At 54.8% G+C, this 115,343-nt stretch carries 88 protein-coding genes, 2 tRNA genes and 1 riboswitch (2 of these 91 cut by a window edge); of the genes, 40 read left to right on the top strand and 50 right to left on the bottom strand.

The annotated features are described in order from the left end of the window. Positions 1 to 359 carry the 3' portion of a type 1 glutamine amidotransferase domain-containing protein gene (locus tag LF95_RS11820; protein ID WP_073955330.1) on the top strand. 202 nt of this gene lie to the left of the window's left edge, so only the last 359 of its 561 coding nucleotides appear in the window; its start codon lies off the left edge, out of view; its stop codon occupies positions 357 to 359. Between the two features lie 153 nt (positions 360 to 512). Here LF95_RS11820 and thpR read toward each other — a convergent pair whose 3' ends face one another. From thpR to LF95_RS11790, 6 genes are all read right to left on the bottom strand, one after another. Beyond that, positions 513 to 1,148 carry an RNA 2',3'-cyclic phosphodiesterase gene (gene thpR / locus LF95_RS11815; RefSeq protein ID WP_252509746.1) on the bottom strand — a complete coding sequence of 212 codons (636 nt, stop codon included), beginning with the start codon at positions 1,146 to 1,148 and terminating at the stop codon, positions 513 to 515. Between the two features lie 80 nt (positions 1,149 to 1,228). After that, positions 1,229 to 2,116 (bottom strand): pirin family protein, encoded by an 888-nt coding sequence (locus tag LF95_RS11810; protein WP_073955328.1) that lies wholly within the window; start codon positions 2,114 to 2,116, stop codon positions 1,229 to 1,231. A gap of 84 nt (positions 2,117 to 2,200) precedes the next feature. After that, positions 2,201 to 3,241, bottom strand: coding sequence for an NADP(H)-dependent aldo-keto reductase (locus LF95_RS11805; protein WP_073955327.1), 1,041 nt, complete (start codon positions 3,239 to 3,241; stop codon positions 2,201 to 2,203). Positions 3,242 to 3,366: 125 nt separating this feature from the next. Next, positions 3,367 to 4,533, bottom strand: coding sequence for an FIST signal transduction protein (locus LF95_RS11800; protein ID WP_073956218.1), 1,167 nt, complete (start codon positions 4,531 to 4,533; stop codon positions 3,367 to 3,369). A gap of 173 nt (positions 4,534 to 4,706) precedes the next feature. Then, positions 4,707 to 5,408 carry a J domain-containing protein gene (locus LF95_RS11795; RefSeq protein WP_073955326.1) on the bottom strand — a complete coding sequence of 234 codons (702 nt, stop codon included), beginning with the start codon at positions 5,406 to 5,408 and terminating at the stop codon, positions 4,707 to 4,709. 1,224 nt (positions 5,409 to 6,632) lie between these two features. Further along, entirely contained in the window at positions 6,633 to 7,391 is a 759-nt protein-coding gene (locus LF95_RS11790) for an arylesterase (RefSeq protein WP_252509745.1), read from the bottom strand. Between the two features lie 143 nt (positions 7,392 to 7,534). Between LF95_RS11790 and LF95_RS11785 the strand changes: the two genes are divergently transcribed. Together LF95_RS11785 and LF95_RS11780 are read left to right on the top strand one after the other, a co-directional pair. Beyond that, the gene (locus tag LF95_RS11785) at positions 7,535 to 8,296 is read left to right on the top strand and encodes an ABC transporter ATP-binding protein (RefSeq protein WP_083607655.1); all 762 of its coding nucleotides are present in this window, start codon (positions 7,535 to 7,537) and stop codon (positions 8,294 to 8,296) included. Continuing rightward, positions 8,293 to 10,836 carry an ABC transporter permease gene (locus LF95_RS11780; protein ID WP_073955325.1) on the top strand — a complete coding sequence of 848 codons (2,544 nt, stop codon included), beginning with the start codon at positions 8,293 to 8,295 and terminating at the stop codon, positions 10,834 to 10,836. The genes LF95_RS11785 and LF95_RS11780 overlap by 4 nt, the downstream gene beginning before the upstream one ends. Before the next feature lie 83 nt (positions 10,837 to 10,919). Here the strand turns inward: LF95_RS11780 and LF95_RS11775 are convergent, their stop codons facing one another. Then, complete coding sequence (locus tag LF95_RS11775) at positions 10,920 to 12,536, bottom strand: acyl-CoA synthetase (RefSeq protein ID WP_073955324.1); 1,617 nt, start codon at positions 12,534 to 12,536, stop codon at positions 10,920 to 10,922. A 132-nt stretch (positions 12,537 to 12,668) separates the two neighbouring features. Beyond that, positions 12,669 to 14,291 (bottom strand): hypothetical protein, encoded by a 1,623-nt coding sequence (locus LF95_RS11770; RefSeq protein ID WP_143182019.1) that lies wholly within the window; start codon positions 14,289 to 14,291, stop codon positions 12,669 to 12,671. Between the two features lie 312 nt (positions 14,292 to 14,603). Between LF95_RS11770 and LF95_RS11765 the strand changes: the two genes are divergently transcribed. After that, positions 14,604 to 15,326, top strand: coding sequence for a Bax inhibitor-1/YccA family protein (locus LF95_RS11765; RefSeq protein WP_073955322.1), 723 nt, complete (start codon positions 14,604 to 14,606; stop codon positions 15,324 to 15,326). Positions 15,327 to 15,490: 164 nt separating this feature from the next. Here LF95_RS11765 and LF95_RS11760 read toward each other — a convergent pair whose 3' ends face one another. From LF95_RS11760 to LF95_RS11750, 3 genes are all read right to left on the bottom strand, one after another. Then, on the bottom strand, positions 15,491 to 16,990 hold the full coding sequence (locus LF95_RS11760; RefSeq protein ID WP_073955321.1) for a hypothetical protein: 1,500 nt from the start codon (positions 16,988 to 16,990) through the stop codon (positions 15,491 to 15,493). A gap of 153 nt (positions 16,991 to 17,143) precedes the next feature. After that, the gene (gene htpX, locus LF95_RS11755) at positions 17,144 to 18,037 is read right to left on the bottom strand and encodes a zinc metalloprotease HtpX (RefSeq protein WP_073955320.1); all 894 of its coding nucleotides are present in this window, start codon (positions 18,035 to 18,037) and stop codon (positions 17,144 to 17,146) included. Positions 18,038 to 18,234: 197 nt separating this feature from the next. Further along, positions 18,235 to 23,070, bottom strand: a complete 4,836-nt coding sequence (locus LF95_RS11750) for an NAD-glutamate dehydrogenase (protein ID WP_073955319.1) — start codon at positions 23,068 to 23,070, stop codon at positions 18,235 to 18,237. Positions 23,071 to 23,443: 373 nt separating this feature from the next. Between LF95_RS11750 and fabI the strand changes: the two genes are divergently transcribed. Continuing rightward, positions 23,444 to 24,202, top strand: coding sequence for an enoyl-ACP reductase FabI (gene fabI, locus LF95_RS11745; RefSeq protein ID WP_073955318.1), 759 nt, complete (start codon positions 23,444 to 23,446; stop codon positions 24,200 to 24,202). 126 nt (positions 24,203 to 24,328) lie between these two features. On the opposite strand, the gene LF95_RS11740 is transcribed toward fabI, so the two are convergent. The 3 genes from LF95_RS11740 to LF95_RS11730 all read right to left on the bottom strand — a co-directional run bounded on the left by LF95_RS11740 (position 24,329) and on the right by LF95_RS11730 (position 27,153). Further along, the gene (locus tag LF95_RS11740) at positions 24,329 to 26,524 is read right to left on the bottom strand and encodes a putative bifunctional diguanylate cyclase/phosphodiesterase (RefSeq protein WP_083607654.1); all 2,196 of its coding nucleotides are present in this window, start codon (positions 26,522 to 26,524) and stop codon (positions 24,329 to 24,331) included. A gap of 447 nt (positions 26,525 to 26,971) precedes the next feature. Beyond that, positions 26,972 to 27,046 (bottom strand) — tRNA-Gly (locus LF95_RS11735). 32 nt (positions 27,047 to 27,078) lie between these two features. Then, positions 27,079 to 27,153: transfer RNA gene (locus LF95_RS11730), tRNA-Gly, on the bottom strand. 219 nt (positions 27,154 to 27,372) lie between these two features. On the opposite strand from LF95_RS11730, the gene LF95_RS11725 reads away from it, so the two are divergent. The 5 genes from LF95_RS11725 (at position 27,373) to LF95_RS11705 (ending at position 30,333) form a co-directional block, all read left to right on the top strand. Then, on the top strand, positions 27,373 to 27,891 hold the full coding sequence (locus tag LF95_RS11725; RefSeq protein ID WP_073955316.1) for a prolyl-tRNA synthetase associated domain-containing protein: 519 nt from the start codon (positions 27,373 to 27,375) through the stop codon (positions 27,889 to 27,891). 152 nt (positions 27,892 to 28,043) lie between these two features. Next, complete coding sequence (gene trxA, locus LF95_RS11720; RefSeq protein ID WP_174561005.1) at positions 28,044 to 28,970, top strand: thioredoxin; 927 nt, start codon at positions 28,044 to 28,046, stop codon at positions 28,968 to 28,970. Next, positions 28,967 to 29,665, top strand: a complete 699-nt coding sequence (locus LF95_RS11715) for an LON peptidase substrate-binding domain-containing protein (RefSeq protein WP_073955315.1) — start codon at positions 28,967 to 28,969, stop codon at positions 29,663 to 29,665. Before trxA (LF95_RS11720) ends, LF95_RS11715 begins: the two co-directional genes overlap by 4 nt. A gap of 72 nt (positions 29,666 to 29,737) precedes the next feature. Continuing rightward, positions 29,738 to 29,929: a Trm112 family protein gene (locus LF95_RS11710; RefSeq protein ID WP_073955314.1), complete on the top strand. Its 192-nt coding sequence runs from the start codon at positions 29,738 to 29,740 to the stop codon at positions 29,927 to 29,929. Between the two features lie 11 nt (positions 29,930 to 29,940). Beyond that, the gene (locus tag LF95_RS11705; protein WP_073955313.1) at positions 29,941 to 30,333 is read left to right on the top strand and encodes a gamma-butyrobetaine hydroxylase family protein; all 393 of its coding nucleotides are present in this window, start codon (positions 29,941 to 29,943) and stop codon (positions 30,331 to 30,333) included. A gap of 95 nt (positions 30,334 to 30,428) precedes the next feature. On the opposite strand, the gene LF95_RS11700 is transcribed toward LF95_RS11705, so the two are convergent. Next, positions 30,429 to 31,097 (bottom strand): OmpW/AlkL family protein, encoded by a 669-nt coding sequence (locus LF95_RS11700; RefSeq protein WP_073955312.1) that lies wholly within the window; start codon positions 31,095 to 31,097, stop codon positions 30,429 to 30,431. Between the two features lie 512 nt (positions 31,098 to 31,609). Next, positions 31,610 to 32,833, bottom strand: coding sequence for a UbiH/UbiF/VisC/COQ6 family ubiquinone biosynthesis hydroxylase (locus LF95_RS11695; protein WP_073955311.1), 1,224 nt, complete (start codon positions 32,831 to 32,833; stop codon positions 31,610 to 31,612). Between the two features lie 446 nt (positions 32,834 to 33,279). Between LF95_RS11695 and LF95_RS11690 the strand changes: the two genes are divergently transcribed. The 7 genes from LF95_RS11690 to LF95_RS11650 all read left to right on the top strand — a co-directional run bounded on the left by LF95_RS11690 (position 33,280) and on the right by LF95_RS11650 (position 44,862). After that, a complete protein-coding gene (locus tag LF95_RS11690) occupies positions 33,280 to 33,618 on the top strand; it encodes a P-II family nitrogen regulator (protein WP_073955310.1) in 339 nt (112 codons plus the stop codon). 23 nt (positions 33,619 to 33,641) lie between these two features. Continuing rightward, a complete protein-coding gene (gene amt / locus LF95_RS11685; RefSeq protein WP_073955309.1) occupies positions 33,642 to 34,985 on the top strand; it encodes an ammonium transporter in 1,344 nt (447 codons plus the stop codon). 296 nt (positions 34,986 to 35,281) lie between these two features. Beyond that, positions 35,282 to 36,520 carry an ammonium transporter gene (locus LF95_RS11680; protein ID WP_073955308.1) on the top strand — a complete coding sequence of 413 codons (1,239 nt, stop codon included), beginning with the start codon at positions 35,282 to 35,284 and terminating at the stop codon, positions 36,518 to 36,520. A 249-nt stretch (positions 36,521 to 36,769) separates the two neighbouring features. After that, a complete protein-coding gene (locus LF95_RS11670; RefSeq protein ID WP_073955306.1) occupies positions 36,770 to 37,960 on the top strand; it encodes an aminotransferase class I/II-fold pyridoxal phosphate-dependent enzyme in 1,191 nt (396 codons plus the stop codon). A 45-nt stretch (positions 37,961 to 38,005) separates the two neighbouring features. Further along, positions 38,006 to 40,480: a DNA translocase FtsK gene (locus LF95_RS11665; protein ID WP_073955305.1), complete on the top strand. Its 2,475-nt coding sequence runs from the start codon at positions 38,006 to 38,008 to the stop codon at positions 40,478 to 40,480. Positions 40,481 to 40,981: 501 nt separating this feature from the next. Further along, the gene (locus LF95_RS11655) at positions 40,982 to 42,679 is read left to right on the top strand and encodes a methyl-accepting chemotaxis protein (protein WP_073956214.1); all 1,698 of its coding nucleotides are present in this window, start codon (positions 40,982 to 40,984) and stop codon (positions 42,677 to 42,679) included. Between the two features lie 497 nt (positions 42,680 to 43,176). After that, positions 43,177 to 44,862 (top strand): methyl-accepting chemotaxis protein, encoded by a 1,686-nt coding sequence (locus LF95_RS11650; protein ID WP_073955303.1) that lies wholly within the window; start codon positions 43,177 to 43,179, stop codon positions 44,860 to 44,862. Positions 44,863 to 44,958: 96 nt separating this feature from the next. Here the strand turns inward: LF95_RS11650 and LF95_RS11645 are convergent, their stop codons facing one another. From LF95_RS11645 to tsaE, 7 genes are all read right to left on the bottom strand, one after another. Next, a complete protein-coding gene (locus LF95_RS11645; protein ID WP_252509804.1) occupies positions 44,959 to 45,648 on the bottom strand; it encodes a dienelactone hydrolase family protein in 690 nt (229 codons plus the stop codon). A gap of 93 nt (positions 45,649 to 45,741) precedes the next feature. After that, positions 45,742 to 46,062: a thioredoxin TrxA gene (gene trxA, locus LF95_RS11640; protein WP_073955301.1), complete on the bottom strand. Its 321-nt coding sequence runs from the start codon at positions 46,060 to 46,062 to the stop codon at positions 45,742 to 45,744. A 93-nt stretch (positions 46,063 to 46,155) separates the two neighbouring features. Next, positions 46,156 to 49,686 carry a double-strand break repair helicase AddA gene (gene addA, locus LF95_RS11635; protein ID WP_073955300.1) on the bottom strand — a complete coding sequence of 1,177 codons (3,531 nt, stop codon included), beginning with the start codon at positions 49,684 to 49,686 and terminating at the stop codon, positions 46,156 to 46,158. Continuing rightward, the gene (addB, locus tag LF95_RS11630) at positions 49,683 to 53,012 is read right to left on the bottom strand and encodes a double-strand break repair protein AddB (protein ID WP_252509743.1); all 3,330 of its coding nucleotides are present in this window, start codon (positions 53,010 to 53,012) and stop codon (positions 49,683 to 49,685) included. The genes addA and addB overlap by 4 nt, the downstream gene beginning before the upstream one ends. A 128-nt stretch (positions 53,013 to 53,140) precedes the next feature. Beyond that, positions 53,141 to 53,872, bottom strand: a complete 732-nt coding sequence (locus tag LF95_RS11625) for a nucleotidyltransferase family protein (RefSeq protein ID WP_073955299.1) — start codon at positions 53,870 to 53,872, stop codon at positions 53,141 to 53,143. After that, positions 53,869 to 54,963 carry an aminoglycoside phosphotransferase family protein gene (locus tag LF95_RS11620; RefSeq protein WP_073955298.1) on the bottom strand — a complete coding sequence of 365 codons (1,095 nt, stop codon included), beginning with the start codon at positions 54,961 to 54,963 and terminating at the stop codon, positions 53,869 to 53,871. Before LF95_RS11620 ends, LF95_RS11625 begins: the two co-directional genes overlap by 4 nt. Continuing rightward, on the bottom strand, positions 54,960 to 55,436 hold the full coding sequence (tsaE, locus tag LF95_RS11615) for a tRNA (adenosine(37)-N6)-threonylcarbamoyltransferase complex ATPase subunit type 1 TsaE (protein ID WP_073955297.1): 477 nt from the start codon (positions 55,434 to 55,436) through the stop codon (positions 54,960 to 54,962). The genes LF95_RS11620 and tsaE overlap by 4 nt, the downstream gene beginning before the upstream one ends. Positions 55,437 to 55,692: 256 nt before the next feature. On the opposite strand from tsaE, the gene LF95_RS11610 reads away from it, so the two are divergent. Beyond that, the gene (locus LF95_RS11610) at positions 55,693 to 56,721 is read left to right on the top strand and encodes an NAD(P)/FAD-dependent oxidoreductase (protein ID WP_073955296.1); all 1,029 of its coding nucleotides are present in this window, start codon (positions 55,693 to 55,695) and stop codon (positions 56,719 to 56,721) included. Positions 56,722 to 56,889: 168 nt separating this feature from the next. Here LF95_RS11610 and LF95_RS11605 read toward each other — a convergent pair whose 3' ends face one another. Together LF95_RS11605 and lepA are read right to left on the bottom strand one after the other, a co-directional pair. Further along, on the bottom strand, positions 56,890 to 57,351 hold the full coding sequence (locus LF95_RS11605; protein WP_073955295.1) for a heme-degrading domain-containing protein: 462 nt from the start codon (positions 57,349 to 57,351) through the stop codon (positions 56,890 to 56,892). A gap of 134 nt (positions 57,352 to 57,485) precedes the next feature. Then, entirely contained in the window at positions 57,486 to 59,291 is a 1,806-nt protein-coding gene (lepA, locus tag LF95_RS11600; RefSeq protein WP_073955294.1) for a translation elongation factor 4, read from the bottom strand. A 297-nt stretch (positions 59,292 to 59,588) separates the two neighbouring features. Between lepA and LF95_RS11595 the strand changes: the two genes are divergently transcribed. After that, positions 59,589 to 61,634 (top strand): PAS domain-containing sensor histidine kinase, encoded by a 2,046-nt coding sequence (locus LF95_RS11595; protein ID WP_073955293.1) that lies wholly within the window; start codon positions 59,589 to 59,591, stop codon positions 61,632 to 61,634. A gap of 99 nt (positions 61,635 to 61,733) precedes the next feature. Then, positions 61,734 to 62,186 carry a hypothetical protein gene (locus LF95_RS11590; RefSeq protein WP_073956213.1) on the top strand — a complete coding sequence of 151 codons (453 nt, stop codon included), beginning with the start codon at positions 61,734 to 61,736 and terminating at the stop codon, positions 62,184 to 62,186. Between the two features lie 82 nt (positions 62,187 to 62,268). On the opposite strand, the gene pheT is transcribed toward LF95_RS11590, so the two are convergent. The 8 genes from pheT to LF95_RS11550 all read right to left on the bottom strand — a co-directional run bounded on the left by pheT (position 62,269) and on the right by LF95_RS11550 (position 70,196). After that, entirely contained in the window at positions 62,269 to 64,677 is a 2,409-nt protein-coding gene (gene pheT / locus LF95_RS11585; protein ID WP_073955292.1) for a phenylalanine--tRNA ligase subunit beta, read from the bottom strand. A gap of 4 nt (positions 64,678 to 64,681) precedes the next feature. Further along, positions 64,682 to 65,752, bottom strand: coding sequence for a phenylalanine--tRNA ligase subunit alpha (gene pheS / locus LF95_RS11580; RefSeq protein WP_073955291.1), 1,071 nt, complete (start codon positions 65,750 to 65,752; stop codon positions 64,682 to 64,684). Positions 65,753 to 65,880: 128 nt separating this feature from the next. Further along, a complete protein-coding gene (gene rplT / locus LF95_RS11575) occupies positions 65,881 to 66,237 on the bottom strand; it encodes a 50S ribosomal protein L20 (RefSeq protein ID WP_073955290.1) in 357 nt (118 codons plus the stop codon). 19 nt (positions 66,238 to 66,256) lie between these two features. Further along, a complete protein-coding gene (rpmI, locus tag LF95_RS11570; protein ID WP_073955289.1) occupies positions 66,257 to 66,454 on the bottom strand; it encodes a 50S ribosomal protein L35 in 198 nt (65 codons plus the stop codon). A 337-nt stretch (positions 66,455 to 66,791) separates the two neighbouring features. Further along, on the bottom strand, positions 66,792 to 67,196 hold the full coding sequence (locus LF95_RS11565; RefSeq protein WP_073955288.1) for a response regulator: 405 nt from the start codon (positions 67,194 to 67,196) through the stop codon (positions 66,792 to 66,794). 36 nt (positions 67,197 to 67,232) lie between these two features. Beyond that, positions 67,233 to 67,748 carry a translation initiation factor IF-3 gene (gene infC / locus LF95_RS11560; protein ID WP_073955287.1) on the bottom strand — a complete coding sequence of 172 codons (516 nt, stop codon included), beginning with the start codon at positions 67,746 to 67,748 and terminating at the stop codon, positions 67,233 to 67,235. A 205-nt stretch (positions 67,749 to 67,953) separates the two neighbouring features. Next, the gene (locus LF95_RS11555) at positions 67,954 to 68,964 is read right to left on the bottom strand and encodes a glycosyltransferase family 9 protein (RefSeq protein ID WP_083607653.1); all 1,011 of its coding nucleotides are present in this window, start codon (positions 68,962 to 68,964) and stop codon (positions 67,954 to 67,956) included. After that, complete coding sequence (locus LF95_RS11550) at positions 68,961 to 70,196, bottom strand: glycosyltransferase family 4 protein (RefSeq protein WP_073955286.1); 1,236 nt, start codon at positions 70,194 to 70,196, stop codon at positions 68,961 to 68,963. Before LF95_RS11550 ends, LF95_RS11555 begins: the two co-directional genes overlap by 4 nt. Positions 70,197 to 70,371: 175 nt before the next feature. Here LF95_RS11550 and LF95_RS11545 point away from each other — a divergent pair, with 175 nt between their 5' ends. Beyond that, entirely contained in the window at positions 70,372 to 71,031 is a 660-nt protein-coding gene (locus LF95_RS11545) for an alpha/beta hydrolase (protein WP_252509742.1), read from the top strand. A gap of 114 nt (positions 71,032 to 71,145) precedes the next feature. Here the strand turns inward: LF95_RS11545 and LF95_RS11540 are convergent, their stop codons facing one another. The 5 genes from LF95_RS11540 to LF95_RS11520 all read right to left on the bottom strand — a co-directional run bounded on the left by LF95_RS11540 (position 71,146) and on the right by LF95_RS11520 (position 80,169). Continuing rightward, entirely contained in the window at positions 71,146 to 74,652 is a 3,507-nt protein-coding gene (locus tag LF95_RS11540; protein ID WP_073955284.1) for an autotransporter outer membrane beta-barrel domain-containing protein, read from the bottom strand. Between the two features lie 841 nt (positions 74,653 to 75,493). After that, on the bottom strand, positions 75,494 to 78,715 hold the full coding sequence (locus tag LF95_RS11535) for an autotransporter outer membrane beta-barrel domain-containing protein (RefSeq protein WP_073955283.1): 3,222 nt from the start codon (positions 78,713 to 78,715) through the stop codon (positions 75,494 to 75,496). 414 nt (positions 78,716 to 79,129) lie between these two features. After that, positions 79,130 to 79,477: a Rieske (2Fe-2S) protein gene (locus LF95_RS11530; protein WP_073955282.1), complete on the bottom strand. Its 348-nt coding sequence runs from the start codon at positions 79,475 to 79,477 to the stop codon at positions 79,130 to 79,132. Continuing rightward, positions 79,474 to 79,887, bottom strand: a complete 414-nt coding sequence (locus LF95_RS11525) for an EVE domain-containing protein (protein ID WP_073955281.1) — start codon at positions 79,885 to 79,887, stop codon at positions 79,474 to 79,476. The genes LF95_RS11530 and LF95_RS11525 overlap by 4 nt, the downstream gene beginning before the upstream one ends. 3 nt (positions 79,888 to 79,890) lie before the next feature. Further along, positions 79,891 to 80,169 (bottom strand): YciI family protein, encoded by a 279-nt coding sequence (locus LF95_RS11520; protein ID WP_073955280.1) that lies wholly within the window; start codon positions 80,167 to 80,169, stop codon positions 79,891 to 79,893. A 172-nt stretch (positions 80,170 to 80,341) separates the two neighbouring features. On the opposite strand from LF95_RS11520, the gene LF95_RS11515 reads away from it, so the two are divergent. The 3 genes from LF95_RS11515 (at position 80,342) to LF95_RS23695 (ending at position 82,088) form a co-directional block, all read left to right on the top strand. Next, a complete protein-coding gene (locus LF95_RS11515; protein ID WP_073955279.1) occupies positions 80,342 to 80,914 on the top strand; it encodes a hypothetical protein in 573 nt (190 codons plus the stop codon). A 198-nt stretch (positions 80,915 to 81,112) separates the two neighbouring features. Then, complete coding sequence (locus tag LF95_RS11510; protein WP_073955278.1) at positions 81,113 to 81,685, top strand: hypothetical protein; 573 nt, start codon at positions 81,113 to 81,115, stop codon at positions 81,683 to 81,685. Continuing rightward, on the top strand, positions 81,648 to 82,088 hold the full coding sequence (locus LF95_RS23695; protein ID WP_083607650.1) for a GNAT family N-acetyltransferase: 441 nt from the start codon (positions 81,648 to 81,650) through the stop codon (positions 82,086 to 82,088). The genes LF95_RS11510 and LF95_RS23695 overlap by 38 nt, the downstream gene beginning before the upstream one ends. Before the next feature lie 17 nt (positions 82,089 to 82,105). Here LF95_RS23695 and LF95_RS11500 read toward each other — a convergent pair whose 3' ends face one another. Both LF95_RS11500 and tsaD read right to left on the bottom strand, forming a co-directional pair. Next, a complete protein-coding gene (locus LF95_RS11500) occupies positions 82,106 to 83,128 on the bottom strand; it encodes an NAD(P)H-dependent glycerol-3-phosphate dehydrogenase (RefSeq protein WP_252509741.1) in 1,023 nt (340 codons plus the stop codon). A 37-nt stretch (positions 83,129 to 83,165) separates the two neighbouring features. Then, the gene (gene tsaD, locus LF95_RS11495; protein ID WP_073955276.1) at positions 83,166 to 84,224 is read right to left on the bottom strand and encodes a tRNA (adenosine(37)-N6)-threonylcarbamoyltransferase complex transferase subunit TsaD; all 1,059 of its coding nucleotides are present in this window, start codon (positions 84,222 to 84,224) and stop codon (positions 83,166 to 83,168) included. Positions 84,225 to 84,507: 283 nt separating this feature from the next. Here tsaD and hemC point away from each other — a divergent pair, with 283 nt between their 5' ends. The 4 genes from hemC to LF95_RS11475 all read left to right on the top strand — a co-directional run bounded on the left by hemC (position 84,508) and on the right by LF95_RS11475 (position 89,378). Beyond that, positions 84,508 to 85,452 (top strand): hydroxymethylbilane synthase, encoded by a 945-nt coding sequence (hemC, locus tag LF95_RS11490; protein ID WP_073955275.1) that lies wholly within the window; start codon positions 84,508 to 84,510, stop codon positions 85,450 to 85,452. Positions 85,453 to 85,524: 72 nt separating this feature from the next. Further along, positions 85,525 to 86,256, top strand: a complete 732-nt coding sequence (locus tag LF95_RS11485) for a uroporphyrinogen-III synthase (protein ID WP_073956210.1) — start codon at positions 85,525 to 85,527, stop codon at positions 86,254 to 86,256. Between the two features lie 54 nt (positions 86,257 to 86,310). Further along, positions 86,311 to 87,954: a COG4223 family protein gene (locus LF95_RS11480; protein WP_143182018.1), complete on the top strand. Its 1,644-nt coding sequence runs from the start codon at positions 86,311 to 86,313 to the stop codon at positions 87,952 to 87,954. Next, positions 87,951 to 89,378 carry a heme biosynthesis protein HemY gene (locus LF95_RS11475; protein WP_073955273.1) on the top strand — a complete coding sequence of 476 codons (1,428 nt, stop codon included), beginning with the start codon at positions 87,951 to 87,953 and terminating at the stop codon, positions 89,376 to 89,378. Before LF95_RS11480 ends, LF95_RS11475 begins: the two co-directional genes overlap by 4 nt. 146 nt (positions 89,379 to 89,524) lie before the next feature. On the opposite strand, the gene LF95_RS22790 is transcribed toward LF95_RS11475, so the two are convergent. From LF95_RS22790 to LF95_RS11460, 4 genes are all read right to left on the bottom strand, one after another. Continuing rightward, a complete protein-coding gene (locus tag LF95_RS22790; protein ID WP_143182017.1) occupies positions 89,525 to 89,863 on the bottom strand; it encodes a hypothetical protein in 339 nt (112 codons plus the stop codon). 264 nt (positions 89,864 to 90,127) lie between these two features. Next, on the bottom strand, positions 90,128 to 91,744 hold the full coding sequence (gene purH, locus LF95_RS11470; protein WP_252509740.1) for a bifunctional phosphoribosylaminoimidazolecarboxamide formyltransferase/IMP cyclohydrolase: 1,617 nt from the start codon (positions 91,742 to 91,744) through the stop codon (positions 90,128 to 90,130). A gap of 192 nt (positions 91,745 to 91,936) precedes the next feature. Continuing rightward, positions 91,937 to 93,898: a nucleoside-diphosphate sugar epimerase/dehydratase gene (locus tag LF95_RS11465; RefSeq protein ID WP_073955272.1), complete on the bottom strand. Its 1,962-nt coding sequence runs from the start codon at positions 93,896 to 93,898 to the stop codon at positions 91,937 to 91,939. A gap of 119 nt (positions 93,899 to 94,017) precedes the next feature. Next, positions 94,018 to 95,136: an MraY family glycosyltransferase gene (locus tag LF95_RS11460; RefSeq protein WP_252509739.1), complete on the bottom strand. Its 1,119-nt coding sequence runs from the start codon at positions 95,134 to 95,136 to the stop codon at positions 94,018 to 94,020. Between the two features lie 109 nt (positions 95,137 to 95,245). Between LF95_RS11460 and LF95_RS11455 the strand changes: the two genes are divergently transcribed. The 4 genes from LF95_RS11455 (at position 95,246) to LF95_RS11440 (ending at position 99,179) form a co-directional block, all read left to right on the top strand. Then, positions 95,246 to 96,604, top strand: coding sequence for an RsmB/NOP family class I SAM-dependent RNA methyltransferase (locus LF95_RS11455; protein WP_073955271.1), 1,359 nt, complete (start codon positions 95,246 to 95,248; stop codon positions 96,602 to 96,604). Positions 96,605 to 96,730: 126 nt separating this feature from the next. Next, positions 96,731 to 97,396, top strand: coding sequence for a ribulose-phosphate 3-epimerase (rpe, locus tag LF95_RS11450; RefSeq protein ID WP_073955270.1), 666 nt, complete (start codon positions 96,731 to 96,733; stop codon positions 97,394 to 97,396). 143 nt (positions 97,397 to 97,539) lie between these two features. Beyond that, entirely contained in the window at positions 97,540 to 97,860 is a 321-nt protein-coding gene (locus tag LF95_RS11445; protein WP_073955269.1) for a helix-turn-helix domain-containing protein, read from the top strand. After that, a complete protein-coding gene (locus LF95_RS11440; RefSeq protein WP_083607649.1) occupies positions 97,857 to 99,179 on the top strand; it encodes a type II toxin-antitoxin system HipA family toxin in 1,323 nt (440 codons plus the stop codon). The genes LF95_RS11445 and LF95_RS11440 overlap by 4 nt, the downstream gene beginning before the upstream one ends. 21 nt (positions 99,180 to 99,200) lie before the next feature. Here LF95_RS11440 and LF95_RS23690 read toward each other — a convergent pair whose 3' ends face one another. Beyond that, complete coding sequence (locus LF95_RS23690) at positions 99,201 to 99,515, bottom strand: DUF1674 domain-containing protein (protein WP_083607648.1); 315 nt, start codon at positions 99,513 to 99,515, stop codon at positions 99,201 to 99,203. A gap of 182 nt (positions 99,516 to 99,697) precedes the next feature. Here LF95_RS23690 and LF95_RS11430 point away from each other — a divergent pair, with 182 nt between their 5' ends. The 6 genes from LF95_RS11430 (at position 99,698) to LF95_RS11405 (ending at position 106,748) form a co-directional block, all read left to right on the top strand. After that, a complete protein-coding gene (locus tag LF95_RS11430; RefSeq protein ID WP_073955268.1) occupies positions 99,698 to 102,088 on the top strand; it encodes a Tex family protein in 2,391 nt (796 codons plus the stop codon). Between the two features lie 145 nt (positions 102,089 to 102,233). Then, positions 102,234 to 102,358, top strand: a riboswitch (TPP riboswitch). 66 nt (positions 102,359 to 102,424) lie between these two features. Continuing rightward, entirely contained in the window at positions 102,425 to 103,240 is an 816-nt protein-coding gene (gene thiM, locus LF95_RS11425) for a hydroxyethylthiazole kinase (RefSeq protein WP_073956205.1), read from the top strand. After that, entirely contained in the window at positions 103,237 to 103,905 is a 669-nt protein-coding gene (gene thiE / locus LF95_RS11420) for a thiamine phosphate synthase (RefSeq protein WP_073955267.1), read from the top strand. The genes thiM and thiE overlap by 4 nt, the downstream gene beginning before the upstream one ends. Positions 103,906 to 104,387: 482 nt before the next feature. Further along, entirely contained in the window at positions 104,388 to 104,693 is a 306-nt protein-coding gene (locus LF95_RS11415) for a hypothetical protein (RefSeq protein WP_073955266.1), read from the top strand. 142 nt (positions 104,694 to 104,835) lie between these two features. Next, entirely contained in the window at positions 104,836 to 105,816 is a 981-nt protein-coding gene (locus tag LF95_RS11410) for a cyclase family protein (protein WP_252509738.1), read from the top strand. 323 nt (positions 105,817 to 106,139) lie between these two features. Further along, on the top strand, positions 106,140 to 106,748 hold the full coding sequence (locus LF95_RS11405; RefSeq protein ID WP_073955265.1) for a superoxide dismutase: 609 nt from the start codon (positions 106,140 to 106,142) through the stop codon (positions 106,746 to 106,748). Positions 106,749 to 106,818: 70 nt separating this feature from the next. Here LF95_RS11405 and LF95_RS22955 read toward each other — a convergent pair whose 3' ends face one another. The 4 genes from LF95_RS22955 to LF95_RS11390 form a co-directional block, all read right to left on the bottom strand. Continuing rightward, the gene (locus LF95_RS22955; protein ID WP_168173696.1) at positions 106,819 to 106,986 is read right to left on the bottom strand and encodes a hypothetical protein; all 168 of its coding nucleotides are present in this window, start codon (positions 106,984 to 106,986) and stop codon (positions 106,819 to 106,821) included. Between the two features lie 133 nt (positions 106,987 to 107,119). Next, positions 107,120 to 108,619 (bottom strand): L-piperidine-6-carboxylate dehydrogenase, encoded by a 1,500-nt coding sequence (locus LF95_RS11400; RefSeq protein WP_073955264.1) that lies wholly within the window; start codon positions 108,617 to 108,619, stop codon positions 107,120 to 107,122. Between the two features lie 81 nt (positions 108,620 to 108,700). After that, positions 108,701 to 110,002, bottom strand: a complete 1,302-nt coding sequence (locus LF95_RS11395) for an aspartate aminotransferase family protein (RefSeq protein WP_073955263.1) — start codon at positions 110,000 to 110,002, stop codon at positions 108,701 to 108,703. A gap of 121 nt (positions 110,003 to 110,123) precedes the next feature. Continuing rightward, the gene (locus tag LF95_RS11390) at positions 110,124 to 111,311 is read right to left on the bottom strand and encodes an NAD(P)/FAD-dependent oxidoreductase (RefSeq protein WP_073955262.1); all 1,188 of its coding nucleotides are present in this window, start codon (positions 111,309 to 111,311) and stop codon (positions 110,124 to 110,126) included. Between the two features lie 428 nt (positions 111,312 to 111,739). Between LF95_RS11390 and gcvA the strand changes: the two genes are divergently transcribed. Together gcvA and LF95_RS11380 are read left to right on the top strand one after the other, a co-directional pair. Next, the gene (gene gcvA / locus LF95_RS11385; RefSeq protein WP_073955261.1) at positions 111,740 to 112,678 is read left to right on the top strand and encodes a transcriptional regulator GcvA; all 939 of its coding nucleotides are present in this window, start codon (positions 111,740 to 111,742) and stop codon (positions 112,676 to 112,678) included. 110 nt (positions 112,679 to 112,788) lie between these two features. Next, positions 112,789 to 114,516, top strand: a complete 1,728-nt coding sequence (locus LF95_RS11380; protein WP_073955260.1) for a globin-coupled sensor protein — start codon at positions 112,789 to 112,791, stop codon at positions 114,514 to 114,516. Here the strand turns inward: LF95_RS11380 and LF95_RS11375 are convergent. Further along, a protein-coding gene (locus tag LF95_RS11375; protein WP_073955259.1) for a heme ABC transporter ATP-binding protein crosses the window boundary here: on the bottom strand, positions 114,503 to 115,343 show its 3' portion. Its footprint extends 131 nt past the window's final position; only the last 841 of its 972 coding nucleotides appear in the window; its start codon lies off the right edge, out of view — the gene reads right to left on this strand; its stop codon occupies positions 114,503 to 114,505. The genes LF95_RS11380 and LF95_RS11375 overlap by 14 nt on opposite strands.

The following is a 115,343-nucleotide window of genomic DNA, read 5'->3' as shown; positions in this document are numbered from 1 at the left end:
ACATCAAGGATTACGACGCCCTTGTGATCCCGGGCGGGCAGATCAACCCGGACCTGTTGCGCATGAATGAAGGGGCGGTTTCGCTGGTACGCGAATTTGTCGCATCGGGCAAACCTGTCGCCGCCATTTGCCACGGCCCCTGGCTTCTGGTCGAGGCTGATGCCCTGCGCGGTCGCAAGGCAACGTCCTATCCCTCTGTCAAAACCGACCTTCTGAATGCCGGTGCGGTCTGGCAGAATGAAGCTGTGGTTTGTGACCAGGGCATTATTACCTCGCGCAACCCCAATGACCTTGATGCCTTTGTCGGCAAAATTGTCAAGGAAGTAAGCGAAGGCACCCATCACCGTCGCGCGGCCTAATTAACGGGCCCATCCATACCTTATATAAGTATGGATATAACGACGCCTGATAAACCGACATTGCATTTACCCGTCCCCGACACTGTCAGGGACGGGTTTTTATGTGTGGAAAGCGATTGATTTTGGCAATCAGTAGGCAAACGCCCCGTGCCGTTAAATTTCCGGCCCTTTGCTAAAATCAATATCGGCAAAGGCGGCCTCGTGTTCCGCCTTTCTATCGCGCGCACCTGCTGGCGTTTCTGATCCCGCGCCATACTCCGCCATCACCTGATATACCGGGCCCTCATGGGTCGAGATCGACTGATACAGGCAAAAATGGTCAACATGGAACACCCGGCTGGTCACATCGGCATGGTCCACCACGGCCTGCTCTACCACGGCCCGATGTGCCGTGCGGTTGCGCCCCAGCGTGATATGCGGGGTAAATTTACGGACTTCCAGCCGACCAGACAGGTCCTCACATGCCAGCAGGGCACTTTCAACCCGCCCGGCCAATTGGCCCAAAAGCGGCTGGCTTTGCACTGCTGCCCACAAAATGCGGGCTTTTTTATCGGTGCCAAACATATCAAGCCCGGCGATTTTAAGATCAAACCCGTCAAAGGCGACAGACATCAGTGCCGCGTCAATGCTGGCGGCCAGATGACGATCCTCGACCTCGCCAATGAATTTGAGGGTCAGGTGCATGTTTTCCGGTGTTTGAGCTTCCAGCCCGCGAATGGCGCGGGCAATGGGATAGAGGTCTTCGGCAATATCAGCCGGAATGGGGATGCCGACAAAAAGGCGCATCATCACCCTCGTTTGTTCGTGAAGTGGAAAAACCGGCAGCGAGATTTTAACCCCGCCCCAATGGCAAGGCTGTTCACGCGCGGTTATGAAGCTGGCGGCGGGCTGACCTTGGCAACACCACCGGGAAGCGGGACAAAATCGTCTTCGCCGGGAACCGGGTCAAAATGCCGGTTTTGCCAGTCATCCTTCGCCTTCTGAATACGGTCCTTACGGGAGGAGACAAAATTCCACCAGATATGCCGATGCCCGAGCGGCAAGCCCCCCAGCAACATCACCCGACAGTGATTTTCAGCGACAATATCGGGAATTTCCTCTGGCGCGATATAAACGAAACTGAACGCTTCGTGATGCACGCCATCTACCCGCAAGCTGCCCTCGATAATATAAAGAGCGGCCTCCTGATTTTCGCCGGGCAATAAAAGCTGTGCCCCGCCATCCATATGCACATCGAGGTAAAACAGCTTTGATTTGACCGGCACAGGCGCTGTTTGACCAAAGGCCTCGCCAGCGATCAGGCGCATATGCAGGCCCGCTTCGTGAATCACCGGCAAGTCTTCCTTGCGGATATGGGTAAAATCGGGCGCGCAGTCTTCCTCGGCTTCGGGCAGGGCAACCCATAACTGCAACCCATGCAAATCATGGTCGGAATGGCGCAAGTCTGATGTTTCGCGTTCGGAATGGACAATACCGCGTCCCGCTGTCATCCAGTTCAAGTCACCGGGCGATATTTCCAGTTTATTGCCCAGACTGTCATGATGCAGAATTCGGCCTTCAAACAAATATGTCACCGTCGCCAGGCCAATATGCGGATGGGGCGGCACGTCAATGCCATTTCCCGCCTCGAAGCTGACGGGACCCATATGGTCAAAAAACACAAATGGCCCGACCGAGCGGCATGCGCGCTGCGGCAAAAGGCGCCGCACGGACATCCCCTCCAGGTCGGTTTCCTTCCCTGAAATGACAACGACCATACGACGCCTCCTGTTATCCGGTGTGGCCTGGCGGCCTTCATGCCGCCAGGCATATAATCCGATACTGGTCTGTTACCTGCCGACTTACGGGCAGGGATTGGGCCAGCGGGTCTGGATGTTTTCAATTTCGGCCAGCACTTCGTCGGACAGCGTGATATGGGCCGAACCGATATTGGTTTTAAGATGTTCCATCGAGGTGGCACCGATAATGTTCGCTGTCAGGAACGGGCGCGAATTGACATAGGCCAGTGCCATCTGACAGGGATCAAGCCCGTTATCCTGTGCCAGTTTGACATAGGCTTCGGTCGCCTTGACGCCATTTTCCTTAAGGTAACGGCCAAAATATTCTGGCCACAGGGTGCTGCGCGCGCCTTCCGGCCGGGCCCCGTTCAGATATTTGCCCGACAATGCCCCGCCACCCAGTGGCGAATAGGCCAGCAAACCGGCATCTTCGCGAATGGAGCATTCAGCCAGGCCAACTTCATAGCTGCGATTGATCAAGCTATAGGGGTTCTGAACCGAAACCACACGCGGCCAGCCGTTCTTTTCGGCCAGCTCCAGGAACTTCATCAAGCCCCACGGAGTTTCGTTCGACAGGCCAATATGGCGCACCTTGCCTGCCTTGACGATTTCATCAAGGGCGGAAAGGGTTTCTTCGATTGGTACGAAATCTTCGTTTTCGTCATGCTCGTAGCCCAATTTGCCAAAGAAATTGCAGTTACGATCCGGCCAATGCAGCTGATAAAGATCGAGATAATCGGTTTTCAAACGTGACAGCGAGCCATCAATCGCAGCGAAAATCTGATCGCGGGTCAGGCGTGGCCCACCCCGGACATAGGGAAAGCGATCACCGGGGCCAACAATTTTGCTGGCAATGACCAAATCATCACGCTTGCCGCGCTTTTCCAGCCAGTTACCAATGATGGTTTCGGTACGGCTGAAGGTTTCTTCCATCACCGGCACCGGATACATTTCGGCGGTATCAATAAAGTTAATCTCGTTGCCAACGGCATAATCAAGCTGCTCAAAGGCTTCGTCCTGGGTATTTTGCTGCCCCCAGGTCATGGTTCCAAGGCAGATAACGCTGACATTAATGTCAGTACGGCCCAAACGGCGGTATTCCATACTAAAAGTCCCCTGTTGGTGGCCCTGACGGTGGGCCACTTCATTTTGGAAATAGTGTGAATATATCCTGCCGCGCAAACAATGAAACCGCTTCCGCCAATTTTTCGCGATATTCCACTGTCTTGTCACATGAAAAGGGTCAAAACACCCGTATAGGCGTAAAAACGGTCATTACAAATTTCTCCATTTCCGTAAAACCCGGTTAAGGGGAGATCCCCCAGTTCTTCCTGAATGATCATCATTTCGCGGTTTTCGGTACCAAACAGATGCGGCCCACGGGCAACACAGCTGCAATAAATTGCCCCACGCGGACGGGCAGGCAGGCGGCGCTGCAAATCGGCCAGCATGCGGCGCAAATCCTGTTCGGCAGTGGTACTATCGCGGCGGACAAAGCGCACGGCATCGCCGGGGCGGGCATCGTCATTAACAGCCATCAGGTTATTTTGCGGATCAACCCCCATCACATTGCGCACGACAAAATCGCCGGTATCCGTGCCAGGTACCATAAAGGCAATATGATAGCGCCCGGTGGCAACCTGCGCACTTGCGGCATTTGCATTACTTTCTGCGCCGGGCTGGGTGGAAATGCCATTTTCGTCGCTGGCAAGTTCGTCGGAAAAAACCTGATAGGCCGGTTTGTCATCCAGCATGGCGATGATGCCTCCCCGTCCCTCGGTCACGCGGTGCACCGGGCCAATCGGCGAACACGCCTGGCTTAAACCGACCTGAACCAGTGTATCGCTGGCAAACAAAACACCCGACAGGCCGCCATGTGTAACCCGGTTGGCAATTTGCGGCCCCCCCTTGTCTCCACCGGCGCCAACACCGCCAACCAGATAGGTCGATCCGACACGGGCAAGTTCAGGTAACAGCTTCAGAGCCTCGGGCACACCGGGGTCGGCATGAACCACGCCGAACAGCGGCTCAAGACGGGCAATTGCCTCTTGCAGGGAGATATCGTCAATGTCGCCTTCACTGCGAATGGGATCAAAGATATGGAACTGGTCGGGATCCAGCGGGGCAATCATCACCGAGGCCGCCGGCACACCAAAATAGGCCCGGCCCGGCCCGCAGACCCCCACGCCAGATGTGCCAACCCAAAATTCAACACCCAGGCGAGACCGTAAAAATGTCAGCATGCTGCCCATGTCGGCGGCAAGAGGTTCGGAGACATATAAAAAGGCCAGACCATCGGGAATCTCGCCCTGACGTTCGAGCTTTTCGGCCAGCTCTGACGAAATAGCGGCCCAGTGTTCGCCACTGGCATGTGCGGCAATAAACGCGGTTGTCATGGTTCCCCCCTTTGCGCTGCCATCCATTGCATCTTCAAGGTCATCCCTTCATTGCATGACATGGCGGCATGTTTATGACATCCCAGGCTTTATCAGTGCCGGTACCGACGGCGCCCTTTAACCGTCAACGTCTCCAGAGTCCGTACCTGATTAATATGAGCAAGTATGCTGCCTTACCCGACATGACGCCGCAACAGCTCCATTGCGGCATTTAACTGCGTCATGCGCTGATGGGAGCCATAATTGCTATCGGGATGGTGAATGGCCGCCAACACCCGGTATTTACTGCGAATGGCCTTAAGGTCCGGCCGCGCACCCGGAGCGAAGCCCATAACATGCAGGGCATCGTTATAGGTACTCACCCCGCGATCCAGCGGATCAAAGGCCAGATTATGGACAATCTGGCGCAGCCTTTCGACTTCCTCGCGCGATTGAATCAATTCGGCGGGGGGCTGGGCAATGCGCTTTTTCAGATCAGCAATTTCCTGCAGGGCGCGTTTTTCCGCAGCGACAATATCGGCCCGGTCCACCCGAATGCGCACATGGCCGCCCTCAAAATCCAGCGCCATTTTCAAGGCCTTACGCACCGTTGCAATGCTATAACCCGATGGCAGCCGAAGCTGCAGCCTTGGTTTGCGTCGCCACGGCCGCCCTTCGGCCGGGCCGGATTTCAAAACAATGGTTTCCCGGTCACCCGGTGGCGGATCGCCAGGATCATCGTAAGACTCAATCACATCCTGGGGGACAATCAACATGACAGAACGCGCCAGGTCGGCAGCATTAACCTCGCGGCGGCTAGCAAGATCCAGAACCGCATCGCGAAAAACGCTGGCACAGGGAATGGTATAAGACTGTTTGACGGTTGGCGACGCCATAAGGACCCTTAATCCTGAAACCCGGAGGGATGACGGTTACGTAGCGGCAAACCTGCCCCGCCACGCCCGTTACGTGTCTGGGCGAAAGTTTAGGGGACGGTGTTTTACGGCGCAACTACAAAAGTTGATAAAATCGAATCGTTTCCGAGTCAATTTTCGGCCGTCTCTCTTTGTTTCACAGAAAAATATTGTCATACACGTCTGGCGAGATAGAGATAACACATTGAAATAAAACCATTATTTTTAAAATCACGCACCAATTAAGCGCATTCTGGAAATGCATAACAAAAAGTTAACGCCACCTGCTCAAGCCATGCAACGCTGCCAAAAACGATCCGAAACACCGCATCATACTTACTTTTTATTACATAAAATCAGTATGTTATCTGGATTTAACAAAGAGCGGATCAGCATCGAACCCAAAAGGACATCAGAACAGGAATTTGTTTCGGTTTGCGGTCAAATTTTGGAAAATTTGCAGCCAAAAGACACTGAATCCGCGTTGCTAAAACTCAAAATCTACGAATGCAGTTAACGCCCTTGGGGCTGGTATGCGGGAGAAAGTAAACAAGGTATTAACAGCCCCAATTTCAAGACTAAAATCGGAATTTTTTGCCGGTTTTTTCTAAATTTTCAACAATTCGACTCTTGATTTTTGACATTTAAGTCATTGAAATTAAAATAATAAAATGAAAACCGACACATCTCAACCTTTATATTCATAAAACAGAATATAAATATTTCGATCCCGTTACAAAAACTATCTACTTTTGCAGTTTTTTATCCAGCGCAGAACGAAAATTTTCTCTTTTCGCTCTCTTGAAATATGATTCCAGATACAATTTCGCAGATAAGCCTTTAATCAGGCATCGTTTTCCAATTATGCGCTGGCGCGAGCCATGCGTTTTTGACCTGAAAACAACGGCCCACAGGCCATTTGACCCTTCGCAAAAATGGTAAGGATGCCAACCAGCGAAGCAAAAGATAGAATTATCTTATTTAAAACAAATACTTAAATAAAATCCCGTGAAGCTGTCTGTCATTTGATAGCAAACCAAGCCTGCCGGGCCACGCGGTCATGCCGGGTCGTCACACGAAAACCGGCATTTTGCCCATAAGTACCGGAAAACGCCCAAAGCAGCCGTGCGCGGCCTGTAAATGGCAGCGTCGCCTGTTTTAAGGCGTTAAAAGCAGCGATCTAAAATACTGTTAAATCACAGCATGTTAGCGGGGAAGAGCATCCAAAATTGCCGGGGTGATTTTTTCCACAATCACATCCACCCCTTTGGCATTGGGGTGCATGCCGTCCTGCTGGTTCAGGGACGGGTTGGCCGCAACCCCGTCAAGGAAGAACGGATAAAGCGGCAGATCGTATTTTTGCGCCAGATCAGGATAAATTGCATTAAATTCCTGACCATATTCCTTGCCCATATTGGGCGGCGCCATCATGCCGACCAGCAATATGGCCGTCTTTTGCGCCTGCAATTTTTGAATGATCTGTTCCAGGTTTTTGCGGGTTTGCGCCGGTTCCACACCGCGCAGGGCATCATTTGCCCCCAGCTCCAACACAACCAGGTCCGGTTTATCCACCATTGCCCAATCCAGCCGCGCCAGCCCCGCCGCCGTGGTATCACCAGAAACACCACTATTAATCACACGGGCGCTAACCCCGGCCTTTTTAAGGGATGCCGCCAGATTTGGGGCAAATCCATCCTGTTCAGGCAGGCCATAACCGGCAATTAAACTGTCACCAAACAGGACAATCGTTGGGTCCGATGGCTGCGCATCGGATTTACCGGATGATTGCGCAAATGCCGGATGGAAAAAGATACAAACCGAAACGATTGCCAGCAGGCCAAACCCGACCCTGAATTGCCGGACAAAACTGCCGAAAAAATGATCAATCCCGCCCCAAATAGTGAAACTGTTAACACCGGGGCCTTGCCCCTCTGGCATGATTGATACATTTCTGCGGGTATTCATCGGCTTCCTCTTGTTATGCTGGCGCGATACCGGCTTGGCGAACGTTCATTCAATAGTTTGCACGGATTTCGATCGACGCAAGGGCCTTTTGCCCCTGTCACCTGCCAAACCCGCTGCTTTGGCGCAACCGGACTGGAATTTTCATGCGTGATACTGCTTCTGCCCCGTCTCTGTCTTCGACCGACCGTCAAACGCAATCGGATGCGCAATCATCGGCGGCACAGCTTCCCGTCAACGTCAAGGGGCTGAAGCTGAGTTTAAAAGGCCCGGCGGGTACGGTGGATATCCTTAAAAACATCGATCTTTCCATCCGCGCGGGCGAACGTGTCAGCCTGATCGGCCCATCAGGTTCCGGCAAAACATCGCTTTTGATGGTCATTGCCGGGCTGGAACAGGCCCAGGAGGGTACCCTTGAAATTTGCGGCCATAATTTGCGCACCCTGAGCGAAGACGGACTGGCCTTATTCCGTCGTCATCATGTCGGCATTGTTTTTCAGGATTTTCATCTGGTCCCCTCCATGAGTGCGCTTGAAAACGTTGCTCTGCCCATGGAATTTGCCGGGCGCAGCGACGCCTTTGAACGGGCCCGCGAAGAATTGACCGCTGTGGGCCTGGGCCACCGGATGGATCATTATCCCGGCCAGCTTAGTGGTGGGGAGCAACAGCGCGTTGCCCTGGCCCGTGCGCTTGCGACCGACCCGGAACTGCTTTTGGCCGACGAACCCACCGGCAACCTGGACGGGAACACAGGCGAAACGATTATCCAACTGCTGTTTGATCTGGCCGCCAAGCGCGGATCAACCCTGTTATTGATCACCCATGATGAAGGCCTGGCATCGCGCTGTGACCGTTCTGTCACCATGCGCGATGGCGAGATTGTTTCGACCGGGGAATCAGCACAATGACCCCTCAAACCTCCCAACCCAATCAATGGGCGATGGCTTGGCGCGTGGCACGGCGCGAATTACGCGGCGGTTTGCGCGGCTTCTGGATTTTTCTCGCCTGCCTGGCGCTGGGCGTTGGCACCATTGCCGCTGTCGGAAACGTTTCGCAATCGGTTTTGGGTGCGCTGGAGCGCGATGGCCGCGCCCTTTTGGGCGGGGATATTGAAATTCAGCAGGTTAATATGCCTGCCAGCCCCGAGCAGCAAAGCTGGTTTGCCGACAATGCCGATCGCGTTGGCAAAATAGCCACCCTGCGCGCCACCGCCTATGGCAATGACCAGCGCCGCCTGGTCGAACTAAAGGCGGTGGATGACCAATACCCGCTTTTTGGACAGATTCAGTTGCAAAACGATACCCCATTTGCAGGTATTCTGAACCAGAAAGACGGCATTTGGGGCGGTGTTGCCGAGGCAGGCTTGCTTGAACGCCTGAACATAAAGGTCGGCGATAAGGTCAAATTAGGCGATATTGATGTCCAAATTCGCGGCGTGATTGCCAAGGAGCCGGATAAGGCGATTGGCTTTTTGAATTTCGGGCCGCGCCTGATGGTGTCCCTGCCGGCCCTGGCCGATACCGGGCTGATCGTGCCGGGCAGTCTGGTACATTATCATTATCTGATCGATCTGAAAAATAACGACAGCATTCAAGCCTTTCGCGACCGCTTGGACAAACAGTTTGCCAATGAAGGCTGGCGCGTGCGCGACACCAACAATGCCAGCCCCGGCCTGAAACGTTTTGTTGAACGCCTCACCCTGTTTTTAACTCTGGTGGGATTATCCGCCCTGCTGGTGGGGGGTATTGGCGTTGCCAATGCCGTGCGCAGCCATGTCGAAAGCAAAACATCGGTGATTGCCACCCTAAAATCCATTGGCGCGACACACGGGCTGGTTTTGCGCATCTATTTCCTGCAAATCCTGGTTATTGCCCTTTTGGGCATTGTCATTGGCCTGATCATCGGCGCGCTGGCCCCCATGCTGGTCGCCCCCATTCTGGCCGATAAACTGCCCATCGCGGTCACGGCCGCACCGGCCCTGCCCTCGCTGATGATTGCCACGGCGTTTGGTATTCTGACCACACTGGTCTTTGCCCTGCCATCGCTGCTGCGCGCGCGCGAAATTCCCGCCGCACGGCTGTTTCGATCCGGGGCCGGGTTAAATGGCGCGGGCGTTCGGCGCAAGGATGTGCCCCTGCTGGCCATTCCGCTGGCTTTGCTACTGATCCTGACCGTGGCAAGTGCGACGGATACCGCCATTGCGCTGGGCTTTGTCGGAGCATCCATAGCCGCCATCGCCATTTTTGTGCTGGCCGGGCGGATTGTCATATCGGTTTCAAAACGGTTAACCAAAGGCCGCAATGCCTTTACCCGCCTTGCCCTGGCAAACCTGCACCGGCCGGGCACCTCGACCGTGGCGGTGACGCTATCACTGGGGCTGGGATTAACGCTTCTCGTCACAATTGCCAGCATTGAAGGCAATTTGAACCACGAGATTCAGGACCGCCTGCCGAAATCCGCCCCGGCCTTTTTCTTTCTCGATATTCGTCCCGACCAGATGGATGATTTCCGTGCCGAGCTGACAAACCAGCCCGATGTTGGCAATGTTGAACAAACCCCGATGTTGCGCGGCCGGGTTGTGGCGCTAAACGGGGTGAATGCCAACGACGTTCCGCCTGGGGATGATCGCTGGTTTTTACGCGGCGACCGGGGCCTGACCTTTGCCCAAACCCCGCCGGAAGGCACGGTAATTACGCAGGGGAAATGGTGGCCGCGTGATTATGACAATGCACAAAAGCCGCTTGTGTCCCTAACGGCCGATATTGGGGCCAGCTTTAACCTGAAACCGGGCGACACCCTGACCGTCAATGTTTTGGGCCGCGACATTACCGCTGAAATTGCCAATCTGCGCGAGGTGGACTGGCAAAGCCTGCGCATGAATTTTGCCATGGTGTTTTCCCCCGGCCTGATCGACAAGGCCCCCTACAGTCTGATTGCAACGGCCCATATGCCGCCCAAAATGGAAGAACCTGTCGACCGGCTGATTGGCAAGGACTTCCCCAATGTTTCCGCCATTCGGGTGCGCGAGGCCCTGGAAGCCGCCAACACCATTTTGGCCGGGATCGGCATCGCGCTAAGTGCCACAAGCTCGATTGCCATTATTGCCGGGGTGCTGGTGCTGGCCGGGGCGGTGGCGGCCGGACGGCGCAAACGCATTTATGATGCGGTTGTGCTTAAAACCCTGGGCGCAACACGGGCCAACATCCTGTATGCCTATGCGCTGGAATACGGCATTTTGGGCCTGTCTACCGGCATTATTGCCGCGCTGTTTGGCAGTGCGGCGGCCTGGGCGGTGTTGGTGCTGGTGATGGGGGCAAGCTGGACCCTGCTGCCGCTGACCATTCTGGGGCCCATCCTCATCGGCCTGGCTGCAACCCTGACTGCCGGGTTCATTGGCACCTGGCATGCTTTGCGCAGCCCGGCGGCACCGATTTTGCGCAATGAATAATCGATACACAAACAAAACATAAAAACATAAAGGGCAGCGATCCTTCCGGCGCTGCCCTTTATCATTATTACCAGTTCAAAAACTCAGGCCATATCGCGCAACGCCCGCCGCACGATTTTACCCGTCGCCGTCATGGGCAGAGTATCGACAAAGGCAAATTCACGCGGATATTCATGCGCGCCCAACCGGGTACGGACAAACTCCGACAGGTCCTTTGTCAGACTTTCCGGGTCTGGTACTGAATCGTCTAACACCAGAAATGCCTTGATGATCTGCCCCCGTAACGGGTCTTCCTTGCCAATCACACCGGCCATCCGGACTGCCGGATGGGCAATCAGACAATCTTCGATTTCGCCGGGGCCAATGCGATAGCCCGCCGAGCTGATGACGTCATCCTCGCGTCCGACAAAGCGAATGAAACCATCTTCGCCCCGGGTACCCAAATCGCCCGTCACCAGCCAGTCCCCGATAAACTTGGCTTTGGTTGCGGCCTCGTTGCGCCAATAATGCAAAAACATCACCGGGTCCGGGCTGCGCACCGCGATCATGCCGACACGGCCCGATGCCATTTCGGCCCCGGTTTCATCGATAATGCTAATCTCGTGGCCGGGAACGGCACACCCCATACTACCCGCCTGTGTCACATTCAGGCTGTGGGCCGAACTAACAATCATGTTGCATTCCGTCTGGCCGTAAAATTCGTTAATCGTCAAACCAAAGGTCTCGCGCCCCCATTGCAGCATCTCTGCCCCCAGGGTTTCACCACCACTGGCGATTGTGCGCAAATCGCAACGATGTGCGTCAAGCTGTTCGGCCGGGGTGGCGCGCATCATTTTAAGGGCGGTTGGCGGCAAAAAGGCATTGCGCACGCCATATTCCGCCATCAGGGCGCAGGCCTGCTCGGCGCTGAATTTTTCAAACCGGTGGGCCACCACCGCCACCCCGTGATGCCAGGCCGGTAATAACACATCCAGCAAGCCGCCAATCCAGGCCCAGTCCGCCGGTGTCCATATCAGGTCGCCGGGCTGGGGAAACAGGTCGTGCGACATTTCAACACCGGGCAAATGCCCCAACAAAACCCGGTGGGCATGCAACGCGCCCTTGGGCTGGCCCGTGGTGCCCGATGTATAAATGATCAGGGCCGGGTCATCGGCACGGGTGGCAACCGGGGTAAAGTCATCGCTGGCTTCGTAACTGAGCGCTTTAAAATCCAGGCAATCATCGGGTTTGCCATCAATGACATAAACATGCTCGAGTGCTGGCAGCAAATCGCGGATCTCGGCAATTTTGCGCGCTCCGGCCAGGTCTGTTACCAGGGCGCGGGCGGCACAGTTGCCAAGCCGGTATTCCAGCGCATCGACCCCAAACAGGGTGAAAAGCGGTACGGCAATCGCGCCGAGCTTATAGGTCGCGATATGGGAAATGGCGGTTTCGGGGCATTGCGGCAGCAATATTGCCACCCTGTCGCCCCGCGTGATGCCATGCCGGGCCAATACGTTTGCGAAACGATTGGACAAACGGCGCATCTGGGCAAAGCTGTAATCCCGTCTTGTGCCATCCGCACGACGATGGATCAGTGCCAGCCGTGCCGGGTCATCGGCCCATTTGTCGCAGGCATCAACGCCGATATTGTAAAATTCGGGAATATCCCACGAAAACCCCCGGCATAGACCGGTATAATCAATTGCTGCGGGCAGCATGTTTCCCCCTGCCTGTTCCCGCCATGCCCTTTTCGGGTCTGTCATCTGGCGGATGTTTATTATCGCCCGCATCCTAAAATGGAATACAGGCAAGTGAAATGTCTTATTTGTTTTTCTAATATAAAACTAGCGTCAATTGGTTGGTGCCAGCATAAAGGTAAAATTGGCAGGCTGCCCCGCATCGCTGCGCGCGGTGCTGTGACACCCCAGGCAACTGCCAACGGCTTTATCCTGAATAAAACTTTCCATCGTCAGATTACTTAAAAAGCGCGGAACCTCGCCAACACCAAACGGTACCCCGCCGCCATTTCCGATCCATTGGGTGCCCACCAAAAAATAGTTGGTCCAAACCGATCCCTTTAATTCCGCGTGCCATTCTTCATTGGTTTTTTCCGTGCCTTCAAACACTTTCCAGCACCGCACCAGTTGCGATCGCGGTATGGCATCGCCCCACGCATTTACCGCGTAAGGCTGTTCTGCGCCCCATAGGGCCTTGCTGCTCACACCCTGATTAACAACTGAGGTTTCCAGCGAAGCCGGTTTCGCCGTTGATGGCGGCCTGAAAAGGTTAAATTGTTCTGGTTTGGCAATATCTGTTACCGGTGCAGCTACCGGGCGTTTGAAGGCAGGCTTCCCCTTTGTCACCCCCGGCAGATAGCACCCGTCGGGAAACAGGTTTTTGGCAATGAAGCTGTTGGGGCGGCGGGCATTTCCGGCCAGCGGTGCATTGGCAACATGTTCAAAGGTTGACCATATCCAACGATCCCCATTGCCGCTCACAACCCTTTGAACCAGGTGCATACCAATCAATCCGACATCTTCTTCAAGACACAGGGGATGCCCAGACAGGCTGTTTTGCCCGGCAACGAATATCCTGGCCTTACGGGTTAAAAAGGTGCTCTCTGGACCTTTCCCCGTGGCATCTTGCCCTTTTGGCAAAATGCGCCATGCCATTTTTACCAGAGTTGCCCCAGGCCCGATTGGCTGTTTCCCATGCGCCTGCTTCACAGCCGGAATAAGTCCGGTATCGGCAATACCGGTGCGTTGCGGAAACGAAATATCTTTGCCGCCTTCGGCAAAGCGCGCCCGCCCGGCAAAGCTCTCAAGGCCGTTGGCGCGGATATAATCCGCCGCCACCCTGTTCATGCGGGTTTCATACAGAACATAATTTCCCGCCTGATCAATCAGCACGTCCCCTGTCGCCTGATGATAGCCCTCAAGAAAAAGCCGGTTCGGCGCGGCGATTGCCAGGCTTTCATCATCGGCTACTAAGGGCAGGGTCGTCTTTGCGATTTTTCCGACGGCATCCGGGGTGCCCGCCAAACGGGCAAAGGTTGCCATATCCCCCTTGGCACAGGCCAGCCGCGCCTTTTGCACCACCGGATGGGATACTTCACCATGAATAAAACTGTCCCGGGGAATCAGTCGCTGCCAGCGGGGCATCCATTCCGGTACCGGGGTGCGTGCCGCCTGATAAGACACAGCCCGCCCTGCCCCGGTTGTCGGCCATGTCATGGCAATAAAAGCCTGCCAGGAAAAGCGATCAAACGGACGTTGGGATTCGGGCCCGACAAAGCGATAAATGAAATTGGCATCAAATTGCGCAATATCGGCAGGCAAAACCGGGCAGGGATGCGCTGACAGGGCGGAATCGGCGCAAAAATCACCGGCTGGATGATCACTTTGTTTTGAAGGGGGGCTGCCTGCCTGCGGTGCAGCCGCAACCGGCAAAACCGTAAAATTGCCCCAAAGCAAAATTCCCAGCGCGAATCCAAATGGAACCCCACGCCACGACTTTGACAAAAATCCCTTTATTTTCATATATATAGCCAAATCTCCGTCCCCCGGAAATTAAAGCAATCTTTCGATTTTCCCAACTATAGCGCGAAATTTCAGATCGCATTTATTTTGTCATAATTCCAAATGTGAACAAAATCACAAGGCCTTGATCCACTCTGGCGTTCAACGGCCTGCAAACATTGCTTTTCCGTCAAATCCTGCCATATTTTGACCAGTGATGGATTGTAGGATCAATCCCGCTCAAACTGGATCATATGAGGGAATTCAATGGCTTTCGAAACGCAACGACGTGGCTATTCTGTCTCGGCTGGCCAGTCGGCGGCCGACATTGATGCCGGTCTTCGGACCTATATGCTGCGCGTCTATAACTATATGGCGTCTGCGCTGGCCCTGACGGGGATCGTCGCGCTGGCCGCTGCAAGCAGCCCGGCTTTCATGCAGGCTGTGTTCGGCTCGGGTCTTTCCTGGGTCGTCATGCTGGCACCGTTTGCGCTGGTCTTGGTTCTTAGCTTTGGCATTCACAAAATGAGCATGCCTGCCGCACAGGCCGTGTTCTGGGCCTATGCCGCCCTGATGGGACTGTCGCTGTCCTCGATCTTTCTGGTGTATACCGGTGAAAGCATCGCGCGCACCTTCTTCATCACCGCAGGTACTTTTGGTGCCATGAGCCTTTATGGCTACACCACCAAAAAGGATCTGTCGGGTTGGGGTAGCTTCCTGTTCATGGGTTTGATCGGCCTGATCATTGCCAGCGTGGTTAACATCTTCCTTGGCAGCACGATGTTGCAGTTTGTCATTTCGGCCGCCGGTGTTCTGATCTTTACCGGTCTGACCGCTTATGACACCCAGCGCATCAAGGAAAGCTACTGGGAAGGTGACGACACCACCACCGCAGGCAAAAAGGCCATCTTTGGTGCCCTGCAGCTGTATCTCGATTTCATCAACCTGTTCATCATGCTGCTGCGTTTCTTTGGTAACGCACGCAACTAACAGGCCCGGTTCGGCGCGGGGCGCATTGTTTTCCATCCAGCGTCCCAGCCAACCCCGAAACACAAACACCCCCGCAAGCCCGGCTTGTGGGGGTGTTTTGTTTGGCGTTGGGTTCAGCTTAAAGCAATTTGTCTTTAATGCCACCTGACGAAAGGCAAATCGTTTTAGCTCGCGGCCTTGGCAGAGGGGGCGTTTCCCACGTTGGCTTCCACATCTTTACCATTGGCAGCCATTTCATGAATGGCGGCTTCAACGCGCATTTGCCCGCCCACGGCCGTGCGCGCGGCAGAGCGTGCACCGGCTTCCTCCAGATTTTGCTGTGCCTGGATGAAATTCATGCGGGCGGTGCGCAAAATACCAATATTACGGTCTTCACGGCCCTGCATCGCCTGCACCGTTGCCAAGGCAAACATGGCACGCCCCCACAAATACAAATTCTCGCGCCGGCCACAGACCTTTAACGTGGCCTGAAAAAAGGGAATGATATTTGCAAACTCGACCCCGGTTTTGATCAATTTACCGTGGGCGATCAACGCATCGCCCAGATGATAGGTAATCAGGCCATATAACACCGGGTGACTATTGGCTTCACAGACGCCCAAAGCCCGCCGCAAATAATTTACCGCCTGTTCTGCCAAATCATCATTACGGGTTTCACGGGCAAGGGCACAGCAGGCCTCACCCAGGCGCAGCAGACAAATGCTTTTGGTAACTGTCGCCCCGGCGGCATATTCAAAGCGATGCAACAAAATGCGCCATATATCCACCGCCATCATGGGAACCCGGCTGGCGGAACTGCCCAATGATGCCCAATTCAGCAAATGCCCATACAGGGCCAGCACCGCGACATGTTCGGCACGCAAATTTTCAACACCCGATGCCCCGGCCCGGGAAATATGCAGGGCCAGTGCATCCCGGTCCAGGGACGCATCACCGCCCAAACAGGCGGCAATCAGCGGCTCAATTGCTTCTGCCCCAAGCTGGCACCAACTACGATCGCCATTTTCGGCCAGGGCCAGGCAGGCTGTGGCATAGGCAAGGCTGGTCCCCTCGCCACATTCCTCAACAAAGTCTTGGTTGCGGATACGGTCCTGCTGTGCCTCCAATGCCTTTGCCAGCCGGGCGGCATTTTCACCGCGCAAAGCCGCACTATCGGCCCGGCCCAGACGTTCGGAAAGCAACAACAGCTTTAAGGCCTCGGCAAAATCCTCGGCCAGGGGCAAGGTAAAATCATATTTCTGGGCTAAAAACAGTTCATGAGGGGAAAAACCGTTCTGACGGCAGGCAAACCACAGGGATAAAGATTTCTGATCATCCGAAACATGGCCCCACACCAGGGATGTGCAATTCTGGCGCAAGGCGGCATTCCACGCCAGGCTTTGGGCGTCTCTGACAGCATAGAACGGGTCAGGGGTATCGCAACTGATAGAAATGCGGTGCGATACGGCAACGACATCATAATCGGGGAAATCAGCCAGCAGGGTTTTAAGGCTTGCGCCAAGATCAAGGCCTTCAAGCCCGAAATCGGCAACACCACACACGCCCTGCCCGTTTCCGCCATTTTGGTTGCCATCGGACACAAGCGTGCTTGGTGCCGTTTGCCCCGGCACCAAACCCAACATCGCCCTGATAACCAAACCCAGTGTTGACCAGAAACCGGCCATCCACCCCATTCCTTTTGGCAAGATATTGACATGCAATAGAAATCGCATCTGTAACCAATATCATCAGATGCCAACACCCAACCGTCAATTATGAATCGCCCGGAACCACCACATACTGAAGGTTAGGAAAGGAAGCAGAACCCGCGGGTAAATTTACCCCCAGGGGCGCTGGCGCCTGCGGGGCTGGCTATGGGGCGATCCTGCCATCTCACGCAATTTGGCAATCCGGTTTTCCATTGACGGGTGGGTGGCAAACAGATTGTCCATGCCCTTGCCCGACAGGGGATTGGCAATATACATATGCGCGGTTGCCGGGTTCCGTTCGGCATCGGGGTTGGGCACACTATGCACCCCGTGATCCAGCCGTGCCAGCGCATCAGCCAGCCAAAGCGGATGCCCGCAAATTTCCGCCCCGATCCGGTCGGCTTCATATTCGCGGGTGCGCGATATTGCCATTTGTACCAAGCCAGCGGCCAGCGGGGCCAGCAAGGCCATCAAAATCATACCAAAGCCGCCCAGCGGGTTATTGTTGTTTTCGCGATGCCCCCCAAAGATACCGGCAAACATGGCAAAATTTGCCAGCGCCGAAATGGCGCCTGCCAGCGTTGCCGTAATGGTCATGGTCAGGGTATCGCGGTTTTTAACATGGGCCAACTCGTGGGCCATCACCCCGGCAATCTGATTGGCATTCAACAACTGCAACAGCCCGGTGGTGGCTGCAACCGCCGCATGTTCGGGGTTGCGCCCGGTCGCAAAGGCATTGGGCTGGGGATTGTCGATGATATAAACCTTGGGCATAGGCAGTTCCGCACGCTGTGCCAACTGGCGCACAATACCCACCAGTTCGGGGGCGGTGTTTTCATCGACCTCTTGCGCACGGCGCATGCGCAGCACCATGCTATCGGAATTCCAATAGGCAAAAATATTCATGCCACCGGCAAATAACAGCGCAATGATCATACCCTGCTGGCCGCCAATCATCATGCCGACCACGCCAAAAAGCGCGGTAATCCCCGCCAGCAGCATTCCGGTCCGCACATAATTCATTCTGGTCTTCCTCCATTCGGCTTATCGACCAGAAGATAGGTTATTTCAAAAATGGCACAAGCCATCACGGTACCGAATGTGACATAGGTCGCAAATCCCCCTCAAAGCCCGGAAACCGCCGCTTTTATGCCCAAAACAAAACGGGGGCGATCAAACCGCCCCCGCTTCGTTCATGTATAAAATGACCGATATGCCACTTACCCGCCAATCAGGCTTCTGATCTGACGGTTGGCAACCGTGATCATGGCAAGATCGATCTGGCCAACAGCACGCAGTTCATCAATCAACTCGTCACACCGCTGCGTACCGCGTTTATGATTTTCCACCCATTTTTCAACGGCATCGGCACCGATGGCACCTTCACTGTCTTCGCTCAGAACCACCCGGGTCAGTTCGCGCTGATGACCAAACAGGTCATCAATCGCGGCATTGCGGGCCAGTTTCTGCCAATGGGTTTCGGCTTCAACCGAATCGGCTGCCGTGCGCAAAAGACCCAACTGGAAGCGCGCGCCAACCGCAAAATAGGTCGCTCCCACTTCCAGAACGTCGCGTTCGGAAGCCTCGGCAATGCGAACGATATCGCAAACCGCAACCATCTGCTGCATCGCCGCCACACGTTTTGCCAAATCCAAAGGCACATTCTGCTTTTTCAGATGATCGACACGGTGCTTAAGCGTGCTGCGAATGGCCGCATCGCCCGGAATGATCTCGTCAAAAGCTTCGATCACACGGGTGACTTGCGGACGGAAACGCTCGATTTTCTCGCCCACATTCAGTTCTTCGCAATGCCGCAGGAACCACAATGTCACGTCTTCGACCATGCGGCCGACATCCTTGAACATTTCGGTCTGTACCTGGGCCGCAACGACATTATCCAGATCTTCGATCCCGGCCCAGATTTCACGCAGACCAAACACCGCCCGCGTGATCAGATAACCGCGTGATACATCCACCGCCGAAAACCCGGTGGCTTCCATCATGTCATGCACAAACGTCCCGCCAACACGGTTGACCAGGCTGTTAATACCGACAGTGGCAATGATTTCACGCCGCAAACGATGATGCGACACTGCATCGGCGTATTTTTTACGCAGCGGGGTCGGGAAATAGCGCACCAGTTCCTCGACCAGGATCGGATCATCCGGCAAGTCGGAATTCAGCACTTCGTCATACAGCCACAATTTGGCATAGGGCATCAGCACCGAAATTTCCGGTCGGGTCAAACCTTCATGGGCATTGAAACGACGGGTGATTTCCTCTTCATCGGGCAAAAATTCAATTTCCCGATTAAGACGCCCTTCCCGTTCCAGCATGCGGATCAAACGCACCTGGGCATCAAGCGCATCGCCTCCGCCGGCATAGATGTTGGAAATGGCCTGGCTTTGCACATAATTATCGCGCTGAACCAGTTCACCCACCTCTTCGGTCATGTCTTCCAGCAGCTTGTTGCGCTGCTTTTCCGTCATGTCACCATTGGCAACCACTTCGCCCAGCAGGATCTTGATATTGACCTCGTGGTCCGAACAGTTAACACCACCGGCATTGTCGATGGCATCGGTGTTCAAACGGCCGCCAGAATGGGCATATTCAATACGCCCGCGCTGGGTACAGCCAAGGTTGGCCCCTTCGCCAATAACCTGTGCCTTTACATCGGCCCCATTGATGCGAATGGCATCATTGGCGCGGTCGCCCGCATCGGCATTGGTTTCGCTCCCGGCCTTGATATAGGTACCAATACCGCCAAACCACAGCAGTTCGACCCTGGCCTTCAAAATGGCCTTCATCATGTCAGCCGGTGTGACCTTGTCACTGCCAAGACCAAGCACCTTGCGGACTTCGGGTGACGGGTCCAGGCTTTTGGCCCGGCGGTCAAAAATCGCCCCGCCCCTGGACAGCAGCTTTTCATCGTAATCGGCCCAGGTCGAACGCGGCATCTCAAACAGGCGTTTGCGTTCGGCAAAGCTGGTGGCCGGGTCCGGGTCAGGATCGACAAAAATGTGCATGTGGTTAAAGGCCGCGATCAGACGGATCTGTTCGGACAGCAACATGCCATTGCCAAAAACGTCACCCGACATATCGCCCACACCAACAACGGTGAAGGGTTCCTGCTGGATGTCCTTGCCAATTTCGCGGAAATGCCGCTTGACCGATTCCCACGCACCACGGGCCGTAATGCCCATTTTCTTGTGGTCATAGCCCTGCGATCCGCCCGACGCAAAGGCATCATCGAGCCAGAAGCCATAATCCCGCGCCACACCATTGGCGATGTCCGAGAATGTCGCGGTACCCTTATCGGCAGCAACCACCAGATAGGGATCATCCTCATCCAGGCGACGCACCCGTTCCGGGGCAACGACTTTACCGGCCACAATATTGTCGGTGATGTCCAACAGGCCGCGCATTAGGGTTTTGTAACATTCGATGCCTTCTTCCAAAAAGGCCTCGCGCGTGCCATCCACTGGAGGACGTTTGACGACAAAACCGCCCTTGGAACCCACCGGCACGATCACGGCATTCTTGACCATCTGCGCCTTGACCAGGCCGAGAATTTCGGTGCGGAAATCTTCCTGGCGGTCCGACCAGCGAATACCACCACGCGCCACCGGGCCACCGCGCAAATGCACGGCTTCAACACGCGGGGAATAAACAAACACTTCCCGCCACGGGCGTGGCAGGGGCAAATCTTCTACCTCGGCCGAATTGAACTTGATCGACAAATAAGGCTTGGGATTGCCATCTTCGCCCACCTGGAAATAGTTGGTGCGCAGGCTCGATTGCACCAGATTAAGGAAGGCCCGCAAGATACGGTCCTCATCCGGGTTCATCACATCATCAAGACGGGCGAGAATATCGCTTTCAATCGCGGCGATTTCGGCTTCCACGCCGTTGTCACGGTCCGGGTCAAAGCGGGCAATGAACAATTCGACCAGCGATGTTGCCAGTGCGGAATTATTGGCCAGCGTTTTTGCCAGATAGTCCTGCGAGAAGGCCGAACCCGTCTGGCGCATGTAACGGGCATAAGTGCGCAAGACCACGACTTCACGCCAGTCCAGCCCGCCCAGCAGCACCAAACGGTTAAAGGCATCGTTTTCAACTTCGCCATGCCACATGCGGACAAACAGTTCCTGGAACTTGTTGCGCACTTCATGCAGCACAAACTCGCCATCAACGATGACGCCAAAATCGTGAATGCGAACACCCACCGACCCGTCACGCGGTGTTACCGCAAACGGGTTTTCCGTGATCACCTTCAACCCCATATTTTCCAGCATCGGCAACACATCAGAAAGCGGCACCGGAGCAGCAGGATTATAGATTTTAAAGCGCAGTTCGTTTTCGGCCGCTTCAATCGGACGATACAGGTTGACCCGCAAATCGTTCGACTTCAGCACCTCTTCAAAACGTTCGATATCCAGAACCGCCGTATCCACCGAAAAACGGTCCTGATAATCAATGGCAAAGGACTCACCATACCGGCGATACAGGGTCAGGCCCTTTTCTTCGCCCATTTCGCGCACCAGAACCTGGCGCATGGTGTCGTTCCAGTCGCGGGCAGCTTCAACCAGACGTTTTTCAATGTCCGGAACGTCATATTCAGGCAATTCACCCGGCGTGGTTTTAACCAGCACATGCAAACGTGCCAGCGGGGAATCACCAATCTGGGTGTAATGGGCCGAAACCTTGCCGTTAAAGGCCTCTTCAACCACACGCTGGAAATTCATCCGAAGCTTGGTGGTGAAACGGTCGCGCGGGCAGAAAATCTGACAGGAAACAAACCGTTCAAACGCATCACGCCGCACAAACAGGGCAATACGCTGACGTTCCTGCAAATGCAGAATGCCCATACAAATATGATAGAGGTCATCCAGTTCAATCTGGAACAGTTCATCCCGCGGGAAGGTTTCCAAAATATTGACCAGCGCCTTGCCATCGTGGCTATTGGGCGGGAACCCGGCCCGTTTGACGGTTTCATCCAGCTTCATGCGCAAAAGCGGAATCAGCCTGGGGCTCAGGTTATAGGCAACCGAGGTAAACAGACCCACAAACAGATGCTGGCCAATTACCTTGCCGGTTTCGTCAAACTGTTTGACCACCACGGTGTCAAGATGCACCGCCCGGTGGACGGTGGATTGCTTGTTCGCCTTTGTCACCAGCAACAGGTTCGGTTTGGTGACAAAATCCTGCACCTCGGGCGAAAGTTTGCCCAACTGGCGCAGTTCATCAAAAATATGGGTGCCTTCACGACGCAAAATGCCCAACTGGCTGTCGGTATTGACATCCACTTTGGCCTTTTTGCCTTCACCGCTGAATCTATATTCGCGATACCCCAACAGGGTAAAATGGTCGTCATAGAGCCATTCCAGAAAATCGCGGGTTTCCTGCACCGCATTTTCAGAAATGCCCTCGGGCGCCTGTTCAATCTGGGAAAGGACTTCCTTTACCCGAGACATCATTGGCTGCCAGTCCTGCACCGCAAGGGCCACATCGGTCAGGACATCTTCAAGGCGATCATGGATAGCCTGAAGGGTGGTTTTGTCTGTCTGCTCGTCAATTTCAACGTGCATCACCGATTCGCGCGGCGCTTCGGACTCTTCAACACTGCTGACAGACTGCAAAGCATTATTATCGTCCCGCGCGATACGGATAATCGGATGGATCACCAAATGAACGGTGGCATCAAATTCGTTCAGCGCGGAGGTTACCGAATCCACCAGAAATGGCATGTCGGTATTAATGATCTCGATGACGGTATGATCGGATTTCCAGCCATGTTCCTCGAGATCGGGGTTGTAAACCCGGATCTTGGCAGCCTTGTCCCCCGGACGCTTCTGGGCAAATTTGAAAAGCGTCAGGGCAGCGCCATACAGCGTATCAATCGAACGACCCGCCATATCATCGGGCGGTACGTTCTTATAAAAAAGGCGAACGAACGCTTCTGCATTCTTCGCCACATCGCCTGTCAATCGCAGGTGAACTTGCTCGACAACTTTGTCAATGACTTCCCGTTTCGGGTCGTCGGTTCGGGCTTTCATGTCGTATTTCCCTTTTTGTCAGTCCTGTTTGCCAGAACTGCCTGTACCGGCCTTTGCGACCGGCACCAAACACCTCGGATTATCGCTTTTGCATTGGGACTCCGGCGGCACCAAAGTGGGAAAAAACAACACACGAAAACGCCGCCTTCATCCACCTTTACACATAGCCCATCAGGTGCCCAAAAACTACGCCCAGAGTGCAAAAAAATCGATTTTTCAAACGGTTCCGATATGTCGCAAACGCATAGGTGTGATGAAATTGTCATTTAAATTTGCCGTTTGCTGCATCGCAAACCGTTTTAAGCTCTAATATGGCACATTATTTTTAGAAAATTTCGCAACTGCAGCGCGATTTTAACAGAAAGGAATAACGATGCTGGACGGAAAAAAGGGACTGGTCATTGGGATCGCCAACGACAAATCGATCGCCTATGGCTGTGCCCGGGCCTTTCAACGCGACGGTGCCGAGCTTGCCGTCACATATCTGAACCAAAAGGCCGAAAAATATGTCCGCCCGCTGGCCGAGAATGTGGATGCCTCGATCATTGCACCGCTGGATGTGGGTGACGAGGCCCAGGTTGATGCCCTATTTGACGAAATCACCCGCTCATGGGGCAAACTGGATTTTGTCCTGCATTGCATTGCCTTTGCCCCCGCCGATGACCTGCATGGACGGGTTGTCGATTGTTCGCGCGAGGGTTTTTTAACGGCAATGGATATTTCCTGCCATTCGTTCCAGCGCATGGCAAAACGGGCCGAACCGCTTATGACCAATGGCGGCGCCCTGCTGACTGTCAGCTATATGGGGTCGGAACGGGTAATCGACAATTATGGCATTATGGGGCCGGTCAAGGCCGCCCTGGAATCGGCAACGCGCTATATGGCAGCCGAACTTGGCCCGAAAAACATTCGTGTGCATGCCATTTCGCCCGGCCCGCTGTTAACCCGTGCCGCATCGGGCATTGCGGAATTTGACAACCTGATGACCCAGGCCCGGACACGTTCCCCTGAACATCGCCTTGTCACCATCGATGAAATCGGCGATCTGGCGGCTTTTCTCGCCAGCGACCGGTCCCGTGCCATTACGGGCGACGTGATCCACATCGATGGCGGCTATCATATCATGGGGTGAAACACCCTTACGCGCGCCCTGTACCCTAAAAACGCCAGCAGACATGACCATGCTGCTGGCGTTTTTGTATCCTGCGCCTCGGCCCGGCAACACCCCGAATGTGATGTACCTGGATGCCAGCAGGCTTTAATCCGCATCACTCGCATCAGTTTCTTTTGGCACATCAGGCGCCGACACATCTGTGATGATCGGCTGATTAGCCGCATCTAACAAGGCCGGAACCTGATCGGCGGGAACAGCCGGGGAATAATAATATCCCTGAAAACTGTCACAGCCAATCGAGCGTAAAAACGCAACCTGACAGGCATTTTCAACCCCTTCAGCAATGGTCGAAAGGTTCGTTGCCCGTGCCAGTTCAACAATGGCGCGCACCATTGCCTTATCGCTGTCCGATCGGTCGAAACCACGAATAAAGGTCTTGTCAATTTTGATACGGTCGACGTCAATCTGGTTCAAACGCGCCAAAGATGAAAAGCCCGTCCCAAAATCATCCAGCGCCAGCCGGACCCCCATTTGGCGAATGGCTTTTAAATTGTTTTGGCAATTTCCATCGGTAACAACCGCCGTTTCCGTGACTTCAAGTTCCAACCGACCAGGGGGAAGCCCGGTTTTGGTCAGAATGGCCGCCAGGTTGTTCACATAATCGGCATCCTGCAATTCGATGATGGATACATTCACCGCAATTGATTGCGATGCCCATTGTGCCGCTGTCGCGCAGGCCGTTTGTAAAACAAACTGCCCCAATTCGCCAATCAGTCCGGTTTCTTCAGCGACGGGAATGAAAAATTCCGGCGAAATCCAGCCCCGGGCGGGATGCTGCCAGCGCAACAGGGCCTCAAAACCAACCAGACTGCCATCAGCTGCACGATAAACCGGCTGATAATAAACGTGAAACTGATCCTGGGAGACAAGGGCCTCGCGCAGGTCCGTCTCAACACGGCGACGGTTGCGCAACAACACATCCATTTCCACATCGAAACCGGCAAAATCATTTCGACCATTCATCTTGGCATGATAAAGCGCCACATCGGCCTTGCGCAGCAATTCGTCACGATCCCAGCCATGATCGGGCGCAAAAACATAGCCAACGCTAAGACCGATAAAAAGCTGCTGTCCTTCAATGTTATAAGGCATGCGCGCAAGTTCGATCAAACGGCGGCACACCCTTTCAACATCCTCATGGGTGCGAATCCCGGTCAACATCAGCGTAAATTCGTCGCTGCCAATGCGGGCGACGGCATCACGCGGACGCGCCAGCGATGTCAAGCGACGGCCAAATTCATATATCAGCTTGTCACCCAGCGCATGACCATAAGAATCGTTTATTTGCTTGAATCCGTTGAGATCCAGGAACAACAGGGCCAGGCGGTGCTCTCTCGTCGGGTCAAGCTGCGCAAGCTCGTTATCGACACGCTGATTAAACTGGGTACGGTTGGGAAGGCCGGTTAGCGAATCATGCAACACAATATGGCGCATTTTCGCTTCGGTCGCGTTCTGGGTACTTTCGCGACGGTTCATCAATGTCATGAAGGTGAAAACAATCGTCACCAGGCCCACACACAACACAACCAGCATGGGCGAAATATAAGCCAGAACCGTCGAACCCGGCTGATAAGGCTGCCAGATGAAATAACCGATATTCTTGCCGCTGCTGCTGATCAGCGCATAAGAACTTTCCGATCCGGTTGCGTCCTGCTGGTATGAAAACCGCAAATGATCAAACAGATATTTGCGTTCAAGACCATGCAAATACCGCCGTTCATCAAGACGCAAAACAGCGACATGAAGAAATTCGCTGCCCGCACTCTGGGAAATGCGCCCCGTATCCGACACGATGGGTTTCACACTAATGACGGAAGGATATCCATCAATCAATTCCACAGCTGTTTCGCCAAGGGTTTTGAATTCTGCATCGTCCGGCACTTCACCCGCCCGCAACCGCGTGCGCAGGCGTTCGGCCATCGGAGCCAGGGTGGCTGCAATGGCCGGATCAAGCTGGGATTCAAGGCCGGTTTTTTGCCGGTAGACCAGGACAGGCACATTGCGCGGATCAAGGATATACAGATCAGAATAACCGTAATAGTCGTGCATCCACGCACCAAGATTGTTATTCAGCCAGCCGGTATCCCACGCCTTTGCAGCCTCGACCGCATCATCCCAAACGGTGGTACTTTCCTGCTGATGGGGAACCGCGCGCAATGTCTCAGCCTGCGATTGCTCAAGCAAATAATACTGACGCGCTGCTGTTACCCGGTCAGCCTCGCTTGTCGCCCAGTAAACCAGAAAAAAGGCGGCAATTCCGATCAGCAGAACCAAAAGCACGACCGGAAGTGTCCGGGTTAACAGAAAATGTCGGCTGGAAATGACAGGATTCCTTGGTTAGCAAGACACAAACATCAATTAGTCCGATATATCAGAACGAACAGGAAAAATTACTACAGAAAACCGAAAAACTATACAATGGAATAGGCCCACAAGAAATACCAAAAGATATTTAACGTCTCGGTGCCAATATCCCAGCTCGCTGGACAAATGCAGGAAAATACCTTCCGTCACATTTGCAGTGCACACAATAATAGTTTGAAACACCGTCGCTTCTAATATGCAGCAATTCTTATATTAAAGTCTAGCAGCGGAATAAGAGAACTTATACCGCAAATTCACCCACCAGGCCACCGACGCAGCCTGAACGTGATAAATATGAATATGCCGGGGTACCAAAGCAAAAGGCCGCCCCATTAAAGGACGGCCTTTTTAGAACTTTCATTATGGAGCGGGCGATGAGATTCGAACTCACGACCCTAACCTTGGCAAGGTTATGCTCTACCCCTGAGCTACGCCCGCATCATAATGAAAGCGGTATATAAAAGAACCGATGGAGCGGGCGATGAGATTCGAACTCACGACCCTAACCTTGGCAAGGTTATGCTCTACCCCTGAGCTACGCCCGCATTCATCAGTCTTGTGTGTTCCCCTTGGGGAGCGGCGCGGATAATAGCCCAAGAACGAGTGATTGCAACACCTTTTTTGATGAAAATGTAACATCGCGAAAAATGGCGGATTTCCAGCGGTTTTTAATGGCTTTTTGCGCTGGTTCGACGCCAACATGTCATTTTTGTGCTATCGTGCCTTCCAAATTTTTTCCTTACCCCAACCCTGGCGGAAACAATATGGACGATCCATCTACCCGTTTATTCGCATATCTCGACAAATTGGGAATCGATGTCAGCACTGTCGAGCATGCACCACTTTTCACCGTGGAGGAATCGCAGGCCTTGCGCGGCGATCTTTCGGGAATGCACAGCAAAAATCTGTTCCTGAAAGACAAAAAAGGCGCATTGTGGCTGGTGGTTGCTGAAGAGGAGCGGCAGATCCGGCTTAATCATCTGCATAAAAAACTGGGTTGCAATCGGCTGTCCTTTGGCAATGCCGATCTGCTAAAACAGGTTTTGGATGTGCTGCCTGGCTCTGTCACGCCATTTGCGCTGATCAATGATCAGGAAAAGCAGGTCAATGTCGCATTTGACCGTGCATTCTTTACCAGTGAAAATACGCTGCTGAATTTCCACCCGCTACGCAATGATCGCACAACAGCAATTTCCCCGGCAGGCTTGATGAAATTTGTCACCTCGCTGGGCTATCAGCCGCAAATGCTCGATCTTGAAGAAGAATTTGCCGACAGCGATTGAAAAACAGTTGCATTCGCGCCGGTTTATCCCAGATTGCAGGGGTTGCACGCGCGCCTTCGCCATATTGCAAAAAAGTAATCTAAATCACGCCCTCTTGTTCTTCGGGACCAGAGGCATCATTTAAAATACGACTAACAGCGAGTAACCTTATCATGGCTCTTATTCTTGATCCCAACTCCTCTGCTCCGACATCACAATCCGGGGCCGATTCTGACCTGATCAAGGATTCCGGCATCGATACATTCATGCAGGATGTGATCGAACCATCAATGGAAGGCCCCGTTGTTGTTGATTTCTGGGCGCCCTGGTGTGGTCCGTGCAAAACATTGACCCCGACCATCGAAAAAATCACCCGCGAAGCAGGTGGTCGCGTCAAACTGGTTAAAATCGATATTGATAAAAACCAGGAACTGGCCATGCAGCTGCGCATCCAGTCTGTTCCGACCGTATATGCCTTCAAGGGAGGCCGCCCGGTTGATGGTTTTCAGGGTGCACAGCCCGAAAGCGAAGTCCGCGCCTTTTTTGAGCGCATCGCCGGTGGACCGATTGAAAGCCCGATCGAAATGCTGCTGGAACAGGCACATGCCGCCCTTGCAGCCGACGATGTCACAGCAGCCTATGGTCTTTATGGCAATGTGCTGGAGCGTGAACCGGAGAATGATACGGCCCTTGGCGGCGTTTTACGCTGCATGGTGGCGATGGGCGAGGTTGAACATGCCCGCGGGTTTGTCGATGACATGGATGACCGCACCCGCCTGAAAGCTCCGGTTGCCGCCGCAATCAGTGCCCTGGAACTGGCCGAAGCCAGCGCGCATAGCGACGACCTTGATGCCGCGCGCGCCAAGTTCGATGCCAACCCGGACGATCTTCAGGTGCAATTTGACCTGGGCATGGCGCTGTTTGCCGCCAATAAACGTGACGAGGCCGTGCAGGCCATGATCGCCATCATCCGCAAGGATCGTGGCTGGAATGACGATGCAGCCCGCGCGCAGCTTATCAAATTTTTCGAGGCATGGGGCCCGATGGACCCGGCCAGTGTTGCCGGTCGGCGCGCTCTTTCAACGGTATTATTTGCATGAATATTTGCGGCCCATTCGACCCTGACTTTTCCGAACTTCCGGCAACCCTGCCGGTCTTTCCGTTAAGTGGTGCCCTGTTGCTGCCGCGCGGCCATTTGCCTTTGAATATTTTCGAGCCGCGCTATCTCAACATGACCATCGATGCCCTGGGCCGCAATCGCATGATCGGAATGGTGCAACCGCGCCATTCCGACATTAGCGATACCCTTAATCTTAAAGAACACACCCCGCAGCCAGAGCTTTTCAAAACCGGCTGCGTTGGCCGCATTTCCGCCTTTAGCGAAACCGATGACGGTCGTTTTCTGATTACCCTGACCGGCGTTTGCCGCTTTGATATTTCCAGCGAATTGCCGGTCACACAAGGCGGGTACCGATCGGTTGAGTGTGACTATTCGCGTTGGCGCGGCGATCTGGACAATGCCATTTCCGCCAATGGCCCACCCTTAAACCGATCACGCCTGCAACGTGCCCTGGATGCCTATTTTGCCCATCATTCCCTGCGGTCGTGCTGGGATACCATCAGCGACACCGATGATGAAATGCTGGTAACGGCCATTGCAATGGGCTGTCAACTTGACCCGCTTGAAAAACAGGCTTTGCTGGAATGCCCAAGCCTGTATGATCGCGGTGACATGCTAACGGCATTGCTGGAAATGGCATGCCACCCCCAAACCAGCAAGGCCGCTGGCAACTAGGTTGCACAACGATTAACGACATCCGGGACAGCCACAATCCCGCCCCGGTGTCGCAAAGACAAGGCAGATACCATGACAAGCGCGAACCAAAGCCCGGTTGATCCGAAACTTCTTGAAATTCTGGTATGCCCGGTAACAAAAGATACGCTGGAATATGACCGTGAACACGGTGAACTGATCAGCCGCAAGGCTGGCCTTGCCTATCCGATTCGGGATGGTATTCCGATCATGCTGCCCGACGAAGCCCGGGCCATCGAAGACTGACAGGCTGCCCCATGTCGTCCACCAACGCTTTCACGCCCAACCATATCCCTGTCGAGATAAATTATCTTAAACAGGACAAAATTCTGGAAGTTATCTGGGATGATGGGATCAATACCCGCCTGAGCGCAGAATTATTGCGCGTTGAAAGCCCGTCCGCCGAGGTCCAGGGCCATCACCCGTCAGAAAAGAAGATTATTTCCGGCAGAAAACATGTTGGTATCATCGATATAGAGCCTGTTGGCCAATATGCGATAAAAATTACGTTTGATGACCTGCATGACAGCGGCATTTACAGCTGGCATTACCTGCGCGAATTGCACGAAAACCAGCAACAGCTCTGGCAGACCTATGAACAGGCCCTGAAAGATCGTGGCCTGTCACGCGAGCCACGTAAACCGGCCTGATAGAACCCCTGCTTCTTGCTGCAAAATCACAAATGAAAAAAGCCGCCGCAGAAACCTGCGACGGCTTTTTTGTATTCTGTATCTGATAAAACAGATCAGAAACGATAGCCAATACCAACACCGAACAGCCACGGATCAAGATCCGCATCAGCCTTGACGGTACCTGCACCGGTGTCAACCGTCACGTCGGTGTTCAGGAAAATCTTTTTGACATCAACGTTCAACGACCACGGGCCAGAGATTGCATAGTCAAAGCCTGCCTGGAAAGCATAACCAAAGCCATCATCATATTTGACGTTGCGCATCGCACCCGATTTGGAATCATAGAAGAACGTGTAGTTGATACCAGCACCAACATACGGGCTGAAACGTTCTTTGGTCAGGAAGTGATACTGAAGGGTCAGTGTCGGCGGCAGCAAACGGACACTACCGAGATCAAGCTCGGTGCCACCAGTCTTCCACTTAACGTCATGTTTGGACGTACCAGCAATCAGCTCCAGTGCGATGTTATCAGTCACAAAATAGGAAAAATCGACTTCCGGGATAACGTCGTTGTCAACTTCACCTTCACCGGCAAAACCGTTTTTGCCCTTTACGTCTTCATCAGGAACGACACTGACAACACGGCCACGGATCAGGATATCGCCTGCGGACTTGCCTTTAAAGCCCATATCGTCAGCCGAAGCCGGCGCGATTGAAGCAGCAGCAGCCGCAACCAGAATAGCAGCTGCACCTGCAGCTTTAAGAGTATTGATCAGTCGCATAATATGGACCCCCTACGTCAAAGAATTGAACGAGGCGGAGCATCGTGCAAACGGACGGCGAAAGGCTTGACCCACATCAAGAAAACCACACGAAATCATATGTCTTTTAGAATGATTTTCAACTATTGCCGTATAAATGAGGAATTCCGCCGTTTTTCATGTGTTGCAAATTTATCACAATCTTGAAAAAAAGAATAAAAACCGTGTCCCACATTACTTTTGGACGATTTGGCACGACTATTCTTCGCGAATCTTCTGACCCGTATTCATTTATGCGCTCGGAATCCACGCAACAGAATCTGGCGGAAGAGACGTCGTAAAATAAATTTGCCACAGCATCGCGGCAAAAATACACAGCAAAGAATTAAATTATTTTAATTATTTAAAACCAAAAACCAGTCAATTTGCCCGCGACACCGCCGTCAGACCAACATGAGCAACAACATTTTGGTCTGACAAACGGTCAGGCGTGCCAATTGGCACGCCTGAATGAACGGATCAACCAGCACCGCCTAAATCGGTTTTCCCTGCATCAAGAGCGGCAATGTCCCGGCATAGCCCATCGCATGTGACATAAATGTCCGCTTGAGCGCCGGAATTTTGTCAACCACGGCAAGCCCTGCATCGCGCGCCATCCGTATCGGCGCAACATCATTGGAAAACAGGCGGTTTGTCGCATCGGTCACGGCCAACATCACCGTGTTGTCAAAACGACGCCATTGTTCATAGTCGCCCAACACGTCCTGCATCCCGATATCCCGGCCAAGACGGCGCGCATTGACCAAAATTTCAGCAAGGGCCGCGACATCGCGAATGCCCATATTCAGACCCTGCCCCGCAATCGGGTGCATCCCGTGGGCCGCATCACCGATCAGGGCAATGCGTGCATCGCTATACTGATAGGCATGCTGCAAGCCCAGCGGATAACAAAAACGCGGGCCGATAACCTCCAGATCTCCCAGATAACCATCAAACCGCTGATGCAGTTCATCCAGAAACACGTCATCGCTTTGCCCGACCATATAATTGGCAAAGGCGGTTTCCTCGGTCCAAACAATCGAGGAGCGGTTGTCCGTCATCGGCAAAATGGCAAAAGGACCGGCAGGCAGGAAATGCTCTACCGCAACACCATGATGCGGACGCTCATGTTTAACCGTGCATACAATCGCACTTTGTTTATAGCTCCAGCTATAGGTCTTAATACCGGCCCATTGGCGCAACAAGGATTTGCGGCCTTCAGCCCCGATTGCCAGGGGCGCACTTATGACCCGGCCATCCTCCAGGGTCATCACCATTGCCGCACTATTGCGCGAAATACCGGCAACCGATGCCGGTGCCATTAACGTCACCAGATCACTTTCCGCCATCGCCCGATACAGCGCCTGACGGGTGACGCGGTTTTCAACAATATAACCCAGGGCCTCGCTGCCGACGTCGCGATGATCATAATGCAAATAAAGCGGGCTTTTGCCATCAGCGATCCGAATATCAATAATTGGCTCGGCCTCGTCGCGCATATATTGCCAGACACCGGTCACATCCAGTACCGCGCGGGACGCAGCGGCAATCGCACAGGTACGGCCATCATGATTGGCGGCCAACAGGGTCTTGGGGTCTTCCCGGTCGATAACAACACTGCGCAAACCGCCATGCGCCAGGGCCATTGCCATGCTTGCCCCGGCCAGACCACCGCCCAGAATAATCGCATCAAAATGAAGAATGCCGCTATCTGTCATCTGCCTTGATCCTGTTCTGCTCGTCCATAACGCACTGCCCGGTTGCCACGGGGAACCGGGACAAAGATGCACATTCCGGCACATTGGCCCGGCCATTATCGGTCGCACCATAAGGCGCGATGACCGCTTTCGCCAGTTTTATCGCCACTTGCTATATACGATGCCCGCAACGCCAAGTTCATGCGGATACTTAAAAAAAGCGGCACACCACCGCGCTTATATTTTAATCACTTTTAACCGCACCGCACAGAACGTGCACAATTTATGCACAACCCCGTATTGCATTCCAAGTCCTAATATTGCGATTTAATGGTAAAAAACACAATAAAAACAATAAAGTAAATCGCCATAATCGAATCTGGCACGATTCTTGGTTTATCTACCGTGACTGCGAAATCGTGATTACCACTCTGGTGGTCAACGGATGTGCCGGGAGGTCGCATATTATGAAATTGGTTACTGCTGTTATCAAACCGTTCAAGCTTGACGAAGTGCGTGAAGCGTTAAGTGCCCTTGGGGTTCAGGGCCTGACGGTGACTGAAGTCAAGGGTTTTGGCCGCCAGAAAGGTCAAACCGAAATTTATCGTGGCGCCGAATATATGGTCAGCTTCCTGCCGAAGGTGAAGCTGGAAGTCGCGATTACGGATAATCTGGTCGACCAGGTTGTCGAAGCCATCACCAAAACGGCTCAGACCGGAAAAATCGGGGACGGTAAGATTTTCGTTCTCGACGTAAGCCATGCGGTACGGATCCGCACCGGCGAAACCGGCGACGACGCCCTGTAAGCCCGGAGACAAGGGGAGACATTATGAAAATCTCGATGAAACATACCGGCCTTGCCGGGTTAATTGGGGCCGCCACACTGGCAATGATCGAACCGGCCTCGGCACAGGATGCCGCCGCCGCTTCCGGGGTTTCCGGTGAAACCGGCTACATTTTCAACACTTTCAGCTTCCTGATTCACGGCGCACTGGTCATGTGGATGGCAGCAGGCTTTGCCATGCTTGAAGCGGGCCTCGTTCGCTCCAAGAACGTTGCCACCATCCTGCTTAAAAACGTCGCCCTGTTTGCCGCAGCGGGCATCATGTATTACCTCGTCGGGTATAACCTGATGTATGCTGGTGTTGATGGCGGCTGGATCGGCAGCTTCGGCATCTGGAGCCCGGATGACGCAGCAGCTCTTGCTGGTGATTATTCGGCTGGTTATGCGTCTACATCCGACTGGTTCTTCCAGATGGTGTTTGTCGCAACGGCAGCATCGGTTGTCTCGGGTACTGTTGCAGAACGCATCAAACTGTGGCCGTTCATGATTTTCACCGTTGTCCTGACCTCGGTTATCTATCCGATCACCGGTTCATGGCAGTGGGGCGGCGGCTGGTTATCCGAAATGGGCTTCTATGACTTCGCCGGTTCAACCCTGGTTCACTCGGTCGGTGGCTGGGCCGCTTTGACCGGTGCCATCATCCTCGGTGCCCGTAAAGGTAAATTTGGCGCAGACGGTTCGGTTCATCCGATGCCGGGTTCCAACCTGACCCTTGCCACCATCGGCACCATGATCCTGTGGCTCGGCTGGTTCGGCTTCAATGGTGGCTCGCAGCTTGCCATGAACACCGCCAGTGACGTTATCGCCATTGCCAACATCTATGCCAACACCTCGATGGCAGCAGCTGGCGGCGTGATTGCAGCCATGATCCTGACCCAGATCCTTTACAAAAAGGTCGATCTGACAATGGCGCTTAACGGTGCCCTGGCAGGTCTGGTATCGATCACGGCGGGTCCAGATACCCCGTCGATTGGTGCAGCCATCATCATCGGTGCGATCGGTGGTATTCTGGTTGTGATCGCGGTTCCGCTGGTTGACAAATGCAAAATCGACGACGTTGTCGGTGCTGTATCCGTTCACCTTGTTTGCGGCATCTGGGGTACGCTTGCTGTTCCGATCACCAATGCCGACGTTTCCTTCGGCGTTCAGTTGACCGGCGTTGTTGCCATCGGTGCCTTCACGGTTGTTGCTTCGGCCATCGTCTGGTTGATCCTGAAATTTACCGTTGGCATCCGCCTGTCGGAAGAAGACGAAGCAATGGGGACCGATACTGCGGAACTGGGCCTCGAAGCCTATCCGGAATTCGGCAAAGGTTCGCAGCGTTTCTAAAATGCTCTGCACACAGATTTCCTGACGGATGCTTTTGCATCCTCCTGTCAGACCGACTGACCCGCCCTTGTGGCGGGTCTTTCTTTGTATGCTGCCTTTTTAGGCAGTGTTTTGGTCACTCGGCAGGCATCGTGGCTACAGACCGCAACAATGCCCAAACCTGAAACCACGATCACATATCACCACAACCATCTGTTTTTACATATTCTTTTCGCATTCCGGGCAATGTTGGCACAAATATTGATGTGCGCGGCCCACCAACAGGGAACGTCATAAACAAAAACAGAGGTCGTCTCATGGAGGCTTTTCAAACTGCCTCGGACGTATTTTTTGTGCTGATGGGGGCCATTATGGTCCTTGCCATGCACGCCGGTTTCGCCTTTCTGGAAGTCGGGACCGTTCGCAAGAAAAACCAGGTCAATGCCCTGGTCAAAATCATTGTCGATTTCGCCATATCGACAATTGCCTATTTTTTCATCGGTTATGCCGTGGCCTATGGCATCACTTTTTTCAGCAATGCCAATGTCTTGTCTGGCAGGGAACTGGTTAACGGCCAGCATGCCTTTGCCGCCAGCGGCTTTGATCTGGTCAAATTCTTTTTCCTGCTGACATTTGCCGCCGCCATCCCGGCCATCATTTCGGGCGGCATTGCCGAACGCGCCAAATTCTGGCCGCAGTTGATCGCAACAGCCATTTTGGTCGGCGTGTTTTATCCGCTATTTGAAGGCATTGTCTGGAATGGCAATTTTGGCATTCAGGATGCCCTTGCCAACCTGTTCGGCGCGCCATTCCATGATTTTGCCGGGTCAATTGTGGTGCATGCCGTGGGTGGCTGGATTGCGCTGGGGGCTGTCATTCATCTTGGCGTGCGCAAGGGACGCTACAGCAAAACCGGAAATTTGATTGGTATTCCACCATCCAACATTCCGTTCCTCGCCCTGGGGTCATGGGTTTTATGTGTCGGCTGGTTTGGCTTTAATGTCATGTCGGCGCAATCGGTTAACGGCATTACCGGCCTTGTCGCGGTTAATTCGCTTATGGCGATGGTGGGCGGCATTCTGAGTGCTCTGATCGCCGGGCGAAACGACCCCGGCTTTGTCCATAACGGCGCGCTGGCCGGGCTGGTTGCAGTTTGTGCCGGGTCCGATGTCATGCACCCGATTGGTGCGTTGATCACGGGGGGCCTTGCGGGTTTTCTGTTTGTCTGGGGGTTCGAGAAATGCCAGGCAAAATGGAAAATCGATGATGTTTTGGGGGTTTGGCCGCTGCATGGCATGTGCGGCTTAATGGGCGGCATTGCCTGTGGCATTTTTGGCCTTTCTGCCCTGGGCGGCGTTGGCGGTGTTTCCTTTGCTTCCCAGCTGGTCGGCTCGCTGGGTGGTGCGGCCTATGCCGCTGTAACCGGATTCGTCGTTTATGGCGTTTTGAAAAACACGCTGGGCATTCGCCTGGATGATGAGGCCGAATATTACGGTGCCGATCTGTCGATCCACAAAATTACCGCCTATCCCGAGGATGACGTTAAGGCCAGCTAAGGCACGGAAAATCCTTTTAAAAGCCCGGAAACCGCACGTTTCCGGGCTTTTTCCATATTTACGCACCCCATTTTAAAGCTTTCTTTGTACTTTTCGATTAGGGGTAAACTAAGTGTGCTTTCTGGGCGCATCACAGATCCATGCGCAAATTTTGCTGCGAAATTGCTCTGTTTTGCCCCGTCATGTGCGCGGTGTTCCGGCCAACCGGAATGCAAGTTGGGGTCTTTCACTTACGGAACGTCACACAACATGTTCAACGAACGTCTTGATACCTTGCCAGATTATCCGTTTCCACGGCTTGCCACCCTGCTGGATGGCATTGCACCGGGCAAGGACCCATTGGTGATGTCCATTGGCGAACCCCAGCACGAACCGCCTGCCATGATTACCGAAGCCATGATCGCCAATGCGCATCTTTGGCACAAATATCCGCCGGGACAGGGCACACCGGAACTGCGCGCCGCCATCAAAGGCTGGCTTGACCGCCGCTATGACCTGCCCGAAGACATGATCCATCGTGATCAGAACATCATTCCGGTGGCCGGAACCCGGGAGGCCCTTTATCTGATTGCCACCTGCGTCATCCCCCAGGACCAGCCCGGCCCCAAGCCCAAGGTTTTGCTGCCCAACCCGTTTTATCAGGTCTATTGCGGGGCGGCAGTTCTGAATGACGCAGAAATGGTGCCGTTGCCCGCCACGCCCGAAACCGGCTTCCTGCCCGATCTTGATCAGATCGATGACGAAACATTTGCCGCCTGCCGGTTGTTTTTCCTGTGTTCGCCTGCCAATCCGCAAGGTGCTGTTGCCTCGCGCGATTATCTGGAACGCATCATTGCCCTGGCGCGCAAACACAATTTCGTTCTGGCAATGGATGAATGTTACGCCGACATTTATGACCGCGAAGCCCCGACCGGTGCCCTTGAAATTTGCGCGGCCCAGCATGGCAACATGGATAATGTGCTGGTCTTCCACAGCCTGTCCAAACGCTCCAGCGCACCGGGCCTGCGCTCGGGCTTTGTGGCGGGTGATGCAAAAATCATCAAACATTTCAACCGCCTGCGCAGCTATTGTTCGGCCACCATTCCCATGCCGATCATGGCGGCATCAACCCTGCTTTGGAATGACGATGCCCATGCCGAGGCCAACCGCGACCTTTATCGTACTAAAATCGACATTGCCGCCGAAATTTTTGGCAATCGCTTTGGCTTCCATCGTCCGGCGGGCGGTTTTTTCCTGTGGCTTGATGTGGGCGATGACGAGGCAGCCACCAAAAAAATCTGGGCTGAAGAAGGGGTTAAGGTCATTCCGGGGCGTTATCTTGCGCTGACCGACAGCACAGGCACCAATCCGGGTGCCCGTTTCATTCGCATTGCCCTGGTGCATGATCTGGCGACCACCCGCGAGGGATTAAGCCGGATCAACGCCGCCCTGTCACGCTAACCTGGCCTCGTCTAACTTAATTAACAGGACAAAACGGATATCGGCATGAGCAGTCAGACAAACCTTCTCGAACGCGGCACCGCTTTCCTTCCCAGTTCGCTGGTCGCGTTCCTGAAACGGGGCGGCATCCAACTGTGTGGATTGGCACTGACAGGCGTCGGGATTGCCCTGTTTATCATGCTGATCGGCTTTCACCCCGGTGATCCATCGTTCAACCATGCCAGCGACAATAGCTTTATTTACAACCCGCTAGGCATTTTTGGCGCCTATGTCGCCGATATGATGTTGCGCACCCTCGGTCTTGGCGCAGCATTACTAACCGCGTTGATCGTCGGCTGGGGCCTGCGCCTGATTGCCCTGCGCCCGTTTAGCTGGATGTGGCTGCGCTTTTTGTTATTGCCGCTGGCCTTGCTGTTAATGGCAACGGCGGCATCGGCCGTACCGCGCGGCATGACCTGGCCGTTAACAGTGGGCTATGGCGGTTTTGCCGGTGATTTATTGCTCGGCAGGCTTGGCATGTTGCTTACCCTGGCGGGCATTCCTGCCGGGCCGGTCTTTATTGGCCTGTTCAGCCTGTTCCTTGGCATGATTTTGACCCTGTTTTGCATGGCCTATCAGCTTTCGGAATGGCGTGCTGTTGGCCATGTCCTGTCGCGTATCGGTGGCACGGTGATTTACGGGGTTGGCCGGGCCATTCCTGGCACCAGCGCCGATGACGCGGCCAGCATGGCTCCGGGCGAACGCAAGGGCGATAAAAACGCCCGCCCGCGCCAGGAACCATCAATGGAACGGTCGGAAAAACGTGTCGCCGCCGCCGTCGAACGCAACACGCTGTCCGCCAGTGATGACGAAGACGATTACGACGATATCGACGCCCAGCCGCCAGTTCATATTGTGGCCCCGCCGGCGGCCAAGGTCCAACCCAGCACCAAGGCATCAGCCCAGCGCCAGTCCTCCTTTGATCTGGGTGTTGGGGGGGAAGAATACAGCTTTCCGCCGCTGGGTTTGCTGCATGAACCCAGTGACGATGATTACGCCCAGATCGACCAGGAAGCCCTAGCGCAAAATGCCCGCCTGCTTGAAACCGTGCTGCAGGATTTCGGCGTAAAGGGTGAAATTGTTCAGGTTCGTCCCGGCCCGGTGGTAACACTTTATGAACTGGAACCCGCAGCAGGGGTTAAATCATCGCGCGTGATTGGCCTGGCCGACGATATTGCCCGTTCCATGAGCGCGATTGCCGCGCGCGTGGCCGTGGTGCCGGGGCGCAATGTAATTGGTATCGAACTGCCAAATGCCAAACGCGAAACCGTGCATTTGCATGAAATTCTGGCCTCGAATGATTTCGAGAAAAACAGCGGCAAACTTAATCTCAGCCTGGGCAAGGATATTGGCGGGTCCCCCGTTATTGCCGACCTGTCCAAAATGCCGCACCTGCTGATTGCAGGTACCACCGGTTCGGGTAAATCCGTCGGGGTCAACGCCATGATCCTGAGCCTGCTTTACAAACACCGGCCCGAGGAATGCCGTTTCATCATGATCGACCCGAAAATGCTGGAACTGTCGATTTATGATGGCATCCCGCATTTGTTAACCCCGGTGGTGACGGACCCGCACAAGGCCGTTGTGTCGCTGAAATGGGCGGTGCGCGAAATGGAAGACCGCTACCGCGCCATGAGCCAGGTGGGTGTGCGTAACATTGCGGGCTACAACAAACGCATCAAGGAAGCCGCCGCCAAGGGCGAAGAATTGACCCGCCGTGTTCAAACCGGCTTTGACCCGGAAACCGGCAAGCCGATTTTTGAAGACCAACAGCTTCCGATGGAGCCCCTGCCCTTCATCGTGGTTATCGTCGATGAAATGGCCGACTTGATGCTGGTGGCGGGCAAGGATGTTGAAGCCTCGATCCAGCGACTGGCACAGATGGCGCGTGCGGCAGGCATTCATTTGATCATGGCCACCCAGCGCCCGTCGGTGGACGTGATCACGGGGACGATCAAGGCCAACTTCCCGACCCGTATTTCCTATTCCGTGACCTCGAAAATCGATTCGCGCACCATTCTCGGTGAAATGGGCGCCGAACAATTGCTGGGTCAGGGGGATATGCTCTATATGGGCCAGGGTGGCCGCCTGCAGCGTGTTCACGGGCCGTTTGTGTCCGACGAGGAAGTCGAAAGCATCGTCAAACATCTGCGTGACCAGGGCGACCCGTCCTATTTGGATGAAGTTACCGAAGAACCCGAAGAGGACCCGGTTGCGGCCTATATGGCTGGTGGCGCAGGTAATGCCGGTGGCGCGGGCGGCAATGGCGATGATGACCTGTATAACCAGGCCGTCGGCATCGTTCTGCGCGAGAAAAAGGCATCGACCAGCTTTGTTCAGCGCAAATTATCGATCGGCTATAACCGGGCTGCCCGCATCATTGAACAAATGGAAGAAAACGGCGTGGTTTCTGCCGCCAACCATGTTGGCAAGCGCGAAGTGCTGATCGGCAATATGGACGGCACGCCATTTGACGATTAACCCGTTTCAAACCAAACCGTTACCGCATTGCAAAAGGGTTGCCCACCGGGCAGCCCTTTTTTCTTTGGCATAGCGCGGCATATTGCATGTGCCCCTGCACCAGATCACTGAATAATCTGACAAATTTTGCCGAGAGCACTCATCCATCCGACAAGGAAAGGGTATCCAATGCCTCGATACCTGACAGGTTACTTTCTCAAATAAAACCTGCTGCAAACCAAGGCATGCACAATAGGAAACAATCGCTGTGGACAAAAAAGCACACCCCAAAAATGAAAATCGAATTTTTCTCGGAGATTCATTCTGACCTTCCGACCAAAACAATAATTCATTCATTTGTCACGCCACCTGACAAATTCTCGGAAATAAAATGTAATATTCAAAAAATAAAAATATCCAAAATGACAAAAAAAATGCACATACTGGAAGTGAATGACCAAACCCAAACATGGAAAATTTCCTGAATTTGGCTTCACAACAACAGAAAATCTTGGGGTGGAAATGGTATACCTATCCAACTGTACAATATCTACTAAACTTCGACTTTTACTTGGTGTCGTCGCTATTGCCTTTTTGGCTGTCACAAGCTACGACCTTTTCACCTTGAAGGGAACTTTGCTTGACGGACGCAAGCAAAATGTGCGCCAAGTAATTGAAATGGCGACCACCACCGTCGAACATTATGCCAAACTGGCGCAATCCGGTGTTCTTTCCAAAGAGGAAGCACAGAAACAGGCATTAGCCACGCTGCAGGACCAGCGATTTGATGGTGACAACTATGTTTTCATTATCGATCGTTCGGCCCGTATTCTGATGCACCCGTTTGACCCGTCACTGAACGGGACGGATGGCTCCCGGATTGCTGATGAAAACGGGACCCGCATTTTTGCCGGGCTGGTCAAGGCTGCCAGCACAGGACAGGGGGGATATCTGTCCTATAACTGGCCCAAACCGGGGCAAAAAACCGCATTGGAAAAAATTTCCTATGGTGCCCCTTTCACCCCGTGGGGTTGGGTGATTGGTACAGGTGCCTATATGGAAGACCTGAACACCGCCTTCTGGAACCGTGCCGTTAGCGATATTATCGTTGCCGTCATCATTATTGCCGTCGTCGGCCTGATCGGGACAGCCATTAGCCGGTCAACCAGCGCGCCAATGCGCGATATTACCCGTGCCATCAATGGATTGGCCCAGGGCGACAATGATGTTGTTGTGGATATTCCCGATGCCGCCGAACGCCGCGATGAAATTGGCGACCTGGCCCGTGCACTGGAAGTTTTCCGATCAAACCGCAAACGTAACGAAGCGGCCCGCCTTGAGCGCGAACGCGAACAACAAATCCAGATCGAACGCGCCAAACATATTGAAAAGATGATTCATCAGTTTGAAGGCGAGATTTCGCAAAACCTGGACGGGGTTGGTCAGGCCGCACGCCTGCTGCGTAAAACAGCCGATGACATGACCCGCCAGTCATCCGACACCACAGACCAGGCCACCGCTGTTGCCGCTGCCACCGCGCAAGCGGCCCAGAATGTCGATACCGTTGCCGCCGCCGCCGAACAGCTTGCCGCCTCCATCGATGAAATCACCCATCAGGTAAATCGCAGTTCTGACATCGCCCATACCGGATCGCAGGAAGCCGATGAAGCCACCGGCATTTTTGCCGCCCTTGGCACGGCATCAGACAAAATCGGTGAAGTCGTACAGCTTATTCAGTCGATTGCCGAACAAACCAACCTTTTGGCCCTGAATGCCACCATCGAAGCCGCCCGCGCGGGCGATGCCGGCAAAGGCTTTGCCGTGGTCGCCGCCGAGGTCAAGAACCTTGCCAATCAAACCACCCGTGCAACTGGCGATATCGCCCAACAGATCAGCGATATTCAGGGCTCTACCCAAAATGCCCTCGAAGCGATCACGCATATTTCCGGCCGGATGAAAGAGCTCAACGAAGTTTCCGCCGGGATTGCCGCCGCAATTGCCCAACAGGATTCGGCAACCGGCGAAATCGCCCGCAATGTTGCCGAAGCCGCCCGGGGCACCAAGGACGTTTCAACCAATGTCGCCGGTTTGCGCCAGTCTGCCGAAAGTGAACGCTCCGCCTCAAACGAGGTATTGGAATCCGCACAGGGACTGGATGAAAAATCACGGTCGCTAATGGCACAGTTCAGAAACTTTTTGACAGCCATTCGCGAAGCCTGATTCATCATCACCACATCTCGACACTAAAAGGCAGGGTTTTGGCCCTGCCTTTTTCCACAGAGCAGCACGCATGACCGTTACATTTCAACGATACAGCGTGAACACGGTTTTCCGAAACGACTCGCCACTCCGACTACGGGCTTCGTACCCCTGTTTGGCAAAAAAATACCATCCAAGATAGATTTCAAATAAAAAATAAACACCCAAAGATGCTGCTTTGCCATTTTAGGAATGACTCTAAAACACACCCGATCTCTGTAATCCCGCTTAAACACAATATTTTTCTTATATAAAAATATGCGCCAACCCCTTTTCAAAAATCAAATAATTTTCGCACTACATGCAAAGACACGGTGTTAGATCAATTTCTAAAAGGGTAAGTGCCGCTATAATTTTGCCACTTTAGGATGAATGGCAACCCGGACATGTCGCCTTCACAATAAGTGCCGTATTTCGTTTTGTTATTGACAAACCATCTGGCTTTCAGGGTTCCGAACATGACACTTTCCAATTTTTCAATTGCTGCCAAGTTGCGGCTGCTTTTGGTACTGGTGGCCATAGCACTTTGCATTCCGACAATTTTTGATCTTTTTACATTGCGAACCGTTCTGGTTGACGACCGCAAGGAAAATATCCGTCAGATCGTTGATATGGCGGCAACCAGCATGCAACGTTTGGCAGATATGGCGAAATCCGGCGATATCAGTGAAGAAGATGCCAAGAAGCAGGCGCTCGATATCGTTTCGGGGATGCGATATGACGGGGACAATTACGTTTTTGTCATGGATGCCAAAGGCACCATCATCATGCACCCGATCACCCGGTCGCTGGTGGGCAAAGACACCAACGATATCCGTGATGTCAATGACAAGGCCTTTTTGACCAACCTTATTTCCGCTGCCAAAAAAGGCGATGGCGGCTATGTCAATTATGTCTGGGCCAAACCCGACAATAGCGGCACCGCCCCCAAACTGTCCTATGCCCGCAGCTTTAAACCCTGGGGCTGGATTTTAACAACCGGCATTTACGTTGACGATGTCGACAGCATTTTCTGGCAACGCGCCTTGGCCGATATTGCATTTGCCGTTGTGCTGCTGCTTGTTCTTAGCCTGATTGGTTTTTCTATTGGCCGCTCCATCACGCGCCCGCTCGGCGAAATTACCAATGCCTTACAGGCCCTGATTGCCGGCAAGACCGATTTGGAACTGCATTATGCCGACCGTGAAGACGAAATCGGCGAACTATCGCGTGCCTTTGTCGTATTCCGCGAAAACCGCGAGGAAACAGACCGGCTTCAGGCCGAACAGGCCCGCACCCAGCAAGAACATATTGAACGTGCCGAACGCATCGAACATCTAATTCACAGCTTTGAAGCCGAAGTTGAAGAAAACCTGACTGTGGTCAATGCCGCTGTAACGCAGTTGCGCAGCACAGCTGGCGATATGAGCAACCAGTCATCACACACGACCGAACAGGCCACCGCCGTTGCCGCAGCCACCGAACAGGCCGCCAACAATGTTGATACTGTCGCCTCGGCCGCAGAGCAGCTCGCCGCCTCGATTGATGAAATCACCCTGCAGGTTGGCCGCAGTTCCGACATTGCCCATTCCGGCTCGCAAGAAGCGGACGACGCAACCGAACTGTTTAGCGCCCTGGGTTCGGCCTCGGAAAAAATCGGCCAGGTGGTTGAACTGATCCAGTCCATTGCCGAGCAAACCAACCTTCTCGCACTCAATGCCACCATCGAAGCCGCCCGTGCAGGCGATGCCGGCAAAGGCTTTGCCGTGGTCGCCGCCGAGGTCAAGAACCTTGCCAACCAGACCACCCGTGCCACCGAGGATATTGCCGGGCAGATTGGCGATATTCAGGGATCGACACAAAATGCGCTTGGCGCGATCAAGCATCTTGCCGCCCGCATGAAGGAACTTAACGAGGTTGCATCGGGCATTGCCGCCGCTGTGCAGCAACAGGATGCCGCCACCGGCGAAATTGCTCGCAATGTTGCCGAGGCCGCCGCAGGCACCAAGGAAGTTTCAATCAATGTGGATGGCTTACGCGCCTCGGCAGAGGAAGAACGCCAGGCATCGGGCGAAGTCCTGCATGCTGCCAAGGACCTGAGCGACAAATCGCATACCCTGCTGTCACAAATTCACACCTTCCTGCGCGAAATCCGCGCGGCCTGAGTGCGAACAACATCTGAAACCGACAAAGGCAGGCTGCAACCATACAGCCTGCCTTTGTTGTAATGGTCCTGATGCAAGACAAATCGCTTTAGATATTTAAGGTCTTTTGCCCGGCATGACTGCACCACAGGCATCAAACAGGGCACTGGCCCTTGCGCGTGCAAGACGGGCATCTTCAAGGTTGGAATCCGGCCTGCCATCATTGTTAAAGCCATGCCCGGAATTTTCATAAATATGCACCGGCACCGCAGGATGCGCCGCCTTGATCGTTGCCATCACATCATCGGCAGGGATATTCGGGTCTTTGCGCCCGAAATTGAAGATCACCGGGCATTTTGGTTCCATATCGGCAATCGCGGCAACACCACCGCCATAATAGCTGACAACCGCCGATAATGCGTCTATCGCGGCTGCCGCACGCCAGCCAACGGTCCCGCCGTAACAATAGCCAATCAAAAATACCGGCCCGTCCTGCCTTAGGGCATCCACACAGGCCTGCACATCCGAAACCGGGTTTTCAGTACCATTTTCACGAGAATATTTAAGACCCGTCGCAATGCCATCCGCATCATGATCGGCCACAAAACCCCGTTCCTGGCGATCAAACATCGAAGGCACGATCACTTCATACCCCTGGGCAACCCAGCGTTTGGCATCTTCCAGGATGTAATGGTCCAGACCAAAAATCTCCTGGATCAAAACCAGCCCGCCTTTGCGCACCCCGTCGGTTTTTCCGTGCCACGCATCAAATTCAAACCCGTCAATTGCCGATTTAAGCCTGATCATTTCGGGCAATTTTGCCTCCTGGTAGGATGAAAAAAAGAAAAGGCGGGCATTTTAGCGCCCGCCTTTTTCAATATTCCGTTCGATCACACCTGATCAGATCGACTGATTGATCCAGTCAACCAGTGCGCTTTTCGGCATGGCACCAACTTTGATGGCCGAAACTTCGCCGCCCTTGAAGATCATCAGGGTCGGGATGCCGCGCACACCATATTTGGCCGGGGTATTCGGGTTTTCGTCGATATTGACTTTGGCAATGGTCAGCTTGTCGCCAAGTTCACCGGCGATTTCATCAAGATACGGGGCAATCTGCTTGCACGGACCGCACCATTCCGCCCAGAAATCGACCAGAACCGGCGCGTCTGCGCCAATAACGTCAGAGTCAAATGACGTATCGGATACTTTAATCGTTGTCATTCTGTCAGATCCTAGTTGTTACGAGGTCATGCACCCAAGCGGGTAACCTCGATCCGCTTATGGGTGCAAAGGTAGGCAGGCAGAAGCCAAAGGTCAAGCGCGTTGCATTCGCATCAGACTTTCAGGCAGTTCCACCATCCACGGGCCATTCGTCCAGAGAATATGGCAGCGAATGATTTTATCGGGATACATCTGAGTCAATGCGTCGCGATAAATCGCCATTTGCCGCCGATACGCCATCGGCGTTTGTTCCACGTCACGCGGCGGCGGGCGGTTGGTTTTATAATCCACAATCATCACCTCATCGCCCGAAATCACCAGCCGGTCAATCTGGGCGGAAACCACATCGCCACCGACAATACCAACCAAAGGCACCTCGGCCCGCGACGCGGGGCCAAAAATCGGCGCGAAATCGGGGTTGTCAAAAATCGCCAGAGTCTCGGTGGCAATTTCAAATTGCTGATCGGGGCTTAACCCATGTACCGGCTGACTTAAAAACCGTTCTGCCGCATCAAAACGCCGTTCGGGCGACAGGTCGGGCAGAAGCTCCAGCAATTTATGGATCAAAATCCCGCGTTTGAAACTTTGCCCCTGATCCCCGCCCAAAGGCGATTGCACCGATGGTTCATCTTCCAGCGGACGACTGGGGGCCAGCGGGCGGGGCGGATACACTTCTTCGGGCGCAATCGTGCGCATCAGCTTTTCAATACCCGCCATCATCTGCACCTGATCCCCCTCTGCGTCAGCCGAACTCACAGGGGCAAGCGTGTCGGTATGGCCCTTTTCCGGTTTGGGCTCGGTCATTTGTTCCGTTTCCCAAACAAAGCCTGGCCCGACCCAGCCGGATGGCGAAACACTGGCAAAATCCATTTCCGTCTCGTCGGCAAATTCGGCAAGTGCCATTTCACACAAATTATACCAGCAATGTGCAGGCGGTTTTGATTTACCCTGCCAGCCACAAATATAAAGCCGATCTTCGGCCCGGGTCAGCGCCACATACAGCAAACGGTTATATTCCTGATCGCGTTTTAGCGCGATGTCATCACGCAGCAGCTTTACCCGGTCATTTTCCAGTGCCACACGCGGCAACCAGAACATCAACTGGTCCCGGTCCTGCCAAAACAGGTTGGGCGACTGGGTGGGCACCTGCATGGTATCGGGCAAAAACACGATCGGGGCCTGCAACCCCTTGGCCCCATGCACCGTCATGATACGCACTTCATCACGCCCGCTTTGTTCAAGGTCACGCTTGATCTCGGCCTCGCCCGCCATCAGCCAGTGCAAAAAGCCCTGCAGGGTTGGGGCGTGTTCGGCCTCGTAATTCATCGCAAGGTTCAGGAATTCGTCAATCGGGTCATTGGCCTCGATCCCCAAACGCCCGACCAGCCGGGCGCGCACCCCGCGCGCATCCTCGCCGCGTCCGCCCAGCAATTCACCATACAGTTCAAACGGGCGTTCATAATCCACCCGGCCCAACCAGCGTGCCAAAAACGCATAGGCGCGGCCAAATTCCGGGCTTTCATCGGCCCGTTCGCGCAGGGCATGCCACAGGGTGCGGCGGCGGTTATAGGCAAGGTTAAACAACTGTTCCTCGTCAAAGCCAATGATCGGGCTTTTCAGCAAAGTCGCCAAATTCAAATCATCATCAGTCATCAACAGGAACCGGCCAAAGGCGATCAGGTCCATCACCGCCAACTGTTCGGTGATTTCCATCCGGTCCACCCCGGCGACAGGTACATTGCGTTCCTTAAGCGCCTTGACCACCTCGTCAACAAAGGCCGTCCGGCGGCGCACCAAAATCATGAAATCCCCGGCGCGTACCGCCCGCCCGCGCGATGGCAAAATTTCGCGCGAATCCACCGCATGGCGAATGCGCCCGGCAATCACCCGCGCCAGCCGGATTTCCGGGTCCTCCAGCCGCACAACACGGGTGGGCGGTGTCCAGGGTTCCTGGTCCTCGCGCGGTTCGGGGGCCACGGGCGGCCATAATTCAATGCGCCCGGCATGGCCCTGGCGAAAGGCCTGGTGGGCCACATTTTGCCCGTCATCGCCAACACCCTGCCTGGCAATGGGCCCGGCAAAAACCCGGTCCACCGTGCCCAGCACGGCCGAAGTTGAGCGGAAGGAAATATTCATCGGCACTTCGCGCCATTCCGCCGCGATCTCGGCGGCACGGCGGGCAAAATGGCGGCGCATTTCGGCAAATTTTTCAGGATCGGCGCGCTGAAAGCTGTAAATTGATTGTTTCGCATCCCCAACGGCAAAGATGGTGCGGGGTTTATCTTCGTGCTGGCTGGCATCGTTGAAAAACTCCTCGGCCAGAATTTGCACCACTTTCCATTGTTCGGGGTTGGTATCCTGGGCCTCGTCAATCAGGATATGATCTAGGCCTTCATCCAGTTTAAACAGCACCCAACCGGCAATACCGGCCTGCTGTTCAAGCAAACGCACACTGTTTAAAATCAGGTCGTCATAATCCAGCCAGGCATGCAGCGCCTTTTTGCGCGCATAACGCGCCAGCATCGCCTCGCCCATGCAAATCAGCGCGGATGTGGATTGCGCCAAAAGCGCCGCCTTGCGGTTTTTCTCAAGTTCAACCAGGCGGGCACATTCCTGTTCCAAGGCATCTGCGCCTGCCGGGTGGTTTTCACCCGCCTTTTTGGTAATCAGCTTGGCCCGCGGCTCGCCGGTGGATGCGGTAAAAAACACACTGCGATAATCGTTAAAAACCGCAATGCGGTCCTCTACCGTGGTTTTTTCCAAAAACTGGGCCAGGGCGGGCACACGGTCCTTATCCGTTTTGGTGCCTGCTTCAAGGGCTGCCAGCGCCATCATCAAACCCTGCCGGTCAAAGGCCCCATCGGCCAAAGCATCACGCAGCAATTTATCGGCCGTTTGCCCCGGGGCAACACCGAGCGATTTATAAACCGCGTCGCACATGCGGTCCCGGCCATGATGGGCATCCAGCATCCGTTTAAGGCGGCCCCGCTCACGGGCAAGGTCACGCATCACCTCGCCAAAGGCCCCTTCCCGTACCTGCCCGGTCACAACGGCCAGGGCATCGGTCAAAATCGGGTCATGGCCGCTTCGCGCATAAGCTAGCACTTCTTCCTGGGTATCAGCCATTGTTTCGGCTGCGGTACGGTCGTCCATCACCTCGAAATGCGGGGCAAGTCCGGCCTCCAGCGGGAAGCGCCGCAACAGGGACTGGCAAAAGGCATGAATGGTCTGGATTTTCATGCCACCCGGCGCATCGAGCACACTGGCAAACAAACGCCGTGCCCGCCTGGTTTCATCCGCAGCCGGTGCCGCGCCAGACAAATCCGCCAAATCACGCTGCAAATCGGCATCTTCCATCGTCGCCCAGCGTCCCAGCCGTTCATTGACACGGTTGGCCATTTCGGCAGCGGCCGCCTTGGTAAAGGTCAGGCATAAAATACGGTGCGGTTCGGTACCCGAAAGCATCAGTCGCAAAACCCGGTCCGACAAAACCTTGGTTTTCCCCGCCCCGGCCGATGCCGACACCCAAACCGATGCCATCGGGTCGGAAGCCCGGCGTTGCAGGATATTGGGATCATCCCCACCCTCAATCGCCCCTGACATGTTGTTCAAGAACTGGCTCATTTCGCGCCTCCACCGCCAAGCAATGCCGGGCTGTCATCGCTGGTTTCTTCGCTGCCCATCCATTCGCGCGCGCGGGACAGATGCACATAGTCCGAATATTTCGGCGCATTATCGGGGTGCGGCACACTGAGATACGGCGTTGTCGCATCAGCAAAGGCCGTGGCAAGGGCGGCCACCCCGGCAATGGCATTTTGCGCCAAATCGTGCGGCGTGGTTTTCATTTTGGCGGTATCAATTTCCCTGATTTCCCCGGCCGGGTCGCCGCCCGACAGCTTCCAGAAGGCATAGGATGCCGGGGGGCCTTTTTCGACTGCCTCGAACCCGCCCTGTTCGGCAATCGCCCCTTCCAGCGGCAATTGCGGGGCAAAACCATTCATCACGTCGCGCGCAGTTGGGGGCACACCGGTTTTATAATCGATAATCGCAATACCGCCATCGCGCAGCACATCCACCCGGTCGGCACGGGCATAAACTTCAAACCCGGAGCCCAGAGTGAAACTTCCCTGCCGTTCGCTAAAGGATGCCCGCAAATAAGCCCGCCGTCCTGCTTCGGTTTGGACAAACCATTTGGCAATGCGTTGAAAACGCGGCCACCAAAAGGCCCATAAGCCCGGACGGGCCTTTAGCGGGGCAAAAACCTCCTCGCCGATCATCAACAAACGGTTTTCCGAATCGGCAGGTAAATGGTCGTGATACTGGCTGATAAAACGATCCAGCGCCTCGTGAATATAATTGCCGTAATCCGCCGCGCCGGGATCAAGGTCAATATCATCCAGGCGCTGCAATTTCAGGATATGCCGGGCATAAATCGCATAGGGGTCACGCATCCAGGTTTCAATTTGCGTGACGGACAGGCGGTTGGGCCGCGCCTCAATGGGCGGGGTTGGGGCCGGGCGGCCAATGCGAACCCGCATTTCCGCTGTTGGTTCATCAAGCTGGTCGGCCAGTTGCCGCCATTGCGCCGCATCCGCCCGTTCCATCACGATACCGGATTTCCGCAAAATGTTTTCAATCCGTAACAACCACCGCGACGGCACTGTTGGTGTGCCGCCCACCCGCAAGGCACGGGTCATCACCACCTGTGGCGCACAAAATAGCTGCTGAAAGTCATGCGCGGATTGGCCGATGCGATGTTCGGGTGCGGGCAGGCCAAATTTGCGCCGCATCGGGCGACTCATCCACGGGTCGGACCCGGCTTCGGGCGGCCAAACACCTTCGTTCAAGCCGCCCAAAATGGTTAAATCGGCCTGCTGCATTTGTGCTTCGACCGTGCCCCAAATAAACAGGCGCGGATGTTTGCCAAAACGCGGGCGAACAGCACGGTCCGCCATCAGCGCATCAAGAAAAGCGCCATAGCGTGCGCCTTGCAGCACCTCGAACCCCGGCAGGGCCTGTAGCAATTCATAAACAAAATCGGCCAGGGCCTCGCCCGCATCGCCGCGCCACAGGCGGTCTGCCCCTTCCTGCTGGTCGGTTGCGGCCAGAATTTCGCAACAGCGCACATGGGTGCGCAAGGCCTCAACCGGCAAAATGGTTTTATCGTCCATCAAATCGCGCAGCGGCAACAACGCCGCTTCAAGCGCGCTTACCAACGCACACAAACGGTTATGATCATCGCGAATGCGCTCGATACGCGGGGCGGCGTTGGCGGCATTGCTTTTGCCAATGCGATCAATCGTTTCATCACGCCAGCCATCAATGGCACTGATCAGGCCATCCAGCCCCGGTCCCGGCCTTGGTCCACGTAAAATCTGCAATTCCAGTAAGCGGGTATGGGTCCTGAAGGTTTCCGGGGCCATGCCAGCGGCACATAACGGGTGTTTTAACAATTCCAGCAACGGCACAGGGGCAAACTGTTCCTGCACCGTGCGCACCACCAGCCGCAGGAAAATGGCCGGGGCCGTATCATGCAGGGGCACACCGGCGGAATCATCCACATCCACTTCCCAACGGCGCAGCTCGGTCGCCACCCGCCGGGCCAGACCCCGGTCCGGTGTGACCAGCGCACAGGTTTTCCCGGGTTGCTCCAGCGCCTGGCGCATCATCAGCGCAATGGTCGCGGCTTCCTCGCGCGCGCCCGAACAATCCACCCGCAACACCCCATCGAGAACATCCGGGGCAAAATTGCGAATATAGCGCCACTGATCGGTGGTTTGGGCCGGGCGCAAGGCCTCGCGTACCAAACGGCGGCGTTCCGCCTGGGCGGATGGAACACCGTCCTCATCCGCCGGGGGCAGCGGGCGATCATCTGGCAAGGCCGTTTCCACCACCGTGGACATTGGACTTTCCGGGGCGGGAACATCATCAAACAGATCACGCATCGCGCCTGCAGGCGCGATTTTCGATACAGGCTCTGAATAGGATTGCGAATAGGCATCATCCAGCAGCCCGTCATAGGGTATTTCGGCAAAATAGGGCGGAACATCCTCGCCATCCCACGGCGCATCATCTGTCATCGCCACATCATCCCCCCCGCCCCAGGGGCGCACAGTGGCCGGGGAATGGTCAATATGGGTCAGCAGGCGGGACAATAAATGTTGCGGATGGGCGGCATCATCGGCAATGGCAAGCCAATCGCCTGCCGACAGACCGGTCATCAAGCCTGGCAGCACCACCCGCCCCTGAGGCAGAGCCAAAACAGCCCCCATCAGGTCGCGCAGGGCCGGGAAGGGTGCGGTAGAACCCGCCACAATCACCGGATAGGCAGGCGGGTTGCTTTGCCAAAGTTCAATCTGGGCGGCGATCATGGCATTGCGCCGCGCTGCGCGGTCACTCACTCCCTGATCGGCCAAAATATCGGGCCAGAATTTGGTCAGAATTTGCAAAAATTCCAGCGTCAATTGCCAGTGCTGGGCAAATTCGGCGGGCACCAGCCCTTCCAGGTCATCAAACTGGCAGTTTTCCGTTTGCACCTGGTCTAAAAACCGCGCCAGCTCCCCCGCCAGTCGTGCCGCTTGGTCGGCGGTGGGTTTTTCGCCCTTGTAATCGGCGCGCGACATGATCAGCCGTGTTAACAGCAATTTTCGTTGCAAATCCGGAATGGCAGGCGGCAGATTTAGCACCACATCCTGATCGGCCTTGCCAAACATTGCCAGTTCGTCTTCGTCCGCCTCGCCTAACGGGCGAATGGTCGGCAGCAACGTTACCCGGCCCTCGGTCTGGCGCAAAAAGGCATCGCGCATCACCTTGCAGGAGCGGCGGTTGGGCACCAAAAGCAAAGTATCAGACAGAATAACCGGCTGATCCGCCGTTTCGCGCAGCAATTGCCGGGCAATCATATCAGCAAAGGGGGCACCTGGCGGAATATAAAACAGATTTTCTGTCATTTTTGTCCCAGTTTATTGCGCCCTGCCTGACAAAGCCCTCAATGGGCGAAGTTCAGAACAACCGCTCCGCAAACCTAGCGCAAAACCACCCGGTTTGACACCCGGTCCAACGGCCTTAAAACACGACCTTATTGACCTGCCAGGGTTCGTTCCGCATCTGCCAAAGCATCTGGCGTGCCGATATGAAACCAGCGCCCGTCATGCACCAGCCCATAACAACGGCCACTTTCCAGCGCCCGGTCATAAATCACATTTAACGAAAAATTGCCTGGCAGCAGGCCTTCAAACAGGCGCGGATTTAATATCTGAATGCCCGTGAAAACATAGGGCGCATGCGGTGCAGACCCACGCCGTTTCAACCGGCCATCCACCTGCCAGAAAAAATCGCCCGCCCCCTCATAGCCAAAGGCCCCCTCAACCGGCACAATCGCCAGCAGGGCATCCATATGCTCCGCATCAAAAGCATCCATCATGCGTTCAAATAGCGGCTCGGTTCCTTCGGTCCAATACATATCGGCATTGGCAACCAAAATGGCGGTATCATCCAGCAATGGCAGGGCATTTTGCACCCCGCCCCCGGTTTCCAGCAATTCTGCCTCGGCCGAGTTGACAACTACCGGAAAATCCCGGTTTGCCACATGCGCCGAAATCATTTCGCCTAGGTAATGGTTATTCACCACCACCCGGTCAAACCCGGCATCACCCAGCCGGTCCAGCACATGATCCAGCATCGGTTTGCCGGCCACGGGCACCAAGGGCTTGGGCAGTTTATCGGTAATCGGGCGCATCCGCTTGCCAAGGCCCGCCGCCAAAACCATCGCCTGCGCCGGTTTTAATACAGGGTGCATTTTAGTGCTCATGCTTCCGGTCCATTTTTGGGGATGACAGGGGCCAAACGGGCACGGGCGGGAATATGTTTATCCACCCATTGCGCCAGTTCCGGCAGGTTTTGCTGTGCCCCGCGCAAAATCAGCTCCCAACAGCGCGGGACAAATTCCAGATAGCGCATTTTGCCACTTTCGCGCGCCAGCCAGCCAAACCGGCCCAAAATGCGAAAATTGCGCACCATGCCGGTGGCAATATAGGCGCGGTGAAAGGTGGCTTCGTCCATCCCGGGGAATGCCGCCAGATAGCGATCGAGCATAGCGCGTTCAATATCAAGGCCCACATCATGGCGCACATCGCGCAACAGCGACACCAGATCATAGGGGCGTGGAGCAATGGCCGCGTCCTGAAAATCAATAATGCCGCAATCAACTCCGCCATCATCGGTATCGACCAGCATCAAATTATCCACATGGTAATCACGATGAATCAGGGTTTGCCCGGCATCCCAGCATTGCGGCAGGATGTGATCGAGCAGCGTATCAAAATCCTGCATCGCTTCTGCCCGCCGGGCCTCATCGGCAATCACCAGCGGGACATAATCGCGGCCAAAACTGGCAAGCTGACGACGCAGATTTTCCGGCCGATAAACAACCAGTTCCGAACCCTCAGCATCCTTTGCCATTTCTTCAATAACATCCGCCCGATGATGCAGGGCAATCAAGGCATCGGTCGCGCGGATATACAGGCTGACCGGCGCGATATCGCCCATTTCAAGGGCACGGGTAAAGGTCAGGTCGCCAAAATCCTCGATCAGGGCAAGGCCACGATCAATATCATGGGCCAAAATATGTGGCACGCGCCAACCCAGAGAGGTAAACAAAGCCGTCATCTGCACCACGGGCGCAATTGAGGCCGGGCGCTCTGGCTGGTCACTCAGCCCATGCGGGTCAATCGATACGGCATCGGGGGCAAAATCCATCAAAAGCGCGGTTTCAAACCCGCGTTCGAGGCGAAAATACTTCCGGGCCGAGGCATCATCGACCAATTGTTCGCGCGCGGCATCCGCCCAGCCATGATGATGCAAAAAATCATCAATCACCGTCATTCTTTGCTGCTGGCTCATGCCATGTTCCCGTCAAGGGTCGCAAGGCGCTTTGCCCACTCATCGCCGTGCGCAACCAGCTTTATCTGGCGGGCATCGGGGTTTGGTCCGGGTTCGATATAAATATCCAGGCGGGTTTCAGGCGTTAAATATTCCAATCGGTCGGGCCATTCGATCAGGCTGACGGCCTCGCTAAAGGCATCTTCAATATCCAGCTCATGGACCTCTTCGGGGTCGGACAGGCGGTAAAGGTCAAAATGCCAAACGGGTACCGGCTCCAGGTCATAAATCTGCACCAGGGTGAAGGTCGGGCTGGGGACTTCTTCATGCGGGTTATTGGCAAGGGCGCGAATATAGGCACGGCAAAAGGCACTTTTGCCCATGCCCAATGTGCCGTGCATCAAAATCACATCGCCTTTTCCGGCTACGGCGGCCAGGCGGGCGGCAAGGTCCTCGGTCCCGGCCTGATCCTTGATCTCAATGGTCTTTTGCATATGCCTTTGCACCCGCTTTCACACGATATGACAAAAATTATCGCCCTTTACCCTGTTCTACGGCCAGAAAGGGCGATTTCGCAATGATTTTGACTGGCATTTTATTGTAACCTGCCCCGGTTAAAAGCCCGTCAATATCGCAATGCCGGTCGCACCCTGCCCGCCTACCAGGGCGGATAACGTTGCGATAGCAGGGGCAAAATGCTATTTCGCCTCTGACAGGTGAATAAACTTTGTTTTTTGGAATGGAATCAGGATGTCGGAAGTGTCGCACAGCACGGATATTGCCATCATTGGTGCAGGCCCGGTCGGGCTTTTTGCCGTATTTGAAGCCGGGATGCTGGGCCTGAAAACCCATGTGATCGATGCGCTGGACATGGTGGGCGGCCAATGCAGTGCGCTGTACCCGGAAAAACCGATTTTCGACATTCCCGCCCATCCGCAAATCACCGGGCAGGACCTGATTGACCAGCTTGCCAAACAGGCCGCCCCGTTCGAGCCGACCTATCATTTGGGCCAGCAGGTGATCAAACTGGAAAAGCGCGATGATGGCCGCTTTACCCTGGAAACATCGGTGGGCACCAAAATTGATGCCGGGGCTGTTGTTATTGCTGCGGGTTGCGGTGCCTTTGGCCCCAACAAACCGCCGATGGACGGCCTGGAAGATTTTGAAGGGTCCGGTGGCGTTCAATATTACGTCAAACGCCGCGCCGATTTTGCCGGTAAAAAGGTTGTCATTGCCGGTGGCGGCGATTCCGCTGTCGATTGGGCCCTGTCCCTGCATGATATTGCGCAAAAAGTGTATGTCGTCCACCGCCGCCCCAAATTCCGCGCCGCCCCGGACAGCAGTGCCAAGCTCGCCGCCCTGGCCGAAGCGGGCAAAATCGAAATGGTCATTCCCTATCAGCTCAAGGGCCTGAAAGGCGACACCGCATCGGGCAAGCTCAGCCACGTGACCGTTGCCACCCTGAAGGGTGAGGAACTGGACCTTGAAGCCGATCATCTGCTGCCCTTCTTTGGGCTGGCAATGGAATTGGGGCCGATTGCAAATTGGGGCCTGAACCTGGATCGCAACCATATTGGTGTCACCCAGGCGACGATGGAAACATCAGTCCCCGGCATTTTCGCCATAGGCGATATCGCCAATTACGAACACAAACTGAAACTGATCCTGTCGGGCTTTGCCGAAGGGGCCAGTGCGATTCATGCCGCACGCAGCTACCTGTTCCCCGATAAGGAATTTCATTTCGAATATTCAACAACCACCGGCGTTCCGAACGAATAAGCCAAAATCTGTTGAATCTTGCGATCTCTGCCCCAGTAGTTTGATCAAACATTTCATCGCACTGGCCCGCCGCAGCATCCAAATGCAAGGCACACAGGGCCGGTGCGTTATTTTTTCGATCCCCTCAAACCCGTCATTGCAGTGATGGCTGACAACAGGCAAACGGCCCTATTTGGTTGTCACCTTCAAAATCGCCGATAAAACACCCACAATCATCTCATGATCTTCGTGTGATGCCAGCCCGGACACCGTAATCGCCCCAATCACGCCCGCACCTTTAACCCGCAGCGGAAAACTGCCGCCGTGGTCGGCATAGTCGGCAAAATCAATGCCGTGATCGACCAGGCCTTTATGTTTGGCCTTTAAGGCCATGCCAAAACGATAGGATGACTGATGTTCGCGCAAAACAAGGTTGCTTTTGCGCCGCGCCCATTCGTCATTGGCCGGGACGGCACCGGGTAATGCGGCATGAAAAAGCGTGCGGTTCGGGGTGCGAATATTGACCACCACCGGCGCGTTGCGGGCTTGGGCTGCTTCCACAAGGGCCGTTCCCAGCTTCCAGGCGGTGTTTTCGTCAAATCCGTCAAAGACCAGGGTTTCTTCCTGCCGGGCCAATAATTCCAGATCCATAAGAGACCTCTTGTCGGGTGAAAAAAGCAGCCATTCGCCCACAGCTAACCGTATGCAATGGCAAAGTGGCAATAAAAAAGGCCATAACCGATATTCCGGCTATGGCCTTTTGAAGGGTCAAACAACGACGGAAATTATTTGTCGTCGCCCATTTTAAGCGCGTTGATAAAGGCCGATTGCGGAATTTCGACCTTGCCGAACTGGCGCATTTTCTTCTTACCGGCCTTCTGTTTTTCCAGAAGTTTACGTTTACGCGAAACGTCACCGCCGTAACATTTGGCCGTCACGTCCTTACGCAGGGCCGAAACGGTTTCACGGGCAATCACCTTGCCACCGATCGCGGCCTGAATGGCAACGCGGAACATCTGCCGGGGGATCAGCTCTTTCAAGCGGCCACAAATGGCGCGACCCCGGTTTTCGGCCTGGCTTCTGTGAACCATCAATGCCAGGGCATCAACCGGCTCTTCGTTCACCAGAATCGACACCTTCACCAAATCGCTTTCGTCATAGCCTGCCAGTTCATAGTCAAAGCTGGCATAGCCACGCGAAATGGATTTAAGGCGGTCATAGAAGTCAAAAACCACTTCGTTCAGCGGCAATTTATAAACTGCCATCGCCCGGTTGCCGACATAGGTCAGGTCAAGCTGAACACCACGGCGTTCGGTACACAGTGTCAGGATACCGCCCAGATATTCATCCGGCACCATGATCGATGCTTTAATCCACGGCTCCTCGATCGCCTTGATCTTGGTGACTTCGGGGAAGTCTGCCGGGTTATGCAGCATGATGTCTTCGCCGTTGGTCAGCGTGATCTTGTATGACACGGACGGGGCAGTGGTAATCAGGTCCAGTTCGTATTCACGTTCCAGACGTTCCTGAATGATTTCAAGATGCAGCAGCCCCAGGAAGCCACAGCGGAAACCAAGACCCAATGCCGTCGAGTTTTCAGGCTCGAACTGGAAGGACGCATCGTTCAGATGCAGTTTTTCCAGCGCATCGCGCAACGTGTCATATTCGCTGGTATCAACCGGGAAAATGCCGCAGAAAACAACCGGGATCGAGGGCTTGAAACCGGCCAGCGGTTTGTCGCACGGGCGTTTTTCTTCGGTAATGGTGTCACCGACTTCGCATTCGGCAACGGTTTTCATCCCGCAATTGATGAAACCGATTTCACCTGGGCCCATCGAATCCAACGCCAGCGGCTTTGGTGTGAACACACCGACACGGTCAATCGTGTGCGTGACCTTGGCATTCATGAAGCGGACCTTCTGGCCCCTTTTCAGCGTACCTTCCTTCACCCGCACCAAAATCATGACACCCAGATAGGCATCATACCAGCTGTCAATCAGCAGAACCTGAAGCGGCGCATCGGCATCCCCCGTCGGGGCTGGCAGGCGCTTGACCAGGGCCTCAAGAACATCGGGCACACCAAGGCCGGTTTTGGCCGAGATCATGACGGCATCAGAGGCATCAATGCCAATGACTTCCTCGATCTGTTCTTTCACCTGGTCAGGCTCGGCTGCGGGCAGGTCAACCTTGTTCAGAACCGGGATAATCTCGTTATTATTATCCATTGCCTGATAAACGTTGGCCAGTGTCTGGGCTTCCACCCCCTGGGCGGCATCAACCACCAGAAGCGAGCCTTCACACGCCGCAAGCGAGCGCGAGACTTCATAGGCGAAGTCCACATGGCCCGGAGTGTCCATCAGGTTAAGGGTATATTCCTCGCCATCCTGTGCGACATATTTCAGGCGCACAGCCTGGGACTTGATGGTAATGCCGCGTTCGCGTTCAATATCCATCGAGTCGAGAACCTGATCGGCCATCTCACGATCGGTCAAACCGCCGGTCAGCTGAATCAGACGATCCGCCAGGGTAGATTTGCCGTGATCGATATGGGCGATAATCGAAAAATTTCGTATATGTTTAAGATCGGTCATGGGATGCTTTTCTAGCAATCAGCAATCGATATATCCAGTGTCACGTCTGCGTATCGAAAAAGGGCCGTTCCCGTTGCCGCGTCTGCATGCCAAACTACAACAGCGACAGCACGCAATGTCAGACAGCCTTTTTTCGATAAAAGCTGTCTGCGATGAGAACGCCATTCCCGATCACAAGCGGATCGTTTAACAGCAACCACCGGGTCATAGCAATCTCGCTTTACGCTTCGTGCCGGTTTATTTAGGCTTTTGTCCTTCATCCGTATAGAGGGAATCGACAGGGATGCGCCCAGTATAATGTTTCTGACCGCCACAGAACCGTCTCTGTCGCAGCGCAGCCTGCGCACATTGCGTCATCGCCTGCTGCTTCTCTCGCTCAGTGGAACCTTCATTGTTCTGCTCTCTTTCGCCATTATCCAGAAAACCCTGTATGACAGCGCCCTGGAACAGGGGCGTTCCGAACTGGTCCGCCTGGTATCCTCCATCAGCCTTTCAGTGGCCCAGGCCAACCGAAACAACCTGCATGCGATTCCGACCCGCCAGGACAATATTTCGCTGGTTGTTGTCGATAATAATCTCAATGTCCTGCATGGCAGTTATCCCAAACATATGGCAGCCGAGCTGCGCCAGCTTCTTGAGGAAAACCGTCACAGCATTGACGGCACCCTGACCTGCGAACATGGCAAAGAATCGGTCATGCTGGCCTATCATGCCATGCCCCGCCTGAACCGCATGGCCGTGGTAATGGTGCCCAAAATGTCGCTGCTGCACGAATGGTTTCGGGGCCTGGCACTGCATGCGGTCCTGTTTACCATGATCCTGTCAATCATGGGCTGCCTTTCCGCCTGGCTTTGGGTTCGTTTAAAGCGCCAGCACATTCGCGCACGCGACCTGGCCGGGCACTTCAATGATGTGGAGAACAGCCTGTCAAATTTCGGCTGTGCCGTGATTGGCTGGCGCTTGTCCTCCCCCTATGCTGCCCTGAATCTGCGCCTGAACTGGCCGGAGGTTCTGGGGGCTTCGGGCAGCAGCAGCCTGATCACCGCAAATGATTTCATGAATTTGCTTAACCCGGCATCCTATGCGCAACTGCGCGGCGCCCTGCTGGAAGACCGCTGGCCCCAGGACCGCATTGCCGCAATGGTCAGCCTGAATACCGACGACAACCAAAGCCAGCGCTTTTACCTGACCGCCACCCGCCATATTGACCACGGCAGTAGTTTTGTTTCCGTCATGTTGCTCGAAACCATTGGCAGTCAGGAAATTTGCAATCCGTTTGAGGCCTATCTGCAATATTCGCCCGAACCGGCCATCGCCGTTGATTTGCAGGGCATTTTGCGCGGTTTTAGTGCGGCATTTGAAGAATTGCTGGGCGACAAAGTGCATTTTGCCATCGGCACCCCGTTTTTCGAGATGTTTAGCGATGACCAGCGCGAAGAAGCCACCAAGGCCTTTGCCGCCTGCATCAACGGCCAAAAGCCCGACACCGAACTGGTTTTCCGCATGGAGGACAAGGATGGTAATTTATGCTGGCTGGCCTGGCATTGTGTCGGCCCGATTGACGGGGTAATGCTGGGCAGTGCCCGGGATGTAACCGACTTTGTCGATAATACCGAAAAACTGCGCAGAACGCTAAGCCAGCTTAAGCGCAGCAACGAAGACCTTGAACAATTCGCCTATGTTGCCTCGCATGACCTGCAGGAACCCCTGCGCATGGTGACAAGCTATACCCAGCTTCTTAAACGGCGCTATGACGGGGTATTGGGGCCGGATGCCGACGAATATATCAACTATGCGGTTGATGGTGCCAAACGCATGCACAAGCTGATTACCCATCTGCTGGAATATGCCAAAACCGGCAGCACCGGCGGCCTGACAGATGTGGATTGCAACGAGGTGCTCAATGAAGCCCAGGCCGACCTCAAGGCCGCGATTTCGGAAACACAAGCCATCATCACCCACGAGGACCTGCCCCATCTTTATGGCAACCGCATCGCCCTGTCCCGGCTGTTTCAAAACCTGATTTCAAACGCCATCAAATATGCGCGCCCCGGTGTTCCGCCTTTAATCAAGGTCAGTGCCGAGCAAGACCCGGACAAACCCGATTTCTGGCGCTTTACCATGCACGATAACGGCATTGGCATTCACCCGGAGCATGCACAGCGCATTTTCCGCCTGTTTCAACGCCTGCATAAGGATGAATTCAGCGGAACCGGGCTCGGCCTATCGCTTTGTCGCAAAATTGTCGAACAGCATGGCGGCGAAATCTGGCTCGATACTTCGCGCTCCATCAGCGACCCGGGTGCGACGTTCATCTTTACCCTGCGGGGTAGTGGAGAATAACGAAAACCAGGCAAGTCAGCACGCAACTTTAACAGGCAGCGTTTTACCAATATACTTAGTGAAATACCCAGGTTTTCGGGCGCATCAATGGGGGATAAAATGACTAAATACAGCATCGCACCAATATTGCTTGGTGGGCTGATTTTGCTTTCGGCCTGCAGCAGCGATCCGCGCATCATGCCCAATGATCATATGCAGACACTGGCAGCATCCTTTTCCCAGCGCGACATCAATGCCCCGCTTCCGGGCGGCTGGCGGCAGCTTGACGGCACGGAAATCAGCTATCGTTTTGCTAACGAAACATACGGCGTCTATTCCGTCACCACCGATCAGGAACTGCTGGTGATGCACCTGGAAGACAATGCCACCGGCAGTATTGTCGGCCTGGACAGGCCCCGCCAATGCCAGTGGTCCAGCATTGCCGACCGCCTGACCCTAGATTGCGAAAAGTTTGAAAAATCCTGGCGCATCTATACCAACGGGCCGGACCTTGTCGCCGCCGACCTTGAGGAAGAAACCTACGCCATCCTGAAAAAGCGCAATACTTATTAAAGATCATACATAGGCAAGGCACAAAAAAAGCGGGCTGCATCTTGGCACCCCGCTTTTTGTTTTTATATCGCAATAAAGCCTATCAGCCGCGCAACGCGCCGCCGGTTGCTTTCTCAACCGCCGCAATCACCTTCTTGCAAACAGCGTCGATTTCTTCGTCGGTCAGTGTCTGCTTTGTCGGCTGCAGGGTAACCGAAAAGGCCAATGACTTTTTGCCATCTTCAATGCCCTTGCCGGCATAAAGGTCAAAAATCGTCACATCGCTGATCAGGCCCTTGTCGGCACTGCGCGCAGCCTTGACCACCTGTTCGGCACTGACTTTGTCATCCAGCAGGAAGGCAAAGTCACGCTCGACCGACTGGAATGCCGAGGCATTAAGCGGCGGGCGGTTGGTGCCTTTCTTTTTGGGCATCGGCAGATTTTCAACAAACAGTTCAAACGCCACCACACGGCCTTTGACATCCAGGACCTTGAGAATGCGCGGATGCAATTCACCAAAATAGCCCAGCACGTTTTTCGGGCCCAATTGCAGGGCCGCCGAACGGCCCGGATGGTACCAGGACGGTGCGCCTTCGGCATTCACCTGAATATTGCCTGCCGGAACACCGAGCGCGTCGATCAGGGCTTCGGCATCGGCCTTGACGTCAAACACATCCACATCCCGGCGTGAGCCGGTCCAACTGCGGTTTGTTGTCGCACCGGCCCGCAGACCGGCCGCGACCAAACGCTGATCGCCTGGCTGATCGCCAAAGAACTCCGGCCCCAATTCAAACAGGGCGAGGTTGGGGAAACCCCGATTCTGGTTACGACCGGCTGCCGAAATCAGGTTCATCAACGCATTGGGGCGCATCACATCCAGATCGGAGCTGATCGGATTTGCCACAAACAGACCCGGTTTCAGATCGGCAAATTCCTTAGCCAGACGTGAATCGGCAAAAGACCAGGTGATGGTTTCATACATCCCACGCGAGGCCAGCACCCGGCGCGCCAGACCAACACGTTTTTGCATCGGGCTGATGGCGGGAACCGGCAGGCTGGTTTCCCGTTCCACCGGCACGGTTGGAATCTGATCATAACCAACGATACGCAGCACTTCCTCGACCAGGTCGGCTTCGCCCACAATGTCGGGACGCCAGGTCGGCGCGACGGTGCCGAGCACACCTTCTTTCGCCGTAACCTCAAAACCAAGGGCGGTCAGAATTTCGGCCGCACGGTCCTGTTCAACAGCGACACCGCCCAATTCGGCGATGCGGTCAATGCGCAGATCAAAGCTGTTTTTCGGGGACGGCACCTCGCCCGCTTTCACCACATGCGACGCTTCGCCGCCACACAGTTCAGTAATCAGGCGGGTTGCAACTTCGATCCCCCAAATCACCGATTGCGGGTCAACACCGCGCTCGAACCGATAACGGGCATCGGAATTGACTTGCAGTTTGCGGCCGGTTTTGGCCGTCACAATCGGATCAAACAGCGCGCATTCCACAAACACATTGACGGTATCATTCTGGCAGCCGGTCAACTCGCCGCCCATGATGCCACCAATACTTTGCGCAGCGGCCTGGTCGGCAATCACAACCATATCGCTGGTCAGGGTATATTCTTTTTCGTTCAGGGCCTGCAGGGTTTCCCCATCACGGGCATAACGAACGTCAAGATTGCCCTTCAGCTTGTCGGCATCGAAAACATGCAGCGGACGGCCCAGATCAAACGTGGCAAGGTTGGTGATATCCACCAGAATCGAAATCGGGCGCAGACCAATGGCTTCCAGGCGGGCTTTCAGCCAGTCCGGGCTTTCACCATTTTTAACACCCCGAATATACCGGCCATAAAAGGCCGGGGCGGCACCATCTGCCAGCACATCATCGGCAATCGTCACCGAAACCGGGCTGTCAAAGCTGCCCGCGACCGGTTGCTGATAGGGATCATCCGTTAGCGTGCCCATCCCGGCGGCGGCCAGATCACGGGCAATCCCGCGCACCGACGTGCAATCCGGGCGGTTTGGCGTCAGGTTAATCTCGATGATCGGGTCATCAGCCCCCAGAACACCGGCTACCGGCGCGCCAATTTCGGCATCGGCCGGCAGTTCGATAATACCGTCATGGTCTTCACCCAGGCACAGCTCGCGGGTGGAGCACATCATGCCCTGGCTTTCAACACCGCGAATTTTGCCGGCTTTCAGCTTGGACCCGTCAATCGGAATAATCGCACCCGGCTGTGCCAGTGCCACCTTGATGCCCGTACGGGCATTGGGCGCACCACACACCACCTGAATAATCTTCTCGCCGGTATTGACCTTGCACAGCTTCAGACGGTCGGCATCAGGATGCTGACCGGCTTCTTCAATATAGGCGACACGGATGTCAGCAAGGGCTGCCGAACGGTCCTCGAAACTTTCAATTTCAAGGCCAATCGCGGTCAGTTTTTCGGTGATCTGCTCCACCGGCGCATCGGTATCCAGATGCTGTTTCAGCCACTCGAATGTGAATTTCATAATCTTAGCCCCTCACCATATTCGGTACATCCAGCGGCACGAAACCATAATGTTTCAGCCAACGCAGATCGGTATCGAAAAAGGTTCTCAGGTCGGGAATGCCGTATTTCAGCATGGCGAGACGTTCAATGCCGATGCCAAAGGCAAAACCCTGGTATTTTTCGGGGTCCAGGCCACAAGCGGCCAGCACGCGCGGATGCACCATGCCGCAACCCAGAATTTCCAGCCAGTCATCCCCGGCACCAATTTTAAGCTCGCCACCCTTGCGCGAACAGCCAATGTCCATTTCCGCACTGGGTTCGGTAAACGGGAAGAAGCTCGGGCGGTAACGCACCGGCACGTCATCGAGCTCGAAATAGGTCTTCACAAATTCCAAAAGACAGCCCTTGAGATGGCCCATATGGGTTTTCTCGTCAATGACCAGGCCTTCAAGCTGATGGAACATCGGCGTATGGGTCATATCGCTATCGGAACGATAGGTCCGGCCCGGCGCAACAATGCGAATGGGCGGGGTTTGGGACTGCATCGTTCTGACCTGCACCGGAGAAGTATGGGTGCGCAGCACCAAGCGCGATCCATCCTCGGCTTCAGGCAGATAAAAGGTATCCTGCATTTCACGCGCCGGATGTTCGGCGGGAATGTTCAGCGCGGTAAAGTTATGGAAGTCGTCCTCGATATCCGGGCCTTCTGCCAGGGTAAACCCCATTTCGCCAAAGATCGAAATGATCTCGTCAATCGTCTGGCTGATCGGGTGAATGCGACCTTCGGTCTCGCTGGGGCGCGAGGGCAGTGTCACGTCAATGCGTTCGCCGCTCAAACGGGCCTCCAGGGCCGCGTTTTCCAAGTCGCCCTTGCGCATGTCAATGGCGCTGGCAACCTGGTCCTTCAGCGCATTAAGGGCCTGACCAAATTCGCGACGCTGGTCCGGGTCCATCTTGCCAAGGTTTTTCATAAGGCCGGTAATACGGCCCTTTTTGCCAAGGGCACTGATGCGGATGTCTTCCAAAGCAGCCAGATCGCCTGCCTTTTCAACTTCTGCCAGAACCTCTTCGCGCAACGCTTCGATGTTTTCCATAACTTCCGACGCTTTGGCTGGGGTGAACAGGATAAAGAAACTTGAAACAAAAAAACGGGGACGGCCAAAACTGGCCGCCCCCGAAGTAAATCAGGCAATGCCGTAAAAACCTTTTTAAAAAAGGTTTATCAGGCGAGCGCAGCCTGGGCCTGGGTCACCAAAGCCTTAAAGGCTTCCGGTTCACGCACGGCGATGTCTGCCAGAACCTTGCGGTCCAGTTCGACACCAGCTTTTTTCAGGCCGTTCATAAACTGCGAATAGGTCAGACCGTTTTCACGGGCACCGGCATTGATACGCTGAATCCACAGGCTGCGGAACTGGCGTTTCTTGGCGCGGCGGTCGCGGTAAGCATACTGCAAACCTTTTTCGACAGCCTGAACCGCAGTGCGGTAAGCATTTTTACGACGACCACGGTAGCCCTTGGCAGCCTTAATTACCTTGCGGTGACGAGCGTGCGAAGACACGCCCCCTTTTACACGAGCCATTTCTTAACTCTCCTTAGCCTTAGCCGTACGGCAGGAATTTTTTGACGATACGTGCATCAGCATCACACAGAATTTCCGTGCCGCGTGCCTGACGCTTCATTTTCGTCGGTTTTGCCGTCAGAAGGTGACGCTTGTTTGCGACATTACGACGGACCTTGCCGGAGGCGGTAAGGCTAAAGCGTTTTTTAGCGCTCGATTTTGTCTTCATCTTGGGCATTTTTCTATCCTTGCAAAAAGCAATTTGACGAAAATCCCCGTCGGCGGCTGGGCATGCCCCGAGATGACAGAATCATCTCCAGCCTCACCACCTGTTTTGGGGACGGGTGGTTATAGACTCCGCCCCCTGCTTTTTCAAGGAACTTTTCGGTCAGCCCCGCCATGCACAACAAGGATAGGCGCAAGACCATAATGCGCGGCAATACCCTGTCTTTCTGCGGTTATTGGCAATTTAATACCACGATATCGCACCGCACGGCCCCCGGCAGATAACAGCCATGTCGGCAACATAGGCCATTATCACTCTGCGCAAATGCAGGCAGACAAAGAAAAACCGCCTAAACGGCGGTTTTAATCAGGTGGGTTTTCCCCAGCCACTTTTCGATTCGACTCAAAAGCTTTTCCCGGTTAACCGGTTTTAGCACAAAGTCGTTTCCCCCGGCCGCCATGCCCCCGCGCAAGTCTTCCTCGCTTTGCCGTGCCGTCACATAAATAATGGCGGCAGACAATTGCGGATAGCCCGTGCGCACCCGAAGGCTGGCTTCAAAACCGTTCATTTGCGGCAGCATCACATCCATCAGGATAATGCGGGGCCGCTCGGTTTTAAGCAGGGTTAGCAATTCATGCCCGGAAGACACACCGATGAAACGGTAATCGCCACTCTCAACGATCCGCTTAAGCAGAACGAGGCTTTTGGCATCGTCGTCAACTCCGACAACGAGAGGCCCCTGACCTGTTCCCATCGGCGTCTCCTTCCGGTTTGGCTGTATCGCCGCGTCTTAACGCGGCGCCAGCACCATAATCATTATCCGGCCTTCCATCTTTGGCATCATTTCCGGTTTGGCCAGATCATCCAGATCACCGGAAAAACGTTGCAACATGCCAAGACCAAGATCCTGGTGCGCCATTTCACGGCCACGAAACCGCAGCGTGACTTTTACCTTGTCGCCACCACCAAGAAACTTCTGAGCCGCACGCAGTTTGACATTATAGTCATGGATATCGATATTTGGTCGCAGTTTGATTTCCTTGACCTCGATAACCTTCTGCTTCTTTTTGGCTTCGTTCTGTTTCTTGCTCTGTTCGTATTTGTATTTGCCAAAGTCGATCAGCTTGCAAACCGGCGGCTCAGCATTGGGGGCGACTTCAACGAGGTCGAGTCCAGCCTCCATCGCCATGTCAATGCCTTCACGAACACTAATCGGCTGTGACAAATTGCCTTCTGCGTCAACAACACAGATGGAACGGGCTTTGATATCCTGATTGACGCGCGGACCGTCTTTGGTCGGCTGCATCGGTTTGCGTGGTCGTGCTATGGAGAATCTCCTCTGACAGTCAAAAATAATAAGGCAAACAATAATTATCCGATGCCCGCAAAAGCATCAGTAGCAAACTGATTTAGCATATCGCCTGCATATCAGAAAGCAATGATTTCGCAACATAAGACAGTTCCATTGCAATTCAATGGCCTGCCTTTTGCATTAGTTCGCTTTTCCCGCCCTAGTCTTCCAAATTCAATCGTTGGCGAATGACCTCAAACACCCGGGTAATCGGCAAATTTCGCAGGTCGGGTTGCTGAATAATGCTCACCGCATCCTTGCCATGCCCGCGCGGAGCACATTGCGCCGGGTTGGATGCCTCGGAAAACAGCACGATGGTCGGCACACCCGCCGCAGCGGCCAGGTGCATCGGCCCGGTATCATTGCCAATCGCCAAAACAGCGCCCTGCGCCAGGCTGGCAATTTCAAGAAAATCTGTTTTTCCCATCAGGTTGCGTGCGCGCGGACACATATTGCTGATCCGGTCGAGAACATCGGCTTCCTTGTCCGTGCCAATCAGCACCGGGGTTAACCGGTAATCCGCCAGCATTTTCGCCAGCAAACCAAACCGTTCGGCAGGCCAGCGTTTTTCCGGGCGATGCGGCGATCCACCAGGGCAAATCAGCACATATGGTGTTTTGATGCCGAAACGATCCAGGTCCGCCTTTGGCGCATTGATAAATGGCAAGGGAATATCGGTAATGCCCATTCCCGCCAACTGATCAATATGGCGGTCGATGGTGTGCATCTTATGGCGTTCGGGGTGTTTATGCGGATGCGAACTTCCCCATGCAATCCCCGACCATTCCGGTGCCTTGCCAGGCCAGAAAAGACGATAATAAAATGTGCTGCGGTCCGAGGTTTGCAAATCATAAACCCGGTCAAATTCGCCACCGCGTAAAAACCGGCGCAGGGCCATCAGGTCGCCAAACTGGGTCAGCTTGGGCCGACGGTCCACCGCAATGGCATCAAAACAACCGGTTGATTTCGCCAGATCGACATATAGCTTGGTTGTCAGCAAGGTAATATGTGCGTCGGGATGGGCCCGGCGAATGGCCGCAAACGGACCGGTTGCCATAACAACATCGCCCAGCGCACTGAGTTTGATCACCAAAATCTTTTGCCGTTTTACCGGCTCTTCGCCGCCAACAGCCATTTCCGCACTCAAAGGTGCCATTTTGTCATTTGTCATGCCGCATTATTCCTGGCGATGCGCCGCAAGGCTTTTTCGTAAACCGCCAGAGTCTGTTCCGCCATCTGGGTCAGGGAAAATTTCTCGATCACATGTTGCCGCCCCTTAAGGGCAATGGCCTCGCGCCGTTCCGGGCTCAATTTCAATACCTGGGCCAGCGCGTGCGATAGCTGCGGCACCTCGTTCGGGGCAACCAGCCACCCGGTTTCACCCGGCAAGACCGTTTCAGTTGCGCCGCCATGTGCGGTTGCCACAATCGGCCGCCCCATCGCCTGTCCTTCGGTAGGTACCCGGCCAAAGGCCTCCGGGTCCAGCGACGGACACACAACAACATTGGCCAGCATATAGGCCGCAGGCATATCGTTGCAATGATCAACGATATGCACAATATCCTGTAAACCCAGGCTGCGGCTCAGCTCAATCAGTTCTTCCCGATAGGCCGAACGCCCCTGGTCCGATCCCACCAGCAGGCAACGCACATTGCGATGGCCGATTTCCTCAAGCATGGCGGGGATCGCCTTGATCAAAAAGGCCTGACCTTTCCAGCGGGTCAAACGGCCCGGCAGCATGATGACATATTCATCCCCATTCAGCCGCCACTGGGTTGACAGCGCGATCAGGCGTTCCTGGCTGACATTTTCCGGGTTGAACAAATCAACATTGGTGCCACGCGGCACCACATTCAGGCGCTCTTCGTCGATTTTATAATATTTGCGAATATGGTTGGCGATAAATTCCGAAACGGCAATCACCTGATCGCCCATCGTCATGACGGAATTATAATATCGCTTAAACGGGTTGGTATGGCCCGAATACGTCCCATGAAAGGTGGTGACAAACGGCACTTGCATATGGCGTGCCGCCCAGCGCGCACTCCAGGCCGGGGCACGGGAACGGGCATGAACAATATCCACCCCTTCTGCGCCAATCAAATCGGCCAACAAGCGGCCATTCTGGCGCATGGTCAAAAGATTTTTGGATTTAAGCGGCAAATTGATATGGCGCGCCCCCACCCGTTCCAGCTCGCGTTCCAGGCGCCCGCCCTGGGATGCAACAAGGGCAACGCCCCCGCCATCAACAATGGCTTTGGCAATATCAACCGTTCCACGTTCCACGCCGCCTGTTTCCAATTCGGGCAGAACCTGCAGGATTACCGCCGGACGGTAGTCCGAACCTTGCGTCTGCCGCGCGGGGCGATAGACTGCCTGTGTCTCGTTTTGTGACGCGCTCATCCAACCTTAACCATTCAGCATCCAGGATTCAGTGCCCCAGATGACTTATGACATGCCAGAACCCATGTTTCTTAACCGGCCTGACGGATCAAAAATCGCATACCACGCGATCCCCCGCAAGCAGGCAACAGCCCCAAATGATCAAAAGCCCGGCATCCTGTTTTTTGGCGGTTTCATGTCCGACATGACAGGCACCAAGGCAACACATCTGGAGCAACATTGTGTCCGGCGCGGCCTGGCTTATACCCGCTTTGACTATTCCGGTCACGGACAATCATCGGGCAAATTTGCCGATGGCACCATCGGCCAATGGACGCAGGATGCACTCGCTATTCTCGACGAGGTTGCAACCGGCCCACAAATTCTTGTCGGCTCCTCGATGGGCGGCTGGATCAGCCTGCTTGCCGCGCTGGCCCGTCCCGACCGGACCAAGGGCCTGATTGGCATCGCCGCCGCCCCGGATTTTACCGAAGATCTGATGTGGGCGCAGTTTTCGGAGGCGCAAAAACAGACCATCGAGGAAAAAGGCGCGCTAATCGAACCCACCGACTATGGCGATGATCCCTATACCATCACCCGCGCCCTGATCCATGATGGCCGCAATCACTTACTATTACGCGACACCATCGACCTTAATATTCCGGTGCGCCTTGTTCAGGGCATGGAAGACGCCGATGTCCCCTGGCAAACCGCCCTGAAACTGGCCGAAAAACTTTCAAGCCAGGATGTGGAAATACAATTCATCAAATCCGGCGATCACCGCCTCTCCAAACCGGCAGAGCTTGATGCCATCACCCGTCATATTGACGTGCTGGCCGGATGCGCCCCGGCCTAAACCCGACCCAAAACAGCAAAGTCCCCGCAAATTAGCGGGGACTTTGTGACGATCATCATATGTCAAAGGGTGTGTACCGGCACCTCCGGCACACACCCTATTTCGATCAACAGATCAGAACTTGACTGCCAGCTTTGCCGACAAGGTGTTTTCACGGGTTTCCTTGCTGAAATCGCCATTATAGTTCAGGGATACGGTGGTATCCTGGGCAATATCAACACCAACCCCGGCCTCAAGCACCGCGCTGTCGCGGGAATCCGCCGCACTGCTGACCGTAAAGCTGTTTGAGCCGTTAAATGACAGTGTCGCATCCTGTGACATATCACCATAAGCATGACGCCAGCCCAAACCGGCCGTCAGTTGACCGGACAGTCCCCAGCTATCAATTGCCAGATCATGTCCATAGCGCAGACCAAGCGTGCTAAACAGCCGATTGTCGGTTTGCGAACTCGAGGTCAGGGCCGCGGCCCCGCCCTTTTCCTGGAAACCATCCACTTTGGAATGAACAACCGCAACATTCAGATACGGCTCAAAGCGCGATTCCTGATGTTTGATGCGCAACGCCCCCTCGGCAAAAAGCTGTGTGGTTTGGGCATCATAATCTGACGTCAGATTATCGGTGAAACCGGCAAATGCCACCGACCGTTTGGCATCAATTTTCTGGAAAGCATGCAACGCACCAAAACGCAATGACGTTGCCTGGATCTCGGTGCCGCCATATGCCGCCAGATAGTAACTGTCAACCATCGCACTGGAGGACACATTCTTGTCCTGGATCGAGTCACGGCCAAAACCGGTCGCCACACCAAAGCGCCAGTCATCAAGCACCTTCGTATCCGCACCAATCATGAAACCACCTCCACGCGTGGTCGTGTCATGGGCCTGGCTTCCGCCTGACGTCGTGCTCCAGCTGCCAAAATTGCTCATCCAGACCTGGGTTGTTTTTTCCTTACCCAGCAAGCCATCCATATTGTCGTCATTCGAGGCAACCAGGGGTGCCGAATTCGTACCACCCCCCGAAAAAGAATCCCGGATACGATTATTAACCGCCGCCCGTGACATACCGGCATTGGTCACAATCGTTGAAGCCGTGGAGGCATGAACTTCGCCTGAAAGCTGGTCAAAAGCAGCAGATGTTTGCCCTGATTGCAACTGCACAACCGCATCATAAAGGGCGTTGCCGTTACTCAGGCTGTCAACCGCACCTGCCGTGGCCCCTTCGTTCGGCGTGGTGGTCTGCACCGCCAGCGCCTGACCATTACGGGTCCGCGTCAGGTAAACTTTATTGTCCTCATAGGTCATCTCATCCTGCAAATAGGCAGAATACTTGCTGATGCGGTTAAACTCCCCGGTAACGCCGGTTGTGGTTGAAACAATGGTGTATTTCTTGTCCACCGCAATGCTGGAATTGTCACCATTCAATGCCGACAGCTTCACCGTTGCATTGTTTTCAATCGTGGCACCGCCGGTGATGGCAATCGAGTCACTGGACGTATCATCGACCTGCACAACATAAACCGACCCACTTTTAAACGTGGTATTTCCCGAAACATTCAGGGTTTCGATGGTGTTCCCGCCAGGGCTGACCGTACCACCGGAATTAACCGACAGTCCGCCAATTGTACCCTTACCCGTCAGAAACGCCCCGTTATTGATGGAAACGACAGAGGCAATCGAACCCGCAATATTCAGCGTGCCACCATTAACCGTGGTCGCCCCTGTATAGGTCGATGACGTGCCCGTCAGGTTCACCGTCCCGGCCTCGATATCAACGCTACCGGCACCGGTGATGTTGGAGGCAAACGTGTAATCTGTATTGGTAATGTTAAATACGATCTTGCCGGTGCTGGTTTCAGAGCCCGTAAGCCCGGACCCAAAGGCCACCGTGGCCGCGTTCAATGTCCCCGCAGCAACCGCGTCACTTCCGGCGGCAGCCCCAATAATCAGCGTACCCGTCGAACCGGCAGACTTGGCGATATCAACAGTGCCGGTGCCGGTGCCACCACCACTATTAACATTCAGGGTGCTGCCATCATGAAGGATCAGCGTCGCAGCCGCACTGTCCCCCTGGACGGAGACAGCAGATGAGGCAACGGTACCACCAACATCCAGCGTACCGCCATGTATGGTGGTCGCACCTGTATAGCTTGATGTTCCGGTCAGTTTAACAGTGCCGGCATATTGCTCAACAGCACCGGCCCCGGTGATGTTGGCGGCAAAGGTGTAATCGGTATCGGTAATGTTAAACACGATCTTGCCGGTGCTGGTTTCTGAGTCGCCAAGCGCCGACCCAAAGGCAACATTGGCCGCGTTCAATGTGCCCGCAGCAGCGGCCTCACTTCCGGACGCAGCCCCAATGATCAGGGTGCCGGTGGAACCAGAGGACCTGGCAATATCAAGAGTGCCGGTACCGTTATTCACATTCACGGAGCCGCCACTGGCCAGTGTCAGGGTGCCGGTCGCATGATCCCCGACATAAAGACCGGTCTTAACGTTCAGAACACCATTGCTTTTAACGGTCAGATCGCCGGTTGCATCCGAGTTGGTTGAAACGTCACCACCCGGGTCTGCAACAAAAACACCCGAACCGACAGAAAGGGTTCCGTCAACATTCGCCGTGGCCTGATCCGATACGGTCATTGAAGCCGTGCCTTTTTCGCCAAGGATGATGTCAGCCCCAGACTGCGTCGTTAACACGGAATTTTGGCCATCAACCGTCAGCGTACCGCTTGCATTAGTGTCATGCCCGACATAGACCGTTTTTGTCGCCGTGACAGCGCCACCTTCCTTAACTTCGAGCTTACCAGTTCCCTGATAACCAAAATAAATTTTATCCTTCAGGGTGGCTGTCGAATTTGTACCGCTCACCATAACCGTCCCGGTAGAGCCTTCATATACCCCGGCAATAAAGGAACCATTTGCCGTCAGCGACGAGCCACTTGAAACATTGAGCGTACCGGTGTTTGAGGACTTGGTACCAATAGAAGTCCCCCCATCCAGTGTCGCAGTTGAGCCATTATTGAAATTTGCAGTACCTGTTACTGCACCCGTTTGGGCACTACCGACTTGAAACTCCCCGGTGCTTTTAAATGTTGAAGCATCAAAGGTTATGGTCCCCTGCGCGCCCTCACCAAAGCCAACACGCACGAGAGAATCTGCATCATAAGTCGCACCGGCTGATACAGTCAGAACACCGATCGCACCATTTCCAGACCCGATCAATACATCACCATTTGTGGTGTGAAGTTTAGTTCCGTCTCCCGTGATCGTGATATTTGATGTCGCACCATCTGTCAAACCAAGAACCAATGAATCGCTTGACTCGGCTTCCAGCCTTGCGCCCCCTTGAACAACCAGCGAATTCGGATTGCTTCCAGACTGGCTATCAATGGTAACCGTCACCACTGTATTAGGGGCAAAAACGACAACATCGCCGGCCACATCATTGCCATCAATAACCAGGTCCTTGCCTTCAAACCCGTTAGTCCAGTTAGGAGGCCGATCGAACTGAGTACCATTTGTGCCAGCCCACCGGCTCTCTTCTGCGTGCGCGCCGGAAACCGAAGCCAAAGAAACAAGTGCCGTTGTGGATAACAGCAATAAAGTGGCTGAAATTTTCATTCTGATCCCCGTGTGAATATTTTCAAAAGCCATATGAAGAAATTAAATTCTTACTCTGACGACACAAATAAAGGCCCTACCCGCAATACAAAATGTGCAGGATAAAAGCTGATCCGTGCTCAGAAGAAACCATTCAAGCCATACGCATGAATATAGTCAAAAACGTGCAAAAGCCATTGATAGACCACACATTAAATCTAACTTCCCCCAGATACACTTAATTAGCTATTTCCATGAAAGAGATAAATCAAGAAAATAATTTCACCTTCAAAAGGAAAAAATCATCCCTCAAAAATCTACAGGAAAATCTCTACTTAAAACCTATTATTGAGAGCAGATAATATATACTTAAGATTAATAACTTTTAGATTCTGGAAAAAAATCACGCATCCGAAAAAACATTCAACAGTCTTGATAGAAACACACACAGAGACCTAAACACTGAACAAACAGCCATATCGCACCTTTGACACGAGTCGCCTCCCGGTCATTCGCAAAAAAATGGCGATGCCTGTCTCAATCAGGCATCGCCATTTTTTCGATTTTGCCGTTAAAGAAGCACACAGGCCCCAATAAAATTAGGCCAGCACCACGTCATCACCCTGAATTCGCACAGAAACCGGCTCCATGACACCCCCACTGCAGGGCCCTGAAACACAATACCCGTCTTCAATGCAAAATCGTGCGCCGTGGGTGGAACACAAAGTTTCACGACCAAAACAGGCTGACGACAACCTGATACAACAAAGTCCCCGCAATTCTCGGGGACTTTGTGATGATCATCATATGTCAAAGGGTGTGTACCGGCACCTCCGGCACACACCCTATTTCGATCAACAAATCAGAACTTGACTGCCAGCTTTGCCGACAAGGTGTTTTCACGGGTATCCTTGCTGAAATCGCCATTATAGTTCAGGGATACAGTTGTATCCTGGGCAATATCAACACCAACCCCGGCCTCAAGCACCGCGCTGTCGCGGGAATCCGCTGCACTGCTGACCGTAAAGCTGTTTGAACCGTTAAATGACAGTGTCGCGTCCTGCGACATATCACCATAAGCATGACGCCAGCCCAAACCGGCCGTCAATTGACCGGACAGGCCCCAGCTATCAATTGCCAGATCATGCCCATAGCGCAGACCAAGCGTGCTAAACAGCCGATTGTCGGTTTGCGAACTCGAGGTCAGGGCTGCGGCCCCACCCTTTTCCTGGAAACCATCCACTTTGGAATGAACAACAGCCAGGTTGAGATACGGCTCAAAGCGCGATTCCTGATGTTTGATGCGCAACGCCCCCTCGGCAAAAAGCTGTGTGGTTTGGGCATCATAATCTGACGTCAGATTATCGGTGAAACCGGCAAATGCCACCGACCGTTTGGCATCAATTTTCTGGAAAGCATGCAACGCACCAAAACGCAATGACGTTGCCTGGATCTCGGTGCCGCCATATGCCGCCAGATAGTAACTGTCAACCATCGCACTGGAGGACACATTCTTGTCCTGGATCGAGTCACGGCCAAAACCGGTCGCTACACCAAAGCGCCAGTCATCAAGCACCTTCGTATCCGCACCAATCATGAAACCACCCCCACGCGTGGTCGTGTCATGGGCCTGGCTTCCGCCTGACGTCGTGCTCCAGCTGCCAAAATTGCTCATCCAGACCTGGGTTGTTTTTTCCTTGCCCAGCAAGCCATCCATATTGTCGTCATTCGAGGCAACCAGGGGCGCCGAATTCACGCCACCACCTGAAAAAGAATCCCGGATACGATTATTAACCGCGGCCCGTGACATACCGGCATTGGTCACAATCGTTGAAGCCGTGGAGGCATGAACTTCGCCTGAAAGCTGGTCAAAGGCACCTGATGTTTGCCCTGATTGCAACTGCACAACCGCATCATAAAGGGCGTTGCCGTTACTCAGGCTGTCAACCGCACCTGCCGTGGCCCCTTCGTTCGGCGTGGTGGTCTGCACCGCCAGCGCCTGACCATTACGGGTCCGTGTCAGGTAAACTTTATTGTCCTCATAGGTCATCTCATCCTGCAAATAGGCAGAATACTTGCTGATGCGGTTAAACTCCCCGGTAACGCCGGTTGTGGTTGAAACAATGGTGTATTTCTTGTCCACCGCAATGCTGGAATTGTCACCATTCAATGCCGACAGCTTCACCGTTGCATTGTTTTCAATCGTGGCACCGCCGGTGATGGCAATCGAGTCACTGGACGTATCATCGACCTGCACAACATAAACCGACCCGCTTTTAAACGTGGTATCCCCCGAAACATTCAGGGTTTCAATGGTGTTCCCGCCGGGGCTGACCGTACCACCGGAATTAACCGACAGTCCGCCAATTGTACCCTTACCCGTCAGAAACGCCCCGTTATTGATGGAAACGACAGAGGCAATCGAACCCGCAATATTCAGCGTGCCACCATTAACCGTGGTCGCCCCTGTATAGGTCGATGACGTGCCCGTCAGGTTCACCGTCCCGGCCTCGATATCAACGCTACCGGCACCGGTGATGTTGGAGGCAAACGTGTAATCTGTATTGGTAATGTTAAATACGATCTTGCCGGTGCTGGTTTCTGAACCCGTAAGCCCGGAGCCAAAGGCCACCGTGGCCGCGTTCAATGTCCCCGCTGCAACCGCGTCACTTCCGGCGGCAGCACCAATAATCAGCGTACCCGTCGAACCGGAAGATTTGGCGATATCAAGCGTGCCGGTGCCGCTATTGACGGTCACAGCGCCGCCATCGGCCAACGTCAACGTGCCCGTTCCTGACCTACCAACTTCTAATCTGGTTGCTGAAACACTCGACCCTGCTCCGGTCACCAGCAAAGTACCAACCCCGGTACTTGCCGAAACCGAATCACTGGTTGGATTATGATACCCAAGATAAATATCGTCTGGCACTTCGATAACACCGCCAGACGAAACGGTCGCATTACCAGTGCCATTATTACCGATATAAAGACTGCCACCTGCGGTCAGGGCAAGTTTCGACCCGCTGCCGCTAACGGTAAGCGTACCGTTACTGTCTTTACTTAAACCAACCGAAACATTCGCACCGCCCGAAACAGTTGCGCCGTCCTTGATAATTAAAGTTCCGGTACCAAAATTCCCAACTGTAATACGATTGGTGGTAACCGACGACGCAGTATCGGTCGATGATTTTCCAGAAACGGTTACAGTACTGACGGATGTCTTATTTCTGCCAATCTCAAGCAAATCACTCAGGGTTAATTTGCCACCATCAAGAATCTCGATGGTGGCTTTCCCATTTTCACCCGCATAAAAACTAACCGCTGCAAGCTCGGATCCATCACCGGTAACCGTCACTGCCGAGGTCGAAGCATCACCACGCGCAACAAAAACCACTCCCTTATCCGATACCGAAGTACTCGTTTGCTCTGCCGCTGTGACTGTGCCGCCGTCAGAAATGGTCATTGTTCCATTACCGACATTACCAATTGTGAAAACGGATGCCGTCAGCGTACTGCCAGAGCCCTCGACATTCAGGGTTCCGCTGGCATCGACGGAACTATTGCCAAGAACAACGTCGTCCCTGAATGTCGCGTCGGCACCCTCCTTGAAAGTGACGGTACCTGTACCGGTCTGGGCCCACCCAATTCGCATGTCATATCCGTCGATGCTCGACGAGCTGCCTGCCAGACTGAAGGTTGAAACCGCCCCAATATCATAGCCAACATACAAAACGCTGTTGGCGCCCGACAAATTAATCGTGGTGCCATCCGTCGCGTTCACCGCGCCGTTTCCATATATGCCAACATAAAACCGGTTGGTCGTAAGGGTAACCGTACCCGATGTATTCAATGTGCCAGAACTGCCATTCTGATTGCCAAGAATAATATCATCACCTGTAACAGTCATTGACGCGCCGTCAGTCACATTCAAAACCGCCGTGCCGGTTTCGCCAACGGTGAACTTGGTCTTGGTTTGGGCACTGCTAAATGTGTCCGTTCCCGTATCAAGAACATATTCATCCGGCGCGGCATATGCAGGCCCGTGGACAAAACATGTCAGCGCTGTCGAAGCCAGTAGCATCATTGTAGCACAACGCATCTGGCGCCGAGACGCAGGCGTGAATGAAATCATTTTAAGTAAACCTGTAAATTAAATTTCCCCGCGTGATGCGACCATAAATGCAAAAACATTAAACTCACTCCCTGGTCGCCCGACGACTATTTCAAAAAAAGATCACACCAATCAAGAAAATAAAAAAAAGTCACATTTTTTTAAGCCAAATATCTATGAATATCAAAAAATTATTTATATATATCAATGAGTTAAAATTTTACAGTTTTTAAAAAATTATGACCCCTCCAATGAATCGCCCGAGATATAAATTGAAAAAAATCGTCATGGCACAAAAAAATATGGCGATGCCCTATCAGATAGGCATCGCCATATTCATCAAACCGTTACGTGGCAGACAAAAATCACAAGACAAGCTTGCTGGTTTTAGGCCAGAACCACGTTATCGTCCTCAATCCGCACGGCTACTGGCTCCAGCGCATCCCCACTGCAGGGCCCTGAAACACAATACCCGTCTTCAATGCGAAATCGTGCGCCGTGGGTGGAACACAAAATTTCACCGCCAAACTCGCTAATGAATTCATCGGGCTCAAATTCCAGCGGCACACCGATATGCGGGCAGCTATTGACATAGCCAAACACGGCATCGCCATCACGCACGACAAAAATATTCTGCCGTGCCGCCCCTTCTCCCACAAACAGGCCCTTGGCCCCTGTGGCATCCAGGTCACTTAACGCGCATAAAATCGTGCCTTCGGGGGCAAGGCGGCTCATGGTGTTACTCCGCCCATCTCGCAAATCTCCTTCCAGGAAACATCATCAATCGGCAAAACCGACAGGCGCGATTGTTTGAGCAAAGCCAGTTCGGAAAATTGCGGATCGGCCTTGATGGCATCCAGCGTAACCGGTCGGGCAAATGGCTTGACGGTTTTGACATCCACCTGCACGAATTTTCCCTTGGCATCGCTTGGGTCCGGATAGGCCTCGCGCACAATTTCGACAATGCCAACGATGCTTTTTTCTTTCACCGAATGATAGAAAAACGCCTGATCGCCGATTTTCATCGCCCGCAGATTATTCGCCGCCTGATAATTGCGTACCCCGTCCCAACCCTCAACATCCTTCGCCACCTGATCATCCCATGACCAGCTTGACGGTTCCGTTTTGATCAGCCAGTACGCCATTAATCAGAAAACCTTTTTAAACGGTCGGATTACCACCGATTCAAACAGGTCCGCCTTGGCATAGGGATCATTTGCCGCCAGGGCTTCGGCGGCGGCCATGTCTTCCAGCTCGATAATGAAAACCGATCCATTCATGCCTTCAAGATCAGGATCCAGGGTCGGCCCCGCGGCAACGATTTTATCGGCATACCCCTCCTTGATATAGGCCAGATGGGCATCACGGTTGGCTTTGCGGACATGAAGATGGCCGGGTTTATCAACACAACGGATGTAAAACAGCATGGATTTTCCTGCATTTAATAGGATTGAAAACAAGATACCGACAAAGTGACAGAATGCCCGACGCAGCTCAAGCCAGACGAGCCGAAAATCATAATTTTGCCCAACCTGACAGGTTTCATACCCGCATCCCTTCGCATACCCAAAAACCGCCCCGGCATATGAAGAGCAAACAATGAACATTTCCGATTACCAAAATCATCCGCTATTCCCCTTTGCCGATTTCCGGGAAAATGATGCTTCATTTCAGTTGCTGATAGATTTCTGGCAACAGCTTGTCAGAGAGTCACTGGGCGGGGAACTATCGAGAAAATGCGTCCAATTGCAGGATTGCGAGCGCGATAACGGACCGGAGCCCTTCCATAATCCGGTGATGTTCGATTTCTGGGTGCCCTCGCTCAATAGAGGGGCCCGTATCACCCTGACTGAAAATTTCGATAACTCCCCCTTACAGGCCAATGCCAAGGGAGATGAGCGATTTACCGCCTATAATCCTTTTATCTATTATATGACTTTCCGGCGCCTGCCTGACGATAGCAAAGACATCCCCCAGATTGTTCTATGCTCGGATATGGCAGAGTCGTCCCTCGAAGCTACTCAAGAAAAATTGCGCGAATTCCTTGTTGATCAGATCTCTGTCGACGAAATCGAGGAGATGATAAATAAAAGAATAAAAGAAAAATCTAATTACCCAACGAAAGAAGAGTGGGATGACTATTGGGACCGGATGTCAGAAGATGAGTACTAAGGTCAGAAATATCACATACCTGCGGCAATCGGAGATTATTTCCCGATTGAAAAAACGATATTTTGTATTTGTACAGACCGCATTCCGACCCATAATTTTCCGGAAAAAATTCCAAAGATCCAATTGGAAAACCCGGGCGAAGGGGAAATATATTTGACTCCAACAGCATGGTTTTATTCCAAAATTTGTAAGAAAACGATGAAAATTTCCGATTATAAAAAACATCTCCTTTTTCCGTTTTCCGACTTTCGGAAAAATGATGCTTCATTTCAGTTGCTGAGCGATTTCTGGCAACAGCTTGTCAGAGAAACAATAGGCGAAGAGCTTTCACTAAAATGCGTACCCTTGCAGGATTGCGAGCGCGATAACGGACCGGAGCCCTTCCATAATCCGGTGATGATCGATTTCTGGGTGCCCTCGCTCAATAGAGGGGCCCGCATTACCCTGACTGAAAATTTCAACAACTACCCTTTATTGGCCAATGCAAAGGGAGATGAGCGATTTTCAGCTTATTATCCATTTGTCTATTATGTGAATTATCGACGTCTTCCTGATAATAGTAAAGATATCGAACAAATCGTTCTATGCTCGGATATGACGGAGTCATCCCTAGAAGCTACTCAAGAAAAATTGCGCCAATTCCTTATTGATCAGGTATCTGTCGACGAAATTGAAGAAATGATAAAGAACGACATAAAAAACATGCCCAATTACCCAACAAAAGAAGAATGGGATGACTATTACGACCGCATGCCAGAAGAAGATGACTGAGGTCAGAAACATCACATGTCTGTCGCAAACAGAGGTCATTTCCCGCCTGAAACAGAATGATATCTCATATAACGATTTCACCCAGCATTTCCCGTCAACCGGAGTTGAGGCTGATTGTTTTTGCATTTCCAGCCCTGGCAGTTCCTGCATTTTTGTGCTGCTATATTATTATAAATCACATCAAATTGGCTATTGGATGGCCCCCAAATACCGGGGAAAAGGATTTGGACGCGATTTTCTGAAAATGACCTTCAAACAGGCAATTCACAAACACGACCCATCCTATGTGCTGGCCCTTATTCATGCGGGCAACACGGCAAGCGACAAGATCATTTCAGCCTGTCATTTCAAAGTGATGTCAAATTTGCCCCGCCAGAAATTATATGTCTGGTGTCGACCGTAAAATCCACGGATACAGGGCTAAAGTCGCGCTTCCTGCTCGTCCCGAAACGGACGATTAAGCAGGGTATCAAGCGTTTCGTGCAGGGGCGCATGATGGTTTGCCACCTGGTTCACTGCCTTACAAATCGGCATTTCCACCCCGTATTTTTCCGCCACCGCCGTCACCGATGCCGCCGTATGCACCCCTTCGGTGACACTGCGCCGCGATGATAAAATATCCGCCGTACTTTGCCCCTGCCCCAGCGCCACGCCGAATGTGTAATTGCGCGACAGCGTCCCGGTGCAGGTCAACATCAAATCGCCCAGCCCGGCGAGGCCCATCAAGGTTTCCGCCCGCCCACCCATGGCAATGGCAAGGCGCGACATTTCGGCAAGCCCCCGGGTTACAAGGGCTGCGCGGGCATTATCGCCCAGCTTCATACCTGCCACCACGCCACTGGCAATCGCCAGCACGTTTTTAATCGCCCCTGCCACTTCCACCCCGGTCACATCGGAACTGTAATAGGGACGAAAGGCAGACGTGCCGATCATTTCAACAAGATTTTTGCCCATCTCGCGGTCACGACAGGCGAGCGTCAGCGCGGCAGGCAGGCCTGCGGCCACTTCCTGGGCGAATGTCGGGCCCGATAGCACCGCGACCGGCACATCGCCCAACACATCGCGCACCACATTTTCCATCAGGGCACCGCTGTGTTTTTCAATGCCCTTGGCGCAAATAATGGCAGGCACATCGCGCTGCCATTTCCCGGCAATCGCGGCAAGGGAATCGCGCAGAAACTGTGCTGGTGTGACCAGCAAAACCGCATCGGCCTGCAAAACATCGTCGGCATTCAGGGTGGCATTTAACCCGACTGGCAAAGGAATACCGGGCAAATACAAATCATTTTCGCGGTTTTGATTGATGCGCGCAGCAAGGTCGGCATCGCGCAACAGCATATTTGCCTGCGCCCCGGCGCGCACGGCCTGTATCGCCAGCGCCGTGCCCCAGGCTCCCCCACCCACAATTCCGATGCGTTTTTCCGCCATGCCGGTTGTTTTCATCGCCCTGAAATATCCCTGTCGCTAAGAAATTACGCCTTCATGCCTTCACACCCGCACCGGGGCGTTTCGGGGCTTCCGGGTCCAACGGCCAGCGCGGACGGGGTTTAAAATCCAGCGGGTCTTCCTGGCCCAGACGAAACCGTTCCAGCCCGGCCCAAGCGATCATGGCGGCGTTATCGGTGCATAGCGGCAGGGGGGGTGCCACCAGTTGCATGCCCGCCTTGTCGGTCAGTTCGGTCAAGTGGGTACGCAAATATGTGTTGGCCGCAACCCCGCCCGCCAGAACCAGCGTTTTGCCCTCCGGATATTCCCGCATGAACTGGTAAATCGCGTTTTTGGTTCGGTCAATCAGGGTTTCGCCCACCGCACGCTGAAAAGACGCGGCAAGGTCCGCCTTTACCGCGTCCGTGCGCTGGGGCACGGGGAAACCATCCAGATGCACCCGCACCGCCGTTTTTAACCCGGAAAACGAAAAATCGCATCCTTCCCGCCCGCGTAACGGACGCGGCAGGCGAAAGCGCAGTGGATCACCATCTTTAGCCATTTTTTCCAGGGCAGGCCCACCCGGATAACCAAGACCCAGCATCTTGGCGGTTTTATCAAAGGCTTCGCCCACCGCATCGTCAATGGTGGTGCCAATGCGGCGGTATTTTCCCACCCCTTCGACAATCAAAACCTGGCAATGCCCGCCCGATACCAGCAACAGCAAATAGGGAAAGGCAACATCATCGGTCAGGCGCACGGTCAAGGCGTGGCCTTCCAGATGGTTCACCGCCAAAAAGGGTTTGCCCGTGGCAAAGGCAATGGATTTTGCCGTCATGGTGCCGACCATCACCCCGCCAATCAGGCCCGGCCCGCCGGTGCAGGCAATGGCATCAAGGTCATCAAATTCCAGCCCGGCATCATCCATTGCCTCGGCCACCAAGCGGTCGATATGTTCCAGATGTGCCCGTGCGGCAATTTCGGGAACAACCCCGCCATAGGGGCGATGGTCTTCCAGTTGGGTCAAAACACGATTGGACAGAATTTCGCGTTTGTCATTTACAACGGCGGCGGCCGTTTCATCACAACTGGTTTCAATACCAAGAACATTCATGGAATTTGATTTCCGGCTATCACTGGTTTGCGCCCGATCAAGGCAGGCCTGATGGCGATGATGTAGCCCAAACTAACACGCCTTGCCACCCTTTGCTGACTGTTTGCTGATCATCACGGCAACATGGCGGCCATTATTCCACATGATGGGCCAGATTGGACCTATGCAGGGACCTGTGTCGCGGTCTAGGGTGCAGGCAAGTCATAAACGAGTCGTCAACGATAACGTAGCGATAGCGTACAAACCCTGTTTAACCCCTGAATTCGGATGAATAACCGGCACCATGACTGATACCGTAAAACTTCGCATCGGCACCCGTGGCTCCCCGCTCGCACTGGCACAGGCCTATGAAGTGCGTGACCTGCTGGCAAAGGCTAATCCCGAAATTTCGGCGGAAGGCGACATCGAAGTTGTTGTCATTTCCACAACCGCCGACCGTGTGACAGACCGTGCCCTGTCGGAAATTGGCGGCAAGGGCCTGTTTACCAAGGAAATCGACGAAGCCCAGCTGAACGGCGAGATTGATGTTGCCGTTCACTGCATCAAGGATGTGCCGACCATCCTGCCCGATGGCATTGCCATGCCCGTCATCATGCCGCGCGAAGATGTGCGCGATGCCTTCATTTCCACCAAATATAAAAGCTTTGCCGACATGCCCGCTGGTGCCATCGTCGGTACCGCATCGCTGCGCCGCCAGGCAATGGTGCTGCACAAATACCCGCACCTGAAAGTCGAAACCTTTCGCGGCAATGTGCAAACCCGCCTGCGCAAGCTGGAAGAAGGCCAGGCCGATGCCACCCTGCTGGCAATGGCCGGGTTAAACCGCCTGGGCCACCCGGAAATTGCCACCCAGGTCATTTCCGAAGATGACATGCTGCCCGCCGTCGGACAGGGCGCACTGGGTCTTGCCATTCGTGCGGGGGATGAAAAAGTCGCCAACTGGCTGTCATCGCTGCATTGCCATGAAACCGATTTGCGCATTACCGCCGAACGGGCTGCATTGCGTGCCTTGGATGGCTCGTGCAAAACGCCCATCGCCGCTCTGGCTGAAATTGATAAAAACGGCACCATGCGCCTGCGCGTCACCATTGTGCGCCCGGATGGCAGCGAATGGCTCGATGCCGAACGCACCCTTGAAAACCCGGATATTGCCGGAGCGGACCGTATCGGCACCGATGCCGGGAACGAGCTTAAAGAACGCGGCGGGCCTGATTTCATTCTGGCCTGACATATCAAGGACACGATCTTGCAGAACCATTCCGCCCGTCGCGGAATGGTTCCCAAACAGGATGAGGCAATCATGGGGAAAACGATCTTAAATACCCGGCCGGAAACCGATTCCGGTGATCTGGACACCATCCTGAAACAGCGTGGTTATGACGTTTGCCACGCCCCCATGCTGTCCATCGATTTCCCGCCCCTGCCCGCCGACCAGCCCACGATCAATCTGGACGGCGTACAGGCCATTATTTTTACATCGGCCAATGGTGTGCGCGCCTTTACGCGGCACAGTTTACACCGGGGATTACCGATTTTGGCTGTGGGCGATGCGACGGCCAAAACCGCCCGCGCGGCGGGTTTTGCAACGGTTTACAGTGCCAATGGCGACATTCACGACCTGGCAGGGCTGATCACCCGTCAAATCTCGCCCGATGACGGGGTGCTTTATCATCCTGCGGCGCGCAAAGTCGCGGGGGATCTGGGAACAATGCTGGCCGCAAAAGGTTACGTGATAAACCGCCACACGCTTTACGAGGCCCACGCTGCAACCAGCTTGCCCCAACCGGTGCTTGATGGTCTGCATGGCGAAACAATCCGTGCGGTATTATTTTTCTCTCCCCGTACGGCGGAAACCTTTGTTAAGCTGATGGAACGCCATAATACAAAAGGGGCCCTTACAAACGTAACTGCCTTCTGTCTCAGCCCCGCCGTCAAAGACCGCCTTGCCAGCCTTGCCTGGCACAAAATTGTGGTCTCGGCCGAGCCGACACAGGAAAGCCTGCTTTTGGAACTAGATAACGCTATCATCTGAATGTCCTGCGCCAGTGGGCGTATCGGAACAACCGCAAACTGCAATGGTCCGACCGTGAAAAAACCAGAAACGCCAAGAACCAACACTTCCGCGACGCCTTCCAAGGGGCAGGATACGATCTCGATTGACAGCAAGGGCAATGCCAGTGCTGCCCAATCGACATCTTCATCACAGGGTGAGAGCGCAAAACCGGCAACCGGTTCTTCGACCCCATCCAGCCCGACAGGGGCAACCACGTCGGCAAAACACGAAAGCTCTTCCGCCACCAGCGGCAAAAGCAGCAGCACCAGCGCAGGCGGAGCAAAATCCGCCGCATCAGCGTCTGGCGGGAATTCATCGGCAAGCAGCGCAAAGCCTGGCGATAAAACGCCCCCCCCGAGCAAAGGCAGCCCGCAAGGCAAAAAAACGGGTAAACCCGCCATCATGGTCGTCGTCTGGGCGGTGATTATTATTGGTATCGTCCTGGCGCTGGGCTGGGCAAGCCGGGCGATGTGGTGGAAACAGGCCGAACCGACCCTGACCAACATTTTACCGCAAAGCACGGTCAATGCCCTGGCCCCGGAAGGGCCACAGAACACCGCCGAAATGTCGCAGACACCAGCAGATGATACCACAGCGTCAAACACGGCAAACAGCGAGACAGCGGACAGCACCAGCAGTTCCGACAGTATGACATCCGACACGACCAACAAGCCCGACGATGCCGATAACACTGGTATCAACAGCGGCCAGGCCACAACGGATGAAACGGCACCTGCAGATGCGACCGCACCGACAAGCACAAACAACGCCGATAGCGAAAATACCGCTGATGCGCAGGCCCAAAATGTTGTTGTTGCAACCGACCTGACATCGCGCCTGTCGCGTCTTGAAGGGACCGTCAATGCCCTGCGCGAACGCCTGGATCAGGAACGTGGTGGCACCCTTAACGATTCTGTTGCCCGTCGCCTGGGCGAACTTGAAACCCGCACCGCACCGATTGACGAGGTTGCGCGTGTGCAATCCGAACTTTCCGGTGTTGCCAAGGAAATGCGCGACCTGAGTGCGCGCATGGCAACGGTTGAGGACGAACTGAAAGCCACCGAAGGCCTGCGCATTGCCGGGCGCGGACAGGCGATTGGCATTGGCGTTGCCCTGCTGCGCGATGCCGCACAGCGCGGCGGCCCGTTTGAAATTGCCCTGAACCAGCTTAATCGCAGCGGGTCGGATGATACCGTCGTTCAGCAACAGATCGAAAAGCTTAAACCACTTGCCTCTGAAGGCGCCCCACGCATTGAACAATTGCGGCAATCCTTCCCGGTTGCGGCAGAGGAAGCGGTCAAGGCCGCCAGCGATGATCATTCTGGCGGGGTTTGGGATTCAACCGTGGCGAATTTGAAAAAACTGTTCCCCATTCGCCGGGTCGATGCCGTTGGGCAGGACACACTTGATGGCCGTCTGGTGACGGCGGAACAGGCCCTAGCAGCGGATAATCTGGCAAAGGCCATTTCCGCGCTTGAAGGGGTGGAAGGCCAGAACACCAAAACCGCCCTTGAACCGTGGCTGGAAAAAGCGCGTGCCCGCCAGGCCATTAATGAAGCCATTGATGTGCTCAGCACGCACGCGATTGGCCTTCTGACCGGACAGGAAGACAAAACCGGCAACAAAGTGATCAACAATCCCGGCAACACCCCCACCGGGTCGGAGGTCGCCCAATGATCCGTCTGGTTATCTTTGTTCTGATCACCGCCGCCCTGGTGACAGGGGCGGTCTGGTTTGCCAACAATCCCGGCACCATGACCATCATTTGGCTGGGCTATCGCTTTGATGGCTCGATTGGCATGGTTTTGCTGGCCGTACTGGCGCTGGTTTTTCTGCTGGTGGTGCTGTGGCGCATCTGGTTTGTCATTTCACGTTCCCCGGGCTGGGTGGGGCGCATGCTGGGCAGCCGTCGCCGTAAAAAGGGCCAGCAGGCCCTGACGATGGGTCTTTTGGAACTGGCATCGGGCGATGTCCGCCAGGCCCTGAAACATACCCGTGCGGTCGATAAATACCTGGAGGATGACACGCTGACCCGCCTGTTAACCGCCCAGGCTGCAGAGCTTGAAGGCAACAATGACGCCGCCCGCCGCCAGTTTGAAGAAATGCTGAAATCCCCGGATTCGGCGTTTTTCGGGTTACGCGGCTTGCTGCAACTCTCGCTGAAGGCCAATGATCGCAAAGCCGCCCTTGATTACGCCGAACGCGCACACCGCCTGCGGCCGCGCAACCCGTCAGTGCTGGTCACGTATTTTGACCTGCTATTGGGGGCCAAACAATGGGACCGCGCCTTGACCCTGCTGGTCGATGCGCAAAAGGCCGATATTTTCAAGGAAGATGAACTGTCGCGCCGCCGGGCCCTGCTGATTACCGCCAAGGCCGAAGATGCCATTCGCGATGGTGAAAACAGCGAAGCCGTCAAGCTGCTGCGCAAGGCGCTCAATGCGCATCCTGATTTCAGCGGGGCCGCCATCCTGCTGACCGAACTTTATGTCAAGGTCGGCCAGCCGGGCAAAGCCCGCGAAATCGTCACACAAAGCTGGCAGATCAACCCGAATGGCGCACTGGGTCAGCTTTATTTGCAAAGCCTGGAGGGCGACGCCCTGGCCAAGGTGAAGGCGGTCGAAAAGCTGATTGCCGGTAAAACCGATCACCCCGAAAGCCAGCTTCTGCTGGCCGAGGCCGCCCTGAAGGCCCAGTTATGGGGCATGGCGCGCAGCAACCTTCAAAAGGCGATTGGGCAAAATGCCCAGGCCCGCCATTACCGCCTGCTTGCCGATCTGGAATTTGCCGAAAAACAGGACCCGGCCAAGGCCCGCGAAGTGCTGGTCAAAGCCAGCCACGCCAACCCGGACCCGGACTGGCGTTGTGGCGCCTGTGGGGCGGAAACCGGCAAATGGTCGGTCATTTGCCCGTCCTGCCATTCCTTTGGCGCGATTGACTGGCGCGCTCCGCTGCGCCTGCACAACCACCCGCACAGCAATCACGGCCATGCCGATACCAAAGGCAAACCCGAGGCGCCCCTGGCCGTTTCGGTTGCCGGAACAGTGATTGACGGGGATGAAGCCATCACGTCCGGCAAAAACCCAAACGCTCCTGGCTGATAAAACCGCCAGCGGAACCCGGTTAAATTCAATGAAAGACGGCGGCCTGTCATTCGGGCCGCCGTTTTTCGTTCAACTCATTCCAATCCCTTAACCAAAAAATCAAAACCCATAAAAATTAATTCAACGGAAAACTCTCAAAACATTTATTTCAACCGAACCATAGAAACACTAATTTCAGGCCAATTTTTTATTGAACACACTTGCTCGGGAGAAGAACTCAAAAAAACCTCCACAGCCTGCTTCTCCTTATTTATTTTTGCTCGAACAAGTGTTTCGTCATAAATACGAACAACTTCCCAATCACCGTAGAATACTGAACATCCAAAATAACAATCAATCCCCCCAAAAGTCAGCCGTAATTTATTACCATTTCTGTCAATAAAATCACAGCATTGAACCATATCTTCGTTGATAGATCCTTCACAGCCAAAAGCGGCTTGGAAGTCGGAGATACTTGGAAACTCGCAATCATTTTTATTCAAAACCTTGTCCTTCTTAAAGAAGAAGCGCCGTAAACCTGAAAATATCATCAAACATAAAATTAATGTACTAAGAAAAACTCAGAACACCAATGCTGAGAGAAGCCGCAACACGGGCGAATATTCTGAAGGCAGGATCAAGGTCATTGTCATCGTTAGCGCATACAATAAGTTCTATCGCCTCCCACATCCGCTCATCTTGATGCGAATCGGTAAAAAAAACACCCGGTCCTTTCGGGCCGGGTGTTTTTTGTTAAAACCAAAAAATCAATGCCGGAAATGGCGCATGCCGGTAAAGACCATTGCGATATTGTTTTCGTCCGCCGCATCGATCACTTCCTGATCGCGCATCGAGCCACCGGGCTGGATCACCGCCGTTGCACCGGCCTTGACCGCTGCCAGCAGACCATCTGCAAACGGGAAGAAAGCGTCGCTTGAAACAACAGAACCCGCAGTCCGCAGGGCATCTTCACCGGCGTTTTTACCGGCTTCTTCCGCTTTCCATGCGGCAATGCGCGAGCTGTCAACGCGGCTCATCTGACCGGCACCAATACCAACGGTTTTGCCGTCCTTGACATAAACAATGGCATTTGACTTCACATGCTTACCAACACGGAAGGCAAATAACAGGTCATCAAGTTCCTGGTCGGACGGCGCACGTTTGGTCACAACCTTCAATTCTTCGCGCTTAACCCGGCCTGCATCGCGGTTCTGCAGCAGGTAGCCGCCAGCCAGCGAACGCAGGGTCATGTCTTCACCTTCCGGGTCGGCCATGCCACCGGTGATCAGAACACGCAGGTTCTTTTTCGCGGCCAGAACGGCCCTGGCGGCGTCATCCGCATCCGGTGCTATCACGACTTCGGCAAAGAGTTTGGCAATTTCTTCGGCCGTTGCGGCATCCAGCGTGCGGTTAACGGCAATGATGCCGCCGAATGCCGAAACCGGGTCACAGGACAGGGCCTTGTGATAGGCATCGATCAGGGTGTCGCCTTCGGCCACACCGCAGGGGTTGGCATGTTTGATAATCGCCACCGCCGGTTTTTCGGCAAATTCGGAAACCAGTTCAAAGGCGGCATCCGTGTCGTTCAGATTATTAAACGACAGTTCCTTGCCCTGAAGCTGGGTGGCGGTTGCCACACCGGGGCGATTTTTACCGTTGGTGTAGAATGCCGCCTGCTGGTGCGGGTTTTCACCATAACGCAGGGTCTGTTTCAGTTCGCCCGAAACATTCAAACGCTGCGGGAAGGTTTCACCCAGCTGACCGGCAAACCAGGTTGAAATCGCCGCATCATAGGCCCCGGTACGGGCATAGGCCTTGGCCGCCAGCGCACGACGGGTTTCATAGGTGGTTGCACCATCATTATCGCCCATTTCGGCGATCACGCGGTCATAATCGGCCGGGTCCACGATAACCGTGACGGATTCATGGTTTTTGGCTGCCGAACGGATCATGCCGGGGCCGCCAATATCGATATTTTCGATGCAGGTGTCGTAATCGGCACCCTTGGCAACGGTTTCTTCAAACGGATACAGGTTCACCGCCAAAAGATCGATCGGGGTGATGTCGTTATCTGTCATCGCCTGCATGTGGCTTTCAACAGAACGGCGCCCCAAAAGACCGCCATGAATTTTCGGATGCAGCGTTTTGACACGGCCATCCATAATTTCAGGGAAACCGGTGTGGGCGGCAACTTCCTTGACCGGAATACCGGCCGCTTCAATTGCCTTGGCAGAACCACCGGTCGAGAGAATTTCAACACCCTTTTCATGCAGGGCTTTGGCAAATTCGATCATACCGGATTTATCGGAAACGGAAATCAGCGCGCGCGCAATACGGGCAGTCATCTTGGCTTCGCTTTCATGCAGGAACGGATACAGCAACATGGCCCGGGCGCATTAATGATGGTTTCACCAACCCCAATTCCGGCAAATACGCATCATTAATGGGCCCGGCCCGATTTCGGGCGGAGCAATAACACGCAACGGGTTAAATGTGGACCCCGAATTGTTGCAAGGCGGCTATCTCGTCATCACAAATGACGGCTGCCCGTTTTTAAGGCAGCGGACCCTTCGCCCTCAGGAGGCCTCCGTCGCACGACTGGCAATTTCGGCCTGCTGCTGGGCCAGGATCGAACTAACGCTGATTTCAGGCGGCTGAAATTCCGGCACCAGTTGCGACACCAGTTCCAGCGTGCGAACGGAATTGCGCGCCTGTGCACTTTCGGCCAATTCTTCCAGCACCGATTTGATCAGGCTGTAATCCAGCACGCGCGGGGCGGCCAGCAACACGCCATCGGTTGCAGTGGGCTGGGGGGGTTCGGAATCGTGGAACAGTTCCTCGTAAAGTTTTTCCCCCGGACGCAGGCCCGTCACTTTTATTTCCACATCGGTTCCCGGGCGCAAACCGGCCAGCAATATCATTTGCCGGGCCAGATCGACGATCTTGACCGGACGCCCCATATCGAGAACAAAAATCTTGCCCCCGGCCGTCACCCCCTGGCGACCCATTACAGCCGCCTGCAAGACCAGTTCAACCGCCTCGGCAATTGTCATGAAATAGCGGGTAATGCCTTCATGGGTCACGGTCAGCGGGCCACCGGCCTCTAGCTGGCGGCGAAACAGCGGCACAACGGAGCCTGTCGAGCCCAGCACATTACCAAACCGCACCGTAACAAACCGGGTTTTGCCCCGTTCCTCGTCACTCAGGGTTTCCAATGCCTGACAATAACATTCCGCCAGGCGTTTCGATGCGCCCATCACATTGGCCGGATTTACCGCCTTGTCCGTCGAAATCAGAACCATCGTTTCCACATCGGCGGCCCGGCAGGCCTCTGCCACATTGCGGGTGCCGATGGTGTTGGTCAAAATCCCCTCGTTGGGGTTATGTTCGACCAGCGGCACATGCTTGTAGGCCGCCGCGTGAAAAACAATGTCGGGTTTTTCTATGGCAAAAACCTGATCCAGGCGCACCCGGTCACGCACATCGCCCAAAACGCTGTAGCGGGGAAGGTCGGGGTGTTTTTCCGACATCTCCATATCAATGGCGTAAAGGTTATATTCACCGGCATCAAACAGGCAAATATGGGCCGGGGCATAACTGGCAATCTGGCGCACCAGTTCGGAGCCGATGGAGCCACCTGCCCCTGTGACCAATACCCGGCGACCGGCAATCATGTTACGGACTTTTTCCCGATCAAGGCGTGCTTCGGGGCGGCCCAGCAAATCTTCAATCGCGACCGGGCGAATTTGCAGCGGGTCGGATATGCCATCGCGCAAATCGCCCAGTTTGGGCAAACGTGACAATACCAGGCCACGCCGGTCGGCAATTTCCACCCATTTGCCCACATCGGGATGGCGCAGGGCATTGCCGGTTAACACCAGTTTGCGCGGGCGATGCTGCCAGCGGGATTTTTCCAGCCGCTCTAGGGTCGCTTCGAGGTTATCGACCGTGTCATAAACCTGAACGCCGTGCATTTTGCGGCCCACACGGCCATCGGTCAGGCCAACAATGCCCACCACCTCGAACGGTGCCAGGGCCGAACGGCGGGTTTCACGAATGAAGGCTTCGGATTCATCGCCCGCCCCGATCAGCAAAATCGGAATGCGGCTTTCGCCCTGTTTTGCCAGGGCCCGCGAAACCGACCGATCCTTGATCACGCGATAGGCCAGGCGCGGCCCGCCCAAAAGCGCCATCAGCAAAAACCACTGAATGACGGGCGCAGAACGCGGCAGCCAGTCCAGGCGGGTGGTTAAAAACAGCACGGCAAACAAAACGGCAATCGCCAGTGTCACGGCCTTGGCAATGCGCGACAGGTCATTTAGCGACGCATAACGCCAGATCCCGCGATACAGCCCAAACAGCCAGAAGATGCCCCCCGACAGCACGGCAAAACCAAGCGTTGCCAGCACCATATTCTGCGGGACGAAATAGGGCAGCGCATCGCCAACACGCAAATACAGGGCCAGCGGAAAAGAAATCGCTGCCATGATCACGTCATGGACAAAGGCCACCTGGCTACGCCGTATCAATCGCCACATATATTTCCCAAACCGGTTGTTTGCGCACGCTAAAGGCGGGCGGCATCTTGTTTTTTTGATCCATCGATCTTTTCGCGTTCTGCCCCTGCCAAGTCAAGCAAAGGTCGCATGGGCGGGCCTTATTTGCCCGGCGGGTTTTGTCCGCCTGCCACCGGCCAGAAGCGCAAAATACCGACCAGCAACAATACGATAATTGCGGCAAGAACCAAACGCCCAATCGCACCGGATATCACCAGCGGCAACGGCACAAATACGACCGTTATCAAGGCGATATTTGCCAGTAAAATCAAAAACGATACCCGTGCATGGCTCATGCCGCGCCCGGTTGCCACCTGATAGGCATGCTGGCGGTGCGCCTGCCAGATTTTTTCGCCCCGCAGCGCCCGGCGCACCAGCGTATAAGTGGCATCAAACAGGTAATAGGCGGGGAAAACAAGGGCCGGCAGCCACGCCCCGCGCGATGCCAATTCCAGCAACAGCCAGCCCAACACATAGCCCAGAGGGATCGACCCGACATCGCCCAAAAACAGCTTGGCCGGATGCCAGTTCCAAATCAGAAAGCCCAGCATGATGGCGGTCATACCCAGGCCGATCACGCCAAGGTCAACAAAGACCGGGGTAAAGGCCAACAGCGAGACCACAAAAACACCCGCCCCGATGGACCCGGCTTCAACCCCGGAAATGCCGTCAATGCCATCCATGAAATTAAACAGGTTCACAAACCAGACCCAGGCAAAAACCACCAGCACATGATCCAGCCACAGGGGTACGATTCCCTGCAAAACCGGGCCATCAAGGGCCGTTACCCCGCAAATGACCGCGATAAACTGACAGCCAAAACGCAACCGTGCTGACAGATCATGCCGGTCATCCATCCAGCAAATGCCCGCCAGGCCAATCGCGGCAGCCAGCATCAGCCAGCGCGGCCAGATCACCCCGCCGGGACCAGTCCCTAACCACAGTGTTACGCCAACCAGCATCACCAGAAGCAAGGGGGTTACGGCAAGGCCGCCCCCGCGCGGGGTTGGTACCGCGTGGCTGGAGCGATGGTTGGGCATGTCAAGAATGGCTTTGTGGCGCAAATAGCGTAACACCACCCCGGTCAGCAGCAACGAGGCAAGCAGCAAACCACCAGAAAAACCGGCAAGGGTGGCAAAGGACATTGGATCAACCCGTGTTAAATGAAAGCCGGTTTCTGGATTACCGATGCCAGCCCGCAACCGCAAGGTTTTTCCCATAAGCTCTCGCATCTGTTGCGCGGCAGGGCTGAATTGCAGGCAAGACGCTTTACACGCTTTGCCATCACGCTTACTTACACGGTTATATTATTCAAGGAGAACCCCGTCCGTGCGTGAAAGCCGTTCAAACCGTTCTGGTCACCGTCCTCATGACGACCGCCGCAACCAAGCCCCCGTGCTTCCCGATCCACGGATGCTGGCGCTCAAAACCCTGCAGGAATTGCGGGGCGGCGAAGTTACGCTTGATGAATTGCTGACCAAACACGGATATGGCCTGCCCTCGCGCGACCGCAATTTCCTGCGCCAGCTTTTGGGCAGCACCCTGCGCCATCTGGGCGAAATTGATGCCATCCTGGCCCCGCGCTATCATCCGCCCCAGGACCGCACCGCCAACCGCCTGACCAACATCATGCGCCTGGGTGTAACCCAACTGTTTTTCATGGAAGTATCCGAACATGGCGCGGTCGATAGCACGGTTAATCTCGCACGCGATGCCGGGCTGCACAAATATGTAAAGCTGGTCAATGCCGTCTTGCGTGGCCTGCAGCGCGACGGGCTGGAACTGCCTGACGGGGTGGAGGACTGGCAGCTTAACATTCCGGCCTGGCTGCGCGGGGTGTGGAAAAAGACCTATGGCGCCGATCAGGCCCGTAACATTGCGCGCGCCAGCCTGGGCCATGCCAAACTTGATATTTCCGTGCGCGATGCCGAAGAACGCGCCGAATGGGCCGAAAAGCTGGGTGGCATTTTGCTACCCACCGGTACCATCCGGCTGGAAAGCGGGCAACGCATTCGCGACCTGCCGGGCTATAAGGATGGTAAATGGTGGGTGCAGGATGCCGCCGCTGCCCTGCCCGCCACCCTGTTTTCCCATTACGAAGACAAAACGATCTATGATCTCTGCGCCGCACCGGGCGGCAAGACCATGCAGCTTGCCGCACGCGGGGCCAAAACCATTGCGGTTGACAAATCCGAAGGGCGCCTGCGCCGGGTTTATGAAAACCTGGAACGGGTTGATTTGGGCGCTGCCATTGTCACCGGCGATGCCACCGACCTTGCCGATGATGCCCCGATTGCCGATGCCGTGCTGCTTGATGCGCCCTGCTCGGCCACCGGCACCATTCGCCGCCATCCCGATATTTTGTTGCGGCAAAATGATGCCCTGATGAAATCGCTATTGCCGATCCAGCAAAAACTGCTGCTGCAGGCTGACCGGGTTTTGGCCGTTGGTGGCGAGCTGATTTATTGCACCTGTTCGCTGCAACCCGATGAAGGCGAATTTCAGGTGAAGTCCTTCCTGGCCGACCACCCGAATTACGAACGCAAAGCCATTACCGCCGACGAGCTGGGCGGCTGGGACGAAGCCATAACCGATGCTGGTGAATTGCGCATTTTACCCACCCATATGGCCAAACTGGGCGGAATGGATGGCTTTTATTGTGCCCGACTGGTTAAAAAACGCGCCTGAGGGCCACAGGCCGCGTCATTTGATCAGGGCAAAAAGGCCGGTTCGGATGACAAGCCGGGGAAATTGCGCTATAGCAGCGACCGATTTCCCCTTTGTTCAACCTGCCATGATCAGGACCCTGTGCGCATGACCACGCCAAACATCAAAATTGCCCCGTCCATCCTTTCGGCGGACTTTGCCAAACTGGGTGAAGAAGTCGCCGCGATTGATGCCGCCGGTGCGGATTACATCCATATCGATGTGATGGACGGCCATTACGTGCCCAACATCACCATTGGCCCGGATGTTGTCAAAGCCCTGCGCCCGCATACCGACAAGGTCTTTGACGTGCATTTGATGATTGCGCCGGTTGATCCCTATATCCAGGCCTTCGCCGATGCCGGATCGGACATCATCACCATCCATGCCGAAGCCGGCCCGCACCTGCATCGCAGCCTGCAATTGATCAAGTCCCTTGGCAAAAAGGCCGGTGTGTCGCTGAACCCCTCCACCCCGGAAAGCATGATCGAATATGTGATGGATCTGGTTGATCTGGTGCTGGTCATGACGGTCAATCCCGGCTTTGGCGGGCAAAAATTTATTCCCAGCCAGCTTGAAAAGATCAAACGCATCCGCAAAATGATCACCGCGACCGGCCGGCATATCGACCTTGAAGTCGATGGTGGCGTCAACCCGGAAATCGCCCGTGACGTGATTGCGGCGGGTGCCGATGTGCTGGTCGCCGGTTCCGCCACCTTCAAAGGCGGCCCCAGCCAGTATGCCCCCAATATCAAGGCCATTCGCGGGGCATAAAACCCTGCTATATGGAAGAAGCAGGTCAATCACACAAAAACACCTGCTCCTTCCAATTGAATGGGTGAAACAAACACCAATACATTGGTGAAAATAAGTGATATGATGATATCAATAAAATCTTATTTTTATGATTTATTGATATGGTTATATCACTTAAAAAATTCTCTCCCGAAGAAACCGCATTAAAAACCGGCCTTGCGGCAAAGCAGTTAAGGCTGGATATGAATTTGACGCGCAAGGAACTTTCCGAACGCGCAGGTGTGCCCGTGCCAACCCTTCGGAAGTTCGAGGATACGGGACTGGCCCCATTTCTGACAGTCGTGCGCCTTGCGCAGGCCTTATCGCGTGGCAAAAATCTTGAACATTTATTTGAACCTGATGACGACCTGCCGCGCAGCATTGACGAAATGCTGGCCAGCGAAAATGCCAAACCCAGACAACGGGCGAGCCGCAAACGATGACAGTGTTACAGGCTTGGAAACTTGGTGAACCCCTAACCATTCGCTTGCAGGAGCTGGCAACGGGAAAAACCGGCACGTCATCAATTGAACTGGGCCGCATTGCCTGGTCAAAATCGCGTCGTATCGCCATGTTTGAACCTGCCAAAAACGATCTTGCCCCAACGGTGCCTCTGTCCCCCCACAGCCTGGACATGGGCAAGCAGATCATTCCGGCGGACAGAGAAGAATTTGATGGCCTGCACGGGGTATTTGCCGACAGCCTGCCCGACGGCTGGGGACGGCTGCTGGTGGACCGGGAAGCCGAAGCAAGGGGAATCCGCCGCAGCGACCTAACCCCGATTGACCGTTTGGCGATTGTCGGCGTTGAGGGCATGGGTGCACTGACTTATCGACCAGAGGCACAGGCCACCCCGGAAAGCCCCAAAATGGACCTCGGCGAACTCTCGGATGCCGCCCAACGTATTTTGGGTGAAGCGGAGGGGCAAACAGTGCAGGACGCACTGGATCTGCGGGCCGCCCTTGGCGGATCGGGCGGGGCGCGACCCAAAATTGTGTGCCAAATTCAGGAAAATGCGGGCGAAAATGCCCAAATAAGACCCGCCACGGCCCTGCCAGACTGTCATTTCGGGCACTGGATGGTCAAATTTACCACCCGTGATGATGGCCCCCATGCCGCCGAAACAGAATATGCCTATTCCCTGATGGCCCGTGAGGCGGGCATCGACATGCCCGAAACCCGCTTGATCACAACACGAAAGGGAACACGCTTTTTTGCTGTGCGGCGGTTTGATCGCGAAACCACAAATGTGAACGGTCAGGCCGTTTTACGGCGCTGGCATATGTTATCGGCCTCTGGCGCACTGGAAAGCGAACATCGCAAATTTGCCTTTGATTATGGGACGCTTTTAAACTGGTTTTGGCAAATCACACAAAGCGAAACAGCATTGGAAGAGGCCTTCCGCCGGGCTGCCTTTAATGCCATGTCCCATAACCGCGACGATCACGGACGCCAGCATAGCGCCCTTCTGGACATTGATGATGGCGGCAACTGGCGCTGGCGCATCTCGCCTGCCTATGACCTGACACCGTCCCACGGGCCAGGTGGCGAACACAGTTTGGCAATTGCCGGGGCGGGAAAAGACATCTCGCGAAAGCAGCTGATCAAACTGGCAAAGGAATCGCCGATCCGGGAAGCACGCATCAACGACATCATAGACCAGGTCGCAGACGCCCTTTTACGCTGGCCCGAATTTGCCGCGCAAGCAGCCCTGCCAGACGCGGCCACCAAAAACGTTTCGGCCCTGCACGAAGTTGTTTAGCGCATCCCCGCCAAAGACGGATTAAAAATCAATACAACGCCCTTTATGTTCCCAATCGCCAAAGCGGGTGGGTTCGGGGCCTTTGGGGCCGCCGATTTCGCGCTGGGCGGCTTCGCGGAAGGCTTTGGCCTCGGCGATAGCGTTGATCGCATCTTGCGATAATTGCGGCGCGGGTTCGGCTGCGGTTTGCGCATCCGTGTTTTCAACCGTTACGTCAGGCGCCTGATCTGATCCGGCGACGGATGTTTCCTCGCCAGAAGATGTTGGCTTATCGTCTGACTTGGCAACGGACTGGCTGGACCGCTGCACCACGGTTTCACGAAATTTTCCGGCCATCGGGACCTCCGGTCTGGGCCGCTTGCGCGGCATTTTCAACGCTTTGTCCAACAGATAGCCCCGTCAGCCGCAATCGACAAGCCCCGGCGGTTAATAGCTGCCTTGTGATTGCCGCAAACTGGCTCTTTCCAGCGGGCCTGAAAGTCGCTATTTCAAGCGGACGAGCAAAACAAGGAGAAACCATGCGTTCCATTCCCCAGCGTATCGCCGAAGAACTTTCTGTTCGTCCCGAACAGGTCCTTGCCACCATCGAACTGCTTAATGAAGGCTCGACCGTGCCCTTCATTGCCCGTTACCGCAAGGAAAAGACCGGCGGTCTGGACGATACCCAGTTGCGTAATCTGGATGAACGCCTGCGTTACCTGACCGAACTTGAAGAACGCCGGGCATCGGTGATCGAAAGCATCCGCGAACAGGAAAAACTGACCCCGGAACTGGAAAAGGCGATTAACGAGGCCGACACCAAGACCCGCCTTGAAGATCTTTACTTGCCCTACAAGAAAAAGCGCCGCACCAAGGCCCAGATTGCCCGCGAAGCCGGACTGGAGCCGCTGGCCGATGCCCTGCTGGCAAACCCGCAACTGGACCCGGAAGCCGAAGCCGCCAAATTCATTGACGGCGAAAAAGGTGTCGAAGATACCAAGGCTGCCCTGGATGGTGCGCGCCAGATTTTGATGGAACGCTTTGCCGAGGATGCCGACCTGGTGGCCCGCCTGCGCCAGCTTTTGTGGGATGACGGCGAAATTACCGCCAGCGTCATCGAGGGCAAAGAAGCCGAAGGGGCAAAGTTTTCCGACTATTTCAGCCATTCGGAAAAGGTCAAAACCTGCCCGTCGCACCGCGCCTTGGCACTATTCCGGGGTCGCAACGAAGGCATTTTGCAAATTAAACTGATCCTGGGTGCCGAAGACGAAGACCGCCCGCGCGGCGAACCGGGCCGGGCCGAAACCGTGATTGCCGCCCATGTCGGCATTCGCAACCAGGGCCGCCCGGCCGATAAATGGCTGTCTGACACCGTGCGCTTTACCTGGCGCGTCAAACTGTCACTGTCGATCGAGCTTGATTTGTTTGGCAATTTGCGTGACAGCGCCGAAGAAGACGCGATCAAGGTTTTTGCCGATAACCTGAAAGACCTGCTGCTGGCTGCCCCGGCCGGGCAAAAGGCCACAATGGGCCTGGACCCGGGGGTGCGTACGGGTGTGAAGGTTGCCGTGGTCGATGCCACCGGCAAACTGGTGGATACGGCAACGGTTTATCCGTTCCAGCCACGTAATGATGTTCAGGGCGCGATTAACACGCTGGCAGCCCTGGCAGCAAAACACAAAATCGAGCTGATCGCCATTGGCAATGGCACCTTCTCGCGCGAGACGGACCAGCTTGCCGGCATGCTGCTAAATGCCTTTACGCAAATCAAGGCGACCAAGGTGATTGTTAACGAGGCCGGGGCATCGGTTTATTCGGCGTCACAATTTGCCGCCGAGGAATTCCCCGATCTGGACGTATCGCTGCGGGGTGCGGCCTCGATTGCACGCCGTTTGCAAGACCCGTTAGCCGAGCTTGTGAAGATCGACCCGAAATCCATTGGGGTTGGTCAATATCAGCACGACGTTTCGGAAACAAAGCTGGCACGCTCGCTCGATGCGGTGGTGGAAGACTGCGTGAACGGTGTGGGCGTGGACCTTAATACTGCATCAATCCCGCTTCTGACCCGCGTTGCCGGGCTCAGCGAAGGGCTGGCGCGCAATATTGTTGGCTATCGTGACGTCAATGGGGCGTTTCGTTCCCGTGCCGATTTGCGCAAGGTCGAACGGCTGGGGCCAAAGGCCTTTGAGCAATGCGCGGGCTTTTTGCGCATTCGCGGCGGTGATAATCCGCTTGATGCCTCCGCCGTGCACCCGGAAGCCTACCCGGTTGTGGAAAAAATCAGCCGCGAAAGCAGCCGGGACCTTGCCAGCATCATTGGCGATTCACCGTTCCTCAAAACCCTGCGGCCGGAAAAATTCGCCGATGATGTTTTTGGTGTGCCCACGATCCGCGACATCCTGGCCGAACTTGACAAACCCGGTCGAGACCCGCGCCCGGAATTCAAAACCGCGAAATTCATTGAGGGTGTCAATGAAATCAAGGATTTGAAAGTCGGCATGAAACTGGAAGGCACGGTGACCAACGTCACCAATTTTGGGGCATTTGTCGATATTGGCGTGCATCAGGATGGCCTGGTTCATATTTCGCAACTGGCCGACAAATTTGTTGCCGACCCGCGCGAAGTGGTCAAGGCTGGGCAAATCGTTTCGGTCACGGTGATGGAAGTGGATGCACCGCGCAAACGCATTGGCCTGTCGATGAAATCCGCCCCGGATTACGAAGGGACGCAGGAACGGCGCGAACAGCGCAGCCAGCCCGGCGGTGCCCGCCATAACAACCAGGACCGCAACCAGCCGCGCCGCCCGGGTGGCAATGGCGGTAATGGCGCCAATAGTGGCCGTGGCAATGCCAAAACGGCGTCGGCGGGCGATGCCGGGGGCGGGGCAATGGCCGCAGCCCTGAAGGCAGCAATGGAACGGCGTAAGTAAGCCCGGAGAATCGGCCCGATAAATACATGGAACGGAAGGCGGGATGTTTGGGCATCCCGCCTTTCTTTTTGCCTGTGGGCTGATACCAATCTATCCCCCCCTGCAAACAGCACATTGACAGGACGATCAACAAAACCCATCTTGCGGGTTCACCAAGGGGAGCCCCGGCAGGGGGCTGAGAAACTGCTACGGCTGAGAAATCAGACAGCGCAGTGACCCGTTGAACCTGATCCAGTTCATACTGGCGTAGGGAGGGTGCAAACGCATGACACCGCGTTTCAACATCATTCCGGCACCGAACTGGGTTTCCAAACGCACCTGCATGGGAGCCTTGCGATGACTGACACACACCCAAACCTTTCCCCCGCCCGGCTTTTAACCGACATGCGCAACACTGCACCGCTGGTACAGTGCATCACCAATTATGTGGCAATGAATATAGCCGCCAATACGCTGCTGGCGGCCGGGGCCTCGCCCGCGATGGTCCATGCGCCCGAAGAAAGCGGTGAATTTGCCGCCATTGCCGGGGCGCTCACGGTCAATATCGGCACCCTTTCCACCGAATGGGTCGCAGGCATGAAGGAAGCCGCCAAGGGGGCCAGCGCGGCACAAAAACCCTGGATCCTGGACCCGGTCGCCCATTTTGCCACCGGTTTTCGCCGTGATACTGTTGCGGCCCTGCTGGCGTTACAGCCCACCATCATACGCGGCAACGCTTCCGAAATCATTGCCCTTGCCGGGGGGCAAAGTGCCGGTCAGGGGGTGGATAGTGGCGACCCGGTTGAACAGGCCGAAGAAGCCGCCAAAACCCTGGCCCAAAGCCAAAAATGCGTGGTCGCCGTAACAGGCAGCAGCGATTTTGTCACCGATGGCAGTGCAGCCGTTCGCATTCTCGGCGGGTCTGCCCTGATGCCGAAAATAACGGCGATGGGCTGTTCGCTCACCGCGCTGGTTGGGGCCTTTGCCGCAACGGCACCCAAGGCCCCGTTTGAGGCCACCATTGCAGCCCTGGCCTGTTTTGCCGCCGCCGGAAAGATGGCGGAAAAAACCGCATCCGGCCCGGCCAGCTTTGCCACGGCCTTCCTGGATGCCCTTTATAATCTTGATGATGCCGCCCTTGAAACCCACGCCGGGATCGAGGTTCTGTCATGACATTTGATCTGTCGCTATATCTGGTTCTGGACCCTGATTTATGTCGCGATCATTCGATGCTGGAAACCACAATGGCCGCCATCAGGGGCGGCGCCACAATGGTCCAGCTACGCCATAAAACCGCCAGCACCCGTGAATTCATTGAAATTGGTCGCGCATTGAGGACGGCGATGGAAGGAAGCGGCGTGCCGCTGATCGTTAATGACAATATTGACGCCGCCATCGCGATTGATGCACATGGCCTGCATATTGGCCAGGACGATATGCCCGCCGAAATGGCCCGGCAAAAGCTGGGTAAAGACAAAATACTGGGGCTATCGATTGAATCCGAAGCTGTCGCCCGCAAAATCGACAAAACCGTCATTGATTATGTCGGTATCGGTCCGGTTTTTGCGACATCGACCAAACCGGACCATAAACCCGCCATCGGCTTTGAGGGCCTGGCGCATCTGACAACCCTTTGCAAGCTGCCGTCGGTTGCCATTGGCGGCCTTAAACAGGAGCATGTGGCACATGTTCTGGAAACCGGTGCCGACGGACTGGCCGTTGTTTCCGCCATTTGCGGGCAAGCCAACCCCGAAGCAGCCGCCCGCGCCCTTGCCGATACCATTACCGGCATCCGCACCCACCAGTATGCCAGCCACCCCAAAACCAGGACGGATTAAAATACCCAAGACTCGCCCGCAATTTTACCCAAAACAGGGCGAGTCCCGGTTGATCGGTGCCAATTGGGCATAAAGGAGGCCCAACGACGCGTTGCACCTGACGAAAAGTGCGATGTTTTGCTTTTTTGCGCAGTGAATAGCAGGGCCGATCAAAAAATATGTCACCTTTTGCCCAAATTATGGCATTTGCCGCGAAAGTCGAAACAACCACAAAAATTCCCTGTAAAACAAGGTTTTGCCGGGATTTGACACATACGATTATACAGTATTCCTATCCTTTTCGGCACGGAATTGCCTCATTCGCGCCCCGAATAGCGCCAGATTGGCTGTCATATTCAGGCTTAACGACGATAAACAAGGGTCATTTCGGCCCTAAGGCACACAGGAACGCACGATCTGACCCGGCATCTTTTCCCGGAACGTAACAGTCTGTTGCCCTCTCTGCCGGTTTATCGCATCTGCTATTTTGCGAGGAGACGTCCATGCCGAAGTCTTTCCGCAGCAAACCGGTGGTTCTCGCCCTGATCGGTCTTTTGTCAGTGACGACAGCTGCCCTGGCTGCGATCAAGGTTGCCCCAAAGGCCATTACCGATACTGTCACCATTCAGTCCGATGCGCCGCATGGCGAGGTTGTCTTAACCTACCCGGATGGCAGCATGGCCTTGCAAAAGACGTGTGGCAGCTTTCCCTGCCAGATCAATATCAGCAGCCTGCAAAAGGGCGAATATGGCGTGATGATCCGTCAGGGCACCGACATTCAGAATATGGTCAGCCTTTATAAGGAATAAGTGGCGTATCCCTCTTGCCTGACAGCCCGCATTTGTGAATTAATACCCTGAAATGTTGGACAATATCCAACAGCCCAACCAGAAAAGGGCAACGGCGTTCAGGAACGTTTTCGTTCAAACACGTTTATCAGGGGAACTTCACATGCGAATATCATACAAGCTGGCAACAGCCTTTCTGCCGGTGGCATTTTTAATGCTTGCCGGCTGTGCGCAAACCAGCCAAATGGCACAAAATGATACCGGGCCGACAGCCAAAACCGCACCCGGCTTATGGTCCGCCTATGATGCCACCTTTAAAACGGCCAAATATATTGACCTGACCCACGCCTTTGCACCGGTACAGCCGGTCTGGCCGGGTTTTGGCAATGCCAAATTCAAGGCCGCCGTCGCCGGCCAGGATATTCCGGGTTATGTTTCGGTCGGTGAAGAATTCACCTATGCCAAGCATGGCTTTGTTGCCACCGCCTATGACCTGCCAACCGACCAGTACGGCACCCAGTTGGACCCGCCCGCGCACTGGAACCCGATGGGGGCCACCATTAGCGACCTTCCGGCAACCTATAGCGTCCGTCCGCTTGTGGTAATCAATATTGCCGACAAGGTCGCCAAGGATCAGGGCTATTACCTGCATGTTTCCGATATTGAGGATTGGGAACAAAAACATGGCCTTATCCCCGAAGGATCGGTCGTGATGGTGCGGTCGGACTGGTATAAACGCTGGGATGATATCAACAGCTTTAACGAAACACCGTTTCCCGGTGTCGGGCTGGAGGCACTGAAATTCCTGCATCTTAAACGCCACATCCTGTTTCACGGCCACGAACCACTGGATACCGACACCACACCGAACCTGGAGGGGGAATATTGGCTGATGCACAATAACTTCACCCAGGCCGAAGGCGTTGCCAACCTCGACAAAGTGCCCGAAGCCGGTGCGCTGATTTCAATTGGTTTTGCCAAACCGCTGGGCGGCACGGGCGGCTATGCCCGCTATGTTGCCATTGCGCCGGCAGACTGGAAATATGGCGTGACCCTGGCCGATGCCCCCGGCGCCCCTTTGCCCGAACAGCCCTATCCGCTGAAACGCGATGAAAATGGCGTGATGCGGCCCACGGCGGATTAACCGTCGTCACCGCCAAGACAAAAAATGCTGCCTCGCGCCGGGAACGTCAAAACGCCCGGCGCGTTTTTGATCATAGCATTCCAACGCCTCGCCATTCATCGCATGATGCTTTTGTAAAGGGCGTTGCATAACCCGAACTTTGTCCTAGATAGATGGGACAGGTAAGTTTCACCCTCCGTTTGGATGAAAGGAAAGCAAAATTACCTTGTAACAACGGGTTGCACGGCAATTTAACTTTCACACAGCAACCAAATGGGGATATGGTGCGGGAGCTTTGTGCGACCCGCACTGATTAACGATAATGAAATTCGAGGTATTGTATCATGGCTCTTGAACTTCCAGCACTCCCCTACGCCTATGACGCGCTTGCACCGTATATGTCGGCTGAAACGCTCGAATTCCACCATGACAAGCACCACAATGCCTATGTCGAAACCGGCAACAAATTGCTGGAAGGTTCCAACCTCGCTTCGGGCAAGACCCTGGCTGAACTGGTTGTGGCAACCTATGAAGACAAATCGAACCCGAAGCTTTTCAACCAGGTTGGCCAGCATTACAACCACGTTGAATTTTGGCAGATGATGAAGCCGAATGGCGGTGGCAACATCCCCGGCGAACTGGAAAAGAAAATCATCGAAGATTTCGGTTCGGTTGACAAATTCAAGGAAGACTTCACCGCTGCCGGTGTGGGCCAGTTCGGTTCGGGCTGGGCATGGCTGTCGCTTAACAGCGCGGGCAAACTGGTTGTGGGTGGTTATGCAAACGCCGAAAACCCGCTGGTCAAGGGCGAAACCCCGATTCTGGGTTGCGACGTTTGGGAACATTCCTATTACATCGATTACCGCAACCGTCGCCCGGATTACGTCAAGGCGTTCCTCAACGACCTGGTCAACTGGGACTATGTTGCTGAACTGTATTCCAAAGCTGGCTAATCGCTAACGCTTTGAAGCAGATCACAAAGCGGCTCCTTCGGGGGCCGCTTTTTTGTGCCTGCTTTCAAAATCAAGTCGTTTCGGGGTCGATAAGACCAAATCTCTGCGCGAACTCGGTCAAAACGGCTTCATGCGCAACCAACTCTGCCCGTCCATCAAACAATTGATCCCAACGCAAACGGATCAGCTCTGCCTGCCAATCCTCACATTCGTCATTATTACATGTATCCGCCATCACGTTTCAGATCCCGCCCGTGATTATACCCTCATAACAATACAGCGCAGAAAACACCCCGGCACAAAAAAACACCGCCAGCAGGAATGCTGACGGTGCCTGAGATCAAAGCCTTGATCCTGAAAAACAGGAAGGATCAAATATCGAATTTGATGCCCTGTGCCAGCGGCAATTCGCGGGAATAGTTGATGGTGTTGGTGGCGCGGCGCATGTAACCTTTCCAGGCGTCCGAGCCGGATTCACGGCCACCGCCGGTTTCCTTTTCACCGCCAAAGGCCCCGCCAATTTCCGCACCCGACGGGCCGATATTAACGTTGGCAATACCGCAATCCGACCCAACCGCCGACAGGAACAGTTCGGTTTCGCGAAGATCGGTCGAGAAGATGCACGATGACAGGCCCTGCGGCACACCATTCTGAAGCGCAATCGCTTCTTCCAGGGTTTCATAGGTCATGACATAAAGGATCGGCGCGAAGGTTTCGTTGCGCACGGTTTCCGTCTGGCCCGGCATTTCAACAACCGCCGGGGTCACGTAATAGGCATCGGGATATTCGGTTGCCAGCGTGCGATCGCCCCCATGCACCGTGCCGCCGTCCTTTTTGGCATTGGCAAGGGCAGTTTGCATATTGTTGAAGCTGTCTTCATCAATCAGCGGCCCCACAAGGGTGCCATCGGCCAGCGGATCGCCAATTTTGACCGATTTGTAAGCAGCAATAATTTTCGGCAGCAACTGGTCCTTGACATCTTTATGCACGATCAGGCGACGCAGCGAGGTGCAACGCTGCCCACAGGTACCCACAGCGGAAAACACAACCGCGCGGACCGTCATATCAATATCGGCCGACGGGGTAACGATCATGGCATTGTTGCCGCCCAGTTCCAGAATGGTGCGGCCAAACCGCTGTGCCACACGCGGGGCGACTTCGCGGCCCATGCGGGTCGAGCCGGTTGCCGACACCAGCGCCACATCGTGGCTGTCGGTCAGGGCTTCGCCAATGTCGCGGGCACCAATGACCACCTGATGCAGGCCTTCGGGCGCATCACCAAAACGGTCCAGCGCGCGTTTCAGGATATTCTGGCAGGCAAGTGCCGTCAGCGGGGTTTTTTCCGACGGTTTCCAGATCACGGCATTACCACATACCAGGGCCAGTGCCGTGTTCCACGACCAAACGGCAACCGGGAAGTTAAAGGCGGAAATCACACCGACAACCCCCAACGGATGCCAGCTTTCCATCATTTTATGGCCCGGACGTTCGGAGGCAATGGTCAAACCATAAAGCTGGCGCGACAGACCGACGGCGAAATCGCAAATGTCGATCATTTCCTGAACTTCACCCAGGCCTTCCTGATAAATCTTGCCGCATTCCAGCGACACCAGACGCCCCAGCGGTTCCTTGGCGGCACGCAGTTCTTCACCCAGCAGGCGGGCCAACTCGCCCCGGCGCGGGCCCGGCACCTGGCGCCACTCGGCAAAGGCCCGTTTCGCATTGGCAATGATGTCATTCATGGCCGCCGGGTCGGTTTCGGTCACGCTGGCAATCTCGGACCCGTCAACCGGGGTTTGGACCTTCAGGGTTCCGCCCGAAATCACATCATCGGTCAGGCCGAGTTCGGCTAAAATCTTTGTATGGCTCACGATAAGCTCCCTTTCCTTTTGGGTCTGGCGGGGTGTTTCACCAATTTGCCGTTCCGTTTTGGTTGATACCCTTATTGCACATCATTGCACATCGACAAGGGCCGGTAAAAGGCGCGCAATAATGGCAAACGCCGCGTCAACCTGGTCAAACGGGATGGTCAGTGGGGCCAGCAGGCGCACCACATTGGCATATTCACCACTTGGCATTAACAATAGCCCGTTCTGACGGGCCCGTTGCAATAAAGTTTGCAGTCGTTTTGGCGACGGGGCGCCATCCCCATCGACCAGTTCAAAGGCGCGCATGGCTCCAATGCCACGCATCCGCCCAATCACGTCCCCACCCGGCAGGGTGCGGAGTTTTTCGATATGATCGCAATATCGCTGGCCCAGCGCATCGGCGCGCGCCAGAATATCATCATTGGCAAAGGCCTTAAAAACGCCCTGTGCCGCCGCACAGGCCACCGGGTTCCCTGAATAAGTCCCGCCAAGGCCGCCCGGTGCCATCGCACTCATGACGTCCTCCGCCCCGGTCAGGGCCGCAAGCGGGAAGCCCCCGCCAATGCCCTTGCCCATCACCACAATATCGGGGCAAACACCGGCATGTTCGATGGCAAACATTTTGCCGGTACGGCCAAAGCCGGACTGGATTTCATCGGCAATCAAAATCATGCCATGCGCGTCGCAAAGCTGACGGAGCCCATTGAGAAAATCAGGCGAACAGGCGCGAAAGCCACCCTCGCCCTGCACCGGCTCGATCACCACGGCGGCAAATGATTTCGGTTCAGCAACAATTTTAAAAAGCCGATCAATCGCCGACAGGGCATCGTCATCGGACACACCCGCTTCCGGGCAAGGGTACGGGATATGATGCACCGTACCCGGCATCGCCCCCAGCCCTGCCTTATAGGGGGCGACCTTGCCGGTCAGCGAAAGCGTTGCCATTGTCCGGCCATGAAACCCGCCATCAAAGGCGATCACGGCACTGCGCCCGGTAAAGGCACGCGCCAGTTTCAGGGCGTTTTCCATCGCTTCGGCCCCCGAATTGGTCAGCATCGATTTTGCCGGACCTTCGATCGGGCAATGTTGTGCCAGCCAGTCCGTCACCGCGATATAGGGTTCATGCGGCAGGGCGTTAAAACAGCTATGGGTAAAACGCTCCAGCTGTGCGGTGACTTCGGCCATTACGGCCGGGTGGCGGTGGCCCAATGTCAGCACCCCAATGCCGCCGACAAAATCGAGGTAACGTTTGCCGTCACAATCCCAGACCTCGGCATTTTCCCCGCGATCCAGATAGATCGGATGCACCGTACGAATACCTGATGAAACAGACTGTTTCTGACGGGCACTCAGGCTGCTGGTGGCTGAAATATCATCGCGGGGCATGGGGCGTACTCCGATTCCAAAGAACAAAGCCAAGCCTGCCTTGCTGGTATGCAGCAATGGATTACACGGCAGAAAATGGCTGTTTTACGGTTTTTTCAATTATTGTTTTAATATCGAAACATTAAATGACATTCAGTTCACGTACCGGGGCATTGTCGCGGATGCGTTCATAGCCAAACACGGATAAATCCAGCGTTTGATAGCGCCCGGTTGCCACCAGTTCGGCCAGGCCCCGGCCCACCGCCGGGCTTTGTTGCAGACCGTGCCCTGAAAAGCCATTGGCAAACAGGAAATTGCCCAATTCGGGATGCGGGCCGACAATCGCATTCTGATCGAGCAGATTATAGGCATAATGCCCCGCCCAGGCATTGACGACCTTGACCGCCTCGAACCGTTCACAGCGCTGATACAGGCCCGGCCAGATGATTTCGTCAAACAGGCTGTGGTCCACTTCAAAATCCCAGCATTCGTTATCCCGGTCCGCAGGCGGCTGAATGCCGGTGATGAAATAATCCCCCTCGGGCCGAAAATACAGGCCGCTTGGATCAATCAGCATCGGGCAGGATGCCAGAATGTCGGCCGCATCACGGCAATCGAAAACAAAAATGCAGCGTTTGCGCGGCTCGACCGGAATATCCAGCCCGGCCATGCGGGCGACCTTCGTTGCGCCCGTTCCGGCGGCATTGATAACCGTATCGCAGCTAAACTGGCGGCCATCGGCCAGGGTTACGCCAGTAACACGGTCGCCATCACGGGCAATGGCGGTGACTTCGCCATCCATCACATGCGCGCCCCGTTTTTTGGCCTGACGGCGGAAAATCTGTAGCAGGGAATAGGCATCAAACCAGCCCTCGCCGGTACGGCCCCAGCACCCCGCCGCCAGATCATCGACATTCATCCACGGATATTTCGCCTTCAGCTGGTCAGGCTCCATCCAGGCGATATCGGCATGATGGGCAAGCTGGGTTTGATGATTGCTGTGCAGGATATCGCGACCATCGGGCGTTGCCAGAACCAGATAGCCTTTTTCATGAAAGGAAATATCGGCATCCGGGTCCACATCGCGCTTTAGATTGCGCAAAAATTCAATACCATAGCCCGACATTTCAATATTGATCGGGGTGGAAAACTGCTGGCGGATCGAGGCCGCAGAAAGGGCAGTCGAACAGAATTCATAACTTGAATCCTTTTCGATCACCAAAACGCTGCCCTTAAAATCGCTGCGTCCCAAAAGGTGCCACGCCGCCGAGCACCCGATAACGCCACCACCCACGATAATGACATCGTAAAAATCGCTTGACACACCCATAAAGCCAACTTCCCGATATTAAAACGAACCCGAAATGAACAAGTGTTCCTGCGGGCTGGATTGAGTTTATTGTTATATCCCCACCGTGGCGGAGCCGCAGCTAGAGGCTGCTGAAACTTTCGACCCGAAAAGCGGACTTGCTTCGCAAAAACCTGGCATGTCATGCTGTTTTGTGGGGCAAAACCGCAGATCCCGCAAAGGATACTGCCCTTTCATGACAGAGGCGACACCCACCGGAAAAACATGACAGACCGTAAGTCACATTCTTCCATTTTGTCGCCGTCAAAGCCGTTCGTTCTTGCGCGGGTGGCGCGAGGGCGCTTTCCGGGCCGTTCACACGCTAGGGCTTGGCGTTGGTTATCGCAAACGATATATTGGCACCATATCATTCCATTTCGGAATGAACTTTTGCAAAAGGACGTGCCCGGATGCGCCGCGTTTTACCCTCGCTTACCGCCCTTCAGTTTTTCGAGGCATCGGCCCGGCATCTTAGTTTTACCAAGGCATCACAAGAACTTAACGTGACACAAAGCGCGATTAGCCGACAGGTAAGGACGCTGGAGGAATATCTGGGCCGGGACCTGTTTCGACGTATTCGCCAGCGTCTTAAACTCACCCCGGCAGGCGAAGCCTATGCCGCCCAGGTGCGCGACCTTCTGGACCGGGCCGAAGCCGCCACCTTGCAGGTGATGGCCTATAGCGGTGAAGGCGGAATGCTCAATGTCGGAACGCTACCTACCTTTGGCGCACGCTGGCTCGTTCCCCGACTGGGCGATTTTCGCACCGCCTGGCCCGACATTCAACTTAACCTGATCACACAAATCCGCCCGTTTGATTTTGCCGAGGAAGCCATTGATATCGCCATTCATTTTGGCGAGGCCAACTGGCCCGGCTGTGTCTTTCACCGCCTGATGGGCGAAACCCTGATCCCGGTTTGCGCCCCCAAGCTTTTGCGCGACAATGATGATTTACCCATTGCGCGCGACCGCATTCGCAATTGCACCTTGCTGCAACACGCCACCCGCCCCACCGCCTGGCAGGACTGGTTAAAAGCCGCAGGTGTGCCCGCCGTTGATGACCTTGCCGGTCCAAGATTCGAGCATTTCCACATGGTCATTCAGGCGGCTGTTGCCGGGTTGGGTCTGGCGTTAATGCCGGAATTTCTGGTGCGCGAGGAACTGGATAACGGCCGCCTGCTTGCCCCGTTTGATTTAAGCATCCCCAGCCAGCACGCCTATTATGTGGTTTACCCGGAAGAAAAGGAAAATACCTTTGCCGTGCGCGCCTTTCGCGACTGGCTACTGGCTGCCAGCGGCAACCAACCGGTTGGTACAACGAAAATGGCGCACATGACCCAAACAGGCTGAAATCCGTTTTTAATTGCGCCATGCGGTTCCCGCCCCTAAAATTTTGCCGCCCGACAACCACATACAACAATCCGGGCGGGACTATTGCTCAATCGGGGTAGCCAAAGGGGATGACTTTGTCGGTCGTGGAGAACCATCTGTCACCGTTTCAGATTGAAACGGAAGACTTCGTTAAATTTCAGCGCATTTCAGATGTGATCTTTGCCCCGATGGCACAGCGGGCAACACAGTTTTACCAGATGATCGAACATCTTGGCGGCACCAAACCAACAGGTGATACCAGCACAAAACTGGGCTCAAAGCTTGAAGCACACTGGATGCGCCTTTTTAACGGCAAAACCGACGAGGCCTTAACCAATCAGGCCGCCGAACTGGCCGCCCTGCATGCCAGCGCCCATATATCTTCCGCGCACATCATCACCGCCCTTGCCAGCATCCAGCACAGCCTGACCACCGCCATTTTTGGTCGCTTCCGCTGGAATGTCGGCCAGGCGGGGGAATTGGTGGCGCTGGCAAATAGTGTGCTGATGTTTGATTTAAACCTGCTGCTCACCCCACCGGGCACCGCCAGGGCAACAGCCCAAAACCAGACCCGGCCCCAGGCCCAACACAATAACGCCCTGTCGGAAACCGAATTTGCCGACAAACTGCTGGATCGCACGATGGATATGTCGGTTGCCATCAATACCGGCGTGATCTCCAACGCGAAAATGATGCGCGGCCTGCAACAGGTGGATGACCGCGCGCGCTCCATTTCCAGCGCGGTCGACGAAATGGTGGCAGGCATAAACAGCATTAATGAAAACAGCACCATTGCCGCAACCAATGCCGCCGAAGCCATTACCGCGACGCGCAACGGACAACAAACCGTTTCCAATGCGGTTGCCGGCATGAACGAAATCGCCACTGCCGTTTCCGATGCCTCCCACCGGGTCGGGATTTTGGCCGAAGCCTCCGAACGGATTGGCGAAATTGTTCAATCCATCGAAGATATCGCCAGTCAGACCAACCTTTTGGCCCTGAACGCCACCATCGAGGCTGCCCGCGCGGGCGAAGCAGGCAAAGGATTTGCCGTGGTGGCAGGCGAGGTAAAATCGCTCAGTCAGCAAACCGCCCGCGCGACCGAGGAAATCCGTCAGCGTATTGGCAATTTGCAGGAAGAAATGCGCCATATCGTTGATGCGATGGCACGCGGCACCGATGCCGTCACCAACGGGCAGCAGATAATTGGCGAGGTTTCAACCCGGATCGAGGATATCGGCGATAAAATGGCCGATTCCACCCGCCGGATCGAGGATATCTCCCACATCCTGGCGGAACAGACCCGCTCTGCCGATGCGGTGCAATCCGGTATTGCCAATATTGCCGATCAAACCGGCAGTCAGGTTAGCGCCATTCGCAGCATCATTGATGTGATTGGCAATGTGGAAAAGCTAATTGACGTGCAAATCAGCGAACTGGTGCAATATGACATTCCCAACCGCACCATCCGCAGTGCCAAGGCCGACCATTCGGTTTATTGCAAACAGGTTGCCGAAATTCTGGCAGGGCTTGCCGACCAACATGATGACAGCATGACCAAACCCACCACCTGCCGGTTTGGCAAATGGTATGACAGCCCCGCCGCCGAGCCTTTCCGCCACCTTCCGGCCTTCAGGGCGGTATTAACCCCGCATATTGCCATGCACGATGAAGGGGCGGCCGCCCTTGCCGCGTGGCGCAAAAAAGACATGCCAGCCGCGCTGGCCCATTTTGCCAAAATGGAAACGGCCACGGCCGAAACCCTTGATAAACTCGGTGAACTTGCCGCCGAAGGACGCAGTATTATCCAGCCCTGAAGCTTTGCGAAGGCAGCGGGGCATTTCCAGCAGCCCGGCTGCCTTTTGCCTCATCAACCGTGCCCGTCTGAACGGCCATATCGCCCACCAGAATGGGGATCGCGCCATTTGGGTCGGGCACGGCACGAACCGGGTTTTCAAAAAGCTCGCTTAACAGGTCTGGTTGCATGACATCCGCCACGGAACCGCTGGCAAAAACAGCCCCCTTGCGCAGCAAAACAACCTTATCGGCGTAGCGGGTGATCTGGTTAAAATCGTGCAGGATCATCAATATCCCGGCATTGTGCTGCCGGGCTTCCTGCCGGGCAAGGTGCAACAGGGCATGTTGATGGGCGATATCAAGCCCGGCTGTCGGTTCATCCAGCAGCAAAAAGCGGCCCTGAGAGCCGTGAACGGATGGAAGCTTCCTGACTTGCGCCCATTTATTTCGATAACGATATATTAAGCCTGAGTGTCTCGACTGCCCCTCCGGCCCCGGGTTATCAGGAACCGCCCAAAGCTGCACCAGGGCGCGGGCCAGATGTACGCGCTGCTTTTCCCCGCCCGACAACGCAGGGTAGGGATGGTCGGCCAGGTGGGAAATATCCGCCTGCTCCATTGCCTGATCCACCAGTCGCAGATCAAGCCAGTGGGGCGAGGTTTTGCGAAAGGGCGCTCGCCCCAGCATCACCACATCACGCACGGCAAAGGGAAACACCATCGAGGCCGCCTGGGGCATTACCGCGCGTTCCTGCGCCAGGTCCATCGCCGCCATATCGGCAATATTTCGGCCATTTTGCATAACACAGCCGCGCGATGGCACCAGTTCCCCCGCCAGAACCTTTAAC

Source organism: Thalassospira sp. TSL5-1 (assembly GCF_001907695.1).
Classification (GTDB): domain Bacteria; phylum Pseudomonadota; class Alphaproteobacteria; order Rhodospirillales; family Thalassospiraceae; genus Thalassospira.
This window is presented reverse-complemented; position numbering and strand designations above follow the sequence as displayed.

Excerpts from the sequence above, each read along its gene's own strand:
- amt (WP_073955309.1), top strand. The coding sequence starts at position 33,642 with ATGAAAATCTCGATGAAACATACCGGCCTTGCCGGGTTAATTGGGGCC.
- LF95_RS11805 (WP_073955327.1), bottom strand. The coding sequence starts at position 3,241 with ATGGAATACCGCCGTTTGGGCCGTACTGACATTAATGTCAGCGTTATC.
- LF95_RS11510 (WP_073955278.1), top strand. The coding sequence starts at position 81,113 with ATGAAAATTTCCGATTATAAAAAACATCTCCTTTTTCCGTTTTCCGAC.
- tsaD (WP_073955276.1), bottom strand. The coding sequence starts at position 84,224 with ATGAATGTTCTTGGTATTGAAACCAGTTGTGATGAAACGGCCGCCGCC.
- LF95_RS11625 (WP_073955299.1), bottom strand. The coding sequence starts at position 53,872 with ATGAGCACTAAAATGCACCCTGTATTAAAACCGGCGCAGGCGATGGTT.
- addB (WP_252509743.1), bottom strand. The coding sequence starts at position 53,012 with ATGACAGAAAATCTGTTTTATATTCCGCCAGGTGCCCCCTTTGCTGAT.
- LF95_RS11500 (WP_252509741.1), bottom strand. The coding sequence starts at position 83,128 with ATGAAAACAACCGGCATGGCGGAAAAACGCATCGGAATTGTGGGTGGG.
- LF95_RS11710 (WP_073955314.1), top strand. The coding sequence starts at position 29,738 with ATGACAAGCGCGAACCAAAGCCCGGTTGATCCGAAACTTCTTGAAATT.
- trxA (WP_073955301.1), bottom strand. The coding sequence starts at position 46,062 with ATGACAACGATTAAAGTATCCGATACGTCATTTGACTCTGACGTTATT.
- LF95_RS11790 (WP_252509745.1), bottom strand. The coding sequence starts at position 7,391 with ATGAATACCCGCAGAAATGTATCAATCATGCCAGAGGGGCAAGGCCCC.
- LF95_RS11460 (WP_252509739.1), bottom strand. The coding sequence starts at position 95,136 with ATGGGAAAAACCTTGCGGTTGCGGGCTGGCATCGGTAATCCAGAAACC.
- thiM (WP_073956205.1), top strand. The coding sequence starts at position 102,425 with ATGACTGACACACACCCAAACCTTTCCCCCGCCCGGCTTTTAACCGAC.
- addA (WP_073955300.1), bottom strand. The coding sequence starts at position 49,686 with ATGAGCCAGTTCTTGAACAACATGTCAGGGGCGATTGAGGGTGGGGAT.
- LF95_RS11795 (WP_073955326.1), bottom strand. The coding sequence starts at position 5,408 with ATGGCGTCGCCAACCGTCAAACAGTCTTATACCATTCCCTGTGCCAGC.
- LF95_RS11395 (WP_073955263.1), bottom strand. The coding sequence starts at position 110,002 with ATGCCCCGCGATGATATTTCAGCCACCAGCAGCCTGAGTGCCCGTCAG.
- thiE (WP_073955267.1), top strand. The coding sequence starts at position 103,237 with ATGACATTTGATCTGTCGCTATATCTGGTTCTGGACCCTGATTTATGT.
- LF95_RS11430 (WP_073955268.1), top strand. The coding sequence starts at position 99,698 with ATGCGTTCCATTCCCCAGCGTATCGCCGAAGAACTTTCTGTTCGTCCC.
- LF95_RS11515 (WP_073955279.1), top strand. The coding sequence starts at position 80,342 with ATGAACATTTCCGATTACCAAAATCATCCGCTATTCCCCTTTGCCGAT.
- LF95_RS11590 (WP_073956213.1), top strand. The coding sequence starts at position 61,734 with ATGACTAAATACAGCATCGCACCAATATTGCTTGGTGGGCTGATTTTG.
- LF95_RS11690 (WP_073955310.1), top strand. The coding sequence starts at position 33,280 with ATGAAATTGGTTACTGCTGTTATCAAACCGTTCAAGCTTGACGAAGTG.
- LF95_RS11475 (WP_073955273.1), top strand. The coding sequence starts at position 87,951 with ATGATCCGTCTGGTTATCTTTGTTCTGATCACCGCCGCCCTGGTGACA.
- LF95_RS23695 (WP_083607650.1), top strand. The coding sequence starts at position 81,648 with ATGACTATTACGACCGCATGCCAGAAGAAGATGACTGAGGTCAGAAAC.
- thpR (WP_252509746.1), bottom strand. The coding sequence starts at position 1,148 with ATGATGCGCCTTTTTGTCGGCATCCCCATTCCGGCTGATATTGCCGAA.
- LF95_RS11440 (WP_083607649.1), top strand. The coding sequence starts at position 97,857 with ATGACAGTGTTACAGGCTTGGAAACTTGGTGAACCCCTAACCATTCGC.
- LF95_RS11785 (WP_083607655.1), top strand. The coding sequence starts at position 7,535 with ATGCGTGATACTGCTTCTGCCCCGTCTCTGTCTTCGACCGACCGTCAA.
- LF95_RS11750 (WP_073955319.1), bottom strand. The coding sequence starts at position 23,070 with ATGAAAGCCCGAACCGACGACCCGAAACGGGAAGTCATTGACAAAGTT.
- fabI (WP_073955318.1), top strand. The coding sequence starts at position 23,444 with ATGCTGGACGGAAAAAAGGGACTGGTCATTGGGATCGCCAACGACAAA.
- hemC (WP_073955275.1), top strand. The coding sequence starts at position 84,508 with ATGACTGATACCGTAAAACTTCGCATCGGCACCCGTGGCTCCCCGCTC.
- LF95_RS11565 (WP_073955288.1), bottom strand. The coding sequence starts at position 67,196 with ATGGGAACAGGTCAGGGGCCTCTCGTTGTCGGAGTTGACGACGATGCC.
- LF95_RS11485 (WP_073956210.1), top strand. The coding sequence starts at position 85,525 with ATGGGGAAAACGATCTTAAATACCCGGCCGGAAACCGATTCCGGTGAT.
- infC (WP_073955287.1), bottom strand. The coding sequence starts at position 67,748 with ATGCAGCCGACCAAAGACGGTCCGCGCGTCAATCAGGATATCAAAGCC.
- LF95_RS11765 (WP_073955322.1), top strand. The coding sequence starts at position 14,604 with ATGGCTTTCGAAACGCAACGACGTGGCTATTCTGTCTCGGCTGGCCAG.
- LF95_RS11405 (WP_073955265.1), top strand. The coding sequence starts at position 106,140 with ATGGCTCTTGAACTTCCAGCACTCCCCTACGCCTATGACGCGCTTGCA.
- LF95_RS11620 (WP_073955298.1), bottom strand. The coding sequence starts at position 54,963 with ATGAGCCAGCAGCAAAGAATGACGGTGATTGATGATTTTTTGCATCAT.
- LF95_RS11390 (WP_073955262.1), bottom strand. The coding sequence starts at position 111,311 with ATGGGTGTGTCAAGCGATTTTTACGATGTCATTATCGTGGGTGGTGGC.
- LF95_RS11650 (WP_073955303.1), top strand. The coding sequence starts at position 43,177 with ATGACACTTTCCAATTTTTCAATTGCTGCCAAGTTGCGGCTGCTTTTG.
- purH (WP_252509740.1), bottom strand. The coding sequence starts at position 91,744 with ATGTTGCTGTATCCGTTCCTGCATGAAAGCGAAGCCAAGATGACTGCC.
- LF95_RS11555 (WP_083607653.1), bottom strand. The coding sequence starts at position 68,964 with ATGACAAATGACAAAATGGCACCTTTGAGTGCGGAAATGGCTGTTGGC.
- LF95_RS11810 (WP_073955328.1), bottom strand. The coding sequence starts at position 2,116 with ATGGTCGTTGTCATTTCAGGGAAGGAAACCGACCTGGAGGGGATGTCC.
- LF95_RS11545 (WP_252509742.1), top strand. The coding sequence starts at position 70,372 with ATGTCCGACATGACAGGCACCAAGGCAACACATCTGGAGCAACATTGT.
- LF95_RS11760 (WP_073955321.1), bottom strand. The coding sequence starts at position 16,990 with ATGGCCGGTTTCTGGTCAACACTGGGTTTGGTTATCAGGGCGATGTTG.
- LF95_RS11680 (WP_073955308.1), top strand. The coding sequence starts at position 35,282 with ATGGAGGCTTTTCAAACTGCCTCGGACGTATTTTTTGTGCTGATGGGG.
- LF95_RS11465 (WP_073955272.1), bottom strand. The coding sequence starts at position 93,898 with ATGTGGCGATTGATACGGCGTAGCCAGGTGGCCTTTGTCCATGACGTG.
- LF95_RS11595 (WP_073955293.1), top strand. The coding sequence starts at position 59,589 with ATGTTTCTGACCGCCACAGAACCGTCTCTGTCGCAGCGCAGCCTGCGC.
- LF95_RS11445 (WP_073955269.1), top strand. The coding sequence starts at position 97,540 with ATGGTTATATCACTTAAAAAATTCTCTCCCGAAGAAACCGCATTAAAA.
- LF95_RS11645 (WP_252509804.1), bottom strand. The coding sequence starts at position 45,648 with ATGATCAGGCTTAAATCGGCAATTGACGGGTTTGAATTTGATGCGTGG.
- LF95_RS11725 (WP_073955316.1), top strand. The coding sequence starts at position 27,373 with ATGGACGATCCATCTACCCGTTTATTCGCATATCTCGACAAATTGGGA.
- LF95_RS11700 (WP_073955312.1), bottom strand. The coding sequence starts at position 31,097 with ATGCGACTGATCAATACTCTTAAAGCTGCAGGTGCAGCTGCTATTCTG.
- LF95_RS11415 (WP_073955266.1), top strand. The coding sequence starts at position 104,388 with ATGCCGAAGTCTTTCCGCAGCAAACCGGTGGTTCTCGCCCTGATCGGT.
- LF95_RS11535 (WP_073955283.1), bottom strand. The coding sequence starts at position 78,715 with ATGATGCTACTGGCTTCGACAGCGCTGACATGTTTTGTCCACGGGCCT.
- LF95_RS11610 (WP_073955296.1), top strand. The coding sequence starts at position 55,693 with ATGTCGGAAGTGTCGCACAGCACGGATATTGCCATCATTGGTGCAGGC.
- lepA (WP_073955294.1), bottom strand. The coding sequence starts at position 59,291 with ATGACCGATCTTAAACATATACGAAATTTTTCGATTATCGCCCATATC.
- LF95_RS11410 (WP_252509738.1), top strand. The coding sequence starts at position 104,836 with ATGCGAATATCATACAAGCTGGCAACAGCCTTTCTGCCGGTGGCATTT.
- LF95_RS11550 (WP_073955286.1), bottom strand. The coding sequence starts at position 70,196 with ATGAGCGCGTCACAAAACGAGACACAGGCAGTCTATCGCCCCGCGCGG.
- rplT (WP_073955290.1), bottom strand. The coding sequence starts at position 66,237 with ATGGCTCGTGTAAAAGGGGGCGTGTCTTCGCACGCTCGTCACCGCAAG.
- LF95_RS11665 (WP_073955305.1), top strand. The coding sequence starts at position 38,006 with ATGAGCAGTCAGACAAACCTTCTCGAACGCGGCACCGCTTTCCTTCCC.
- LF95_RS11780 (WP_073955325.1), top strand. The coding sequence starts at position 8,293 with ATGACCCCTCAAACCTCCCAACCCAATCAATGGGCGATGGCTTGGCGC.
- LF95_RS11520 (WP_073955280.1), bottom strand. The coding sequence starts at position 80,169 with ATGCTGTTTTACATCCGTTGTGTTGATAAACCCGGCCATCTTCATGTC.
- LF95_RS11670 (WP_073955306.1), top strand. The coding sequence starts at position 36,770 with ATGTTCAACGAACGTCTTGATACCTTGCCAGATTATCCGTTTCCACGG.
- pheS (WP_073955291.1), bottom strand. The coding sequence starts at position 65,752 with ATGGAAAACATCGAAGCGTTGCGCGAAGAGGTTCTGGCAGAAGTTGAA.
- LF95_RS23690 (WP_083607648.1), bottom strand. The coding sequence starts at position 99,515 with ATGGCCGGAAAATTTCGTGAAACCGTGGTGCAGCGGTCCAGCCAGTCC.
- LF95_RS11380 (WP_073955260.1), top strand. The coding sequence starts at position 112,789 with ATGACTTTGTCGGTCGTGGAGAACCATCTGTCACCGTTTCAGATTGAA.
- rpe (WP_073955270.1), top strand. The coding sequence starts at position 96,731 with ATGACCACGCCAAACATCAAAATTGCCCCGTCCATCCTTTCGGCGGAC.
- LF95_RS11655 (WP_073956214.1), top strand. The coding sequence starts at position 40,982 with ATGGTATACCTATCCAACTGTACAATATCTACTAAACTTCGACTTTTA.
- LF95_RS11800 (WP_073956218.1), bottom strand. The coding sequence starts at position 4,533 with ATGACAACCGCGTTTATTGCCGCACATGCCAGTGGCGAACACTGGGCC.
- LF95_RS11525 (WP_073955281.1), bottom strand. The coding sequence starts at position 79,887 with ATGGCGTACTGGCTGATCAAAACGGAACCGTCAAGCTGGTCATGGGAT.
- rpmI (WP_073955289.1), bottom strand. The coding sequence starts at position 66,454 with ATGCCCAAGATGAAGACAAAATCGAGCGCTAAAAAACGCTTTAGCCTT.
- LF95_RS11605 (WP_073955295.1), bottom strand. The coding sequence starts at position 57,351 with ATGGATCTGGAATTATTGGCCCGGCAGGAAGAAACCCTGGTCTTTGAC.
- LF95_RS11530 (WP_073955282.1), bottom strand. The coding sequence starts at position 79,477 with ATGAGCCGCCTTGCCCCCGAAGGCACGATTTTATGCGCGTTAAGTGAC.
- LF95_RS11540 (WP_073955284.1), bottom strand. The coding sequence starts at position 74,652 with ATGAAAATTTCAGCCACTTTATTGCTGTTATCCACAACGGCACTTGTT.
- LF95_RS11715 (WP_073955315.1), top strand. The coding sequence starts at position 28,967 with ATGAATATTTGCGGCCCATTCGACCCTGACTTTTCCGAACTTCCGGCA.
- tsaE (WP_073955297.1), bottom strand. The coding sequence starts at position 55,436 with ATGCAAAAGACCATTGAGATCAAGGATCAGGCCGGGACCGAGGACCTT.
- LF95_RS11705 (WP_073955313.1), top strand. The coding sequence starts at position 29,941 with ATGTCGTCCACCAACGCTTTCACGCCCAACCATATCCCTGTCGAGATA.
- LF95_RS11695 (WP_073955311.1), bottom strand. The coding sequence starts at position 32,833 with ATGACAGATAGCGGCATTCTTCATTTTGATGCGATTATTCTGGGCGGT.
- trxA (WP_174561005.1), top strand. The coding sequence starts at position 28,044 with ATGGCTCTTATTCTTGATCCCAACTCCTCTGCTCCGACATCACAATCC.
- LF95_RS11775 (WP_073955324.1), bottom strand. The coding sequence starts at position 12,536 with ATGCTGCCCGCAGCAATTGATTATACCGGTCTATGCCGGGGGTTTTCG.
- htpX (WP_073955320.1), bottom strand. The coding sequence starts at position 18,037 with ATGAATTATGTGCGGACCGGAATGCTGCTGGCGGGGATTACCGCGCTT.
- pheT (WP_073955292.1), bottom strand. The coding sequence starts at position 64,677 with ATGAAATTCACATTCGAGTGGCTGAAACAGCATCTGGATACCGATGCG.
- gcvA (WP_073955261.1), top strand. The coding sequence starts at position 111,740 with ATGCGCCGCGTTTTACCCTCGCTTACCGCCCTTCAGTTTTTCGAGGCA.